The sequence below is a fragment of the Blautia sp. MCC269 genome, assembly GCF_018785655.1.
Classification (GTDB): domain Bacteria; phylum Bacillota; class Clostridia; order Lachnospirales; family Lachnospiraceae; genus Blautia_A.
In genome coordinates, this window is the sequence record NZ_WQQE01000003.1 from 57,672 (window position 1) to 173,014 (window position 115,343).

General features: G+C 42.3%; 103 protein-coding genes and 1 pseudogene (2 of these 104 cut by a window edge). 45 read left to right on the forward strand and 59 right to left on the reverse strand.

Annotated features, from left to right (window positions below; translation table 11 throughout):
* The 6 genes from leuS to GPK88_RS00800 form a co-directional block, all read left to right on the forward strand.
* Positions 1–2,229, forward strand: the 3' portion of a protein-coding gene (gene leuS, locus GPK88_RS00775; protein WP_148446991.1) for a leucine--tRNA ligase. The gene continues 189 nt to the left of window position 1, outside the view; only the last 2,229 of its 2,418 coding nucleotides appear in the window; its start codon lies off the left edge, out of view; the stop codon is at positions 2,227–2,229.
* A gap of 342 nt (positions 2,230–2,571) precedes the next feature.
* Entirely contained in the window at positions 2,572–3,933 is a 1,362-nt protein-coding gene (locus tag GPK88_RS00780) for a radical SAM/SPASM domain-containing protein (protein ID WP_148446990.1), read from the forward strand.
* 91 nt (positions 3,934–4,024) lie between these two features.
* Positions 4,025–4,681 (forward strand): TVP38/TMEM64 family protein, encoded by a 657-nt coding sequence (locus tag GPK88_RS00785; RefSeq protein WP_195566306.1) that lies wholly within the window; start codon positions 4,025–4,027, stop codon positions 4,679–4,681.
* A 78-nt stretch (positions 4,682–4,759) separates the two neighbouring features.
* Entirely contained in the window at positions 4,760–6,046 is a 1,287-nt protein-coding gene (locus tag GPK88_RS00790; RefSeq protein ID WP_148446988.1) for a chloride channel protein, read from the forward strand.
* A gap of 147 nt (positions 6,047–6,193) precedes the next feature.
* Positions 6,194–6,397, forward strand: a complete 204-nt coding sequence (locus GPK88_RS00795) for a hypothetical protein (protein WP_021978076.1) — start codon at positions 6,194–6,196, stop codon at positions 6,395–6,397.
* A gap of 168 nt (positions 6,398–6,565) precedes the next feature.
* On the forward strand, positions 6,566–7,804 hold the full coding sequence (locus tag GPK88_RS00800) for an AGE family epimerase/isomerase (RefSeq protein WP_215707461.1): 1,239 nt from the start codon (positions 6,566–6,568) through the stop codon (positions 7,802–7,804).
* Between the two features lie 184 nt (positions 7,805–7,988).
* Here the strand turns inward: GPK88_RS00800 and GPK88_RS00805 are convergent, their stop codons facing one another.
* Complete coding sequence (locus GPK88_RS00805; RefSeq protein WP_173771511.1) at positions 7,989–9,740, reverse strand: Rqc2 family fibronectin-binding protein; 1,752 nt, start codon at positions 9,738–9,740, stop codon at positions 7,989–7,991.
* Between the two features lie 150 nt (positions 9,741–9,890).
* Between GPK88_RS00805 and GPK88_RS00810 the strand changes: the two genes are divergently transcribed.
* The 8 genes and pseudogenes from GPK88_RS00810 to GPK88_RS00845 all read left to right on the forward strand — a co-directional run bounded on the left by GPK88_RS00810 (position 9,891) and on the right by GPK88_RS00845 (position 16,985).
* Positions 9,891–10,769, forward strand: a complete 879-nt coding sequence (locus GPK88_RS00810) for a YicC/YloC family endoribonuclease (RefSeq protein ID WP_215707462.1) — start codon at positions 9,891–9,893, stop codon at positions 10,767–10,769.
* A 44-nt stretch (positions 10,770–10,813) separates the two neighbouring features.
* The gene (locus GPK88_RS00815) at positions 10,814–11,086 is read left to right on the forward strand and encodes an extracellular matrix/biofilm biosynthesis regulator RemA family protein (RefSeq protein ID WP_148446984.1); all 273 of its coding nucleotides are present in this window, start codon (positions 10,814–10,816) and stop codon (positions 11,084–11,086) included.
* Complete coding sequence (gmk, locus tag GPK88_RS00820; protein WP_148446983.1) at positions 11,079–11,699, forward strand: guanylate kinase; 621 nt, start codon at positions 11,079–11,081, stop codon at positions 11,697–11,699. Before GPK88_RS00815 ends, gmk begins: the two co-directional genes overlap by 8 nt.
* A 53-nt stretch (positions 11,700–11,752) precedes the next feature.
* Positions 11,753–12,007: pseudogene (rpoZ, locus tag GPK88_RS00825) on the forward strand (DNA-directed RNA polymerase subunit omega); the annotation flags it as partial.
* Positions 12,008–12,107: 100 nt separating this feature from the next.
* Positions 12,108–13,445: a 30S ribosomal protein S12 methylthiotransferase RimO gene (rimO, locus tag GPK88_RS00830; protein WP_215707463.1), complete on the forward strand. Its 1,338-nt coding sequence runs from the start codon at positions 12,108–12,110 to the stop codon at positions 13,443–13,445.
* Positions 13,429–13,968 carry a CDP-diacylglycerol--glycerol-3-phosphate 3-phosphatidyltransferase gene (pgsA, locus tag GPK88_RS00835; protein WP_015525184.1) on the forward strand — a complete coding sequence of 180 codons (540 nt, stop codon included), beginning with the start codon at positions 13,429–13,431 and terminating at the stop codon, positions 13,966–13,968. Before rimO ends, pgsA begins: the two co-directional genes overlap by 17 nt.
* Before the next feature lie 31 nt (positions 13,969–13,999).
* On the forward strand, positions 14,000–15,256 hold the full coding sequence (locus tag GPK88_RS00840) for a competence/damage-inducible protein A (protein ID WP_174087864.1): 1,257 nt from the start codon (positions 14,000–14,002) through the stop codon (positions 15,254–15,256).
* 286 nt (positions 15,257–15,542) lie between these two features.
* Entirely contained in the window at positions 15,543–16,985 is a 1,443-nt protein-coding gene (locus GPK88_RS00845; RefSeq protein WP_148446978.1) for a DUF6935 domain-containing protein, read from the forward strand.
* A 96-nt stretch (positions 16,986–17,081) separates the two neighbouring features.
* Here the strand turns inward: GPK88_RS00845 and GPK88_RS00850 are convergent, their stop codons facing one another.
* Both GPK88_RS00850 and GPK88_RS00855 read right to left on the reverse strand, forming a co-directional pair.
* Complete coding sequence (locus tag GPK88_RS00850; protein WP_148446977.1) at positions 17,082–17,912, reverse strand: Cof-type HAD-IIB family hydrolase; 831 nt, start codon at positions 17,910–17,912, stop codon at positions 17,082–17,084.
* A gap of 88 nt (positions 17,913–18,000) precedes the next feature.
* Positions 18,001–19,584, reverse strand: coding sequence for a glucose-6-phosphate isomerase (locus tag GPK88_RS00855; RefSeq protein ID WP_215707464.1), 1,584 nt, complete (start codon positions 19,582–19,584; stop codon positions 18,001–18,003).
* 314 nt (positions 19,585–19,898) lie between these two features.
* Here GPK88_RS00855 and GPK88_RS00860 point away from each other — a divergent pair, with 314 nt between their 5' ends.
* The 17 genes from GPK88_RS00860 (at position 19,899) to rsfS (ending at position 34,327) form a co-directional block, all read left to right on the forward strand.
* Positions 19,899–21,215 carry a Na+/H+ antiporter NhaC family protein gene (locus GPK88_RS00860; protein WP_252197650.1) on the forward strand — a complete coding sequence of 439 codons (1,317 nt, stop codon included), beginning with the start codon at positions 19,899–19,901 and terminating at the stop codon, positions 21,213–21,215.
* On the forward strand, positions 21,212–21,913 hold the full coding sequence (locus tag GPK88_RS00865) for a DNA alkylation repair protein (protein ID WP_118070056.1): 702 nt from the start codon (positions 21,212–21,214) through the stop codon (positions 21,911–21,913). The genes GPK88_RS00860 and GPK88_RS00865 overlap by 4 nt, the downstream gene beginning before the upstream one ends.
* 22 nt (positions 21,914–21,935) lie before the next feature.
* Positions 21,936–23,384, forward strand: a complete 1,449-nt coding sequence (locus GPK88_RS00870; protein WP_173771525.1) for a P-loop NTPase family protein — start codon at positions 21,936–21,938, stop codon at positions 23,382–23,384.
* A gap of 39 nt (positions 23,385–23,423) precedes the next feature.
* Positions 23,424–24,350, forward strand: coding sequence for an AEC family transporter (locus GPK88_RS00875; protein WP_215707466.1), 927 nt, complete (start codon positions 23,424–23,426; stop codon positions 24,348–24,350).
* 22 nt (positions 24,351–24,372) lie between these two features.
* Positions 24,373–24,834 (forward strand): NUDIX hydrolase, encoded by a 462-nt coding sequence (locus tag GPK88_RS00880; protein WP_022427260.1) that lies wholly within the window; start codon positions 24,373–24,375, stop codon positions 24,832–24,834.
* A gap of 32 nt (positions 24,835–24,866) precedes the next feature.
* Complete coding sequence (locus GPK88_RS00885; protein WP_173771527.1) at positions 24,867–25,757, forward strand: alpha/beta hydrolase; 891 nt, start codon at positions 24,867–24,869, stop codon at positions 25,755–25,757.
* Positions 25,758–26,190: 433 nt separating this feature from the next.
* The gene (locus GPK88_RS00890) at positions 26,191–28,062 is read left to right on the forward strand and encodes a TIGR03960 family B12-binding radical SAM protein (RefSeq protein ID WP_148446969.1); all 1,872 of its coding nucleotides are present in this window, start codon (positions 26,191–26,193) and stop codon (positions 28,060–28,062) included.
* On the forward strand, positions 28,037–28,753 hold the full coding sequence (locus tag GPK88_RS00895) for a TIGR03936 family radical SAM-associated protein (RefSeq protein WP_334297581.1): 717 nt from the start codon (positions 28,037–28,039) through the stop codon (positions 28,751–28,753). Before GPK88_RS00890 ends, GPK88_RS00895 begins: the two co-directional genes overlap by 26 nt.
* Complete coding sequence (locus tag GPK88_RS00900; protein WP_334297582.1) at positions 28,737–29,960, forward strand: ribonuclease E/G; 1,224 nt, start codon at positions 28,737–28,739, stop codon at positions 29,958–29,960. Before GPK88_RS00895 ends, GPK88_RS00900 begins: the two co-directional genes overlap by 17 nt.
* Before the next feature lie 141 nt (positions 29,961–30,101).
* On the forward strand, positions 30,102–30,407 hold the full coding sequence (gene rplU, locus GPK88_RS00905; protein ID WP_015525170.1) for a 50S ribosomal protein L21: 306 nt from the start codon (positions 30,102–30,104) through the stop codon (positions 30,405–30,407).
* A gap of 12 nt (positions 30,408–30,419) precedes the next feature.
* Positions 30,420–30,740: a ribosomal-processing cysteine protease Prp gene (locus tag GPK88_RS00910; protein ID WP_173761614.1), complete on the forward strand. Its 321-nt coding sequence runs from the start codon at positions 30,420–30,422 to the stop codon at positions 30,738–30,740.
* A gap of 5 nt (positions 30,741–30,745) precedes the next feature.
* A complete protein-coding gene (rpmA, locus tag GPK88_RS00915) occupies positions 30,746–31,033 on the forward strand; it encodes a 50S ribosomal protein L27 (RefSeq protein ID WP_015525168.1) in 288 nt (95 codons plus the stop codon).
* Positions 31,034–31,097: 64 nt separating this feature from the next.
* Entirely contained in the window at positions 31,098–32,390 is a 1,293-nt protein-coding gene (gene obgE / locus GPK88_RS00920) for a GTPase ObgE (RefSeq protein ID WP_173761615.1), read from the forward strand.
* Positions 32,391–32,402: 12 nt separating this feature from the next.
* Positions 32,403–32,693: a ribosome assembly RNA-binding protein YhbY gene (yhbY, locus tag GPK88_RS00925; protein WP_021978046.1), complete on the forward strand. Its 291-nt coding sequence runs from the start codon at positions 32,403–32,405 to the stop codon at positions 32,691–32,693.
* A gap of 16 nt (positions 32,694–32,709) precedes the next feature.
* Positions 32,710–33,351, forward strand: a complete 642-nt coding sequence (gene nadD / locus GPK88_RS00930; protein WP_148446960.1) for a nicotinate-nucleotide adenylyltransferase — start codon at positions 32,710–32,712, stop codon at positions 33,349–33,351.
* Positions 33,338–33,952: a bis(5'-nucleosyl)-tetraphosphatase (symmetrical) YqeK gene (gene yqeK / locus GPK88_RS00935; RefSeq protein ID WP_021978044.1), complete on the forward strand. Its 615-nt coding sequence runs from the start codon at positions 33,338–33,340 to the stop codon at positions 33,950–33,952. The genes nadD and yqeK overlap by 14 nt, the downstream gene beginning before the upstream one ends.
* Positions 33,953–33,958: 6 nt before the next feature.
* Positions 33,959–34,327 (forward strand): ribosome silencing factor, encoded by a 369-nt coding sequence (rsfS, locus tag GPK88_RS00940; protein WP_021978043.1) that lies wholly within the window; start codon positions 33,959–33,961, stop codon positions 34,325–34,327.
* Positions 34,328–34,406: 79 nt separating this feature from the next.
* Here the strand turns inward: rsfS and lexA are convergent, their stop codons facing one another.
* Entirely contained in the window at positions 34,407–35,027 is a 621-nt protein-coding gene (gene lexA, locus GPK88_RS00945) for a transcriptional repressor LexA (RefSeq protein WP_021978042.1), read from the reverse strand.
* Between the two features lie 215 nt (positions 35,028–35,242).
* Between lexA and GPK88_RS00950 the strand changes: the two genes are divergently transcribed.
* From GPK88_RS00950 to GPK88_RS01000, 11 genes are all read left to right on the forward strand, one after another.
* Entirely contained in the window at positions 35,243–36,688 is a 1,446-nt protein-coding gene (locus GPK88_RS00950; protein ID WP_148446955.1) for a biotin/lipoyl attachment domain-containing protein, read from the forward strand.
* 18 nt (positions 36,689–36,706) lie between these two features.
* Complete coding sequence (locus GPK88_RS00955) at positions 36,707–37,399, forward strand: YggS family pyridoxal phosphate-dependent enzyme (RefSeq protein ID WP_173761616.1); 693 nt, start codon at positions 36,707–36,709, stop codon at positions 37,397–37,399.
* A gap of 24 nt (positions 37,400–37,423) precedes the next feature.
* Positions 37,424–38,077 (forward strand): cell division protein SepF, encoded by a 654-nt coding sequence (locus GPK88_RS00960; protein ID WP_173761617.1) that lies wholly within the window; start codon positions 37,424–37,426, stop codon positions 38,075–38,077.
* 4 nt (positions 38,078–38,081) lie between these two features.
* Positions 38,082–38,834: a YlmH/Sll1252 family protein gene (locus GPK88_RS00965; protein ID WP_173761618.1), complete on the forward strand. Its 753-nt coding sequence runs from the start codon at positions 38,082–38,084 to the stop codon at positions 38,832–38,834.
* A 19-nt stretch (positions 38,835–38,853) separates the two neighbouring features.
* Complete coding sequence (aroB, locus tag GPK88_RS00970) at positions 38,854–39,945, forward strand: 3-dehydroquinate synthase (RefSeq protein WP_173761619.1); 1,092 nt, start codon at positions 38,854–38,856, stop codon at positions 39,943–39,945.
* The gene (gene lspA / locus GPK88_RS00975) at positions 39,942–40,478 is read left to right on the forward strand and encodes a signal peptidase II (protein ID WP_021978036.1); all 537 of its coding nucleotides are present in this window, start codon (positions 39,942–39,944) and stop codon (positions 40,476–40,478) included. The genes aroB and lspA overlap by 4 nt, the downstream gene beginning before the upstream one ends.
* Positions 40,479–40,525: 47 nt before the next feature.
* On the forward strand, positions 40,526–41,440 hold the full coding sequence (locus GPK88_RS00980; protein ID WP_021978035.1) for an RluA family pseudouridine synthase: 915 nt from the start codon (positions 40,526–40,528) through the stop codon (positions 41,438–41,440).
* 102 nt (positions 41,441–41,542) lie between these two features.
* Positions 41,543–42,184: a cytidylate kinase-like family protein gene (locus GPK88_RS00985; protein WP_021978034.1), complete on the forward strand. Its 642-nt coding sequence runs from the start codon at positions 41,543–41,545 to the stop codon at positions 42,182–42,184.
* 169 nt (positions 42,185–42,353) lie between these two features.
* Complete coding sequence (locus tag GPK88_RS00990; RefSeq protein ID WP_173761620.1) at positions 42,354–43,781, forward strand: AI-2E family transporter; 1,428 nt, start codon at positions 42,354–42,356, stop codon at positions 43,779–43,781.
* Positions 43,778–44,227 (forward strand): D-aminoacyl-tRNA deacylase, encoded by a 450-nt coding sequence (dtd, locus tag GPK88_RS00995; protein WP_173761621.1) that lies wholly within the window; start codon positions 43,778–43,780, stop codon positions 44,225–44,227. The genes GPK88_RS00990 and dtd overlap by 4 nt, the downstream gene beginning before the upstream one ends.
* 223 nt (positions 44,228–44,450) lie before the next feature.
* On the forward strand, positions 44,451–45,512 hold the full coding sequence (locus tag GPK88_RS01000) for a tyrosine-type recombinase/integrase (RefSeq protein ID WP_022427274.1): 1,062 nt from the start codon (positions 44,451–44,453) through the stop codon (positions 45,510–45,512).
* A 221-nt stretch (positions 45,513–45,733) separates the two neighbouring features.
* Here the strand turns inward: GPK88_RS01000 and GPK88_RS01005 are convergent, their stop codons facing one another.
* From GPK88_RS01005 to GPK88_RS01045, 9 genes are all read right to left on the reverse strand, one after another.
* Positions 45,734–45,991 carry a hypothetical protein gene (locus GPK88_RS01005; RefSeq protein WP_015525151.1) on the reverse strand — a complete coding sequence of 86 codons (258 nt, stop codon included), beginning with the start codon at positions 45,989–45,991 and terminating at the stop codon, positions 45,734–45,736.
* Positions 45,992–46,151: 160 nt separating this feature from the next.
* Positions 46,152–46,982 (reverse strand): rhamnulose-1-phosphate aldolase, encoded by an 831-nt coding sequence (gene rhaD, locus GPK88_RS01010; RefSeq protein WP_215707467.1) that lies wholly within the window; start codon positions 46,980–46,982, stop codon positions 46,152–46,154.
* A gap of 390 nt (positions 46,983–47,372) precedes the next feature.
* The gene (gene cyaB / locus GPK88_RS01015; protein WP_021652052.1) at positions 47,373–47,945 is read right to left on the reverse strand and encodes a class IV adenylate cyclase; all 573 of its coding nucleotides are present in this window, start codon (positions 47,943–47,945) and stop codon (positions 47,373–47,375) included.
* A 4-nt stretch (positions 47,946–47,949) separates the two neighbouring features.
* On the reverse strand, positions 47,950–48,297 hold the full coding sequence (locus GPK88_RS01020) for a molecular chaperone Hsp90 (RefSeq protein WP_173741193.1): 348 nt from the start codon (positions 48,295–48,297) through the stop codon (positions 47,950–47,952).
* Between the two features lie 108 nt (positions 48,298–48,405).
* Complete coding sequence (locus GPK88_RS01025) at positions 48,406–49,278, reverse strand: DegV family protein (RefSeq protein WP_022427277.1); 873 nt, start codon at positions 49,276–49,278, stop codon at positions 48,406–48,408.
* Between the two features lie 23 nt (positions 49,279–49,301).
* The gene (locus tag GPK88_RS01030; protein WP_173741194.1) at positions 49,302–49,943 is read right to left on the reverse strand and encodes a GNAT family N-acetyltransferase; all 642 of its coding nucleotides are present in this window, start codon (positions 49,941–49,943) and stop codon (positions 49,302–49,304) included.
* A 199-nt stretch (positions 49,944–50,142) separates the two neighbouring features.
* Positions 50,143–51,153, reverse strand: coding sequence for a HAMP domain-containing sensor histidine kinase (locus GPK88_RS01035; protein WP_148446932.1), 1,011 nt, complete (start codon positions 51,151–51,153; stop codon positions 50,143–50,145).
* Entirely contained in the window at positions 51,150–51,821 is a 672-nt protein-coding gene (locus GPK88_RS01040; protein ID WP_148446930.1) for a response regulator transcription factor, read from the reverse strand. Before GPK88_RS01040 ends, GPK88_RS01035 begins: the two co-directional genes overlap by 4 nt.
* Positions 51,822–51,831: 10 nt before the next feature.
* Entirely contained in the window at positions 51,832–53,160 is a 1,329-nt protein-coding gene (locus GPK88_RS01045) for a uracil-xanthine permease family protein (RefSeq protein ID WP_173761627.1), read from the reverse strand.
* Between the two features lie 300 nt (positions 53,161–53,460).
* Here GPK88_RS01045 and GPK88_RS01050 point away from each other — a divergent pair, with 300 nt between their 5' ends.
* Positions 53,461–54,843, forward strand: a complete 1,383-nt coding sequence (locus GPK88_RS01050) for a citrate/2-methylcitrate synthase (protein ID WP_243278945.1) — start codon at positions 53,461–53,463, stop codon at positions 54,841–54,843.
* Between the two features lie 244 nt (positions 54,844–55,087).
* Here the strand turns inward: GPK88_RS01050 and GPK88_RS01055 are convergent, their stop codons facing one another.
* From GPK88_RS01055 to GPK88_RS01090, 8 genes are all read right to left on the reverse strand, one after another.
* On the reverse strand, positions 55,088–56,839 hold the full coding sequence (locus GPK88_RS01055) for an alpha-amylase family glycosyl hydrolase (RefSeq protein WP_215707468.1): 1,752 nt from the start codon (positions 56,837–56,839) through the stop codon (positions 55,088–55,090).
* Between the two features lie 210 nt (positions 56,840–57,049).
* On the reverse strand, positions 57,050–57,280 hold the full coding sequence (locus GPK88_RS01060; protein ID WP_021978019.1) for a hypothetical protein: 231 nt from the start codon (positions 57,278–57,280) through the stop codon (positions 57,050–57,052).
* A gap of 114 nt (positions 57,281–57,394) precedes the next feature.
* Positions 57,395–58,627: an MYG1 family protein gene (locus GPK88_RS01065; RefSeq protein ID WP_173761629.1), complete on the reverse strand. Its 1,233-nt coding sequence runs from the start codon at positions 58,625–58,627 to the stop codon at positions 57,395–57,397.
* Between the two features lie 112 nt (positions 58,628–58,739).
* Positions 58,740–59,564 carry a MerR family transcriptional regulator gene (locus GPK88_RS01070; RefSeq protein ID WP_021978017.1) on the reverse strand — a complete coding sequence of 275 codons (825 nt, stop codon included), beginning with the start codon at positions 59,562–59,564 and terminating at the stop codon, positions 58,740–58,742.
* Positions 59,554–60,924 carry an MATE family efflux transporter gene (locus GPK88_RS01075; RefSeq protein ID WP_021978016.1) on the reverse strand — a complete coding sequence of 457 codons (1,371 nt, stop codon included), beginning with the start codon at positions 60,922–60,924 and terminating at the stop codon, positions 59,554–59,556. Before GPK88_RS01075 ends, GPK88_RS01070 begins: the two co-directional genes overlap by 11 nt.
* Positions 60,925–61,232: 308 nt before the next feature.
* Positions 61,233–61,652 carry a hypothetical protein gene (locus tag GPK88_RS01080; RefSeq protein WP_021978015.1) on the reverse strand — a complete coding sequence of 140 codons (420 nt, stop codon included), beginning with the start codon at positions 61,650–61,652 and terminating at the stop codon, positions 61,233–61,235.
* 129 nt (positions 61,653–61,781) lie between these two features.
* Positions 61,782–63,023: a Y-family DNA polymerase gene (locus GPK88_RS01085; RefSeq protein ID WP_021978014.1), complete on the reverse strand. Its 1,242-nt coding sequence runs from the start codon at positions 63,021–63,023 to the stop codon at positions 61,782–61,784.
* A 14-nt stretch (positions 63,024–63,037) separates the two neighbouring features.
* Positions 63,038–63,607 (reverse strand): hypothetical protein, encoded by a 570-nt coding sequence (locus GPK88_RS01090; protein ID WP_021978013.1) that lies wholly within the window; start codon positions 63,605–63,607, stop codon positions 63,038–63,040.
* A 190-nt stretch (positions 63,608–63,797) separates the two neighbouring features.
* On the opposite strand from GPK88_RS01090, the gene GPK88_RS01095 reads away from it, so the two are divergent.
* Positions 63,798–64,280, forward strand: coding sequence for a hypothetical protein (locus GPK88_RS01095; protein ID WP_021978012.1), 483 nt, complete (start codon positions 63,798–63,800; stop codon positions 64,278–64,280).
* 114 nt (positions 64,281–64,394) lie between these two features.
* Here GPK88_RS01095 and GPK88_RS01100 read toward each other — a convergent pair whose 3' ends face one another.
* From GPK88_RS01100 to GPK88_RS01225, 26 genes are all read right to left on the reverse strand, one after another.
* Entirely contained in the window at positions 64,395–64,970 is a 576-nt protein-coding gene (locus tag GPK88_RS01100; protein ID WP_021978011.1) for a cytidylate kinase-like family protein, read from the reverse strand.
* Between the two features lie 34 nt (positions 64,971–65,004).
* Positions 65,005–66,174: a D-alanyl-D-alanine carboxypeptidase family protein gene (locus GPK88_RS01105; RefSeq protein ID WP_215707469.1), complete on the reverse strand. Its 1,170-nt coding sequence runs from the start codon at positions 66,172–66,174 to the stop codon at positions 65,005–65,007.
* Positions 66,171–67,346 (reverse strand): FtsW/RodA/SpoVE family cell cycle protein, encoded by a 1,176-nt coding sequence (locus tag GPK88_RS01110; protein ID WP_215707470.1) that lies wholly within the window; start codon positions 67,344–67,346, stop codon positions 66,171–66,173. The genes GPK88_RS01105 and GPK88_RS01110 overlap by 4 nt, the downstream gene beginning before the upstream one ends.
* 3 nt (positions 67,347–67,349) lie before the next feature.
* Positions 67,350–67,589, reverse strand: a complete 240-nt coding sequence (minE, locus tag GPK88_RS19525) for a cell division topological specificity factor MinE (RefSeq protein WP_021978008.1) — start codon at positions 67,587–67,589, stop codon at positions 67,350–67,352.
* Between the two features lie 46 nt (positions 67,590–67,635).
* Positions 67,636–68,424: a septum site-determining protein MinD gene (gene minD, locus GPK88_RS01120; RefSeq protein ID WP_118169694.1), complete on the reverse strand. Its 789-nt coding sequence runs from the start codon at positions 68,422–68,424 to the stop codon at positions 67,636–67,638.
* Between the two features lie 58 nt (positions 68,425–68,482).
* Complete coding sequence (locus GPK88_RS01125) at positions 68,483–71,380, reverse strand: penicillin-binding transpeptidase domain-containing protein (RefSeq protein WP_118063830.1); 2,898 nt, start codon at positions 71,378–71,380, stop codon at positions 68,483–68,485.
* Positions 71,365–71,892: a rod shape-determining protein MreD gene (gene mreD, locus GPK88_RS01130; RefSeq protein WP_021978005.1), complete on the reverse strand. Its 528-nt coding sequence runs from the start codon at positions 71,890–71,892 to the stop codon at positions 71,365–71,367. Before mreD ends, GPK88_RS01125 begins: the two co-directional genes overlap by 16 nt.
* Entirely contained in the window at positions 71,882–72,778 is an 897-nt protein-coding gene (gene mreC / locus GPK88_RS01135) for a rod shape-determining protein MreC (RefSeq protein WP_173761632.1), read from the reverse strand. The genes mreD and mreC overlap by 11 nt, the downstream gene beginning before the upstream one ends.
* A 13-nt stretch (positions 72,779–72,791) precedes the next feature.
* The gene (locus tag GPK88_RS01140) at positions 72,792–73,805 is read right to left on the reverse strand and encodes a rod shape-determining protein (RefSeq protein ID WP_021978003.1); all 1,014 of its coding nucleotides are present in this window, start codon (positions 73,803–73,805) and stop codon (positions 72,792–72,794) included.
* A gap of 12 nt (positions 73,806–73,817) precedes the next feature.
* Complete coding sequence (gene radC, locus GPK88_RS01145; RefSeq protein ID WP_021978002.1) at positions 73,818–74,528, reverse strand: RadC family protein; 711 nt, start codon at positions 74,526–74,528, stop codon at positions 73,818–73,820.
* A gap of 105 nt (positions 74,529–74,633) precedes the next feature.
* Positions 74,634–76,235 (reverse strand): NAD(P)/FAD-dependent oxidoreductase, encoded by a 1,602-nt coding sequence (locus GPK88_RS01150; RefSeq protein WP_173761633.1) that lies wholly within the window; start codon positions 76,233–76,235, stop codon positions 74,634–74,636.
* A gap of 2 nt (positions 76,236–76,237) precedes the next feature.
* Complete coding sequence (locus GPK88_RS01155; protein WP_173761634.1) at positions 76,238–77,437, reverse strand: BaiN/RdsA family NAD(P)/FAD-dependent oxidoreductase; 1,200 nt, start codon at positions 77,435–77,437, stop codon at positions 76,238–76,240.
* Positions 77,434–78,708 (reverse strand): methionine gamma-lyase family protein, encoded by a 1,275-nt coding sequence (locus GPK88_RS01160; protein ID WP_021977999.1) that lies wholly within the window; start codon positions 78,706–78,708, stop codon positions 77,434–77,436. The genes GPK88_RS01155 and GPK88_RS01160 overlap by 4 nt, the downstream gene beginning before the upstream one ends.
* A gap of 21 nt (positions 78,709–78,729) precedes the next feature.
* Entirely contained in the window at positions 78,730–79,683 is a 954-nt protein-coding gene (gene miaA / locus GPK88_RS01165; protein ID WP_021652027.1) for a tRNA (adenosine(37)-N6)-dimethylallyltransferase MiaA, read from the reverse strand.
* A gap of 27 nt (positions 79,684–79,710) precedes the next feature.
* Positions 79,711–81,822, reverse strand: a complete 2,112-nt coding sequence (gene mutL, locus GPK88_RS01170; RefSeq protein WP_174095656.1) for a DNA mismatch repair endonuclease MutL — start codon at positions 81,820–81,822, stop codon at positions 79,711–79,713.
* A gap of 4 nt (positions 81,823–81,826) precedes the next feature.
* Complete coding sequence (mutS, locus tag GPK88_RS01175; RefSeq protein WP_174095655.1) at positions 81,827–84,445, reverse strand: DNA mismatch repair protein MutS; 2,619 nt, start codon at positions 84,443–84,445, stop codon at positions 81,827–81,829.
* 167 nt (positions 84,446–84,612) lie between these two features.
* Positions 84,613–85,896: a tyrosine-type recombinase/integrase gene (locus GPK88_RS01180; protein ID WP_148446906.1), complete on the reverse strand. Its 1,284-nt coding sequence runs from the start codon at positions 85,894–85,896 to the stop codon at positions 84,613–84,615.
* An 81-nt stretch (positions 85,897–85,977) separates the two neighbouring features.
* Entirely contained in the window at positions 85,978–86,175 is a 198-nt protein-coding gene (locus GPK88_RS01185) for a helix-turn-helix domain-containing protein (protein WP_055066219.1), read from the reverse strand.
* Between the two features lie 100 nt (positions 86,176–86,275).
* Entirely contained in the window at positions 86,276–87,823 is a 1,548-nt protein-coding gene (locus GPK88_RS01190; protein WP_215707471.1) for a hypothetical protein, read from the reverse strand.
* Between the two features lie 639 nt (positions 87,824–88,462).
* Positions 88,463–90,652 (reverse strand): PcfJ domain-containing protein, encoded by a 2,190-nt coding sequence (locus tag GPK88_RS01195; protein ID WP_215707472.1) that lies wholly within the window; start codon positions 90,650–90,652, stop codon positions 88,463–88,465.
* Between the two features lie 102 nt (positions 90,653–90,754).
* Complete coding sequence (locus GPK88_RS01200) at positions 90,755–92,818, reverse strand: PcfJ domain-containing protein (protein ID WP_215707473.1); 2,064 nt, start codon at positions 92,816–92,818, stop codon at positions 90,755–90,757.
* 125 nt (positions 92,819–92,943) lie between these two features.
* Complete coding sequence (locus tag GPK88_RS01205; protein WP_059085839.1) at positions 92,944–93,486, reverse strand: DUF7666 domain-containing protein; 543 nt, start codon at positions 93,484–93,486, stop codon at positions 92,944–92,946.
* An 11-nt stretch (positions 93,487–93,497) separates the two neighbouring features.
* Complete coding sequence (locus GPK88_RS01210) at positions 93,498–94,295, reverse strand: Cas9 inhibitor AcrIIA9 family protein (protein ID WP_215707474.1); 798 nt, start codon at positions 94,293–94,295, stop codon at positions 93,498–93,500.
* A complete protein-coding gene (locus GPK88_RS01215) occupies positions 94,285–94,698 on the reverse strand; it encodes a hypothetical protein (RefSeq protein WP_021977990.1) in 414 nt (137 codons plus the stop codon). Before GPK88_RS01215 ends, GPK88_RS01210 begins: the two co-directional genes overlap by 11 nt.
* Positions 94,664–94,999 (reverse strand): hypothetical protein, encoded by a 336-nt coding sequence (locus GPK88_RS01220; protein ID WP_215707475.1) that lies wholly within the window; start codon positions 94,997–94,999, stop codon positions 94,664–94,666. Before GPK88_RS01220 ends, GPK88_RS01215 begins: the two co-directional genes overlap by 35 nt.
* 45 nt (positions 95,000–95,044) lie before the next feature.
* Positions 95,045–95,464 carry a DUF4313 domain-containing protein gene (locus tag GPK88_RS01225; RefSeq protein WP_059085835.1) on the reverse strand — a complete coding sequence of 140 codons (420 nt, stop codon included), beginning with the start codon at positions 95,462–95,464 and terminating at the stop codon, positions 95,045–95,047.
* Between the two features lie 844 nt (positions 95,465–96,308).
* Here GPK88_RS01225 and GPK88_RS01230 point away from each other — a divergent pair.
* Positions 96,309–97,418: an adenosylcobinamide amidohydrolase gene (locus GPK88_RS01230; protein ID WP_215707476.1), complete on the forward strand. Its 1,110-nt coding sequence runs from the start codon at positions 96,309–96,311 to the stop codon at positions 97,416–97,418.
* A 92-nt stretch (positions 97,419–97,510) separates the two neighbouring features.
* On the opposite strand, the gene GPK88_RS01235 is transcribed toward GPK88_RS01230, so the two are convergent.
* From GPK88_RS01235 to recD2, 12 genes are all read right to left on the reverse strand, one after another.
* Entirely contained in the window at positions 97,511–97,684 is a 174-nt protein-coding gene (locus GPK88_RS01235; RefSeq protein ID WP_215707477.1) for a hypothetical protein, read from the reverse strand.
* Between the two features lie 78 nt (positions 97,685–97,762).
* Positions 97,763–101,335: a trypsin-like serine peptidase gene (locus GPK88_RS01240; RefSeq protein ID WP_215707478.1), complete on the reverse strand. Its 3,573-nt coding sequence runs from the start codon at positions 101,333–101,335 to the stop codon at positions 97,763–97,765.
* Entirely contained in the window at positions 101,316–102,455 is a 1,140-nt protein-coding gene (locus tag GPK88_RS01245) for a ComEC/Rec2 family competence protein (protein WP_195566216.1), read from the reverse strand. The genes GPK88_RS01240 and GPK88_RS01245 overlap by 20 nt, the downstream gene beginning before the upstream one ends.
* Before the next feature lie 637 nt (positions 102,456–103,092).
* A complete protein-coding gene (locus GPK88_RS01250; RefSeq protein ID WP_252197654.1) occupies positions 103,093–103,854 on the reverse strand; it encodes an Rpn family recombination-promoting nuclease/putative transposase in 762 nt (253 codons plus the stop codon).
* Between the two features lie 217 nt (positions 103,855–104,071).
* The gene (locus GPK88_RS01255; protein WP_015525098.1) at positions 104,072–104,284 is read right to left on the reverse strand and encodes a hypothetical protein; all 213 of its coding nucleotides are present in this window, start codon (positions 104,282–104,284) and stop codon (positions 104,072–104,074) included.
* Positions 104,281–106,713, reverse strand: coding sequence for a hypothetical protein (locus tag GPK88_RS01260; RefSeq protein ID WP_215707480.1), 2,433 nt, complete (start codon positions 106,711–106,713; stop codon positions 104,281–104,283). Before GPK88_RS01260 ends, GPK88_RS01255 begins: the two co-directional genes overlap by 4 nt.
* A complete protein-coding gene (locus GPK88_RS01265) occupies positions 106,713–108,851 on the reverse strand; it encodes a hypothetical protein (RefSeq protein ID WP_215707481.1) in 2,139 nt (712 codons plus the stop codon). Before GPK88_RS01265 ends, GPK88_RS01260 begins: the two co-directional genes overlap by 1 nt.
* A gap of 62 nt (positions 108,852–108,913) precedes the next feature.
* Positions 108,914–109,393 (reverse strand): hypothetical protein, encoded by a 480-nt coding sequence (locus GPK88_RS01270; protein ID WP_119240539.1) that lies wholly within the window; start codon positions 109,391–109,393, stop codon positions 108,914–108,916.
* Positions 109,383–110,063, reverse strand: a complete 681-nt coding sequence (locus GPK88_RS01275) for a hypothetical protein (protein ID WP_173733916.1) — start codon at positions 110,061–110,063, stop codon at positions 109,383–109,385. Before GPK88_RS01275 ends, GPK88_RS01270 begins: the two co-directional genes overlap by 11 nt.
* A 2-nt stretch (positions 110,064–110,065) precedes the next feature.
* The gene (locus GPK88_RS01280) at positions 110,066–112,219 is read right to left on the reverse strand and encodes a cobaltochelatase CobT-related protein (RefSeq protein ID WP_252197651.1); all 2,154 of its coding nucleotides are present in this window, start codon (positions 112,217–112,219) and stop codon (positions 110,066–110,068) included.
* A gap of 19 nt (positions 112,220–112,238) precedes the next feature.
* Positions 112,239–114,029, reverse strand: a complete 1,791-nt coding sequence (locus GPK88_RS01285) for a P-loop NTPase family protein (RefSeq protein WP_252197652.1) — start codon at positions 114,027–114,029, stop codon at positions 112,239–112,241.
* A 97-nt stretch (positions 114,030–114,126) separates the two neighbouring features.
* On the reverse strand, positions 114,127–115,343 hold the 3' portion of the coding sequence (gene recD2 / locus GPK88_RS01295; protein WP_330626519.1) for an SF1B family DNA helicase RecD2. The gene runs 631 nt beyond the window's last position; only the last 1,217 of its 1,848 coding nucleotides appear in the window; the start codon falls outside the window, past its right edge; it ends in the stop codon at positions 114,127–114,129.

Consider the following 115,343-nt stretch of genomic DNA (forward strand, 5'->3'; position numbering starts at 1 on the left):
TATAAAATGCTTCAGGGTTATTACCTGATTCACCCGATGGGATGGGATGCTTTTGGTCTTCCGGCTGAGAACTATGCCATCAAGATGGGTGTTCATCCGGCAGTATCTACTGCAGCAAACATCAAAAATATCAAACGTCAGATCAACGATATCGCAGCGATCTATGACTGGGATATGGAGGTTAACACAACAGATCCGGATTTCTATAAATGGACACAGTGGATCTTTGTAAAAATGTTCAAAGAGGGTCTTGCTTATGAGAAGGAATTCCCGATCAACTGGTGCCCTTCCTGTAAGACAGGTCTTGCAAATGAAGAGGTTGTAAACGGATGCTGCGAGCGTTGTGGTACTCCGGTTACCAAAAAGAACCTCCGTCAGTGGATGCTCCGCATCACAAAATATGCAGACAGACTTTTAAATGACCTGGACAAACTGGACTGGCCGGAAAAAGTTAAGAAGATGCAGACAGACTGGATCGGTAAATCCTACGGTGCAGAGGTAGATTTCCCGGTTGAAGGAAGAGATGAGAAGATCACCGTCTATACAACAAGACCGGATACTCTTCACGGAGCAACATTCATGGTGCTTGCACCGGAGCATGCTCTTGCGAAATCTCTTGCAACAGACGAGACAAGAGAGGCTGTAGAGAAATATATCTTTGATGCTTCCATGAAATCCAATGTAGACCGTCTTCAGGATAAAGAGAAGACCGGTGTGTTCACAGGTACTTATGCGATCAATCCGCTGAACGGCGAGAAGCTTCCAATCTGGCTTTCTGACTATGTACTTGCTGATTATGGTACAGGTGCTATCATGTGTGTACCTGCTCATGATGACCGTGACTTTGAGTTTGCAAAGAAATTCGATATTCCGATCATCCAGGTTATCGCAAAAGATGGTAAAGAAATTCAGAATATGACAGAAGCTTACACAGAGGCTTCCGGAACCATGATCAACTCCGGTGAGTGGAATGGAATGGAATCTTCCGTACTGAAGAAGGAAGCACCGCATATCATCGAGAAGCTGGGTATCGGACGTAAGACTGTCAACTACAAACTGAGAGACTGGGTATTCTCCCGCCAGCGTTACTGGGGTGAGCCGATCCCGATCGTACACTGCCCGAAATGCGGTGCTGTACCGGTACCGGAGGATCAGCTTCCGTTAAGACTTCCGGAGGTAGAAAGCTACCAGCCGACAGGAACCGGAGAGTCACCGCTTGCTGCCATCGACGAGTGGGTAAATACCACATGCCCATGCTGTGGTGCACCTGCAAAACGTGAGACAAATACCATGCCTCAGTGGGCAGGATCTTCCTGGTATTTCCTCCGTTATGTAGATAACAAGAACAACAACGAACTGGTATCCAAAGAGAAAGCAGACAAGTATCTGCCGGTAGATATGTACATCGGTGGTGTAGAGCATGCGGTTCTTCATCTTCTGTACTCCAGATTCTACACCAAGTTCCTGTATGATATCGGAGCTATTGATTTCGATGAGCCGTTTGTCAAGCTGTTCAACCAGGGTATGATTACAGGTAAAAACGGAATCAAGATGAGTAAATCCAAAGGAAATGTTATTTCACCGGATGATCTTGTAAATGATTACGGATGTGATTCCTTACGTATGTATGAGCTGTTCGTAGGACCGCCGGAACTGGATGCAGAATGGGATGACAGAGGAATCGATGGTGTATCCAGATTCCTGAAACGTTTCTGGAATCTGGCTCTTGACAGCATTGAGAAAGATATCCCGGCTACCAAAGAGATGGAGAAGACCCGTCATAAGATGGTATACGATATCACCAGCAGACTTGAGGCCTTCAGCCTGAATACCGTAGTGTCCGGATTTATGGAATACACAAACAAGCTGATCGCTATCGCAAAGCAGAACGACGGCGCTGTTGACAAAGAAACCATCGAGACAGTTACCATTCTTCTTGCACCGTTTGTTCCTCATATTGCAGAGGAGATCTGGGAGAAGCTTGGTCATGAGGATTCCATTTTCCATGCACAGTGGCCGGCTCACGATGAGGAGCTTATGAAGGATGATGAGATCGAGGTTCCGGTTCAGATCAACGGCAAGACCAAGGCTGTTATCAGTATTCCGGCAGAAATCTCCAAAGAAGATGCGATTGCCGAAGGAAAGAAGGCAGTTGCAGATAAGATTTCCGGAAATATCATCAAAGAGATTTACGTACCGAAGAAGATCATCAATATCGTAGTAAAGTAATAAGATAAATCAAAAACACCCGAAGCAGGGCGGAAGATATTTCTGCCTTTGCCAGGGTGTTTTTTATATGGATAAACATCGTGAAGTAAGTATGCACAAAAATAACTAATGTTATTTAGAATAAATGCCAATAATATTTAGGCATTTTGTGACATTTGCCTAGTTTTTGGTCATACCAATTATATTGTCTATTGTTATTCAAATGGAAAAAACGTACAGTAACACCATGAGTCAGGCAAAGATAGTAAGAAAGCTTTGGTACTCGAAATGCAGTGTGACGGAATGAAGATGTCCGTTTAGCTGGATTGCATATTTACATTGAGAGAAATAAGGAGAGATAGTATGAGCGCAATGAACACACTTAAGAAATTCGGACTTGAGCAGGCATTCAACTATGTTTATAAAGATCCGGATAAAAACTTTATCAAGATCATGGACTGGGCCGATAAATTTTCAGGTGGCGGGTTCCCTACACAGAGAGCAATGATCCGCGAAGCCATTTCTAATCCGGAACATCCGTATTATCCGTTTATTCATAGATTGGTAACTGATATTGATCCGCATGTTATGAAAACTCTGGTTGCAAACTTCTTTATCAATGCAAATCTTGCAGGCTGGAAGAAACAGGATGAATGCCGTGAGAAATATGGCTGTAATATCCCGTGGGCGATCCTTCTTGACCCAACAAGTGCATGTAACCTGCACTGTACAGGATGCTGGGCAGCAGAGTATGGAAACAAGCTGAACCTCACCTACGATGAGATCGATGACATCATCCGCCAGGGTAAGGAGCTTGGCGTTTATATGTATATTTACACAGGCGGAGAGCCACTTGTAAGAAAAAAGGATCTGATCCGTCTTTGCGAGAAACATAATGACTGTATCTTCCTTTCCTTCACAAATGCCACACTGATCGATGAGGATTTTGCAAATGATATGCTTCGGGTAGGAAACTTTGTTCCTGCAATTTCACTGGAAGGATTTGAGACTGCAACAGATGGCAGAAGAGGAAATGGTGTATACCAGAAGGTTATCAAGGCCATCAATCTTCTCAGAGAGAAGAAACTTGTATTTGGTATCTCTGCATGTTATACGAGTGCAAATTTCGAGTCTATCACATCAGAGGCATTTTACGACAGCCTGATCGATCTTGGAGCGTACTTTATCTGGTATTTCCATTATATGCCGGTTGGAAATGATGCAGCACCGGAGTTGCTTCCTACTCCTGCACAGAGAAGAGAAACCTATGAGCGTATCCGTAAATACCGTGCAACAAAGCCGTTGTTTGCCATGGATTTCCAGAATGATGCAGAGTTTGTGGGAGGATGTATTGCAGGCGGCCGTCGCTATCTGCATATCAATGCAAACGGCGATATCGATCCATGTGTGTTTATCCATTATTCTGATTCCAATATCCGCGAGAAAACACTTCTGGAAGCACTGCAGTCTCCGATGATGATGGCATATCATGACGGACAGCCGTTTAATGACAATATGTACCGCCCATGTCCGATGCTTGAAAACCCGCAGAAGCTGAGAGAAATGGTAGAAAAATCCGGAGCACATTCCACAGATCTTCAGTCACCGGAGAGTGCAGAGCATCTCTGTGCGAAATGTGACCGGTATGCTGAAAACTGGAAACCGGTAGCAGAGGAAATGTGGAAGGAAGACCAGGAGAGAAAGGCAGTGAAGAAAGTCTGCTGATCCTGAAACTTAAAAAAGCAGAACTTATGAAAGAGCACGGTACCGGAAACAGGTGCCGGTGCTCTTTTTTTGAAAACGGAGTGATCAGACCATGAAAAAAATGATTGATAACATCAGAAAATATCTGCCGGCGGTGCTCCTTCTTTTGCTTCTCCTTTTCTGTATCCGTTATAGAGAGGATCTGTCTGTGGAAAGGATCTTAAGATATACACCGGAGGAACCTGTTAAGGCTGCATTACTTATGCTTGGGCTTTATGCAGTGAAAAGTGTCTCTTTTATATTTCCAATTGCGATCCTGCAGCTTGCTGTAGGGCATCTGTTTGCTACAGGAACAGCACTTCTGGTGAACTTTTTGGGAAGAGCAGTCACATTGGCACTTCCATATTGGATGGGACGCTTCTCAGGTGCATCCATGGTGGAAAGTCTTACAGCTAAATATCCGAAACTGAAAACAGTAGTAGATTACCAGAACGGAAATTCCCTGTATATTTCATTTTTTATGCGGACATTGAACTTTTTACCGGGAGATGCTGTGAGTCTGTTTCTCGGAGCAGAAAAGATCCCATTTGGAACCTATATGGCAGGTGGCGTGCTTGGAACGCTGCCGGGAGTTATTCTCGCTACAATATTTGGAGCAAATATCAAAAATCCGAAGTCTCCGGCATTCTGGCTCTCTGCAGTGCTTCTTGTGATGATCAGTGTGTTCTCGATCCTGATACACAGGCATATTTCCCGGAAGAAAAAATAACAGGGCTTTCTCTTCCTGCTTTTACTGAGAGGAAAAATGTAGTATAATGCAGACAGTAAAGAAAAGAAGGGAAGGAACATGGGGATCGATCATAACAAAAGATTAAAGGAACATTTATATTATTACGGTGCAAGAATCAGCCGGGATATCTCAAATCTGATCAAGTGGCTGGTTCTTGCTGTCATTACAGGATGTATCGTAGGTGCTGCCAGCACACTGTTTTCTTTTACGTTGAAGGCAGTGACCAGTTACCGGAAGGCGCATGAATGGATTTTTCTTTTGCTGCCATTATCCGGACTTGTCATTGTATTTTTGTATGAGAAGCTTGGAAAAGAGGATGGAGGGACCAATCAGGTTCTTTCTACCGTGCGTTCCAGAGATGATGTGCCGATCCTTTCTGCGCCTCTGATCTTTATCACAACGGCGCTGACTCATCTTACCGGTGGTTCTGCGGGACGTGAGGGAGCAGCGATCCAGCTTGGAGGAAGTATTGCCAACCAGCTTGGAAGATGGATCCATCTGGACGAGGAGGACCGTCATGTAATTGTCATGTGCGGCATGAGCGCGGCGTTTTCCGCATTGTTTGGAACACCGATGGCAGCGGCAGTTTTTGCGCTGGAAGTGGTCAGTGTGGGCGTGATGTATTATGCAGCACTGATGCCGTGTATGATCGCGTCATTGATCGCTTCCGGATTTGCAGCCGGAATGGGAGTCACACCGGAAAGTTTTCATGTGACGGATATTCCGGCACTGACTGTGGAAACTGGACTGAAAATGGGAGTGATCGCTCTGGGCTGTGCAGTTGTCAGCATTATGTTCTGTATTGCGCTGAATGGTGCAGCAGGACTTTATGGCAGATGGTTTAAGAATAAATATGTCAGGGTTGCAGTGGGCGCCTGCCTGGTCATTGTTGTCACCTTTATTCTGAGAACAGATGAATATATGGGCGCTGGTGCGGAGCTTATTGAAAAAGCGGTGGAAAACGGACAGGCGGATACTTTCGCCTTTTTCTGGAAAATGGTGCTTACAGCACTGACTATGCGCGCAGGATTCCGCGGGGGAGAGATCGTACCTTCTTTCTGCATTGGAGCTACCTTTGGCTGTGTGATGGGTAATCTTATGGGAATTTCTCCGTCGATCTGTGCAGCCTGCGGAATGGCAGCAGTTTTCTGCGGTGTGACCAACTGTCCGATCACTTCGATCCTGATCGCTTTTGAAATGTTTGGATTTAAGGGAGTATCCTTCTATCTGATCGCAGTATCTATCAGCTATGCAGCATCGGGATATTATGGCCTTTACAAGGATCAGACCATTGTGTACTCCAAATATAAAGCAAAATATGTGAACCGACATACCAGATTCTGATATAGAACGAAATGTAAAGGGGTGTGTATACTGGCATAATATCTTATGGAATACTGCATGGACATGGCTGGAAAATATCTGGACATCTGCGGAAATCTGATGTAATATATTAAACGTTAGTATTTACAGAAAGGCAGATTTTGAGGTATGGAAGAGAAGATTCTTGATTTTATCATGGAGTATGCACAGGAGAATGAGGGAGTTCCGTTTCAGGTGATCGAGGAGAATTTTAATATCGTTATGGATGATAAGCTGAAAGATATCATCAGCGATGCGATCTGGGACAGAGATAATGTTTCTGATGTGATCATAGAAAGTGACCGCTATGTGATCACCTGTTTTGAAGATTAATGAGGATATCTGTGACCGTTACGGTAATGGAATTAAGAAGTCTGAATATGAGGAGAATGCGTATATGGCATTCTCCTTTTTTCGTCAATCTGTCAAAAAGATCCAAAAGAATTGAAGTCCCCGAAAAAGAATGGTATCCTAAGGAAAAAAGCAGATGGGGTGGTTAAAATGAACAGCAAATATGAGATCAACACAAATGAAAACCGGGAATTCCTGAAAGCGTCCTGTGAGGATCTTCTGAATTTTGGACACAGGTTTCCTTCTCCAAATGGAGGTTCCTACTATCTGGGGGATGACGGAACACCATGGAAGGACAGAAACCGGGAAACCTGGATCACCTGCCGTATGGTACATGTATACAGCCTGGGACTGATGCTTGGCCACGAGGGAAGCGGAGAGCTTGTGGATGCGGCGCTGAAAGGCCTTAAGGGAGAACTTCACGATGACAAAAACGGTGGCTGGTATGCAGGAGTGACACCGGAGGGTGGCATTGTGCCGAACAAACAGTGTTATGCCCATGCATTTGTGATCCTGGCAGCTTCTTCCGCACTGACAGCAGGAAGGCCTGGGGCAAAAGAACTCCTTGAGGAGGCGCTGGATGTTTATGATCAGCATTTCTGGAATGAAGAGGAAGGACTGGCCTGCGATACCTGGAATACAGAATTTACCGTGCTGGACGATTACCGGGGATTAAATGCAAACATGCATACTGTGGAAGCTTTTTTGGCAGCAGGAGATGTCACCGGGGACAAAAAATATCACATCCGCGCAGGCAGGATCATTGACCATGTGATCCGTTGGGCAGAGGATAACTCCTGGAGGATTCCGGAACATTTCACAAAGGAATGGGTGGCAGATCTTGACTGCAACCGCGACCGTCCGGATGATCCGTTCAAGCCATATGGAGCGACACCAGGCCATGGAATCGAATGGGCAAGGCTGATCACACAGTGGACGCTTGCAAACTGTGGAGAAGAGAAAGAAAAACTGGAAAAATATCTTCAGGTAGCAGAGAAACTTTATACAACAGCCATAAAAGACGGCTGGGATGCAGATGGTGCACCGGGGATTGTATACACAACAGACTGGCAGGGAAAACCTGTGGTACATGACCGTATGCACTGGACACTTGCAGAGGCAATCAATACTTCTGCGGTTCTTTATCATGTGACCGGCAGGGAAAAATATGCGAAAGACTATGCAGAATTCATGAAGTATCTGGATGAAGTGGTCATGGATCACGAGAATGGCTCCTGGTTCCATCAGCTGGACGAGCATAATCATCTGAAAGGAACCGTATGGCCGGGAAAATCCGACCTGTATCATGCGCTGCAGTCCACATTGATCCCGTATCATAAGGCAGATACATCCATTGCGCCTGCCGTAAAGAAAAAACTGGAAATCTGAACAAAAATCATAAAGTGATTTCCACTTATGGGCATGTAACGAAGTGGAATGCGAATGTTTGTTGCAAAAATAAAAACCTTCCTGTGTTTACAGAAAGATTTCTCAGGACAGATACTTACATAGATGCAGGTATCCTGGCCAGAAGAAATACTAAAACACAGGAAGGTTTTTTATTGATTAATTATTATTCTGTAACCTCTTTCAGATCCGAGATATCCGGAGAAGCCATCAGAGAATAGTTGGTATAATATACAACGAAACCAGGTTTTGCACCTGCAGGCTTCTTTACATGTTTTTTCTGGATGTAGTCGATTTCTACTTTAGGAGCAGAATGACCTTTGGAATACCAGGCAGCCAGACGTCCGGCCTCCTCAAAGGTACGATCCGGAAGTTCCCCGTCTTTGGTGCGGACGATCACATGTGAACCGGCCATTTTTTTTGCATGGAACCACCAGTCATTTCCAGTTGCGAACTTGAAAGTCAGCTCATCATTCTGGAAATTGTTTTTGCCCACATAGATATCAAAACCGTCGCTGGATATGTAGTGGAGCGGCTTGGATTTCGGCTGGGCTTTCTGGCCTTTCTTGTTGGTGTAGTGACGTTTGATATAGCCGTACTCGGTGAGCTCTTCCTTGATCTGGGAAAGGTCACTTTCAGATCTGGCAATATCCAGAGCATTGGAGATGGATTCCAGATGGGAGATCTCACTTTCCGTATCTGCGATCTGCTCTGTGACAGCTTCTTCGGTACGCTTCAGCTTTCCGTATTTATCAAAATATTTTTTGGAATTCTGTGCCGGAGTCAGCGTCGGATCAAGTGGAATGGTGATCTCCTCGTTGGTATAATAGTTCAGAGCCTTAAACGATTTGCAGCCCTCCTCAAGCCCGTATCCGTAGGTGTTGATCAATTCGCCGTAAACCTTGAATTTATCTTTCTTGGCAGTATCGTTCAGCTGTTTTTTCTGGATGTTATATTTTTTTCGGTTACGTTCCAGAGCAGTCTGTACTACGCGACGAAGATCGGAAGATTTCTGGTGGATCCTTGTCAGCAAACTCTTGGTAGCATAATAAGTCTCCAGCATGGCAGAAACACTGTCAAAAGTTTCGCTGCGGTATTCACTGCCAAACTGCTGATAAGGAAAGACACCGTATTCCACAGGTTCTTCTCCGCGGTAGACAATATTCGGAGTGAACTCTCGGTTCTGGATCTGTTCCATCAGGCGGAGGAAGGTGTGGTAAAGATGGGTGCAGGCCGTCTCATCCAGAGACTGTGCCGCATCACTTCCGTCAATAGATGCACGGTAGCAGATCTCCTCAGCCATTACCGGGCTCATACCGGTGAGGGAAGTATAAAGCGCTTTGGAAATGTTTACCGGTTTTTTGCAGATATGTCCGGTAAATTCTTCCTCGGAAACTGTCAGCGGATTTTCTTTATCCCGGGTATTTGGAATGAAATATTCTCTTCCTGGAAGGACTTCACGGACAGAACTCATATGGGAAGAGACATGTTTGATACTGTCCAGGATCATGCCTTTTTCATCGCAGAAGATGATGTTGCTGTGTTTGCCCATCAGCTCCATGATCAGGCGCTTCCGGCAGGGGTCGCCAAGTTCATTGAGGTGCTCCAGCTCAAATTCCACCACACGCTCCATTCCCGGCTGTTTTACATCCAGGATTCGGGCGCTTCCGATATGCTTTCGAAGAAGCATACAGAAGTTGGGTGCAGTTAAAGGGCTGATACGGTTCTTATCTGTAAAATAGATCAGAGGAAGAGATGCGCTTGCACTTAAGAGAAGACGTTTCTGTCCGTTGGCGCCTTTTCCTGTGATCAGAAGTTCATCGTTTTCCGGCTGGGCAATCTTGTTGATACGTCCACCTTTTAAATTATCATCGATCTCTGCCACAAGGGCGGAGACTGTAATTCCGTCAAATGCCATGATTTTTACCTCCATTTCAACATCAGTTATTATAACAGTAAAAAAAGAGTTTGACTAGGGTTTTGGAATGAACTATAATAAATCTGTATGCAATCATTGGCTGCATTTATCTGCAGCCGATAAACTTAAGAGGCAGTATTGGAGGATAACATGATAAAAAGTATGACCGGCTTTGGCAGAGCAGAAGCAGTTTCCAGGGAGCGTAAGGTTTCTGTTGAGCTGAAATCCGTCAATCACAGATATCTGGACCTGAACATCAAAATGCCGAAGCGACTCAGCTATTTTGAGGGAGAGATCCGAAATGTGATGAAGACCTATATCCGCCGTGGCAAGGTTGATGTGTTCATCACCTATGAAGACTATACAATGGGCGGAATGGCTCTGAAATATAACGCAGAGCTGGCAAAGGAATATCTGGGCTATTTAAACCAGATGAGTGAGGAACTGGGGATCGAGAATGATATCCGTGTTTCCACACTTTCCAGATATCCGGATGTGTTTACAATGGAGGAACAGGCTTCGGATGAGGAAGAACTCTGGAACTTTCTGGAGGGACCTCTTCATGAGGCATGTCGGAAATTTGTGGAAACCCGTGAGCGTGAGGGCGCCAATCTGAAACAGGATCTTCTGGAGAAGCTTAACGGCCTGGAGGAGAAAGTTGATATTGTGGAGAAACGTTCGCCGGAAGTTGTAAAGGCTTACAGAGAGAAGCTGGAAGCCAAGATGCATGAGCTTCTTGAGGATAACCAGATCGATGATTCCAGGATCGCCGCAGAGGTGATACTTTTTTCAGATAAGATCTGCAATGACGAGGAGACGGTACGTCTTCGGAGCCACATCCACGGAATGAGAAAGATCCTGGATGAGAACGAAGGCGTGGGACGTAAGATGGATTTCATGTCACAGGAGATGAACCGCGAGGCGAACACCATCCTGTCCAAATCCAATGATCTTACCGTATCCAACGCGGCCATCGATCTGAAAACAGAGATCGAGAAGATCCGTGAGCAGATCCAGAATATCGAGTAATCGGACAGATAAAGACTGTACACAGACAGAAAAGGAGAGCGGAAATGGCGAAACTGATCAATGTAGGCTTTGGAAATGTTGTCAATTCACGCAAGATCGTGGCTGTGGTAAGTCCGGATGCCGCTCCTGTGAAGCGCATGATACAGAGTGTCAAGGGAACCCGCACCCTGATCGATGCCACACAGGGAAGAAAAACAAAAGCAGTGATCGTTACTTCCGATGATTATCTTGTGCTTTCCGCTTTGCAGCCGGAAACCATTGCCAAGAGATTTTCGGAAGCCTACGGAGAGGAAGAGAGGGAGGAAGGAAATGAGTAAGGGAATTTTAGTTGTTGTTTCTGGCTTTTCCGGTTCCGGAAAAGGCACCGTCATGAAACGGCTGATGGAGAAATATGACAATTATGCATTATCCGTTTCTGTTACCACCAGAAATCCAAGACCAGGAGAGAAAGACGGAGAGGCATATTTCTTCCGCACAAAAGAAGAATTTGAACAGCTGATCCGGGAAGACGGACTGATCGAATACGCACAGTATGTGGAGAATTATTATGGTACTCCTCGTAAATATGTGGAGGAACAGCTTGCAGCAGGAAAAGATGTGATCCTTGAGATCGAGATCCAGGGAGCCATGAAGATCCGTGAGAAATTCCCGGATACTCTGCTTGTATTTGTCTGCCCGCCATCTATGGAAGAGCTTAAAAACCGTCTGGTAGGCCGCGGAACAGAAACTCTGGATGTGATCAACGGACGTCTCAGAAGAGCCGTTGAAGAATCCAAGGGAATGGATAAATACGATTATCTCCTGATCAACGATGATCTGGAGGAATGTGTTGATACACTTCATGAAACCATCCGATGTGAGCGTATGCGCGCATCCAGAAACCATGATTTTGTATCCAGAATTCAGAAAGAAGCGGAAGCTTTTTTATAAATACCAATTAACAAGTTAAATACGGCCCTGCCGTTACAGAAGGGAGAAAAGATATGATACATCCATCTTATTCAGAATTAATTGAGGCTATCAACACAAATAACGAGGACGACGATGAGGCTCTCGTGCTGAACAGCCGTTATTCTCTTGTACTTGCAGCAAGCAAACGTGCACGTCAGCTGATTGCAGGAGCAGAGCCCCTTGTACCAGGTGCAGCAGGCAAGAAACCGCTTTCTGTTGCCATTGACGAGCTTTATAAAGGCAAAGTAAAGATCCTTCCGGGACAGGAAGAAGAGGAAGAGATCGAAGCTCTGGAAGCAGAGAAAGAGGCTCTTGAGGCAGCAGAAGGTGAGACCGCAGAGAACACTGAGACTGCAGAGACAGCTCAGACAGAAGCGGAGTAACTGTATGAAGATATTATTCATCTCTCTTGGCTGTGATAAAAACCTGGCAGACTCTGAGGAGATGCTGGGACTTCTCACAGCCAGAGGTCATGAGATCGTAGACGATGAGACACAGGCAGATGCCATTGTGATCAATACCTGCTGTTTTATCAAGGATGCCAAAGAAGAGAGTGTGGAAACCATTCTTGAGATGGCAGAATATAAGAAAACAGGAAGTTGCCATGCTCTGGTTGTTACCGGATGCATGGCACAGCGGTATCAGAAGGAGATCATCGAGGAGGTTCCGGAGGTAGATGCTGTCCTTGGAACTACATCTTACGGAGACATCGTAAAGGCGCTGGAAGAAGCAGTAGCCGGAAATCATTTCGAAGAGTTCCGTGATATTGATTATCTTCCGGATACAGGAAGCAAACGTGTCCTTACCACTGGCGGACATTTCGGTTATCTGAAGATCGCAGAAGGCTGTGACAAGCACTGTACCTACTGTATCATCCCGAAACTCCGTGGCAAGTTCCGAAGCGTTCCCATGGAGCGCCTCATTGCCCAGGCAGAGGATATGGCTGAACAGGGAGTGAAAGAGCTGATCCTGGTAGCACAGGAGACCACCGTTTACGGAAAGGACCTTTACGGCAAAAAATCTCTTCACATTCTTTTAAAGAAGCTCTGTGAGATCAGAGGTATCCGTTGGATCCGCATCCTTTACTGCTATCCGGAGGAGATTTACGATGAACTGATCGAAACCATTCGTGATGAGAAAAAGATCTGTCATTATCTGGATATTCCGATCCAGCACGCATCGGACCGCATTCTTAAGAGAATGGGCCGCCGCACTTCCAAACAGGAACTGATCGATATTATCGGAAAGCTCCGTAAGGAGATTCCGGATATCGTACTGCGTACAACTCTGATCACCGGATTTCCGGGGGAGACGGAGGAAGATCATGAAGAACTGAAGGAGTTCGTAGATGAGATGGAATTTGACCGTCTCGGTGTCTTCACTTACTCTCCGGAGGAGAATACCCCGGCAGCAGAGATGGCAGACCAGGTTCCGGAAGAAGTGAAGGAAGAACGCAGAGACGAGCTGATGGAGCTTCAGCAGGAAATCTCTTACGACAGAGGCCAGGACCGTATCGGACAGGAACTTCTTGTTATGATCGAAGGAAAAGTTGCAGATGAAAGTGCCTATATCGGACGTACCTATGGGGATGCACCGAAGGTTGACGGATACATTTTCGTTCAGACAGGCGAACTGCTTATGACAGGTGATTTTGCAAAGGTACGTGTGACAGGTGCGCTTGAGTATGATTTGATAGGAGTGCTGAGCGATGAATACACCGAATAAACTTACAGTTGCAAGAATGATACTTGTACCATTTCTTGTAGTTTTCTTACTGACAGGCTGGGGAGGAGAAGCAAACCGCTGGATCTGTCTTGCGATTTTTGTCGCAGCAAGTGTGACAGACTGGTTTGACGGTCATCTTGCCAGAAAATATAATCTGATAACCAATTTTGGAAAATTTATGGATCCGCTGGCTGACAAGCTTCTGGTATGCTCTGCCATGATCTGTATGATCGAGGTTGACAAGCTTCCGGCATGGGTTGTGATCATTATCATTGGACGCGAATTTATCATCAGCGGTTTCCGTCTGATCGCAGCTGAGAACGGAATTGTCATTGCCGCAAACTACTGGGGAAAATTCAAAACCGTTTCCCAGATGATCATGATCATACTTCTGATGCTGGACTTTGGAGGCGTTTTTGCAGTGCTGACACAGATATTTATCTGGCTGTCCGTTGCACTGACCATTATCTCCCTGCTGACTTATATCATGCAGAACAGAAAGGTCCTTTCCATGCAGGAGTAGGGATCAGAGTATACGAAAGGAGTTTCTTTCCATGATCACAGAACTGATATCTGTAGGAACCGAGATCCTTCTTGGAAATATCGTAAATACCAACAGTGCCTATCTTTCTGAAAAATGCGCCCTGCTTGGGTTAAGTGTTTACTATCAGGATGTAGTAGGGGATAATGAAGGCCGTATGCGTGACGTGATCCGTACCGCACTGGACCGTTCCGATGTTGTGATCCTGACCGGAGGCCTTGGACCAACAGAGGATGATATCACCAAGGAAGTAACTGCTGATCTGATGGGAATGCCGCTTAAGGAAGATTCCCACTCAAGGAAACTGATCGATAAATATCTGAAGGAATATGAGAAAAACAATCCTCAGAGACGTATCACGAAGAACAACTACAAACAGGCCATGGTCCCTGAGGGAGCCATTGTTCTTGATAATCATAACGGAACTGCTCCGGGACTGATCCTTGAAAAAAAAGGAAAAACCGCGATCCTTCTTCCGGGACCTCCCAATGAGCTGAAGCCCATGTTCGAGGAGTACGTTGTCCCATATCTGCAGAAAAACCAGCCGGAGATCATTGTGTCCCAGATGGTAAAGATCAGCGGGATCGGTGAGAGTCAGGTAGCAGAGGAAATCCAGGATCTGATCGAAAGCCAGACCAATCCTACCATTGCACCTTATGCAAAAACCGGTGAAGTGCATCTTCGTGTGACAGCAAGCGCAGAGAATGAAAAGGCCTGTAGAAAGCTGATCAAACCGGTTGTCAAGGAGCTAAAGAAGCGTTTTGGAGAGAATGTTTTCGCCACAGATGAGAGCAAGACACTGGAGGAAGCGGTGATCGATCTTCTGAAAGAGAAAGATCTGAAGCTTTCCCTGGCGGAATCGCTTACCGGCGGTATGATCGCCCAGCGCATTGTCAATGTATCCGGTGCGTCTGAGGTGTTTGGCTATGGCTTTGTGACCTACAGTAACAAGGCCAAGCATAAATGTCTGGGAGTGAAGAAGCGTACTCTGAAGGAGCAGGGGGCAGTTTCCGCCAAATGTGCCAGAGAAATGGCAAAGGGCGCCTGCAAAGCATCCGGAGCAGACATCAGTATTTCCGTGACGGGTCTGGCAGGACCGGGAGGCGGAACAAAGGAAACTCCGGTTGGTACTGTATTTATGGGCTGCTGCTATAAGGGCAAGGCTATTGCCAAAGAGTTCCACTTTACAGGAAACCGCATGCGGATCCGCGAGCAGACTACAGCGCATGCACTGGCGATGTTACGTGACTGTATCATTATGGGCAAATAGCGAATGCCTTTATCGGCCTGGTGTTACAGATCAACATAATATTTTTTTATAAACAGGACTGATTTTTGAACAGATGAAACTTTTGATTTCAAGTATCTGTATCAAAAATCAGTCCTGTTTTATTTTGGTTTCCTGACAATAAGCCCGGTATGGACGACGAAAGAATATAAATGTTTATAATGATACTATCATAAGTGCTAGTGTTTTTGTCAGGGATTTCCTCTAAAATGTGATTAAAGCAATATATGACGTAAATATACGTTTTACCGGAAAGGGGGAAATCAGAATGAAAAAGAAAAAAAATCTGTTATGTTTTATGCTGCTGATCAGCCTTGTTTTTACGATGGCATTTGGAAGTGTGACTGTCAGCGCCGCACCAAAACTGAACAGAACAAAAGTAACTCTTTTAAAAGGTGAGAAGACAACACTTAAGGTTACCGGAACCAGACAGAAGGTTGCCTGGAGATCTTCCAAAAAGAGCGTTGCAACCGTAAACAGCAAAGGCCAGGTGGTTGCAAAAAATAAAGGCTCCGCAACGATCTATGCAAAGGTAAGCAAAAAAACATACAAATGTGTTGTAAAGGTAGAGACACCAAAGCTCAGCAGGACATCGCTGACATTAACAGAAAAGAATTCCAGTGCCATTAAACTGACAGGAACAACTGTGAAGGTGAAATATTCTTCTTCTAATCCTAAGGTCGCACGTGTGGATTCCAAAGGAAAGATCACCGCAGTGAAAAAAGGAACGGCAGTGATCACAGCGAAGGCAAATACTAAGAAATTTAACTGTAAGGTTACAGTAAAAGCAGCGCAGAAACCGAAGCCGACACCTACACCGGTGCCGAAACCATCTTTAAGTGCCACCACCTTAAATATGAATAAAGGTGATGTGAGACAGCTTCAGGTAAAGAATTATAAAGAGATTCTTGTATGGACCAGTGATGATACATCTGTTGCAACTGTAGACAGTAAAGGCAAAGTAACGGCAGTGAATGTGGGAACAACAAAGATCCAGGTCCGGGATAAGAGTACCTGGCGAGGCAGCTGTACTGTCCACGTGACACAGACAGTAAAGAAACAGGTGGAGCCGGTTCTTACAAAAGGAACTAAATCTGCAAAAAAAGAGATCACCAATGATAAAGGACAGAAGGAAGTCATTGATGTAACGATAAATACCTATACTTACACCTTTACCACGATCCCGACCAATGCGGAGGAGCTGAAACAGTATGATATCACAACGGCAGACAGCCGCTATAAGACCATGGCTTTTCTGATCCTTGCATATCGTACCTGGACACCGACCAATCCGACGGACTGCGAGGAGATGATTTCTTATCTCAATAATAAAGAGATGACCCAGTATTACAAAAACTTTTTGAGGGATCGTATGAAAGCGGATAACGGATATAAATATCTTGGCAATTCTTACCTGAATGGAGCAACTCCGGCCAACAATTATACTCCGTCTAAACCGATTTCCATTACGTTAAGACAGGACACACTTCCGGGTAAAGGAAATTCCATCAGTGAAGATATCCCGTATTTTGAACCGACCCAGACCACTCCTGCGATCTACAGATCATTTACTGATTTTGCAGGCAGTGACAGTTCCAGATGGATCTGTACATATAAGCACTCCAAAACCGGAAAATGGTATATCTGGGATCAGTCCTGGCATGATCTTCTTACCAGGATCAAACAGCCGGCAGGAAACTATGAATATTGATCGAATGTGAATGTACCGCTATTCAATCCCATTCTAAAAAAGGAACCGACAGCGTAAAAACTGTCGGTTCCTTTTTGACATACATAATAGAATATCTCATTGGTGCAGTGCAAACTTTTCAATGGCGCATGCTACGCCGTCTTCGTCATTGGAAGCAGTAATATAATCGGCTGCTTCCTTCACCTGGGGCTGTGCATTAGCCATGGCTACGCCAAAACCAACTTCCCGGAGAAGATGGACATCGTTGTCGCCGTCTCCGCATGCCATGATGGATTCTCTTGGGATCCCCAGCATTTTGCCAAGAGCGACAAGAGCAGTTCCTTTGTTGACACCTGCGGCGTTGATCTCAATATTGTAGCTTAAAGAGCCTACCAGTTCCAGCTCTTTAAGTTCACTTAATTCCTTCCAGGCAGCGGCACGCTCGTCCATATTTGCAAAAAGTGCCTGGACTTTATCCATGTTTCTGTTTTCTTTTGCAATAACATCCCAGATATCCGGAACGGCGATACGGGTAGTGCGTACATAATTCCACATATTGGGATCGTGATGATATTTTCCCACATTGTCAAGTTTGGCAGCGTCCGCATATCCCTGGCCGTCAAAATAAATCTCACTTAATGTATCATATTTCTCAAAGATTCGGAGAGCTTTTTTGGCACTTTCCATGGGAAGAAGCTGTTCAATTAAGATTTTGTTGTGATCGGTATCCAGAACCCGGGCTCCATTGGAAGTTAAGGCATAGTGGATACCCGGAAAAGTACGAAGCTCTTCGGGAATGCCTGTAAAGGGGCGGCCGGTTGCCATAAGAACCAGGATACCTGCATTAATAGCCTCCGCAAGGACACGACGGGTATGGTCTGTAAGCTCTTTTTTGGTATTCAGAAGAGTGCCGTCCAGATCCAGGCCGATCATTTTTATCTGCTGCATGTTTATGAAATTCCTTTCCGTGATAGATAGAAAGACAGAAAAACCGTCCTGAAAGAAAAAGTTCTCCAGGACGGTAAAAATCTGTTTATCAGATGTTCAGAAGATCGCTATAAACTTTCAGTGCTCCGTCTGTGTCATGAGCAAGAACACGTTTTGCAAGAACTTTACCAAGCTGTACACCTTCCTGGTCAAAGCTGTTCAGGTTCCAGACAAAGCCCTGGAACATGATCTTGTTCTCAAAGTGTGCAAGAAGAGCACCCAGAGACTTCGGTGTAAGTTCCTCACCAACAATGATGCTGGAAGGACGTCCGCCCTTGAAGTTTTTGTTCAGGTTCTCATCTTTCTTACCACATGCAAAAGCAACGATCTGTGCTGCAACGTTTGCACAGAGTTTCTGCTGGCTTGTGCTGTTCTCGATATCAACATCAACGCCAAGCTGGCTCTTCTTGAAGCCGATGAACTGAAGCGGAACAATGTTGGTTCCCTGGTGCAGCAGCTGGTAGAAAGAGTGCTGTCCGTTGGTTCCTGGCTCGCCGAAGATCACCGGTCCGGTTACATAATCCACCGGCTCACCGAAACGGTTTACAGATTTACCGTTGGACTCCATGTCACACTGCTGAAGATGTGCAGGGAAGCGGCTTAATGCCTGGGAGTATGGTAAAACTGCTGTAGAAGGATATCCCTGTACGTTTCTCTCATAAACGCCGATCAGGGCATCCAGCATATCCGGGTTCTCAAGAATGTTCTTATTTGTTGCAAGCTTATCCTCCTCGGCAGCTCCGTCAAGGATGTCTGCGAATACTTCCGGTCCGAATGCAAGGGAAAGGATCGCTCCGCCTACGCCGGAAACAGAAGAGTAACGTCCGCCGATATAGTCGTCCATGAAAATAGCGGTAAGGTACTCATCACTCTTTGCAAGAGGAGAAGTCTCGCTGGTTACAGCAAGCATATGTCTGGACGGGTTCAGGCCCGCTTTTGTAAGGGCGTCTTTTACGAATGCCTCATTTGTCAGAGTTTCAAGTGTTGTACCGGATTTGGATACAACGATGAAAAGGGAGTGAGCAAGATCTACAGATGCAAGAACAGCAGCTGCATCATCCGGGTCAACGTTGCTGATGAATTTTGCTTCCATCTTGAAGGTGTTGTTTGCCTTTGCCCAGTTCTCAAGTGCGATATATAATGCACGCGGTCCCAGGTCACTTCCGCCGATACCGATCTGTACAACCGTAGTGAATTTCTCACCGGCTTCGTTTGTGATCTCTCCTGCATGTACTTTGTTTGCAAAATCTGCAGCTTTCTTCTGCTGAGCTACATAGAATTCTCGCTTGTCTACACCGTCAACAACAACAGGATCACCAAGCTGTGTACGTGCAAGATGATGAAGGACCATACGTTTTTCACCTGTGTTGATCACTGCGCCGTTGTATAATTCCTGGAATTTCTCAATCAGTTCTGCTTCATCAGCCAGTTTGGAAAGTGCGTCAAGAACGGTCTCGTCCACTTCCTTAGCTGCGTAATTGTAAGCCAGACCTGCTGCCATCGGTACGCTGTACTTCTTTACACGTTCTGCACCCTGCTCGCCGGACATTGCCTCTGCAATGTTCACGTGATCTTTCAGACCGTTAAGTGTGCTGTAAGAAGCAAGAGTGTCCAGATTTTTCCATGTTGCCATAATCATATTCCTCCTTTAATGACTGTGATCAGAGATATCACCATAAATCCTTCGGATATCTTTTTCACAATTGTCTACAGCCAATTATACTGAAAAAAGCTCCGGATTTCAACGGAAGGAATGATTTAATTAATGAAAATCTTGTTAAATAAGGTAAAAAATATCAGAGATAACAGGATCGTGCCGGAAATATGAAGAAGTTTCCGTCAGCAGCAGGACAGGAATAGGGAAATATGATATGATAGAAAACAGATCACCCGGAGAAAAAAGCCGGGAATATAATAAGTGATGAAGGGAATTGTTTTATGGAGGAAATGAAGAAAAAAGGAAATGTGATCGCACTGCTGCCTATCGGTGTTTTTCTGGTCCTGTATCTGGGACTGGGAATATTGTTCGAGTATGTGATGGAGATCCCCATGGGATTTTATAATGTACCGATCGTTGTGGCTTTTCTGGCTGCGATCCTGGTGGCATGTGTTCAGAACAGAATGATCAGCTTTGACAGAAAGCTGGAGCTTATGGCAAAAGGAGTAGGAGATAAAAATATCATCACCATGCTTCTGATCTTTCTGACAGCAGGCTCTTTTGTGGGCGTTGTGGGGCGCAGCAGTGCAGAAAGTGTGGCCTACTGCATGCTTTCTCTGATACCTGCACGTTTTTCCGTTGCGGTACTGTTTGTAGTTGCCTGCTTTGTATCTGTGGCGATGGGAACCTCCGTTGGGACTATCACGCTTCTTACCCCTATTGCGGTAGCGGTTTCCAAAGCCTCCGGTTTTGATATGGCATTTTGTGTGGCGTCGGTGATGGGAGGAGCCATGTTCGGTGACAACCTTTCTTTTATTTCTGATACCACGATCGCGGCCTGCAACGGTCAGGGCTGTCAGATGAAGGATAAATTCCGGGAAAATTTCTGGATCGCATTTCCGGCAGCTGTTGTTACACTGATCCTGATCCTTATCCTGTCTTTTCAGACAGAGATCCAGGGAAGAGTGGTACAGGATTATCATCTTATACAGATCTTTCCGTATGTTCTGGTTCTGATCGGCGGGATCATCGGCATCAATGTATTTGTGGTACTTCTGATCGGAATTGTCTCCGGAGCATTTATCATGCTTCTTGGAGGACATATCGCACCTGTGGAGCTCCTGACTAATATCGGCTCCGGCGTTTCCGGAATGTTCGAGACCTGCATGGTGGCTATCCTTGTAGCAGCCATGTGTGCGCTGATCCGTGAGCATGGAGGCTTTGAAGCACTGCTCTCCGGAATACAGAGAGTTTTTAAAGGGAAAAAGGGCGGACTTCTCGGTATGGGACTTCTGGTTGGAGCCATGGATATCGCAACAGCCAATAATACGGTAGCCATTGTTATGGCCAACCCCATTGCAAAGGAAATGGCGCTGGAATATAAGATCACTTCCAGAAAGACAGCTTCTATCCTGGATACATTTTCCTGTATTTTCCAGGGGGTGATCCCGTATGGAGCCCAGATGCTGGTTGCCATTTCTGCGGCAAAGGAACTGGGATTTGAGCTTTCTGCTTTTCAGATCATGCCGAAACTGTTTTATCCCATGCTTCTGCTTGTAAGTTCTCTGATCGCGATCTTTGGTGTAAAAGGCGGGGATGATAAATGAATCAGGAAGAGATGATCCGGGACGTTCGGAAAAGACTGTTCGAAATGCAGGATACAGGATATCGGGATTTTCATGCAAGGCTGATTCCGACTGTGGAGAAAGAAAAGATCATCGGTATCCGGACACCGATACTCCGGAAATTTGCAAAAGAGTTTGGAAAAACAGAAGAATCTGAATTGTTCCTGAAGGTTTTACCTCATCAGTATTATGAGGAAAATAATCTCCATGGACTGCTGATCGAACAGATCAGAGACTATGATAAATGTCTGGAAGAACTGGAGCGTTTTCTCCCGTTTATTGATAACTGGGCAACCTGTGATCTGCTGGCGCTCCATATGATGAAAAAACACAGGGATATATTTATCCGGGAAGTTTTTCGCTGGATAGAATCGGATCAGCCGTATACCATCCGGTTTGGGATCAGTATGCTGATGCGCCATTATCTGGATGAAGAATTTAAAACAGAATATCCTGAAAAAGTAGCAGCGATCCGGTCGGAAGAATATTATGTAAATATGATGCGTGCCTGGTATTTTGCCACAGCTCTGGCAAAACAGTATGAGAACGTTCTTCCTTTCCTGGAAAAGCGTCAGATGGATGTCTGGACTCATAACAAGACGATACAGAAGGCCATTGAAAGTTACCGGATTACATCGGAGCAGAAGGAATATTTAAGGACACTGCGGATAAAGAAATGAACGGTAAAGTAAGGGGCAAAATATGAAAGCAATATCGATCTATGCACTTACAAGAAATCAGAATATGGAATGTATCCAGAAACTGGAGCGTCAGCTTTCTGGCAGAGATTTTTTCCTCCGGATTAAAGAGTGGGAACTGGAAAGTATGAAAGCGCTGGTGAAACAGCTGGAACTACATATGGAAGAAGTATATAAACTCCGTTTTTTTTATTCGTTTCAGATTCCGAAGCTTGGAAAGGAGTTTGACCTTCTTCAGATCAAAGATGACCAGATTGTGAATATTGAACTGAAAAGCGGCAGCGTATCGGACGAGGCCATCCGGAGACAGCTGATCCAGAACCGGTATTATCTGTCCGTTTTCGGGAAACCGATCCTGTCGTATACTTATATCAGCAGTGAAGACCGTCTGGTGAGACTGACCAATCACGATCATATTGTGGAGGGGGACTGGGAACAGCTTTGCAATGCATTGGAGAAAGAAACTCCGGACTATGAGGGAGATATCGAGGATCTGTTTCAGGCAGAGCTGTATCTGATCTCTCCACTGACAGAACCGGAGCGCTTTCTCAAAAAAGAGTATTTCCTTACTTCCCAGCAGCGAGATATTGAACGGCAGATCCTGAAGAGGATCCGTGGAGAAAGGAAAGGATATTTCTGGTTCAGCGGACTTCCCGGAACAGGAAAAACATTGTTGCTTTATGATATTGCGATGAAGCTGTCCGTGCGCCAGAAAGTCTGTATCATTCACTGTGGAGAGGCGGGAAAAGAATGGAAGATCCTCCATGAACGTCTGCGGCGGATAGATTTTCTGGAAGATACTCAGCTGGAAGAGACGACAGATCTTGGCTGCTACAGCAGCATTCTGGTAGACGAAGCACATCTTCTGTCTCTGGAAAAATTATCGGTTCTGCTTACTTGGAGTGAGCACAGGCCAGTGATCTTTTCCAGTGACTCCGAAGATGTGATTTCACCGGAAGAGCTGGACCGTAGCATTGTGGAAAGACTGGAGAATCTGCCGGGGCTCCAGAAATTTCATCTGACAAACCGGATCCGTACCAATGCGGAGCTTTCCACTTTTATCCAGAACATGATGCACCTGCCGGAAAAAAGAAGTCCCAGATGGTATCCGAATATTGCAGTGGTGTATGCTGGTAATGGCCGAGAATCGGAAAATCTTATGAATGATTTTGTGAGACAGGGATATCAGCAGCGGATGCCAGAGGGTTCTGGACAGCTTGGTATCCAGGCAGTGAGAGATGTGGAGAAGATCGTTGTATTGCTGGATGAACAGTATTATTACGACGAAAAAGGATATTTAAGATCCAGGTGCTCTGCGGAAAAATATTCCAGTGTACGAAAACTTTTTCATCTTTTGAATCAGGCGAAAGAGAACCTGGCTCTGGTGGTGAGAGAGAATATGGCGGTATATGAAGTGATGATGGAGATTTTGCAGATGCACAGAAACAGATAAAAACAAAAGATTAAAGACAATGGAGAGGAAGACAGAGAGATGGAAGTTTTGGAGATTGTTTTGCCTGTACTGGCGATGATCATTCTTGGAATCCTGTGCAGAAAATGGAAACTTTTAGATCAGAGTGGTGTCAATAACATGAAAACACTGGTAACAAATATTATGCTTCCTGTGGCAATTTTTCATGCACTGGCAACAGCAGAGTACAGTGGAAAGATCGGAATTCTGGTTCTGATCATGTTTGTGATGCTCTTGATTTCATTTGGGGCAGGATTCTGGATGAAAAGATTTATGGACGAGCCATATAAGAAATATCTTCCGTTTCTGGTCTGTATCTATGAAGGTGGAATGATGGCTTACCCGTTGTATACAAGTCTTTGTGGCAGCGAAAATCTTTCACAGATTGCAGTGCTGGATATTGCGGGACTTCTTTTTGGATTCAGTGTGTATATGGGAATGCTGGGACAGACGGAAAACGGGGAAAAGATCAATGCAAAAAGCCTGTTTTACAGTGCATTGCGAACCCCTGCTTTTATAGGAACGGTTCTTGGAATTATTACGGGACTGACACGAATGATCACCCGGCTTCTGGACAGTCCTTTTGGCAATTGTTATCTCAGTGTGGAGAATATTCTGACAACGGCCATTACGCCGATTATTCTTATTATAGTTGGGTACAGTATGGAACTTGCGCCGGAACTTATCAGACCCTGCCTCAAAACCATATTGCTGAGAGTCCTTTTGCAGGCAGTGATGATTGCGGGAGTTCTCATGGCAGTAAAATATTTGGCAGGAGGTTCCAGGCTTCTGAACCTGGCGGTTATTACATATATGTCCTCGCCTGCTACATTCAGTATGCAGACTTTTCTGAGAAAGAAAGAGAGCAGTGCCTATGCATCCACAACAAATTCTCTGTATTGTGTGGTCTCAATCCTGGTTTATATCACACTGGCAGTGGCAGGATGATGGAACTGAAAGAAGGGATCAAATGACGACAACGACATTATGTTATATAGAAAACGATGATAAATTCCTGATGCTTCACAGAGTAAAAAAACAGGATGATATGAATGAGGGCAAATGGATCGGCGTTGGCGGGCATGTGGAAAGTCAGGAAACTCCGGAAGAATGCCTTGTTCGTGAGGTGAAAGAGGAAACAGGGCTGACACTTACCTCCTATAAGTTCCGTGGCCTGGTGACATTTATAAACAGTGAATGCGAATCAGAACTTATGTGTGTGTTCACGGCCGATGAATATACAGGAGAACTGATTGAATGTGATGAGGGAGAACTTTGCTGGGTTGACAAAGCCATGGTGCCGAATCTTCCGGCATGGGAGGGGGATCAGGTATTTCTTGATTTGCTACTTTCAGGAGAAAAACGCTTTTTTTCTGTAAAATTGCAGTATGAAGGTGACAGACTTGTGGAGAAGAAAATTCATTTGTATTAATAGTAGATTGTTTCATAGCTGGAGGGGAAATCATGTTTAATAAAATGATTGCACAGCAAACCGCAAAAAAAGAAAAACTTCTTGATAATTTTCTGAAAAAACATGAAGCGGAATATCTGTTTCCGGAAGATGTGGAACTCATTTGTGACATTGACTATATGGGAGATGGAAAGCCCTGTCATTTCATGGATATTTACCGTCCCCGAAATTATGAAGGAAAACTTCCAGTCATGTTTAACCTGCACGGAGGCGGTTTTCTCCTTGGGAAAAAAGAAGAGGGCCATTTGTTCTGTGCAGAAATGAGTCAGAGAGGTTTTTTGGTGTTCTCATTTGAATATCCGCTTGCACCGGAAGCGTTGTTTCCGCAGATTCTTAAGGATCTGATGACAGGAATGGGAAATGCAAAGAGATATTTTGAAACCTATGATGGTGACGGAGAACATATTTATATGACAGGAACCAGTGCGGGGGCGAGCCTGTGCGTATATCTGGCCGCTATGTTAAAAAGTCCTGAATTGGCAAAGGCTTTTCAGGTTGTTCCAAATGATCTGAAAATTCGGGCGCTGGGTCTGGCAAGTGGAATGTATTATACAACCAAACCGGACAGTATAGGGATTTTTCTTCCCTCCTATATTTACGGGAAACACTGGAAAAAGAGTTCGTTTTATCCATATATAAATCCGGAAAACAAAGAAATTATCCGAAACCTGCCACCGTCATTTCTGGTCACAGCTTATGGAGATACTCTTCGAAATTACAGCAGACAGTATGCAAAAGCGATAAAAAAAGCCGGTGTGATCTGTCATCTTGAGGATTATGAGGTGGACAAAAAACTTCCGCATGCTTTTAGTACAACTTTTCCTGAAATGGAGGAAAGTAAACGTGCAAATACGCAGATGGTGGAATTTCTTTTTAAATACTGATGAAATGCCAGGAAACCTTACTGGAGTCCGGATCCAGATTATTCTCCCTGCACAAGGATGCAATTGCTATATACAGTTAAGAACACAATTTTCTTGAAATCCTAACCATAGATGATTATAATAGGGAGAAGGTATGTCAATTTTGTGCTATTAGTGATATTTGGCATTGCATTGTATTTTAATATACAAAAGCCATTTTTCTTTACGATAAGTTCGCGAAAATCCGCAGGATATTAACTGTTTGCGGGTAATGATAACCATTGTTGGCAAGTTGAAAAAATGTCCATTTTTGACCAAACGGGGTTTTGGGCACCATTTTATAGCAACTTTTTACACAAGAATTGGCTTACAAATATAAACATTTTTGATGTTTCACTGAATTTTATATCTTTAAATTCTTTGTGAAATATTACTAATTTTAGAAAGGGATAGAATGAGAAAATTAGCATTAAGTGATGAAATTTTGCTCAAAGTTGATAAAGCTGCCCGCTATATTGGCGGCGAAGTCAACTCTGTAATGAAAGATAAAAATGAGGTAGAAATCCGTTTTGCAATGTGCTTCCCGGATGTCTACGAAATCGGCATGTCCAACCTCGGTATGATGATCCTCTACAACATGTTCAACCAGCGTGAGGATGTTTGGTGTGAGCGCCTTTTTTCTCCGTGGCCGGATCTGGATAAAGTGATGAGGGAACAGAATATCCCGTTATTTGCACTGGAGTCCCAGGAGCCGATCCGTGATTTTGATTTTCTTGGTATTACTCTTGGTTATGAAATGTGTTATACCAATATCCTCCAGGTACTGGATCTCAGCGGGATTCCGCTGAAAAGTGCGGACCGTGGTGAGGATTTCCCGATTGTGATCGGTGGTGGTGCCTGTGCGTATAATCCGGAGCCGCTGGCGCCGTTTTTTGACCTGTTCTATATTGGAGAGGGCGAGACGGTTTATGATGCTCTTTTTGATGCTTATAAGGCCAATAAGAAAGCTGGCGGCAGCAGGAGAGATTTTCTTCTGGCAGCAGCTAAGATCCCTGGAATTTATGTTCCATCTCTTTATGAAGTTACCTATAAAGAAGACGGCACGATCGCATCCTTTGCGCCAACAGAGGCTGGCGTTCCGGAAAAAGTCCAGAAACAGCTGATTATAGACATGGAGAAGGAATACCGTGCAGTGGAAGCACCGGTTGTTCCACATATTAAAGCTACACAGGATCGTGTAACTCTGGAAATCCAGCGAGGATGTATCCGTGGATGTCGTTTCTGCCAGGCAGGAATGATCTACCGTCCTACCCGTGAACGTGATGTGGAGACTCTGAAAGAATCCGCACGTATCATGCTGAAAAATACAGGACACGAAGAGATTTCCCTCAGTTCTTTAAGTTCCAGTGATTATTCCCAGCTGAAAGAACTGGTGAATTTCCTGATCGAGGAGTTCCATGGAAAAGCGATCAATATCTCTCTTCCGTCTCTCAGGATCGATGCTTTTGCGCTGGATGTTATGAGTAAAGTGCAGGATGTAAAGAAAAGCAGCCTGACTTTTGCACCGGAGGCCGGTTCTCAGCGTCTCCGTGACGTTATCAACAAAGGACTGACAGAGGAAGTGATCCTCCATGGTGCTGGCGAGGCGTTCAAAGGCGGCTGGAATCAGGTAAAACTTTACTTTATGCTTGGCCTTCCAACAGAAACAGAAGACGATATGAAGGGAATTGCTCATCTGGCACAGAAGATCGCAGAGACCTATTATGAGGTAGTTCCGAAAGAACAGCGTAAAGGCAAGGTACAGATCAACGTCAGCACATCTTTCTTTGTGCCGAAGCCGTTTACCCCCTTTCAGTGGGCACCAATGTATACAGAGCAGGATTTTGTGGAAAAAGCCAAGGTGGTTAAAAATGAAGTCCGCGCCCAGCTGAATCAGAGAAGTATCCGTTATAACTGGCATGAACCGGATGTAACAGCTCTGGAAGGATTTCTCGCACGCGGGGACAGACGATGTGCGGACGTGATCCTGAAAGCTTATGAAAAAGGTGCTCTCTATGACGCCTGGACAGAAAATTTTGATTATGATATCTGGAAAGAAGCCATGGCTGAGTGTGGTGTGGATATGACATTCTACACTCTTCGTGAAAGAAGCCTGGATGAGATCCTTCCGTGGGATTTCATTGATACCGGTGTCAGCCGTAAATTCCTGGAGCGTGAATGGCAGCGCGCAAAAGAGGGCGTTGTGACAGAAAACTGCCGTCAGAAATGTTCCGCATGTGGAGCTATGAAATTTAAAGGAGGTGTCTGCCTTGAAGGTAAGAATTAAATTCAGTAAAGAAGGCCCTATGAAGTTTGTGGGACATCTGGATACCATGCGTTATTTCCAGAAAGCACTTCGTCGTGCAGAACTTCCGGTAGCTTTTTCCGGTGGGTACAGCCCCCATATGATCATGTCTTTTGCAGTTCCACTTGGTGTTGGAATGGAAAGCCTGGGAGATTATTTTGACCTGGAAATGGCAGAAGATATGTCTACGGCTGAGATTGCAGCCCGTCTGGATGAACAGATGGCAGAGGGAATGCATATCGTAAGTGTCCGTAAGGTAGAGGATGGAAAAGCGGGTAAAGCGATGGCGCTGGTGGCAGCAGCAGATTACTTTGTGGAGTTCCGGCCGGGCAAGGAGCCTTCTATTGAATGGAAAAACCGTGTGGAAGAATTTCTGGCACAGCCGGAGATCAAAGTGACCAAACAGACAAAGCGCAGTGAAAAGGAAATCGATCTTCGTCCGAATATCTATAAAATGAAAGTAAGAAATAATGGTTTCTTCTATATGCTGGCATCCGCAAGCTCCAATTACACGAAACCGGAACTGGTAACAAATACATTCTTCAAATGGCTGGGAGAAGAACTTCCGGAATTTGCCTTTACAGTAAAACGTCTGGAAATGTATGCAGACCAGGGAGAAAATGCAAGCCCGCGTTTTGTAACGCTGGAATCATTAGGTGAGGAAATTGAGTAAACTGATCATAACAAGGATGGAGATCCATGATGTACCCTGTACAGTTGCGGCTCTTATTGAAGAGGAACGGATCATGGAGGTCCGGCTGGAATCCGATCAGGAAAAATCCATTCTTGGAAATATCTATACCGGACAGGTTGAGAATATCGCATCCAATATCCAGGCGGCTTTTGTCCAGATCGGACCTGGAAAGAGATGTTACTATCCTCTTGCGGAAGCGCAGAGAGCTGTTTTTTCCGCAGGAAGAAAAGGGAACGGGCCATTGCGTCCGGGAGATGAACTTCTGGTCCAGGTGAGCAGGGATGCTATGAAGGGAAAACTTCCTGCACTGACATCCAATCTGAATTTTACAGGAAGATATCTTGTTCTTACGACAGGAGATAAAAAATTTGGACTGTCTTCCAAACTGACACAGGAAGACCGCCATCGCCTCAGCGGATGGCTGAAAGAAGAAGCAGACCGCCCGGATAAAGAATTCGGGATCATCGTCCGTACCAATGCCGCAGACGCTTCCAAAGAAGAAATCCTGAAGGAACTGGAATGGCTGAAAGGCCGTTACTACAAAGCTGTAGTTCAGGGGCGTAACCGCACCTGCTTCAGTCTGGTACTGGAGACAGAACCATTTTATGTGGCGGCTGTACGGGATGCTTATGGCCGTGACCTGGATGAGATCATCACCGATGTGCCCGAGATCAGGGAAACGATTCAGGGATATCTGGAAGAGATCAGCCCGGAGCTCAAAGAAAAGCTTCGTTTTTATCAGGATAAACTGCTTCCGCTTTATAAACTGTATCGCGTAGAAACTGCACTAGATACGATCCAGAAAGAAAAAGTATGGCTGAACAGTGGAGGATTTCTGGTGATCCAGCAGACCGAAGCTTTTGTATCCATTGATGTAAACAGTGGGAAATATACCGGAAAGAAGAAAATGGAAGAAACGTTCCGCAAGATCAATCTGGAAGCGGCGGCAGAGATCAGCCGGCAGTTACGGCTTCGCAATCTTTCCGGCATTATTCTGATCGATTTTATCAATATGGAAAACCCGGATCACAGAGATGAACTGTTCCATGTTTTACAGAAGCTTCTCAGAAAAGATCCGATAAAGAGCCGTGCCATTGATATCACGCCATTACACATTTTGGAAATGACCAGAAAGAAAGTAAGACGTCCTGTGATCGAAGATATCCGGGAACTTGCAAAAAAATAATAAAAATGTCAAAAAAACTATTGACAGAACAGCATGTCACTGTTATGATAATCGAGTATGCCGCACAAAGAGGTTAAAGCGCTTCGGTTTTAGGACAGAAGCCACCGAATTTGGCGAGTAAATAATTAGGAGGTGCCACAGATGTACGCAATTATTGCAACAGGTGGTAAACAGTACAAGGTTGCCGAGGGTGACGTAATTAAAGTTGAAAAGCTCGGTGTAGAAGCTGGTGAAACCGTAACATTTGACAACGTAATCGCAGTTAGCAATGACGGATTAAAGGTTGGCGAAGATGTAAAAGATGCCAGTGTTACCGCTTCTGTAGTTGAAAACGGTAAGAATCGCAAGGTCATCGTTTACAAATACAAACGCAAAACTGGATATCACAAGAAAAACGGACACAGACAGCAGTACACCAAAGTTAAGATCGAAAAGATTAACGGTTAATCTGGTGTCATCATGATTACAATTAAAGTCAGAAAGAAAAACGGATCTTACGAAGAATTTATTTCGAAGGGACATGCCGGTTATGCGGAAGCCGGGCAGGATATTGTCTGTGCTGCTGTGTCTGCGCTGATTATTAACACGGTGAATTCTCTTGAGAAATTCACAGATGATAATTTTGATGTGCATGAAAAGGATGGATTTGTTTCCATTCATTTCAGAAATGATCTTTCTGAACAGGGAATGCTCCTTATGGATTCCTTACTTCTCGGTCTGACGGAAATTGCTGGTAGTTATAACAATCGATATTTGACAGTAAAAGTCAAGGAGGTGTAACAACAATGATGAAGATGAACCTTCAGTTATTCGCACATAAAAAGGGAGTTGGTTCTACAAAGAACGGTCGTGATTCCGAGTCTAAGAGATTAGGTGCGAAAAGAGCAGACGGACAGTTTGTAAAAGCCGGAAACATTCTTTACAGACAGCGCGGAACCAAGATTCACCCAGGTGAAAACGTAGGCTGCGGTAAAGACTATACTTTATTTGCACTTACAGACGGAGTCGTAAGATTCACAAGAAAAGGTCGCGATAAGAAACAGGTTTCTATCGTTCCTGTAGACGCAGAGTAATGAAATAGGTAAAAGGCTTCAAATCGATCCGGTTTGGAGCCTTTTTTTGGAATAGAGGTGTAATATGTTTGCAGATAGAGCAAGGATCATTATCCGCTCCGGTAAAGGCGGCGACGGACATGTAAGCTTCCGCCGTGAGCTGTATGTACCGAATGGTGGCCCGGACGGCGGCGATGGTGGCCGTGGCGGTGATGTGATTTTTGAGATCGATGAGGGTCAGAATACTCTCGGAGACTACAGACACAGAAGAAAATATAAAGCTGAGGATGGCCAGGAGGGCGGTAAGAAACGCTGTCATGGCGCTGATGGCAAAGATGTTGTCCTGAAAGTTCCGGAAGGAACAGTTATCATGGATGCGGAATCCGGTAAAGTCATTGCAGATATGTCCGGTGAGAACCGCAGACAGATCGTGTTAAAAGGTGGCCGTGGCGGAAAGGGAAATCAGCACTACGCAACAGCTACCATGCAGGTACCGAAATACGCGCAGCCAGGACAGCCGGCTCAGGAGCTTGAAGTTCTCCTTGAGCTCAAAGTGATCGCGGATGTTGGTCTTGTAGGATTCCCGAATGTTGGTAAATCCACGTTCCTTTCCCGTGTGACCAATGCACAGCCGAAGATCGCCAATTATCATTTTACAACATTAAGCCCGAATCTTGGCGTTGTAGATACGGATAACGGTGGTTTTGTTATCGCGGATATCCCGGGACTGATCGAGGGTGCATCCGAAGGTGTGGGACTTGGACATGAATTCCTCCGTCATATTGAGCGTACACGAGTTATTATCCACATTGTAGATGCAGCTTCTGTAGAAGGTCGTGATCCGGTAGAGGATATCCACAAGATCAATAAAGAGCTGGAAGCTTACAATCCGGAAATTGCGGCAAGACCGCAGGTGATCGCAGCCAACAAGATCGACTGCATTTTTGACGATGGTGAAGAAAACCCCATCGATCGACTGAAAGAAGAATTTGAGCCGCAGGGCATTTCCGTATATCCGATTTCAGCTGTTACCGGACAGGGTGTCAGAGAGCTCCTTTTCCATGTGAAAGAGCTTCTGGACAAGAGTCCTATGAAACCGGTCGTGTTTGAGCAGGAATTCTTCCCTGAGGATGTTCTGGTAAATGAGAATCTTCCGTTTACTGTAGAACGCAGCGAAGAAGATCCGGAAGTCTTCCTTGTGGAAGGTCCTAAGATTGAAAAAATGCTTGGTTATACAAATCTGGATTCCGAGAAGGGATTTGCGTTCTTCCAGAGATTCCTGAAAGAAGGCGGCATTCTGGAAGAACTGGAAAAGGCCGGTATCCAGGAAGGCGATACGGTTCGTATGTATGGCTTTGATTTCGATTATTATAAATAAGAGGTATAACAAATGACAAGTAAGCAGAGAGCATATTTAAAAGGCCTTGCCATGACCATGGATCCGATCCTTCAGCTTGGCAAGGGAGGTCTTACTCCTGAAAATACTGCTGCTGTTGAGGAAGCTCTTGCAGCAAGAGAGCTGATCAAGATCAGTGTTCTTCAGAACTGTCTGGAAGACCCACGTGAAATGGCACAGGTCCTTGCAGAGAGAACAAGATCTCAGGTAGTACAGGTGATCGGTAAAAAGATCGTCCTCTACAGAGAAGGTAAAAAGGATAAGAAAAAGATCATTCTTCCGTAATTTCGGGAGGTCATAATTGAGCAAAAAAGTAAAAAAAATAGGAATCATGGGCGGCACTTTTGATCCCATTCATATGGGACATCTGATTCTGGGAGAAAAAGCCTATGAACAGCTGGGCCTTGATAAGGTTTTGTTTATGCCCTGTGGAAATCCCCCGCATAAACGAAACCGGAAAGGCCGGGCTACCGATGAACAGCGTGCGGAAATGGTTCGTCTTGCCATAAAGGACAATCCTCATTTTGAGCTGTCTCTGATCGAGATGCATGAGGAAGGCTATACGTATACTTACCGGACGTTGGAACAGTTGAATGCAGCGAATCCGGATACAGAATATTATTTTATTATCGGTGCGGATTCCCTTTATAATTTTGATACCTGGAGGGAACCGGGACGCATCTGTCAGGAAGCAGTGCTGGTAGTAGCAACCAGAGATCATACCCCGTTAAAGGAGCTTGATCAGCAGATGGAACTTCTGGCACAGAAGTACAGCGGGAATTTTATCCGATTGGATACGATGAATATTGATGTTTCCAGCGAGCTTCTCCGTTCCTGGCATAAAAGTGGACAGAGTCTCCGCTACTATGTTCCTCAGCCTGTGATTTCCTATATTGAGAAAAACGATATATATAAAGGAAATGATTCAGATGGGAAAATATGATTTTATCAAGATAAAAAAGAAACTTTCCAAATATCTGGATGAAGCCAGATTTGAGCATACGATGGGAGTTATGTACACCTGTGCCGCACTTGCCATGGTTTATGGTTATGATCTGGAGGATGCACAGGCTGCTGGTCTTCTTCATGACAGTGCAAAGTGCATTCCTAATAAAAAGAAACTGAAACTGTGCAGCCAGCATGATATTCCGGTATCAGATTTTGAAAAGGATCATCCATTTCTTCTTCACGCAAAGCTGGGGGCTTATGTGGCCAGCAGTAAATATGACATTAAAGATGAAGAGATCCTGACAGCGATCACGTATCATACGACAGGAAGACCGGGAATGAGTCTTCTTGAGAAGATTGTATATATCTCAGATTATATCGAACCAATGCGTGACAAAGCCCCGAATCTTCCAAAAGTTCGAAAGATCGCTTTTGAAGATCTGGATGAGTGCATGTATGAGATTTTGAAAGATACACTGGAATATCTGGAGGAAAATCCCAAGGAGATCGACAGTACGACCAGGGATGCTTATGTTTATTATAAAGACCTCCATGACAGAAAAATGCAGGATGCAGCCAACAGACAGGAGGATTAAAATTCTATGAGTATCGAAAAAGAGATGGTCCGGATCGCCTGCAAGGCACTGGATGATAAAAAAGCAAAAGATATCAAGATCATTGATATCCATGAGGTTTCCGTAATCGCAGATTATTTTGTGATCGCAAGTGCTTCCAACCAGAATCAGGTACAGGCAATGGTTGACAACGCAGATGAGATGCTTGGCCGTGCCGGATATGAGGCAAAACAGATCGAGGGAACCAGAAACTCCAGCTGGGTTCTTATGGATTATGGCGATATGATCATCCATATCTTTGACGAAGAGAACAGACTGTTTTATGATCTGGAGAGAATCTGGAGAGACGGAAAGATTCTTGATGCCCAGGAATTCCTGGCAGAGGGTGAAGAATAAATAAGCTGAACACTAAAAATGCGGTATCCTTTAAACAGATACCGCATTTTGCTGTTTTCGCATAACTGAAAACCATAGTTTAAGAAAAGAAACGGAACACCCCAAATACCTTGCCGAGGATTTTCAGGTTTCCTGTGATAATAATCGGTTCCATATTGTCATTTTCCGGCTGAAGACGATAATAACCATTTTCTTTATAGAATGTTTTGACTGTGGCAGAATCATCAATCAGAGCAACTACCATATCTCCGTTTTCGGCGGTAGACTGCTGTTTTACAAGTACCTGGTCGCCATCAAAAATACCGGCGTTGATCATGCTGTCACCTTTTACTGTCAGCATAAAACTCTGTTCATTTGGCATATATTCTGCCGGGATTGGAAAGTAGGCATCAATGTTTTCAACAGCCAGGATCGGCTGTCCAGCTGCAACGGTACCTACAAGCGGGACGTTGACAACTTCACGACGCACCAGATTGAAATTATCGTCTATAATTTCAATTGCACGGGGTTTGGTGGCGTCTCTGCGAATATATCCGTTTTTTTCGAGAGCTTCCAGGTGAGAATGAACAGAAGATGTGGACTTCAGATTTACTGCTTCACAGATCTCACGTACAGAAGGTGGAAAACCTCTGTTGAGAATTTCATTTTTCATATAATCCAGTATTTCCTGCTGCTTTTTGCTGATTCTGCCATATGTCATATGTATTTACCTCCCTGGGTTAAAGTTTATCTGCTGCCGGACGTAATATGACAGCGTCACGAAATTATATTTTAAATATTATAACATACTTTTGTAAAAATAGCAAACGGATATTCGGAAAGTATGTTCGGACGTTTTAAAGCTTGTATTCAGGAAAAGAAAATGTTACAATAAAACGGATTTTAAGAAATGAAAGATGTAAAGGAGGCATTCGTTTGCCTGATAATAAAGCACATTCCAGCAGCACACCTGGAATACTAGCAAAACTTCGTAAAATTTTTGGTCTGAACATAGGAACGGTAATGTTTGGAGCGATTCTTATTTATATGATTTTCAGTGTGATTCTTTATCTTACGGCTTCTCATATGGAGTCCTATCAGGTTCCGTCAGGTCCCTTGTCCATGAATGAAACATACACCGGGCTGTCTATTATGACAGAAAATGTAGTACAGGCAGATGCCGGTGGGTATGTTACCTATTATGCAAGAGAGGGAACCAAAATCAATGCAAATGGAGCTGTATACAGTTTAAACAGTTCCAAGGCCGCAGACAGTGGTTCTTCTCTGAGTAAGGATGAGCTGGCAGATATCCGCAGTAATATGCAGAGTTTTTCCAAAGGCTTTGATGCAAGTAAATTTAACAGTACATACAGTTTTAAATATCAACTGAGCGGAAGTATTCTTCAGTATGCCTCTGATAACTCCAGTGTGTCTACCACCAGTACGGTGAATGAAGATGGGGAGGAAGTTACAACAACTACAACAACTGTTTCCAGTGATCCGAATATCCGTCGTGCACAGACCGATGGGATTATTTTGTATTCTACGGATGGATACGAGTCAAAAACGGTTGACACTGTTACAGCTGCAGATTTTGATCAGAATTCTTATCAGGAGACAGATCTGAAAACAGATGGCCAGGTAAATGCCGGAGATGATGTTTATACAATTATTACAGATGAACGGTGGAGTCTGTTGATTCCGCTAAGTGAAAAACAGGCTGCCAATCTGAAAGACCGCACGTCCATACGTGTCAAATTTTTAAAAGATGATTTGACTCAGACCGGAGATTTTTCCATTATGGAGATTGACGGATCTAAATATGGAAGGATTGATTTCAATAAAGGCCTTATCCGATATGCATCAGATCGTTTCCTTGAAATAGAGCTGGTTACCAATAATGTGACCGGACTGAAAGTTCCGTTATCATCTATAGTAACGAAGGAATTTTATGCAATTCCCTCAAAATATATGACAACGGATAAAGATACACAGCAGTCAGGCTTCATGCTTTCAGGCAGAAACAAAAAAGGAAACAGCACTACAACGTTTATAAATACGGGTATTTACGGACGTGATGAGGTTACGGATGAAAAAACACAGAAAGTAAGTTATATTTATTACGTTGATAAAAGTAAATTCAATGAGGGCGATGCAATCATTGATCCGGACAGTGGAGAAAAGTTTGTAATCGGAGATACAGAAGTTCTGGAGGGCGTTTACTGCATCAACCAAGGGTATGCTGTATTTCGCAGAATTGAAATTCTGGATGAAAATGAAGAATACGCGGTTGTTTCCAAAGAAACATATAATGGACTTGTCAGATATGACCGTATTGTAAAAAATGCAGATAAAGTAAGTGAACAAGATATACTTTATTAATAAAGGAGGCTTTCGGCTATGGTAGCGGAAAATTTAGTACAGGTACAAAAAAATATTGAAGAATCCTGTAAGAAGGTAAATAGAGATCCGGGAGAGGTGACACTTATTGCTGTCAGCAAAACCAAACCAGTGGAAATGCTTCAGGAGGCTTATGCCGCAGGTGCACGTGTTTTCGGAGAAAATAAAGTACAGGAGATTGTGGATAAATATGATCAGATGCCGGCGGATGTTCAGTGGCATATGATCGGACATCTGCAGCGTAACAAAGTAAAATATATTGTGGATAAGGTTGCGATGATCCATTCTGTAGATTCTCTTCGACTGGCTGAAACCATAGAAAAAGAGGCAGAGAAAAAGAATGTAGTCGTACCGATTCTTATAGAAGTAAATGTAGCTCAGGAAGAGAGCAAATTTGGCTTAAAACCGGAAGAAGTTTTGCCCTTTATTGAACAGATTGCAGGTTTTTCCCATATACAGGTCAAAGGCCTTATGACAATTGCTCCTTATGTAGAAAATGCTGAGGAAAATCGTGAAATTTTCCGTGAACTCAAGAAATTAAGTGTTGACATTGCAGCTAAAAACATTAATAATGTTACTATGAGTGTTCTGAGTATGGGAATGACCGGAGATTATATGGTCGCCGTGCAGGAGGGCGCTACGATGGTGCGTGTAGGTACCGGTATTTTCGGTGCAAGAAATTACGCAATATAAGACTAATAAGATTGGAGATTTAAAATGGGCGTTTTAGATAAATTTTTAGATGCCATCAAACTGAACGACGATTATGACGATGACGAATTATTAGATGACAGCATCCTTGAGGAAGAAGATGATTACGACGACGACTTCCTTGATGATGACGATGATATGGAAGAAAAACCGAAGAAAAAGTTTTTTGAGAAATTTTCCAAAAAGAAAACAGAGGAAGAAGAGGATTTTCTGGATGATGAGCCGGAAGAAGAACCAATTAAAGTGGCTTCTCCAAAGGTAACAGCCAAGACTGCTGCAACAAAAGCACCTGCAAGACAGGAACGTGTTTCCAGACCAGCTCCGTCTTCGAAAATCACACCAATGCGTACAAGTAAGCGTTCCGCACAGACTGTAAATATGGAAGTCTGTGTAATTAAACCGACTACTATGGAAGAAGCCAGAGAGATTGCGGATACACTTGTTGACAATTCTACTGTAATTCTGAATCTTGAGGGAATTGATGTGGAACTTGCTCAGAGGATCATTGATTTTACTTCAGGAGCATGTTATTCCCTGGGAGGAAGTCTTCAGCAGGTATCCAGCTACATTTTTGTACTTGGACCATATAATGTAGATATTACCGGTGATCTTCAGAATATCCTTGGAGGATCTGTACCATCTGTAAGAGTAGGGTACTGATTTCATGGATAAAGAAGAACTTTTTATCAAGAGAATCCGTGAACTGGCGAATATGGCATATCAGCGAGATATTACCACATTTACGGATTTTCTTAATTTAAATGAACGAAATATTTTAAACAGCCAGAATTTTCATAAGCTGGGCGTAACAGCGGAAAGTTTTGGAGGATATGAAAATGCAGAGCGTCAGATGGTAGCCTTTCATTCTGATGCTCTTACTTTTACAGGGGAATATCCTATTGACTGTATCCGTCTGGAACCCAAGGCAGTAAAATTTTCGGAAGATTTGACACATCGGGATTATCTTGGAGCCATATTAAATCTTGGTGTTGATAGAAGTGTTGTGGGGGATATTCTCATAGAAGATCATACGGCAAGTTTCTTCTGCCTGCATAGAATGACAGATTTTTTTCTGGAGAATCTGTGCCGTGTAAGACATACCACCGTTGTGGCTTCCAGGATAGAAGACCCCGGTGAATTTCCACAGCCGAAAATGACACCAATTACAGGTACCTGTGCTTCTGTACGTCTGGATTCATTGATCGCACTGGCTTTTGGGACGTCAAGAAGCAGTATTGTACATTGTATTGAAGAAGGTCTTGTATTTGTAAATGGAAAACTGATTACATCCAATGGCTATGAGCCTAAAGAAGGCGATATTATATCCGTTCGAAAAAAAGGACGTTTTATTTTTGATGGAGTATCCCGCCGGACGAAAAAAGGACGTCTCGGTGTACGTATTCTGCTTTATATCTGACAGCAAGGAGGAAAACGCGATGGCTGAATCAAAATTACTTGTAAAGCGTGAGGGGGATTTTAGATATCCAATCTGTTTTGAAGAGGATTTTTCCAATCTGGCTCAGGTTATGAGAGAAGAAGGACTTGCGGACAGAAAAATCTGTATTGTAACAGATTCTAATGTAGATCCATTGTATGAAGCACCTGTAAAAAAAGCTTTAAGTGAAGTAAGCTCTGATATTTCCGTGTTTACTTTTGAGGCCGGAGAAAAAAATAAAAATCTGGATACCGTTTCCAGCTTGTATCAGGCACTGATTAGTAACGGACTTGATCGAAAAAGTCTTCTTGTTGCTCTGGGTGGCGGTGTTGTAGGTGATCTTACCGGATTTGGAGCGGCTACTTATCTTCGGGGAATTGATTTTATTCAGGTTCCAACGACGTTACTTGCTCAGGTAGACAGCAGCGTTGGTGGAAAAACAGGAGTAGATTTCCAGCAGTATAAAAATATGGTTGGAGCTTTTCATCAGCCACGTCTTGTTTATATGAATATGAGTACTCTTTCTTCTCTGCCGGCAGAACAGTTTGCGTGTGGAATGGGTGAGATCCTGAAAACAGGACTGATCTGTGATGAAGAATTTTTCCGTTTTGTATGCCGTGAGCAGAAAGAGATTAAAAAGCTGGACATGAAACGGATTGCCAGAATGGTACGCAAATGCTGTGAGATCAAAGCTGGTGTTGTGGAGCGTGATCCAAAGGAGCAGGGAGAGCGTGCACTTCTCAACCTGGGACACACCGTAGGTCATGCGGTAGAAAAACTCAAGAATTTCACCTTGCTTCATGGGCAGTGTGTGGGAGCCGGACTGGTAGCTGCGGCGTATCTTTCCATGAAACGAGGACTTTTGACAGAAGAAGAATATCAGGAAATTCGTCAGGGATGTGCGGACTATGATCTTCCTGTACATGTAGATGGCCTTATTCCGGAAGAAGTTCTTTTGGCAACAAAGAAAGATAAAAAAATGGAACAGGGTCATATTAAGTTTATCCTGATGGACGGCATCGGAAAAAGTTTTATTGACAAAACAGTTACCGATGAAGAACTGTTATCCTGTATTCAGGAGATAACTTTATGATCAGCCGTGTTAACCATCATCAGAAAATGTCTCCTGGCAAATGTCTGGCAGGGGATATTTTCCTGATGATCTTACTTGTAGCCGCAGATCAGGTGGCGAAATGGCTGTCATATCTGTATCTGAAAGGACAACTGTCGATTTCGCTGATTCCCGGTGTACTTGAACTTCATTATCTTTATCCGGAAAACAGGGGAATTGCTTTTGGAATGTTTCAGGGAAGTGTACTTTTCTTTGCAATTGTAAGTGTGCTGTTTCTGGGAGTGATTCTCTATGCATGGATCCGTATTCCAAAAGAGCGTTTTTATCTGCCGCTGCTTACAATTGCCACAGTACTTGCTGCCGGTGCTCTGGGGAATTTTATTGATCGTTTTTTCAGAGGATATGTGATTGATTTTATCTATTTCTCCCTGATTGATTTTCCGGTGTTTAATCTGGCAGATATTTATGTGGTTGCAAGTGGGATTTTTCTGATTCTGTTTGTGTGTACCAAATACAGAGATGATGATTTTTCATTTCTGAATATTAAACGGTGATTTGGTCAGGGGATGATGGATTCATCTGATTTTGCAGGAGATATAAAATGGAAATATACGATTATACAGTAGAAAAAGAAGAATCAGGTATACGAATCGACCGCTATCTTGCAGAAAAAGACAGCGGTCTTTCCAGGTCGTTCATTCAGAAACTTCTGAAAGATGGACAGATTACAGTTGGGGATAAGGCTGCCAAATCCAATTATAAGGTCAGGGAAAACGACAGAATTCATCTGGAGATTCCGGATTCCAGTGAACCGGATATTGTTCCGGAGGATATTCCGCTGGATATTCTTTATGAGGATGAAGATGTGCTGATCGTTAATAAGCCCAAAGGAATGGTGGTACATCCTGCTGCCGGGCATTATCAGGGAACACTGGTAAATGCGGTTATGGCCCATTGTGGTGACAGCCTTTCCGGGATCAACGGGGTGATGAGACCTGGAATTGTCCACAGAATTGATAAAGATACTACCGGTGCGCTTCTGGTGTGCAAGAACGATACGGCCCACCGGGATCTGGCAGAACAGCTGAAATGCCACAGTATCCGGAGACGTTATCGTGCAGTTGTACAGGGAAATCTGAAAGAGGACGAGGGAACCATAGAAGGTCCTATCGGACGTCATCCAACAGATCGTAAAAAAATGGCCATCAATTACAAAAATGGGAAAGATGCGGTAACACATTACAAAGTACTGGAACGTTTTGGACAGGCAACCTATGTGGAATGCCGGCTAGAAACAGGGCGTACCCATCAGATCCGCGTGCATATGGCCAGCATCGGACATCCACTTCTGGGAGATACGGTATATGGGTCTTCAAAAAATCCCTATCATCTGGAGGGACAGGCTCTTCATGCAATGATTCTTGGGTTTGTTCATCCACGTACCTGTGAATATATGGAATTTACAGCTCCACTTCCGGAATATTTTGTTAAATTGCTGTCAAAATTGCGAAAATAACTGGAAAACTTGTGAAATATAGTGTATAATAGCTGTATTAAAGAGGAAGCGAAGTTCATATTTATGAATTTGCTGAATCGAAGCAGAAAGGATGTGGCTGTTATGAGTAACAATACAACAAGTTCTATTATTACAATTGGTCGTAAATATGGTAGTGCCGGAAGACAGATCGGCCAGGAAGTTGCTAAGTATTTTGGAATTAAATGCTATGATAAAGAGCTGCTGGAGCACGCAGCCAATGATAGTGGAATCTGTAAGGAACTGTTTGAGCATCATGATGAGAAACCTACAAACAGTTTTCTTTATTCTCTTGTAATGGATACGTATTCTTTTGGATATTCATCCGCAGGGTTTACAGATATGCCTATGAACCATAAGATTTTCCTTGCACAGTTTGAGGCGATCAAGAAGCTTGCTTCAGAAGGCCCCTGTGTAATGGTAGGCAGATGTGCAGATTATGCACTTGCAGATAATCCGGATTGTTTCAGCGTATTTGTCCATGCAAATCTTGACTGGCGTATCAACCGTATTTCCCAGAAATACAATAAGAACGCCAAAGAAGCCAAAGACATGATCAACAAAACAGACAAGAGCCGTTCCAGTTACTATAATTATTACACCAATAAGAAATGGGGATCTGCCGACAGCTATAATCTTTGTCTGGACAGCAGCAAGCTTGGTATTGATGGAACTGCGAAGGCCATTATTGAAGCCATTCACATTTATGACAGCCTGAAAAAATAAACGTCAGATTTTTATAGGCACCCTGCCATTTTATGGCAGGGTGTTTTCGGTATCAGCGAAAAAATACAGACAGAATTCATCCTTATGAGTTTTGAGAGAGAATGTTTATGCTTTTTTTAGACACAAACCGGAGATGCTATGTTATAATCACATGGTGGAGGAAATTACTATGAAAATTCGTTGGAATCATCGCTACGTGCAGTTAGGTGTGACTGCATTTCTGGTCATTGCTGCCAGTATTTTATTTTATTACGGGATTTTCCATATGAAATCCCTGGTTACCGGAATTAAAACATTTTTCAGCATTATGGCGCCGATCATTTATGGAGCCGCCATAGCATATCTGTTAACCCCCATTGTTAATTTTCTGGAGCGGAAGATTATTTTTCCTATTTTTGAAAAAAGACACAAAACCCTTCAGAAAAAGGGCAGGAAAGCAGTACGCTGGATCTGTGTAATTCTTTCTGTGTTTTTTATGTTCCTGATCATTTATGCCCTTGTCATGATGATCCTTCCGCAGTTAATCCGAAGTATCATGAATATCATCTACAGTTTTCCTCATTATGTAAATGTTGTGGAGAACTGGCTGAATTCCGTTGTGGAAAAGGGCTGGAAGCTGAATCCGGATATGATCAGCCAGATCAACCAGTATTCCAGCAGATTGCAGGAATATCTGACAAATACGATCCTTCCTCAGATGCAGTCCATGATGAAAAACATATCTGCGAGTTTTCTGGATCTTCTTGTTTTTTTGAAGAATTTCCTTATTGGAGCGATTGTATCACTTTATATCCTGGCAGATAAAGAGGGATTTGTTGCAAAGGCCAAAATGGCTACCTATGCGGTTCTTCCGGCCAAATGGGCGACTTTTCTTGTTCATTCCATGCGTTTTACGCATAAGACTTTTGGCGGATTTATCAGTGGCAAGATCCTGGATTCTGCAATTATCGGTGTATTGTGTTATGTGGGAACATCCATCATTGGAACGCCATATGCGATTCTGGTCAGTGTGATCGTTGGCGTGACAAACGTTATCCCGTTTTTTGGACCATATCTTGGAGCGATTCCGTGTATTCTTCTTATTTTGCTGGTAGATCCGATTCAGAGTCTGTATTTCCTGATCTTTATTCTGGTTCTTCAGCAGTTTGATGGAAATATTCTTGGACCTAAGATTTTGGGGGAATCTACCGGATTGTCCAGTTTCATGGTCATTGTTGCAATTATGGTTGGCGGTGGTTTATTCGGAGTTCCGGGAATGATTGTCGGCGTTCCGGTTTTTGCGGTTCTGAATGCGGCTGTATGGAAGCTGATCGGACGTAGCCTTGATGAAAAAGAGATGTCTGCAGATGCTGAGTTTTATAAAGATATTGACTGTGTAGATCCCGTTTCCGGAAAAGCGTTGCCCATGCCGGTAAAAGAATCTGCAACAAAAGCAAAAATGCAGGCAGTTGCAATAAAAGCAGAAAAACACAGAGTGTGGACCGGAGCATGGAACGAAATCAAACGAATGTTTGCATTTTTGGCCAAGTTTGTCCAGGCAAAATATATAGGTTTTCGACTGAAACAGAAAAACAGACGGAGGAAGAATAAACGATGAAATTTGTAATTCAGCGTGTAAATCATGCAGAAGTTAAAGTAGATGGAGAAACAGTTGGAAAAATTGGAAAAGGATTTCTTGTTCTGATCGGCGTTGGACGTGGGGATACCAGGGAAGATGCAGACTGGTATTTGAAAAAACTTCTGGGACTTCGTATTTTTGAGGATGAAAATGGAAAGACCAATTTATCCTTGGCAGATGTAAACGGGGAATTGCTTTTGGTTTCACAGTTTACTTTATATGCAAACTGCCGTAAGGGAAATCGTCCAAGTTTCATAGAAGCCGGTGCGCCAGATGAAGCAAATAAATTATATGAATATATTATTTCAGAAGCCAGCAAACATGTTCCGGTTGTGGAACACGGAATTTTTGGTGCAGATATGAAAGTATCTCTGGAAAATGACGGACCGTTTACCGTTATTTTTGATGAAAACCTCAGAGGGTAACGACAAATAATAATAAAAAGTGCTTCCATAAGGAGGCACTTTATTTACTTGAAAATTTATCAAAAACAGGCAATTTTGCAGGAAGTAGCTGTTTATACTACCCATCTATTTGAAAAACTCGGGTTTGTCGTATAGATATAGATAAGTATAAAACCACTTCTTTTAACAGGTGTTTCAGGTATTTCCTGCAAATTATGTAAAATTTATATATTAAGGAGTTTTTATGGATAACAAAATTACTTACCACGAACAAAATGACATTGACAATACTTTAAAACTCCGTGAGGTTTTAAAAACGCTTCCGCCATTTTGCAGGGATTATTTCCGGGCTATTGATGCAACGACTACAACCAAGACCAGAATTTCCTATGCATATGACATTCGTATATTTTTCCAGTTTTTACTGGAGCAAAATCCAATGTTCAAAGACAAAACCATGTCGGATTTCACAGTTGATGTTCTGGATCAGGTCAAGGCTGTTGATCTTGAGGAATATGAAGAATTTCTCAAAGTTTATAAATCCGCGGACTCTTCCAAAACGGAAACAAATGGTGAACGTGGCGTCAAACGTAAAATTTCTGCTTTAAGAAGTTTTTATGCTTACTATTATAAACATGAAATGATCACCACCAACCCGTCTGTTCTGATCGATGTGCCCAAGATCCATGATAAGAATATTATTCGTCTGGATACAGATGAGGTTGCCATGCTGCTGGATTATATTGAGCATTGCGGAGATACGCTGACCGGGCAGAAACGGATGTACCATGAAAAAACGAAGGACAGAGATCTTGCTATTGTTACTCTCCTTCTTGGTACCGGGATCCGAGTATCGGAATGTGTCGGACTGGATGTTGAGGATGTAGACTTCAAAAACAATGGAATCAAAGTTACCCGAAAAGGCGGAAATGAAATGGTTGTATACTTTGGTCCTGAAGTAGAAAAAGCGTTGAAGAAATATCTGGAAGTCAGGGAGAATATTACGCCTCTGGCAGGCCATGAGCACGCTCTCTTCTATTCTACCCAACGTCGCCGAATCGGTGTTCAGGCTATCGAGAATCTGGTTAAAAAATATGCCAGGGAGATCACAACTACAAAAAAGATCACCCCGCATAAGCTTCGCAGCACCTATGGTACTGCCCTGTACCAGGAAACCGGTGATATTTACCTTGTAGCGGATGTTTTGGGTCATAAGGATGTCAATACTACTAAGAAGCATTATGCGGCTCTGGATGATGCCAGACGGCGTCAGGCGGCCAAGGCGGTACGTCTTCGCGAGGACTGATGAATAATGGGACTGCGGAGCAACTGATTCGTTTGACATGCATTGCATATAAATATAGAGACAGTTAGTTCACATAATATAAATTATGTAAATCAACTGTCTCTATATATTTAATCAGATCAAGAAAATCTCAAATTCCCTGTAGGGTTCAAAAAACCTTAAGCAGTGATTATGGACATCTGTATTATATCCATGACCCAAAATCAAAATCCGTACTTAACTTATTTATCAAAATCTGTCTCGAATACACCCTCCGGAGTACGCATGGTAAGAACACCCAGATTAAATTCACTGTCCATAATTGAGATATGATATTCAAAGATCACATCATCATCAAATTTGGAAAGCAGCACATAGCTTCCATTCTCTTTCCCATCGATCTGATCGCAGATGTCGTCGTAAACGTCCTCTCCGGAAATCTTTCGCGGGTATCCGCTTGCTTTGATTTTCTCTTCGATCGCTTTATATAATTCTTCCATACTTTATCCCATATCCTTTCTGAAATTAATTGGCTGATAAACCAGATATGTTTTTATCATACCAGATTTATCAGCAAAAATCAGCAAATATTTGGTTGTTTCTGATAAAGTTTCAGATAGGAGTACAGTTATATAATATAAAACTGTGTAGCCGAAGAATTTATTTTTTCTCGTAGAGGAATTCTTCCGGCAGAGTTACTTTGAAATCCTTTGCAAGGGCGCGGAAGTCATTCGGTGTGATAGTCTGCAGTTTCTGAGGAGCCATGGATAAGATCTTAACCAGGATCTCTGCGGATTTTTCAACGGTATGAAGAAGTCCGAAGGTCAGGTCAAAATCCTCGCCTGAGCAGAACATACCATGATGCGCCCAGATAACCACATCATATTTTTTCATCAGTTCAGCAGTTTTGACAGTGATATCTCTTCCGCCTGGAACCATCCATCCGATAACTCCCACACCATCCGGAAATACTACCGGACACTCTGTTGCAGATTCCCAGAGTTCACGGGTGAATACTTTGTCATCCAGAGGAAGAACAAAGGTAAGTGCAATGGTATTGGTGGTATGTGCATGATAAATAACACGATGTCTTCCGTTGGTAAGTTTTTTCTTTACTTCATGGTTCATCAGATGAGTTGGAAGCTCACTGGTCGGACGACCGCCTTCTACAAGACCCCAGCGGATACGGTAATTGGTTCCTGTCTCGTCAAGCTCAATGATCGCAAGACATACTTCCGGGTCAACGATGATATTACGGAAGTATTTTCCGCTTCCTGTTACCAGAAAAAATTCGCCTGCCAGTCCCGGAACCTCAACACCGATGGGGGTCCATTTTCCGGGGGCGTTCAGTCGTGGGCGAATCATTTCCACTTCTTCTGCTTTCAGACGATAGCTTAAGTTTCCGCCGTTTCTTTCATGCCATCCCTGCTGATATCCATCATCTGCCATTTTGATAAAGCCCTGTACGAATTTAGATTCAAGAATTTTCATAATATATTCCCTCCGTGTTTAAATGTGGTTTATTGTTGGGTTTGCGATTGCTTCAATATGCTTTCTTGTTGTTTGTGACTTTATTATATGCCCGATTGTGTGGATTTGTAAAGGGCTTTTTTGAAAAAATATCAATAAATCCACATGCAAAATGCAAAAAATCTTGTAAACATTCAATAAACCACATAAAAATAAACATAAAGCAACAAAAAGCACGAGTGGTCAATAGTAATGACATGTACATTGAATGTGGTTTGATGTTGCTTTGTGATGTGGGATTTATAGTATGGTAGATAAACTTGGAACGCCGAAGAATTGTAAGAAAAGAAAAAACAGGAACATTTCCGTATTCTGTACCTTAGATACTCACACGAAAATATTCCTGCTGGTTTAAAAAAGATTTTTATTTAATTTTTTCGGAAGCATACTGAGATAAGAAGTCTGTACAGTGTCCGACATGTGATATCCCAATATGGCAAGCAGATCTTCCATTTTGGATAAAATTTCTTTCCGCTCACTTTCCTGCTCTGCGATCACCTCAAGCTCCAGAAAGTCTCCAAGTCCCTCTACCTGATCCAGACAGGCGGTAAATCTGCCACATTTCATATACTTTCGCGTTTTCATGACAGACGCTACCGGAGAAAAATCCAAATGGATGAGAATATTTTTAAGCACTTCTGCATCGGATACTTCTGTTTCCAGTTCCATTCGGGACATGGAGATTTTATCCAGTTTGGGCCCCTTAAAATTAATCTGAGTCTTAGAAATACCGGATCTGCAGTCTGTGCTTGTTCGGATACGCAGTGCTTCATCACGTTTTTTTACATCATGATAGACACTGTTAAAATAGGTATCTTCTTCCTGGATCTGTGCTGTCTCCTGAAATCCCTGATCTGTCAGAAATTTCAGGGTTTCCTTAAGATTCTTTAATGGAAGCTTGATCTCAATTTCAAACTGGGCCATGTGATTACTTCAGAATTTCTGCTTTTTTGTTCAGAAGTGCTTCGCAGGCTGCACATGCTGGGCAGTCACAGTATTTTGCACCGGAAGCTTTGATCTCCTCAGCATGAGCCAGGATCTTTTTTGCGTCATCTGCGCCAAATACCTGTGCGCCCATGTCAGAACCTGCAAAAGAGATCAGTCCGTCAATGGGCATGATATCTGCTTCCAGCTCTTTTACATAAGCAGTTGCCGCTTCTGCTTCTTTCTCAGTTCCTGCAGCATCCAGATAATTCTGTGCCGCTTCTTTTACTTCTTTGCATGCAGAGGGTGCCTGAAGAAGATCCTGTGTTAATTCTTTGATTGTTTTTGCCATGGTAATTTCTCCCTTCTGATCAATGACAGATAAAATCTATCTGTTATGTATTTATAACAATATCATACCACAACTCTGGATCATTTGCAGAAAATATTGGGCTATTTTTTATAAAGGCATACAGGAGCATCCGATCCCCAGCCCGTCCGGACCAATATGGCAGGAAAGACCAAGGGAAAGATCATCACACATCACATCCATTCCCGGAAAGCTTTCCCGGATCTGTGAGATCCAGTCTGCGGTAACTTCCGCAGTGCTGCTGGAGGCAGCCATAAGATATACTTTTCCGGCATCATATTCTTTTTTGAAAGTTGTTTCCAATTCTCTGTGCATAGCATCGATCATGGCTTTTCTTGATTTTTTCATGCCTCTGCATTTCTGGAAAACATCCAGTTTACCGGTTCCAAATTTCATAACCGGTTTGATATTGAGAAGATTTGCGGCCAGTGCTGTGGTGGTATTGATACGGCCTCCCTTTTTCAGATATTCCAGTGTGCTTAATCCGACATAGATCACGGTTTTTTCACGGGAAGCTTCCAGAATATCCTTGATCTGCGGTGCTGTATATCCATCTTCCACCAGGTCTATCGCATCCAGAATGGAACGGTGAAGGGGTGTGGAAACACGCCCGTTATCTACCACATACACTTTGTTTTCGTATTTTGGTTCCTGAGACAAGGCGGCAGCAGTCATGCAGGAACCGCTTAAACTACTGCTCAACGGAATGTAGAGGATCTGATCATAAGATAAAAGCATTTCGTCCCACATTTCCATAACTTCCTGTGGGGAAGGCTGTGAAGTTGAAACATCTGCTCCTTCACGCAGCTTCTCATAAAATCCTGTTCTGGAAAAATCCAGGTCTTCATGAAACAGTTCTCCATTCAGATAAAAAGGCATGGGAAGGACATGAATATCCAGTTCCTCTGCTTCTTGTTTTAAAATGCCACTGTGGCTGTCAGCCATGATTCCAATTTTTTTCATTTTCCATTTATCTCCTGTGTAATTTATGAATGTGTTTCGCAACGCGGTTCTTTTTTATAAAGAGCTACACTTTCCCGGAAGCGTTTTTTGTTCAGCTCCCGCATCTGGGAAACCTCGTTTTTCTTTACGAAACCATGACTTTCCATAAAGGTTCTTTGATCCAGCTGGTCCATATATATGGAATAATCCGTATCCTTCTCTGTTGAAATCTGTTTGAGAAGCCCGGTACCGATTCCGTTTCTACGGTAATCTTTGCTTACATAAAGAAAGAGGATATTTCCGGGAGTCGGTTTCTCCGGGGAAACAGTCAATTGTTTTTTCATATCCTGAAGTTTGTTAAAATGCTCCAGATTCTTCCGGCCTTCCTTAGTAAACTTCAGGCGCAGGAAATGATAGCCTTCTTTCAAACGGAAAACCGGGGCAAAATGGCCATGAGATTCTTTACCGGTAATGAGCACCCCAACTACCTGATCACGGTAGGTTGCCACGGTAACGCTATCTCTGTATATCATATAGGTGTAAAAGAAAAGTCTGGTCAGACGTTTTTCGGTATGTGTTTCCTCAAACTCCCAGCGGTCTTTATAATTTCTTCGGATAAATTCCCGGATCATTGAAAAATCTTCCTTTTCTGCTTTCCGGTAGGCAGGTGCTTTTTTTAATAACATAGTCCATATCTCCTGTATTTTTTCATAAATAACTATCCTATACTTTAAAAGATGATCTGCAACTTAACATCAACTGTTTCTCAACAATTGTTGAAGTTTATGAAAAAGTTTATATAAAATAAAAAACAACGGAAGAACCTCATGAAAAATAAGGTATCCGCTGTTTTTGGGTTTTATGGATATGTGTAAAATATTTGTTTTACAGTATAACAGTAAAACGACAGCCGCTTCCGGGAATATTTTCCACGGAAACGGTTCCCATACACAGGTTCAGGATCTGTTTTACAAGGGCAAGTCCAAGACCGTTTCCCTCCTGTTTATGGGAACTGTCGCCCTGGTAAAATTTGTCAAAAATATGTTTCATGGAGTATTCACTGATCTGGGGGCCTTCGTTTTCTATGGAAAAACGGATCTTTTCTCCTTCCGGCATCATCCGGATATAGATCGTACCACCACAGGGACTGAATTTGATAGCATTGGAAAGCAGATTGTCCCATACATGACAGATGAGATTTTCGTTTCCAAGATACTCCACATCCATCATGTCCACATCAAATTCAATTTCTTTTTCTGACCATTTCGGTTCCATCATAACAATGGACTGCCGGATCTGTTCATCCAGGCGGTACCAGTTCTGCCGGGTCTGGATTGCCTGGTGTTCAATTTTGGACAGAAGCAGGATATTTCCTGCCAGGTGGGAAAGCCTTCTGGTATTAAGAAGGATTTTGTCGATGTACTGCTCCTGCTCTTTTGATATGGGCATGTCGCTATCCTGCAGAAGAGTTGCATAACCCTCAATGGCACTGATGGGCGTTTTAAATTCATGGGAAACATTGGAAACGAAATCTGTCTGCAGGATCTCCGTTGCTTCCAGTTCCTGGACCATCAGGTTAAAATTGGAATAAATATCCTGGATTTCTTTCAGCTGTTTTCCGGTTTTCAGCCGGACGGAAAAGTCGCCTTCTGCGACTTGCTGCATGGCTTTTTCCAGCTTTAATACAGGGCCGAAGTACCGGATACTGAGGAAGTTGTTGAGAACGCCCCCTGCGATCACACTGGCCAGGATGATCCATACAATGTACGGAACATCTGAAATATGCAGAACATCCATAACAAGCCAGGATATCAGAGATACACAGATAAGTTCCAGCATGATCATAAGGATAAAACGTATGCGGATGCTTAAATTTTCGAAAGGCTTCTTTTTCATGCTTTTACCACCTTATATCCAACTCCCCGGATTGTTACGATCTTAAAATCCGGATTATCCCGGAAGCGTTCCCGAAGCCTTCCGATGTGGACATCTACCGTATGGGCATCGCTTGCGGAATCATATCCCCAGATATCATCCATAAGCTGCTGTCTGGTGAAGATTTTTCCCGGAAAGGATACCATCTTATACAAAAGCATGAACTCTTTCTGAGGAAGGACCATACTTTCCGAGGAGGTGGATACTGTCAGGGAGTCGCACTCCAGAATGGTATCGCCGATCCGTTGTTTCCGCTCATTGATCATCTGCGCTCTGCGAAGAAGGGCACCTACCCGCAAAACCAGTTCGTTGATGTTAACCGGTTTTACCATATAATCATCGGTGCCGGACAAAAATCCCATACGCATATCATCAAAAGCATCTTTGGCAGTGACCATAAGTACAGGAATGGAATCCCCGGCATCTCTGAGTGAACGGACCAGTTCATAGCCATCCATGTTTGGCATCATAATATCCGAGATGATCAGATCATAATAATCTTTTTCCAGGGCATCCAATGCTTCCTGCCCGTCGGCAACTCCTTTTACTGTATAACCATTTTTCAGCAGGACATGTTGGAAAAGCTGGCGGAGTTCCCGGTCATCTTCCGCAATGAGAATTTTAAACATTTTTACATCCCTATTCCTTGATCTTTTCGATATCCATGTTTTCAGGCAGAATACAGCTTAAAACAATGGATATGATAAACACAACAGCAACTACATTTTCCGCAAAAACAGACTGTATGATAGATGGGAAGATATCCCAGATTCCGCTCTCACTTGCTGTGGTAAATCCAATTCCTACAGCAAGGGAAAGAGAAACAATGGTAATGTTCCGCTGGGAAAAACCGCAGGAAGCGATCATCTGTACACCGGAAGTCAGAATGGAACCGAACATCATAATGGTACATCCTCCCACAACAGAATCCGGAAGTGAAGCGAAAAAGTTTCCGATAGGTGGCAGCAGTCCGGCCAGGATCATACATACAGCTCCTGTCATAATGGTGAAACGGTTTACAACCTTTGTCATGGCAACCAGTCCTACATTCTGTGAGAAGGATGTTACCGGAGGACAGCCGAACAGGGAAGAGATCGTGGAAGCATAACCATCACAGGCAAGAGAACCTGAAATTTCTTTTCCGGTGATCTCACGGTCCAGTCCGGAAGAAACAAGTGCGGAAGTATCGCCGATGGTCTCCGCCGCGGATACCAGGAAGATAATGCAGGTGGAAACAATGGCTCCCGCATGGAATTCCGGTTTTACAGGAAACAGATGAGGAAGGGAAATAAGTCCTCCGGATAAGATGGAACCAAGGTCGACTTTTCCCATAAAAATGGCAATGATGTATCCGACTACCAGACCGGCAAGTACAGATAACTGTTTCAGATATCCTTTGCTGAGAACATTCCAGAGCAGACACACAGCAAGTGTAATAGTACCAAGAAGCAGGTTTTGTGCAGAGCCGAAATCTTCATTATATCCGCCGCCAAAAGATCTGGCTCCTACGGTAAACAGTGAAAAGCCGATAGAAGTTACTACAGAAGCGGCCACTACCGGTGTGATGATCTTCCGCCAGTATTTTGCAAGAAGGCCAAGGGTTCCTTCCATGATACCGCCGATCATAACCGCACCGATCACGGCAGGATAACCGTAATTGGCCGCAACGGTACTTAAAACAGTGACAAAGGTAAAACTGACTCCCATTACAACCGGAAGTCTGGAACCGATCTTCCATATGGGGTAAAGCTGGATCAGTGTAGCGATTCCGGCCACAAACATGGCATTCTGGAGCAGAATTGCGATCTGTGCCTGGGTAAGAGCAGGCTGGGCTGAGGTTGCGATCAGTGTGATCGGTGTCAGGTTTGAGACAAACATGGCAAGGATGTGCTGAAGCCCAAACGGGATCGCCTTGGCAATGGGGACGGTTCCGTCCAGCTTGTAAATGTTGTTGATGCTGCTTTGCATTCTTTTAAATTCTCCCTTCTATTATAAGAAAAAGTTACGGAACAATCATAACACAGGTTTGTTGCGGAAACCAGACGGATTTTGATGAATAAATGTAATAATAGATGAAATATATCGACTTATGAATATTTATGCACGAAAAAAAGAAATACCCTCTTGCATTTTCGGAACTTTTACTGTAGAATTATTAACCAGGTAAACACAAATGTATGCCATACCCGAACACTGATTACGAAGATGTAACCAATCTTAACTGTATCAGTGTTTTTTAATATACAATGGGGAAATGAGGAAAAGATTATGGAAAAAAAGCATGAAATGATGAGTCTGGAAGACTCCGAACAGCTGAAAGGCAGAATGAAATTCTTTGAGCAGGAGCTGATGAAGCATCATCACATCGATCCCAATCTCTACGTGGAATACGATGTAAAAAGAGGTCTTCGTGATTCCGCAGGTAAAGGTGTTCTCACAGGCCTTACCGAGATTTCTGATGTTACCGGCTACAAGCTGGTCAATGGCAGACGTATTCCGGCGGACGGTGAACTGTATTATCAGGGAATTAATGTACAGGACATTGTAAATGGCCTGAAGGACAGACGTTTTGGCTTTGAGGAGACAATTTATCTTCTGATCTTTGGTAAACTTCCAAGTAAGGAAGAACTTTCCAGATTTCTGGAACTTCTTTCCGATATGGAAGATCTGGGAGGACGTTTTGTCCGTGACGTTGTCATGAAAGGAACCAATGCCAATATTATGAATGCCATGGAGCGCTGCGTTCTTGCTCTCTATACATATGACGATAACCCGGAAGATATTTCCGTAGAAAATGTACTCCGCCAGTCTCTGGAACTGATCGCCAAGCTTCCTGAAATTGCGGTTTACTCCTATCACGCATATCGTCATTTCCGTAAAGACGAGACGCTCTTTATCCGTAATCCGCAGAAGGGACTTTCTCTTGCCGAGAATATTCTTCTGATGCTTCGTCCGGATGGCAAGTATACAGAGCTTGAGGCCAAGGTTCTTGATATCGCACTTGTCCTTCATGCAGAGCATGGTGGTGGTAACAACTCTACCTTTACCACACATGTAGTAACTTCTTCCGGAACAGACAGCTACTCTTCCACTTCTGCTTCCATTGGATCACTGAAAGGACCGCGCCATGGTGGTGCCAACCTGAAAGTCCAGAACATGTTCACAGATCTAAAAGCCAATGTAAAAGACTGGGAAAGTGAAGAAGAGATCACAGCATATCTCCAGAAGATCCTGAATAAAGAAGCATTTGACCATGCAGGTCTGATCTATGGTATGGGACATGCAGTTTATACACTCTCCGATCCGCGAGAAGTGATCCTGAAGCGTTTTGCACAGGCTCTCGCAGAGGAGAAAGGTATGACAGAGGAATTCAAGCTCTACGATAAAGTTGAGAGCATTGCCGGCAAGCTGATCATGGAACACAGAAAGCTGTTTAAGAATGTCTGTGCAAACGTGGACTTCTACAGTGGATTTGTTTATACCATGCTTGGTATCCCGGAAGAACTCTTCACTCCGATCTTTGCCATTGCACGTATGCCGGGCTGGAGCGCACATCGTCTGGAAGAGTTGATCAGTGCCAACAAGATCATTCGTCCTGCTTACAAATATGTGGGACATCATACAGATTTTGTACCGTTTGATGAGAGATAAATAAAAAAATGATAAAAGCAGTGGAGATTTCTGTCTTATTTAAGGTGGAAAGCTCTGCTGTTTTTTGTTCTCTTGATTTACAGAAAAACAGGATCATAACTTTACATAATATATTTTATGTAAAGTAAATGTTTGGATCGTTTTTATAAATTATTTTTATAAATTTCTACAAAAAAACAAGGCTTTCCGCGTAAGACCGGATTGCCTTGTTTTTTTTATGGAATGTTCGTTTATTATTTATTTCCTATCGAAAGCTCTTCAGCCAGTTCACCAGGGAATCATGCCAGATGTTATCGTATACCGTCTTTTTCATCTGGTCATCTACAGAGCCGTTTCCTGCCATTTTTGCAAGGATGGCAGCCTGAAGTTCGCCTACGGTCATCTCTTCCGGTGTTTTGTTTGGATTCGGGGTAACAGTTTCGGCTGTTTCCTGTGAGCTGGAAGGTTCTGTTTCCGGAGTGGACGAAACATCTGATGGGTTTGCTGTATCGTCAGAATCTTTATCTGTATTTGCGGCTGTTGAAGCCTCTGCTTCCTGAGCAGTTTCTGCTACAGTGCCATTTTCGTCCGCCGGCTTCTCTTCTGTCTCAGATGCAGTATTTTCTTCTTTTGCTGCAGCCGTTTCCGGAACTTCAACCTGTACTGGCTTGTATTCCGGCATATCTCCTGCAGGAAGCCAGATCTCACCGCTGTTTGCTGCAACACGAACGCGGATACGTCCACCCTGTGCGGAAACTTTCTGTCCGGTAAGTGCACCTACGTATTCCGGTGCGCTTCCTGTTGGAAGATTCATCTCTGCGTCGCTGTCATCGTTATTTACGGTAACGATCACGCGCATACCCTCCAGATCTCTTGCAAAAGCAAACTGACGGTTTGTAAGAGCCAGTTCTGCGTAGGAACCGTAGCTTAATGCAGGAGTTCCCTGGCGTACTTTTCCGAGAGCTGCGATCAGAGCAGTACAGGGGTTCTTTGTTGTGGCTTCTTTGTAATCTTCAAGATCAAGTGCCGGACGTAAGCTTGCATCGGAAAATTTCTCTTTTTTTCCTTTGATCCCGAATTCAGATCCATAATAGATGCTTGGAACGCCAGGTAAAGTATAAAGAAGTACGTGTACCGGGGCAAAATGTGCCTTGTTCTGTAATTTGGTATGGATCCTCTCCACATCATGGTTGTCCACAAAATTGTAAAGATCCAGATCTCCCATATTCTGGAGATATTTTACTGTGTGGGCAATTTCAAAATAGTTGTGGTCATTATGACCGCTGTAAAGGGCTTTGTGAAGGGCATAGTTGGTTACACTGTGAAGTGTCTGACCGTTTACCCAGCGGCTGTAGTCTCCGTGGATTACCTCTCCCATCAGCCAGAAATCTTTTTTAACTTCATCGGCTGTGTGGCGGAGAATACGCATGAAATCAAAATCCAGAACATCGGCGGCATCCAGGCGGATTCCGTCAATATCAAACTCGGAAACCCAGAAACGGATTACATCGCAGATATAGTTCTGTACTTCCGGGTTGCGCTGGTTCAGTTTTACCAGAAGGTTGTATCCGCCCCAGTTTTCATAAGAAAAACCATCATTATATTCGGTATTTCCGCCGAAATTTACATTACAGTACCAGTTTACATATGGGGAATGCTCGCGGTTTTTCTGGATATCTTTAAAAGCAAAGAAATCGCGGCCTGTATGATTGAATACACCGTCGAAGATAACACGGATGCCCTTTTCGTGGCAGGCCTTTACAAAATTGGTGAGATCTTCGTTTGTTCCAAGACGGGAGTCCAGTTTTTTGTAATCGGTTGTCTCATAGCCATGTCCTACACTTTCAAAAAGCGGACCTATATATAAGGCAGTACATCCGATTTCCTTGATGTGGTCGATCCACGGCAGCAGTGTGTTCAGTCGATGTACAGGAGTTCCGTAATCGTTTTCTTTCGGAGCGCCTGTAAGTCCAAGTGGATAAATATGGTAGAAGATTGCTTCGTTGTACCAGCTCATAATATTACACCTCTGTTCTAAAAATTTGCAATTTCCTGATAATTAGAGAAATTACACAAATATCTTCTTTATAATACCAGATTATCATCATATAATCCAGAATAAATTAGTCAGTTTTTCAGCAGAAAATCCGGCAGATTGTCAACTGCCGGATCTTAAGCGGATCAGATAAGTCTCCCGGAAGGGACAGATATCCGATCAACAGAATGTTTATTCATCAAACTCCGCGGTAACGATAAAGCCACGTGGTGTATGTTCAATGCTTTTGATGATCCCCTCTTTGGATTTGATGCGGTCTGCGTTTCTGTAGCAGCCGGACATGGCTACGGCAGGTTCGATGATGTAGCTGTAGTTTGTGGCAGAGAGAAATTCGGAGATTTTTACCTTATCTCCTACCTGGATCAGCCCCTGTCTTTCCATTTTAAATTTTTCTTCTCGCATAAATATGCCTTCTTTCTGTATGAATATGCAGCATGAATATATCTGCAGATAATATTATACATGTAACCGAATCAAAGAGTCCCCTGCGAGTTGCGAATATCCGCCTGGCGGACTTTAAGAACCGGAGGGAATCCGTACCAGAAGTTTCTGTCCATCTTTTTCTACCACGGTAAGGATTGGGATATGTTTTTTTCGCAGTGCATGGACGAGTGGGTACAGAGAAAACATGGCATTGTCCGCAAAAACTGCTTCCGGCTTATATCTGAGGATTTCCTTCATCTGGATTTTTATATGGCTTTTCCATTCTGTTTTTTCCATGGAAAGCTCTCCATAGATCCCGTTTAATGTTAATTCCGGAAGCTGAGGAACCGGCAGATGCACGATCCTGGCAGAAGAAAGATCCGGAAGATTTTGAAGCAGCATGTCTGTCTCTTCATTTCCACCAAGGCTCACGATCACAGCTTCTTCATGAAACGCGGCAAGACTGCTCCGGCAGGCGAGAATGGAATCCTCAAGGGTTCCGCATGTCATGAGAAAACCGCCTTTGTGGCAGAAGATCGCACTTTCAAGGCCGGTTACCGAAGCCAGCTCCTCTCCTTCCAGGCCCAGCCAGGAAGAAGGAAAGCTGCATTTATAATTCATGGAATATTCTTTTTTCTGTGGCTGGATACAATAGCCGCCCCGGTTGGATGGAAAGATCACAAAAGCGATATTGGTTTCGGAAAGGCGCTTCTGGCAGGGAATAAATTCCGGAAGTACCAGGATATTGGTATTTTCTGCCGGAGTTTCACCGGAAGCCAGGGCTTCGGTGTGTTCTGCAAGAACTTCTTCCACTCGTCTGTCCGCACGCTCATTTCCAAGGTAACGCTCAAATTTATTTTCCAGGATCATGCCGGCGACACTGACTGCCTGGAAAAATGCCTCGTCATTGCTGCCTTTGGAATCCCATCCAGGATTAAAATTGCCGATGAGCGTGGCAAGTTCGTTTTTTTCACCGGTATTGTCATTGATATCCAATGGCTGGACAAAGGATTCATCGAATTTCTGTGCCAGCTCCTCACCGAGGATTTCCGGCCCGAGTTTTTCCCAGAGAAGACCAAATGCCGCATAGGGAACGCCGTTGTCACGGATACGGCTGTCTTTCTGGTGGTGGTCATACTGCCCTCTTCCAATATCAAAAACAAGACCTTCATAATTTTCCGGAACAATGTTTCCACGTGCGATGGTGATCTCAGGATTCAGATATAAAAGCAGTGCGGCAGAAAAAACATCGTCTGCATGAAATTTTCCGCTGTGGGTAAATGCGGATGCATTTTTCTGTTTAATTTTTTCCAGTAAATGATTCATATGAAACGCTCCTGTGTGTTTATTCTGCCATTCAGTATACCACAGAAATGAAGAATAAACAAAGCCTCCTCACTGGAAGCTTAAATAAGCACTCCATGAGAAGGCATAAATTTCAGATATTTACCGGGATCTGGATTTCCGTAACAAATTTATCGGTATTGTTTGTAATTCCATAATCGATCAACGTGGTTTCTCTGGAAAATCCGGTGATACAGAGTTTTTTCTCTTCAATGTATGCAAGGAGTTTCTGATAATAAGCCGGTGCTTCCCTGTGGCTTCCGCAGAAACGGATGGTTACGCAGGTCTGTCTGGGAAAAGTTTCCGTTTCTCCGTCATATCGGTCTTCCTGATCCAGAAGAAGAAAGATCCGGTCGTAATCCTGAAAAGATTTTTGGGAAAGCTGTTCTTTGGAGATCCCGATTCCGATCTTTCCCATAAAAACCAGAGATTCCTTCTGATTTTCTACCAGTTTTCGGATGGAATTCTCAAGATCCAGATATGTTTTCGGATGCAGGGAATCCCGGAGCCAGACAACGCGGCTTTCGGGAATTTCGACAGTTTGGATCACATCAAGCCTGGAATTCATGGCATCCCGGAGCTGTTCCAGGCGATGGTCGATCTTTCGGGAGATCAGCTCCAGCTCTTTTTGCTTCCTTGCGATCACTTCTTTCTGATGGACCAGCTTTTCTTCGATCACATCGGTATCACGGTTATCCAGAAAAGCTTTGATCTGGGCGAGTGGAAAATCCAGGACTCTGAGATAACGTATGGTGTTGAGAAGCTCAAACTGTCTGGTGCCATAATACCGGTATCCAGTGTCCGGGTCTGTATATTCCGGTGTTAAAAGACCAGCCTGCTCATAGTGGCGGAGAGTCCCCATACTGATATGGAACATTTTGGCTACTTCTCCGATAAGAAATAATTTTTTATCTTCCATTGGAATCTCCTTTGCATCTGGATACAGGACCAGGACCGGCATGGTGTTTCAACCAGAAATAGGCGATCAGGCAGATCAGAACCGAAAGCAGAGAACCTGCCGGCGCTGCCATTCCCATAGGGAACAGCGTATGGGGAAAATATCTGGAAGCCAGATAAGATCCCGGGATACGGACCAGAATAATGGCAATGATATTGTGGATAAAACCAATATAGGATTTTCCATATGCACAGAAATATCCGGTAAAGCTGAAATGGATGCCTGCAAAAATGCAGTCCCAGATATAGGAATGGATATACTGAGTGCCAAGAAGTACGACCGTGTCATCTCCGGTAAATGCCTGAAGGATATGTGGAGCGGTAAACTGAACGATCAATGAGATAATGATTCCGTAAACACTTGTGATCAGGATGCTGTACTGGAGCGTTTTTGCCGCACGGTCATGCTTCCTGGCACCGATATTCTGAGCAGCCAGAGCAGAGACCGCAGCCAGCATGGAAGACGGAACCAGAAAGACAGCGCTGATCACTTTTTCCACGATACCAACAGCAGCTGCGTCATTTAATCCCCTGTGATTGGCGATCACCGTGATCACAATAAATGCAACCTGGATATATCCATCCTGTACAGCTACCGGGATTCCGATTTTCAGGATCTGCGTCATCACATGAGGATCCGGGCGGAAATCTTTTCCTGTAAGATGGATTCCGGTTTCTCTGTGGCGAATGAATATCAGGGCAATGATCACACTGAGAGTTTGGGCAAGTGTGGTTCCAAGGGCTGCTCCGGATGGTCCCATATGGAAAAAGCCAATGAAAACGTAATCCAGTACAATATTGGCAGCACAGGCAATGGCCACAAAATACATGGGAGTTTTGGAATCACCAATGCCACGGAATATGGAGCTGATTATGTTATAAGCTGTAATAAAGGGAATTCCGATAAAACAGATGATAAGATATTGTGTGGTACCTGTCACCGCTTCTGTCGGGATACCGATCAGTACAACAATGGGCCTGACGAGGAGAAGAAGCAGGAGCGTAAAAAGAATGGAAACAGCCATGAATAATGTGACCGTGTTTCCGATAGCTCTGGCTGCGTCCAGCTTCCTGTCTGCGCCGACAGCCCGGCTGATGGTAACGGTTGCGCCCATGGCCAGTCCTACAATAATGACTGTTAACATATGCATGACCTGGCTTCCGTTTGATACAGCAGTGATGGCATCAACATGGTCAAACTGTCCGATGATAAAAAGATCTGCCATTCCGTAAAGTGTCTGAAGAAAATAAGATAACAGGTATGGCAGGGCAAAGTACACAATAGTTTTAAAGATATTTCCGGTTGTAAGATTTTTTTCCATGATTCTCTTTTGTCTGATCGGTCGGATGTATTAGCCGGATGGCAATATTCCCGGTCAGATAACCTCCCGGATATAATTTAAACCTTATAACGGTTGTAATGTCAATGCTTTTTTGCGTGATTTACCATATGAGGAATCGGCTTGCAATCAAGAGGATATTCGCAATCCGCATTCGCTACTTGCTCATAATCGAATAACTGTGAAGCAGTTATTCGATTAAAAAAGGAATCTGCCCTGCGACAGATCCCTTTAAAATTTACGTTCTTTTATGTTTTATGTACAAAATAGGACGTTCATATTCAATTTTATTATAATGCGCAGATAATCTTATCCTGATATGCTGCCGGAACTTCTTCTTTATCCAGAGACATACTGATAATAAAGGAAACTTTGAAGGTTTCACCGATGGCACTTAACTGATCCAGTGTTCCGGTTGCATCCTTTCCTTCAAGTTTGGCTGTTGTAAGGAAGCTGTCCAGATATACCTGCTCCAGATCATGATCCTGAGAGAGGATACCACAGATAAATCCTACGAATTCATCCGCATTCTTAACCGGAAATCCGGAAACATCAATGAGGCGGACTTTGTTGTTCAGCTCATACATGTGCTTGGTGCTTTTGTCTAAGTAAACAATGCTGCCGCTGGCATCCTTCACAGCCCCGTTTACTTTGTCTAACAGTACTTTTGTTTTTCCTTTGCCTTTCTTTCCTACGATCAGTTCAACCATCCTGTTTTCCTCCTTAGACACATATAATAATTTTGAATAAAATTGCTATTGATATGTTTCAAATTATAGTGCATTGTGAATAAAATTGCAAGGGGTTTTTGAAAGAATCTGGTAAATTTTCATCAAACATTATTGTTCTCTCTCATTTTCCATCTGCGCTTTTGCTTTTCTCCCGATCCGGGCGGTACTGTTCATGATACTGGCGCGGGTAACCTTGTCATTTCCGTATTTAAGTCGGATAGAATCCAGGGCTGCATCCAGTTTCTGGCGGCGTTCTTTTTCCCTGGTATCTTCAAAGAATGATAATTGTTCAAAGGAGTCGTCGGTAAGTCCGGTAAGTGATACCCCCAGAAGACGCAGCGGCTGTCCTCTCCAGGATTCTTCAAAAAGCTTTCGGGCGTGGAAATAAATTTCGTCGGTGATGTCTGTGGCGTTTTTCAGTTTCATCTGGTGTGATCTGTTCTGGAAATCCAGCGTTCGAAAGGTTACAGAGATGCAGGTACATTTTTTCTTTTTGCGGCGCATACGAGCAGCAAGGACATCGCATTGTTCCAGAAGGATTGGAAGCGCCTGCTCCATGGATACCAGATCATCATTAAAGGTTGTTTCCAGACTGAATCCCTTAGCTTCATCTGGTTTCATTTTTACCGGGGAGTCATCCAGACCGCGGGCGTACCGGTATAACTGCTGTCCTGCTTTTTCACCCAGAAGTGCCTGGATCTTGGGCTTTTTCTCATGGGCAAGATCACCGATGGTTCGTATACCCGCCTCCTTAAGCTTCTTTTCAGAGGATTTTCCAAGGAAAAGAAGATCTCTTACGGGAAGTGGCCACATTTTTACAGGGATCTCTTCCGGGAACAGGGTGTGTACTTTATCCGGCTTTTCAAAATCTGAGGCCATTTTTGCCAGCAGTTTATTGACAGAGATGCCGATATTTACAGTGAATCCCAGTTCGGTCCGTATCTTATCTTTCAGCTCATGGGCAGTTACAATCGGATCCGGGTAAATGTAGGAGGTGCCAGTCATATCCAGAAATACCTCATCAATGGAAAAGGATTCCATCACAGGGGCATAGGATGCACAGATACTTTTGAAAGACCTTGAATATTTATCATAAAGCTCAAAATCTGCCGGAACGGATATCAGTTCCGGGCATTTACGAAAGGCCATAGCCATTGGTTCTCCTGTCTGGATCCCGTATTTTTTTGCAGGGATGGATTTGGCAACTACGATGCCGGTCCGTTTTCTGGGATCTCCACCAATGCAGGAAGGAATTTCCCGAAGATCCGGAAGCCCCTGCTTTACTCTTCGGGTAGCTTCCCAGGAAAGGAAGGCGCTGTTTACATCAACATGAAAAATCAATCGTTCCATACATACTTCTTCTTTCAATCATGATCAAGTAAATCTGAATTGTGAATATCCGCCCGCAATTGCTTAAATAACATCCGATATTCGTCTTCCACTTCCTGGAAAGGACGGACTGTATAATCTATGGGAACACAAACCGATGGTTTGGGCTGCGGCGGTTCTTCGTTGAGAAGAAATTTCAGATCATACCAGAGAAGATCATTATCAATGTTTTTCAGCTGTTGCTCCTCTTTGGCAGAAAGTCCGGTGCCCAGATATTTTTCATATATGATGCAAAGAAGCTTTTCTTCCTGTCGCTGATATTTGGGAAGGCTTTTTTTAAACGGTCTGGGAACATCAGACATATAGCATTCACTGGCATCATGAAGAAGAGCTGCCAGTGCAAGACGTCTTGGCAAGCCACGGGCCATGGCTTCCTTTGCACAGAGGATACAATGCTGTCCTACGGAAAAAAAGGTCTTTACATGGCCATTTCCGCGGCATAAAAGAGAAAGGGCATGTGCGATATCATCTATGCAGATCCGTTCTTTTTCAGGTTGTGTGGGATCAAAATGTTTTCCCGTATAAGTGGTGATACAGTTACTCATGAAATATCCTGCCTTTCTGTGTAAAATACTCGATGGCTACATGGAAATCAATCTTATTGTTTATTATAAACACGAAGGGAAAATGTGTCTACACTGCCCAAAAATAAATTTCATGAAAAACAACAACAGGTTTACAAATACGACTGGTTCTGTGCTATAATACAAAAAAATGACAGGGAGACTGACGTCTATGAAACATATGGAAGAAATGAAGATCGCCGGACTTGCCATGGCATTATGTATTGTAATGCTTGGGATTTATATTGTGGTCCCCAAAGATGGAAACATTTCTCATCTTACGGCAATTCCGGATAACAACGCAGCGGAGCCCGTTCCTGACTCAACTTCACAGGGATCCGTAGATGCAGATTCTGACAGTGCTGATTTTCCAATCTATACGGAAGACAGTTATTACAGTGGATCGGATGATTCCGATGATAACACAGATACCGGTGATCCAGATACCGGAGACGACGGAAATTACGATCAGGGATATACTCCTGATGACGGGAACGTTAATGACACTTCTGATCCAGATACTTCACAGGGAGATGATACAGGAGATACTGGTGATGTTGTTGATGATGGTACGGATACCGGTGACAATTCTGATTCGGAACTGGATGACAGTAGTTCCGGAGATACCGGAGATGATACCGTAGAAGTCTACTGATCTTCAGAAAACACATGCATAAATAAAAAACAGGTACGCTTCATGAGCAGGTTTGACCAACTCACAGCGTACCTGTTTTTTTATCTGCCTGACAGATGAATCTTATTGTCTGGTTCAGATACTTTTTTTCTTCAGATTAATGTAATCAATGATCAGCTGAGCAGATTGTTCGATGCCCACAAGACCGGTATCAATAGACAGCTGATACTGGTTCGAATCACTCCAGGAGGTATTGGTGCAGGATTTATGGAACTGCTCTCTTTTTTTGTCTGTTTCCCGGATCTGTTTTCGTGCTTCTTTATCAGAAACATGGTCGCGCTCCATAATACGATGTACCCGATGTTCCATATCTGCATGGAGATAAACAGTGGTGACATCTGGCATATCCTGATATATGATATTGGCACATCGTCCGATCATAACAACAGATTTTCCTTTGGTAAGTTCCCGTACCAGGCTGAATGAATTCGTCATTGGATTTCTTTCACCATAATTCATTGCGATGGAATATAACAGGCTGTTTACCGATTTTTCATCAAAGAAATCGCTGTTTTCCTCGAATTTACCGATTTTTTTTGATTCTTCCAGAAGCTTCTTTTTGTCATAAAGCTCCAGTCCCAGTTTTTCTGCCAGCAGAACACCTACACGGTGCCCGCCACATCCACATTGTCTGTCAATTGTAATGATCATTGCCTTGTCCTCCTTATGATGTAATGATTTTCTGTCAGTTGATATTCTGAAGCAATGATGTCATTTCCTGATACAGAACATCTTTGGAAGATGCACCCATAACAATGGAAATAAAAGGCTTTCCGTAAGCATTCTGGCTTAAAAGAGCCAGACAGTTTCCTGCTTTATCCGTTGTTCCTGTTTTTCCACCGAGGATGGTGACATCCTTCGGTGTTGTGGCCTCACCGGTAAGGTAATGGTCAGTAGCGGTTAAGGTAGTACTTGCATCTGAGCCATCCGAATGTTTGTAGGTAACTGTATAGGACGACATCTGCGTGATGTCTGTAAATTCCGGATAATTCAGCGCCTCTTTTAACATCAGATAGATATCATAAGGCGTTGTATAATGATTTTCGTCCTGAAGGCCATGAGGATTGGTAAAATGAGTTCCTGTGCATCCAAGCTCAGCGGCAAAACTGTTCATCATTTCCACAAATTTATCTGTGGAACCGCCTACATGTTCTGCAATGGCAGAAGCTGCATCATTGGCGGAATAGACCAGAAGGCAGTGAAGCAGCTGGTCCATGGTGACCTGGTCGCCTTCCATAAAACCTGCAACCTGTGACCCGGATTCCAGCGTAACATTTTCCTGGGAGATCGTTACGGTATCATCCATATTGCCGTATTTCAGAGCCAGCATTGCGGTCATGATCTTTGTGATACTGGCTGGATATACCTTATTGTAAGCACCTTTTGCATAGAGGACCTTTTTGTCACTGAGGTTCAAAAGAACACCGGACTGGTTATCATCCAGACTGACCGAGTCCAGAGGAACATCCTTGGTAACAACGCAGAGATTCTGAGCAAAGCCCTCTGCTCTCTGTTCCTCTTTTGAGACCAGTGTATTATCAAATTCGGAAAAGGCGTTGAAAGAATTAACCGGGGTGGAAAAATTCCCGCCTTTAAACATGTAGACTCCAAATCCCCCTGCTCCACACAGGACGACCAGCAGAAGAAGCAGAAGAACGGTATTGCGGATCTTTTTGCGGCGCATCCGTTTCATTCTGACTGATTGTGTTTTGCGCCTGGAGGGAACAGCTTTTGCAGATGGATCAGAAACTCTGTCTTTCCCAGCGGAAGCTGTGCGAGTTGCGGCTTTGGAAGACCGATGTCCGGGAGTACTTCCAGGACGTGCAGTTTTTTTCACAGTTTCTTTATGTGTCATAAATATTCCTCTTTCCGAAAGTAGGCATCCTTTTTCTGCTCTTTCTTCTGTAATTCTTTATTATATGCACTGCTCTGCAGTCCTACATTGAGAATAAGTCCCATACCAATGAACAGACTGATCAGAGAGGTAAGACCATAGCTTACAAAAGGCAGCGGAGTACCGGTATTAGGCGCAAGTCCGGTAGCAACACAGATATTGATAAAACTCTGTATGGAAACAATGCTTCCCACTCCACAACATATGATCTTTCCGGCAAGATCCTTGGCCCGAAGGCTCATCCGGATACATTCAAAAGTAATCAGAAACAGCAGCAGCACGATCAGAGTACAGCCAATAAATCCATATTGCTCTCCTGCCACTGCAAAAATAAAGTCTGTCTGATTCTCAGAAACAAAGTTTCCATCATTCACGGAAGTAACACTTGTGTCATTACTGAAAGCACGTCCTACAAGTTCTCCGGAGGCAATAGCTGTTTTTGAGTTGTTCTGCTGTTCAATATCATCCGCATATTCTTCGTTCTCCGGATACAGGAACGACATAATACGGTTTCTCTGATAATCCTGAATCAGTTTCTGATCCGGCTGTACAACAATCGACAGAAAAATAATTGCAAGAGGAATTGCAATCAGAGCCGCTCCTCCGATAATTTTGTAACTGAGTCCTGCAATATAGATCAGAATACAGAACAGAATTACTATAGTAATTGTATTTTTCATATCTGGCTGTACATAGATCAACATTAACGGAATTACCAGAAGAACTGCTGACTGTGCCAGAGTTTTCAATGTATTCAGATCATCTTCGTGATCCATGAAAAATTTTGCAAAAAACAGGATAATGATGATTTTAGATAACTCTGTCGGCTGGAAGCGAATAAAACCAAGATCCACCCATCTTGCTGCGCCGTTGGCACTTGAGCCGAAGAAACGAACCGCCAGAAGCATTACAATATTAAAACCATACATGATCCATTGAAAATTCAGCAACCAGGAGTAGTCCATCAGTGAAAGAAGCAGCATAAAGACTACTCCAATGATTACACCCAGAAGCTGACGGGTGCGAAGATAATCGGCAGCTGTTCCTACAAGATGGATTCCAATAAAGCTGATCGCCAGAAGAAAAACTACCAGACGAAAGTTGTAAAACCGCAGCTTATACTGTTTAATCATAAATTATGCATCCCTTTTCTTAAGTACAGGTATGACAGCATGCAGAACAGGTGGTTCCTGTGAAATCTGTATGGTCACCCTTGTTTCATCAATTACAACGTATTTTTTTACGGTATGTATGAGGTCATTCCGCAAAAGTTTCATCATCTGTGGAGAGCAGTCTATGCGTTCCGATACAAGAAGAAGTTTCATTCGGTCACGGGCATAACCTGCGGAGCGTTTTTTTTCGGAGAAAAACCGCATATTTATTCCTCCCTCTGTGATGAAAAGATAATCTGGCAGTGCTTATTTATCTGCGAAAAATACTGCCAAGCCGTTGGAATACACTGCTTTTTCGCCGGACGGTAGTATAGGGAACATCTTCTCCAATAAGTCGTCGACAGATATTGCGGTATTCCTCCTCTGCCTGTGAATTTTTCCCAGACAGTGGTTCACCCTGATTTGTGGAAATTACAATCTGTTCATCATCAAGAATGGCACCGATCAGATCTACAGCAAGGATTTCCAGGACATCTTCTACTGACATCATATCTCCTTTTGCGATCATTTCAGGCCTGAGCCTGTTGATAATCAGCCGGATATCCCGAATCCCTCCGGATTCCAGCAAACCTATGATACGATCTGCATCACGGATTGCGGAAACCTCCGGAGTTGTTACCACAAGGGCACGATCTGCACCGGCTACCGCATTTTTAAATCCCTGTTCAATTCCGGCAGGACAATCCAGAAGAACATAATCAAATTCCTCCCTGAGATCGTCCGTAAGCTTGATCATCTGTTCCGGTGATACAGCAGTCTTGTCCTTTGTCTGTGCAGAAGGAAGAAGGTACAGATCCTGATGCCGTCTGTCACGGATCAGAGCCTGTTTCAGGCGACAGCTTCCATTGATGACATCTACCAGGTTATAAACAATACGGTTTTCAAGTCCCATAACAACATCCAGGTTTCGAAGTCCGATATCCGTATCCACAACAGCAACCCGTTTTCCCAGGGCCGCCAGCCCGGTCCCGATATTTGCTACCGTAGTGGTTTTACCCACGCCGCCTTTTCCGGATGTAATGACAATGACCTCACTCATATTTTCTGATTCCTCCCATTAAAATGTTCCACACTTCTGGTATCCTCATAAAGTCTGTTTAGTCATTCGATACATTACTGGTGTCGCTTGCGGCATAACCAGTGAGAATGGTGCTTTCATCTGCAAGTCCGAAAATGTATTTAAAAATATCATTAGCTGCAAGGCAGGCATTACCGGATGCATATCCGTTTGCGATTCGAACGGATATTGCGTATTTCGGTTCGGAAACCGGAGCATATCCCACGAAAAGAGCATTATTTGGATGATAGTAATCAATTTCGGCAGTACCGGTTTTTCCGGCAACTTCCACACCAAGTCCGTTAAACTGATCATGAGTCTGCACTACACGGTACATACCATCATGGATATCATCCCATATATTGCTGGAAATGTCCAGCTGTCCCTCTGTTTCAGAAGGATATTCCTTGATCAGTTTGCCCTTGGAATCTGTTACACGGTCCAGCAGAGAAAGCTTGTAGATCGTACCGGATGTAGCGATCGTTGAAGCATATCTTGCAAGCTGGCTGGTGGTAAACATATTCGTACCCTGTCCCATATAGGAAGGAACTGCGTTTTTGTCTGAAATCTGAGGAGAAGCTTCAGAAATTTCAATGCCAGTTTTTTTGTCGAGTCCCATAAGGGATGCATACTTCTGAAGCATACCAAGACTTCTTGCTTCAGAAAAGTTTCCTTCGGAATCTTTTCCAAGTTCAAAACCGATCGTACTGAAAAATACGTTACAGGACTGCTCGATCGCTCCACGGATATCCAGAGCTCCGTGCCCCTGTTTATTCCAGCAGTTGATCGGTGGTGTTACAAGATCGAAACTTCCTGTACATTCAATATAAGTACCGTCATCGATAACACCTTCTGACATGCCTGCAACGGTAGATAATATCTTCAATGTAGAACCTGGAGCCGTTCTCTGCTGTGTTGCCTTATTAAAAAACGGACTAGAAAGATCAGTTGATAATTTGGCATAATAATCAGTATCCATATTATTGGTCAGTCTGTTATTATCATAACCAGGATAGGAAACGCAGGCAAGAACATCTCCACTTGTAGTATCAGTAATAACAGCAGAAGCAGAACATGGTGCCAGTGCAAGCTGAGCTGGAGTGATCTCAAGACTGGCAATCTTTCGATACATAAAGGTATATGCATCCAGACCTCCGGAAAGCATTGTCTGATACAGCTCATCTTCTTTGGAAAGAACTCCCTGTTCATACAGAACAACACAAAGTTCTTCACCACTGATGGTGTCTTCCTGAAGCATATATTTGTACAGAAGCTTGGAGAATCCGGTATCTGTCTTCAGATAGTCGATAATATAATTTGTCAGTGCCTGATAGATTTCTTCAGAATCCAGATATTCATTAGAAGTGGAAATCTGAGAAATATCAATCCAGTTCTGACTGGCAGCATAATTCAGATAATCTTTCAAACTGATGCTCTCATCATTTTTCCATGCTTTATATGTTTCATCAGAGGTATCAATGGAATCACTTTTCAGTATGTTTAATGTGTTTGTTAAAAGATCATCACAGATATAGGTAAGATATTCCTGCATTTGTGAGTCTTCGTCTTTATATGCCGGAGGATTATCTCCTGTCAGCCTGTTACTTATTGTATCAAAAACCTGTTGCTGTTTTTGCTGAAATTTGGCATATAAATTTTTTTCTGTATCGGATGCATCATCGTTACTGAATTTATTGATATCAATAACGCTGTTGGCAATAAGAGCATTATATACAGAGTAGATTGGAATTGTGATTTTACTTGCGTCTTTCTCTGCTTCATAATCAAAACTCTTATCAGGGGTCAGTTTGGAAAGAACAATACCGGCTACACGCTGCTCAAGAATCTGGTAAATACTCTTCTGCCAGTCAGAATCAATGGTGAGATACACATCGTTTCCGGCTATTGGCTCAACAGTTTTGGAATTATCAATATCAAGAACTTTTCCAAGATTATCAACTGTAACGGTTTCTTCACCGTCTTTTCCCTGAAGCTGAAGTTCCATATACTGTTCAATCCCGGCTTTTCCGACAATGGCATCATTGGAATAATCTGGATTATCTTTCCGAAGAGTTTCCAGTTCTTCAGAAGAAGCCTGACCGGTATAGCCAAGAATCGGTGCCATACTCTCATCTTCCACATATTGCCTTGTGGAATCTTCCACAATATCAATTCCCTGAAGTGCGGATTGATTTTCTTTTATGGCAGCAACTGATTTTTCGCTGACATTCGTTGCAATCGTTACCGGCATGTATTTTTTGAAACTGTTCGTATTCAGCTGATAGCGCATGATCGCAATTTCAAGGATTTCCTGTTTGGTAAGCTCTTTGGGGAGAGAATGCGCTGCCAGCTCTTCGTCAGTATAGGCATCTTTTCCGTAGAGTACAATGGAAAATCCATTGCTTCCTGTAAGATAATCCATCATTTGTGCTGCAGTTGCGTTTTTCTGCTCATCACTCAGATTATCAATCTGTGCTTCACCATAAACATCTGCACGAAAACGGTTCAGAGTAAAACCTTCCTCCACATCGAAAGCATAATCACCGTGATCATTAACAATAATATGAAAATTGTCGGCCAAACTGTCCCCGTTTTTGGAGAGAATCTGCAATACCTGGTATGCGATACCATTTAATGCCAGATTTTTTTCACGTGTGCTGTTATATGTTCCACTATCTTCAAAAGTAACAGAATAGGCAAGAACATTGGAAGCTACAACAGTGCCGTTTCGGTCATAGATATTTCCTCGTGTACTTTTGATCACACGTGTTTTTGTGGTACGTGTCTGAAATTTACTGATATAGTCTTCTCCCTGTATGATCTGCAGGCTGAAAAGCTGCCGAACAAGAACAGATGAAAGAAAAACAAATACGATCACAAGAACAGTAGTACGTTTCAGACGGATTTTTTTGATGATTTTTTTTATTTTAATTCCCAAATAGACTCACTTTCTTTCCTTACAGTATCCATTAAGTGGTAGTTGATCCAGTAAAATATCCGATATACGATAATTGTGAGAAAAACCGTATAAACAATCTCGGGGATAATAATTCTGTATATGTAGGTCAAAAATCCAAGTCGGCCCCGGAGAAGAAACTGAAGGCCGTATACAGACAGATTATAAAGAAGATCTGTTCCTGCTACAAGAAAAAGCGGAACTTTCAGATCATCATCATAAAAGCTGCGGAATGCGTAGCCGCTGATATATCCTGCATACATATAAATCAGCGCATAGAAACCAAACAGTGATCCGTAAAAAAGATCAATAAAAAGTCCTGAAAAAAATCCTGTCCAAAGTCCGACTTTTCTTCCGCGCATCAATCCCATGGCTACACACAGGATCAAAGGCAGGTTTGGCGTAATGGAACCAATGGAAATGTAATCCATTATTGTACATTGCAGGAGAAAACAGACAATAATGGTAATAAATAATACTATTTTATTTTTCATTGGACGCATCCTCCGTTTTGTCTATTGCGTCCTGTTTATTGACGGTAATGACAAACACATCTTTCAGATGGCCGAAATCAACGGGTGTAACGATCGTACCTGTTTTTGTCAAGTTATTGGGATCCTGTTGGATTTCGCTGACATAACCGATAAACAGTCCTTCCACGTATTTTTCGCTGATATTTGAAGTGACAATACGTTCTCCCACGGTTACTTTGTTATCCTGGTCATAGAGCTGTTCAAAACTCAGTTTTCCCTCATCGATCAGCTCCAGATCTCCGGTAACAACGCAATTATCAGAAGTGCTGACAGCCATGGCACTGACATTACTGCTATCATCAATAATGGAACGAACGGCAGCCCATGATGGGCCAACTTCCGTGACGATCCCGACAAGTCCTTTTCCTGCAATTACGTTGTTGTCAACATGGATTCCATCATTAGTACCTTTATTGATCATAAATGTATCGTACCAGTTGCCTGGATCTTTGGAGATGATCCTTGCCGCAACTTTTGGATAATCAGTGTATTCCTGATCAAGATTATAAAGTTCTTTCAGCCTGGTAAGTTCTGTCTGATCCTGGATCAGGATATTATTCTGTTCGGTAAGACTGTTGATCTGATTTTTAAGTTCCTCGTTTTCCTGAAGTACGTCCTGCTTATCACGAAGACTGTTTTTTACATCTCCGAACATATTACTGACACCGGAAATGCCCTTTTCAAAGGGAACAACCAGAAATCCGGCCACATTCTGCAGAGGTGCTGAAGTTGTTCCGGAAGCTGCGGTAGCAACAATACAGCTTCCACAGAAAAGTGTCATGATTACCAGAAGATGTTTGCTTTTTAAATTAAAATGAAAACGCACTTTTTTTCGGATGTTTTTCATTATATATGCCCCTTTACAGTTTTTTCTGCTTTACAGGCTGTGCCCATCTGCGCAGTTCTCTGTCGTGAATGATCTTTTCCAGTCCATGTACAGCAGAAGTTTCGTACAGATCAGAAAGATTAAAGGCAAATCCTGTATAACTTGCCAGATAGTTGTCGATATATGGAAGTCGAGTACTGCCACCGGTAAGGTAAATTCCCTCTTTTGCAATATGATAGGCAATCTGTGGTGGTGTACGTTCCAGAAATGTTTTCATTTCTGCCGCGATCTGATTTACGCAATTGGTGATTCCCTCATTAACAACATAGGCGGAAACAACTTCTTCTCTGGGAAGTCCGGAAACGCTGTCGATTCCTACAACTTTCCGGGCTTCCTTTTTCTGGTCGTTAAGCCGTCCCATGACTACTTTCAGGCGTTTGGCCGTACGTGTTCCGATCTGCAGATTGTAATGTTTACGAATCTCACTGCAGATGGATTCATTCATCTGCCGGCCTCCAAGAGGGATCTTACGGCTTATGATGATCTTGCCATCTGTAAGGATTGAAAATTCTGTACTCTGTGCACCAATGTTTACAACCATACTGCCTTCATTTTTTTCAAGATTGATGTTCATGGCTACCGCATCTGCAATCGGAGATTCTACCATGAAAACCCGGTTTTTTCTAAGCCAGTGTCCATTGACCAGATGATAGTAGGCTCTTTTTTCAATGGCCGTCATATCAAGAGGAACCGAAAAAAACATATCCGCACCAAGGCCGGATGTATGATCGATCTTTTTCAACATGCTGTAAAGTACGATTTCCTGTAATTCGAGATTCGCAAGCATTCCAAAAGCCATGGGAGAATCTACAGAAATATCCGAAGGTGATTTTTCAAACATTTCATAGGCCTCATTTCCAATAGCAAGGATTCGACGCCCCCGGTAGGCAACCATGTTTTTTTCTATGTAAGTTTTATTTCTGAAAAAAGAATAGACTTTTACAGAGCTGCTCCCCAGGTCTACCCCGTAATTATTTCTAAAAAGCATAAATCTGCCCCTTCACTTAATATACTCATCAAAAATCCCCTTTTCCCGGAAACTGATGTACCTGTGATCTCCAATGATAATATGATCCAACAGATGGATTCCAAGAAGCTCACCAGATTCGAAAACCCGTCTGGTGACTTCCAAATCGGCCTGACTGGGGGAAGGATCACCGCCTGGATGATTATGCACAAGGATCAAATTTACAGCATGATATTTTACAGCTTCTACAAAAACTTCTCTTGGAGTGATCAGTGTGGCGGTGGCAGTCCCACGGCTTAAAAGCTGCTCTCCTGTGAGATGATTATGTCCGTCCAGCATCATACAGTACAATAATTCCTGTTCTTCGTGACGAAGCTGTTCCATATAATATTTTGCAATTGTGACAGGATGCTGAAAAGACAGTTCCGGCTTCGCTGCAGCAGTTGCCATACGTTTGGAAAGCTCCCCGATGCATTTCAGCTGTATGGCTTTTACCTTGCCAATCCCATGGATCTTCATCAGCTCCGGTACAGAAGCATGAAACAGACCCAAAAGTCCGGAATGACCTGTTTGTTCCGATAAATTAAGGATTTTATCAGCCAGTGTCAGAGAACTTAATCCCTGTACGCCACAGCGCAGAATCACAGCAAGAAGCTCACGATCGCTTAAAGACTGTTCTCCCTCCCGAAGACATTTTTCATACGGGCGCTGATAATCTGGCATTTCCATTATAGTATCTTTCATATGATTTCCCTTTTCGCTCTCGAAGAAGGGTATGCAAAATTGCAGAAGTTATTTTAGCATAAAAAAGCAGGAATGTACACTCTATCCCGGAAATTTCCACTTTTTTCACATTTTATTTACAGGCAGGGCATAAATGGAAGCTACTGCTTCTGCCACTTTAATTCCGTCCATTGCTGCAGATGTAATGCCACCGGCGTAACCAGCGCCCTCTCCGCAGGGGTAGATTCCTTCTATATTGGAAGTGAGTTTTTTTGGTTCCCGCACGATCCGGACAGGAGAAGATGTACGGCTTTCTACTCCTTCCAGCAATGCATCCGGCCGGTCAAAACCGGAAAGTTTTTTTCCAAAAGCATGGATTCCGGCTTCAATGGAATCCCCGATCTCTTTCGGGAAAATGCTGCGGACATCGGTAAGTGTATAGGCTCCTTTGATACAGGGGCTCACATCTCCAAGTTTGATACTTTTCTTATGCGCACAGTAATCTTTGAAAAGCTGTACCGGAACTTTTCCGTTTCCGGCTTCCCAGGCAGCACGTTCCAGCTTTCGTTGGAGTGCGATTCCTCCAAGAACGCCTTCCTCCGGAAAATCAGAAGGATTTACTGTAACGATGATGGCACTGTTGGCATTACGGCTGTCACGTGCCTGGTAACTCATCCCATTTACTGCCAGCATGCCTTCCTCAGAAGAAGCATTTACCACATAGCCACCGGGACACATGCAAAAAGAATAAACGCCACGTCCGTTTTCCAGTGTATGGGTAACTTTGTAGCTGGCTGCGCCCAGGTAATCATTTTCCGGCTCTCCGTAAAGATCCTGGTTGATCATGGTCTGTGGATGTTCCACTCGTACTCCTACTGCGAAAGATTTTGGCTCCATGGAAAGATTGTGCTTGTTCAGCATGGCAAAAGTATCTCTGGCACTGTGGCCGGGAGCAAGAACGCAGATTTCTGCCGGTATTTCTTCTTTTTCATTGACGATGACAGCCGCAAGTTTCTGGTCACGGACCACCAGATCAGTCACTGTGGAACGGAATCGGAATTCCCCGCCCATTTCTTCAATCTGATGGCGCATAAACTGAACGATTCCCACAAGCTGATCCGTACCAAGGTGGGGTTTCTGCTGGTAAAGGATTTCAGATGGAGCTCCTGCTTCTACAAATCTGGAAAGGACTTCTTTTCCTCTTCCGTAGGTATCTTTTACCAGAGTATTCAGCTTTCCGTCGGAAAAAGTTCCCGCACCGCCTTCTCCGAACTGCACATTGGAATCCGGATCCAGGATGCCGTTCTTCCAGAAATTTTCTACAGTTTCCTGGCGTTTATCTGCTTCTTCTCCACGTTCCAGTACCAATGGACAGTATCCGGCTTTTGCCAGATACCAGGCGCAGAATAATCCGGCCGGTCCGCTTCCGATCACTACCGGTCGATGGGACAATGTTTCAGAACCAGGTGTCGGAAAATGATACTTTTTCTCTGCGGTTAACATAATGTTTTTATCGTGAACCTTTTTTAAAACACGGGATTCATTATCCACTTTAATGTCTACAGTATAGACAAATTTTTTGTCCTCTTTATGCCGGGCATCCAGAGATTGTTTTCGGATCTCATAAGTGAACGGCTGATTTCCAAGGTGAAGTGTTTTCGCTATTTTTCTGTGAAGCTGCTCTTCTGTATGGGTGATGGGAAGCTTCAACTGTGTGATCCGGATCATTGTTATTCCTCCTTTGCTGCCCAGATACCGGCGGTAGCTCCACTTGACCATGCCCACTGCAGGTTGTATCCACCGCAGGTGCCGTCAATATCAAGGAGTTCTCCGGCAAAATAAAGGCCTTTATGAAGTCTGGATTCCATGGTTTTACTTTGAACTTCAGAAGTATCCACGCCGCCGGAACAAACCTGTGCCTGTTCAAAAGAAAGGCTGTCTTTTACCGGAAGGCGAAAATCATTGATCCCATGGATCAGATCCTTCTGTGCACATAAGACACGGATCAGTTTTTCCGGAAAAAGTCCGATGAGAAGTTCTTTTTCTGTTTTATAAGGGCAGGCTGTTTTTCTCTGTTCCAGGTATTCTTCCAGTTCTTTCTGGTTCAGTTCCGGAAAAAAATTTATGGAAAGCTCTGCGTTTTTGTTTTCGTGAACCGCTCGGATGGCGTAGCGGGAAATCTGAAATACCGGGATCCCGGATACACCGTAATCGGTAAGCTGCAGTTCTCCCTGCTGAGAGGCTGCCGGAATGCCATCTATATAAAGGGTTATCTTACCTTCTGTCCGCACACCACTCCAGCCGGAAAAAGAATTTCCCTTACATTTCAAAGCTGTCAGAGCTGGAAGAGGTTCGATCAGATGATGTCCGAGACTTTCTGCGATTTTGTATCCACTTTCACTGGAACCTGCAACGGAAGAGGCGCGGGAACCGTTTGCAAGAATCACGGCATCACCATTGTAGGTCCATCCGTCAGTATGGATCTTCCACTGTCCGTTTGTGAAAGACACGCCGGTAACAGTCTGATTGGTTTTCAGTTTTACTTTCAGGCTGCGTGCTTTCATGGTAAGAACATCTACCACACTCTGCGCCTGGCTGCTCCGGGGATAGATCCATCCGTCGCGGTCTGTGGTACAGATTCCCAGTTCCTGAAAAAATTCCAGAGTCTTTTCCACAGGAAACTGTGCCAGGGCATCTTTGACAAATTCCGGATGGGATCCCCGGTAAGCGTTTTCATCCTGGTTCAGATTTGTCATATTACAGCGTCCATTTCCTGTAGCACAGATTTTTCTTCCGGGACGGTCATTCTGTTCCAGAACCGTAACCGCTGCTCCGTTTATGGCAGCCTGAATAGCCGCCATAAGGCCGGAAGCACCTGCTCCTACGACAAAGACCTGCTTTTTTAAGTCCTGTCCTTCGGATTTTTTCATAATTTCACAAGTTCCTTATCAACCATATACTGAAGAGATTTCAGGATTCCAAGTTTAGCATGCTCCCAGGTAAGACCACCCTGGAAATAAACAGCATAAGGTGGTTTCATAGGACCATCGGCAGAAAGCTCGATGGAAGAACCCTGGATGAAAGCACCTGCAGCCATGATGACCTGACTGTCATACCCTGGCATATCCCACGGTTCCGGTGTCACAAAACTGTCTACCGGTGCTGCAGCCTGGATACCCTGGCAGAATGCTACAAGACCTTCCGGTGTTCCAAGGGTGACTGCCTGGATGATATCCTGACGTGGTTCTGTGCTGTTCGGTACCACCGGGAAACCAAGTTTTTCGTAAATGTTTGCTGCAAAAACGGCGCCTTTTAAAGCTCCTTTGGTAACCATCGGTGCAAGGAAAAATCCCTGGTACAGAGAACGGTTTACACCAAGGGTTGCCCCCACTTCCATGCCCAGTCCCGGGCAGGTCATACGGTAGGAAGCGTTTTCCACACAGTCTTTTCTTCCGGCGATATATCCGCCGATAGGGGCAAGACCGCCGCCTGGATTTTTGATCAGGGAACCCACCATGATATCTGCACCTACATCACTTGGCTCTATGGTATCTACGAACTCACCGTAGCAGTTATCTACCATGCAGATCACATCCGGTTTGATCTTCTTTACAAAAGCGATCAGCTCACCGATCTGTTTTACAGAGAAGGAAGGACGAGTCTGATAGCCTTTGGAACGCTGAATGGTTACCAGTTTTGTTTTTTCATTGACTGCCTTTTTGATATTTTCGTAATCAAAGGTACCATCCTCAAGAAGGTCTACCTGACGGTATTTTACACCATATTCTGTAAGAGAACCGTTGGACGGACGGATCCCGATGACTTCTTCCAGAGTATCATATGGTTTGCCTACAGGGGAAAGAAGCTCATCGCCCGGGCGTAAGTTTCCAAACAGTGCAATGGCAAGTGCGTGGGTTCCGCAGGTGATCTGCGGGCGGACCAGGCAGGCTTCTGTGTGGAATGTATCCGCATAGACCTGCTCCAGGGTCTCGCGTCCAAGGTCATTGTAGCCATAACCGGAGGAAGCTCCGAAACATGCCTCACTGACACGGTTTTTCTGCATGGCATGGATAACCTTCATCTGGTTATACTCTGCAGTTTTATCAAATTTTTCAAAACGTTCTTTCAGGGAATCTTCTACAGTTTTACCGAAATCGTAAACTGCGGAAGAGATTCCAAGCTGTGCATATAATTCTTTCATGATCATTTTTCCTTTTTTATTTTATTTGGCAGGCAGGATCCCTTTTTCTCTGCATACAGAAAGCATGTAGGAAAGGATCCGGCTGTCATCGTAATCAAAGTTATCTTTATCTACCCAGGTTACCTCGCCTTCTCTTCGGAACCAGGTAAGCTGGCGTTTGGCGAAATGTCTGGTGTCACGTTTCAGGATGCGAACGGCTTCCTCGTAAGGGTATTCTCCGTCCATCCAGTCCAGGATTTCTTTATAGCCCAGTCCCTGCATCGAAACCATTCCTCTGTGGCAGCCCATTTCCCGGAGCTTTTTTACTTCTTCTACAAGCCCGTTTTTCAACATCTCATCCACTCTTGTGTCTATGCGTTCGTAGAGAAGGGGACGGGGTGCGTTCAGGACAAAGTATGCCAGGGCATAGGGGCTGGTATGTTCTTTCTGCTCTTCATTATGTTCGGAGATCCTGGTACCGTTCTGTTTATAAAATTCCAGGGCGCGTATCACTCGCTTGACATTGTTCTCATGGATGTCCTGGGCTGACTTGGGATCAACCTGTGCAAGCATATCATGAAGAAATGAAGGGCCTTTTTGTTCTGCCAGCTCTTCCAGCTCCCTGCGGTAATGGTCATCCTGGTTGGAACTGGTAAAATCAATATCTCTGGTTACGGCCTGAATATAAAATCCCGTGCCGCCTACCAGGATCGGGATCCGGCCTTTATCATAAATTTTTTCCATGGCTTCTTTTGCCATCTGCTGGAAAAGGACAATATTAAAATCTTCTGTGGGCTCCAACACATCCACCAGATGATGAGGGACGCCATCCATTTCTTCCGGTGTGATCTTGGCGGAACCAATATCCATATGGCGGTAAACCTGCATGGAATCTGCGGAGATGATCTCTCCGTTTACTGCTTTTGCAAGGGCAATGGAAAGTTTTGTTTTTCCCACGGCAGTAGGTCCGGTAAGGACGATAAGAGGTTTTTTCATAGATTTTCTCCGTTTATGATAGGTATCTTACACGATACGTTTAAATTTTTTTTCAATCTCTGTCTTACTCATGGCAATGATGGTTGGCCTTCCATGAGGACAGTTATAAGGATTTTCCAGTGTCAGAAGTTCATCGATCAGCTTGTCGGCTTCCTGGGGTGACATGGAATGATTGCCTTTTACAGCAGCTTTGCAGGCCATAGTTGCAAGCCTTGCGGTAAACAGTTCAAATGCATCTTTGGAGCCGTCTGCAGTGAGATGGTCCAGCATTTCCAGAAACAGCTCTTCCTCTGTCATTCCCAGAAGACTGGATGGCACCGCACTGATACTGTACTCTCTTCCCCCAAAAGGTTCGATCTCAAAACCGAAATCCCGAAAATATTTTTCGTTTGCTTTTAACAGGTTTTCTTCCTCAAGGCTGAGTGAAACGATCAGCGGAGGGCTTACGTACTGAGACTGGATGTTCTGAGACTGGAACAGCTTTACGAACCGCTCATAATATACTTTTTCATGGGCCGCATGCTGGTCAATGATATAAAAATTATCTTCGAACTGTACCAGCCAGTAGGTGTCAAACAGCTGTCCGATCAGCCTGTGGCGGCTTCTGGATTCCGGGGCAAGAAGCCGTTCTTCGAAAAGTTCCAGCTGTTTTGGCGTTTCCTGTTCCAGGGATTTGATCGGCTCGCTGTTTATCTCAGGAGATGTCGATTCGGCAGTTTTTTCAGATATCACTTCTGGATCAGCTGTTTCTACAGCGGAAGTCTCTTTTTTTCCGTCCTTCAGTGTGCCGGAAAACATTTCCTCTTCTTCTTTTGTAAAGGGCTGAGATCTATATACGGGATTTTCCCGCAGAGAACCCATATGCCTGTATTTATCTGTAAAAGAATCTGAAGAACTGTGAGCTGTTTCAGCTGAGCCATAGGAGGCTGTACTATTTGTCAACTTATTATAAGGTATCGATGAAACCGGCGATGTACGTACTTCAGAAGCTGTCGGTGCAATATGGGAAGCTATATTCGCCGTCCGGTTCTGGTGTCCGTACATCTCCTGCCGTCTTTTTACCTCGAAAGGTTCCGGAACATTTCCTGGCTTCATCTGCTCGTTGTGAGATGTCGGTTCGTCTTTTCCCACAGATACCTGCGGGATTAGTTCTCTGTGAGTCAGTACCTTACGAACAGTTTCATAGATAGCCGTATAAACTTCGGTTTCTCTGGCAAAACGCACTTCTCTTTTTGCCGGATGTACATTAACGTCCAGGTCATTACCATCCATTTCGATCCGAAGGGAAACAAATGGAAATTTATGCTGCATGACCAGTCCTTTATACCCATCCTCAATAGCCTTGGTAATGATCTTGTTTTTTACATACCGGCCATTGATATAATAATTCTCAAAAGAGCGGTTTCCTCTGGAAATCTCCGGTTTTCCCACAAAGCCTTCGATCTTCATAAAATCATTTTCATAGGAGACTTCCAGAAGTGCTTTGGCGATCTCCCGTCCGTAAACGCTGTAGATCACATCCTTTACGCTGTAATTTCCGGAACTGGAAAGTTTCACCTGACGATTCTGGATATATTTAAAGGAAATTTCCGGATGGGAAAGCGCCAGCTGTTCCATCAGCGTATTGATGTAACCGGCTTCTGTCATGTCGGATTTCAGAAATTTGCTTCTTGCAGGTGTGTTGTAAAAAAGGTTCCGGATCAGGAAGGTGGTTCCCTCCGGTGCGCCCATCTCCTCCAAAGACTGTTCTTTTCCACCTTCGATCACATAGCGGGTACCGCTGATGGCAGAAGGAGTTTTTGTGATCAGTTCTACCTGGGAAACTGCGGCAATACTGGAAAGAGCCTCGCCACGAAAGCCCAGGGAGGCAATATGTGTCAGGTCTTCCACTTTTTCAATCTTGCTTGTAGCATGACGTAGAAAAGCAAGGGGAACCTGTTCTGCTTCCATTCCGGAGCCGTTATCTGTGATACGGATCAGCTTTTTTCCACCATCTGTGATCTCTACTGTGATGGCGGTAGCTCCTGCGTCAATAGCATTTTCCACAAGTTCTTTTACAACAGAAGAAGGCCGCTCCACAACTTCACCTGCTGCGATCTTATCAATGGTATTCTGGTCTAAAACTGCAATTTTTCTCAAGGTATCACCACCGGTTCTTTATTTTGTTCTGCAGATTATAGAGAATATTCAGGGCCTCCATTGGAGTCAGGTTGCCAATCTCCAGGCCTTTGATCTCTTCGATGATATCATTATCCTGCACCGTGTCAAAGAGTGACATCTGTGCCATATCCACCTGATCATAGGTGATCTTCTGCTTCTTTTTCGGAGCAGTCAGGTCTTTTACCGCTGCGGTGATATCTGCGTCACTGAGCTCTTCCACAAGTTCCTTGGCACGCTGGATCACGGAATCCGGAACACCGGCAAGCTTGGCCACCTGGATACCATAACTCTTGTCAGCGCCACCTTTTACGATCTTACGAAGAAATACGATATCGTCACCCTTTTCTTTGACAGCAATACAGTAATTGTTGACACCGGAAAGTTTTCCCTCCAGTTCGGTAAGCTCATGATAATGGGTCGCAAATAAGGTTTTGGCACCGCAGAGCTTGGTATTGCTGATATGTTCGATCACTGCCCAGGCAATGGAGAGGCCGTCAAAAGTACTGGTTCCACGTCCGATCTCATCCAGGATCAGAAGGCTACGGGAAGTGGCATTGCGAAGAATATTGGCAACCTCCGTCATTTCCACCATAAAGGTACTTTGTCCGCTTGCAAGGTCATCAGATGCACCTACACGGGTGAAGATCCGGTCAACCACACCGATGTTTGCACTGTCTGCCGGAACAAAGCTTCCGATCTGTGCCATCAGTACGATCAGGGCTGTCTGGCGCATATATGTGGATTTTCCGGCCATGTTTGGTCCTGTGATAATGGAGATCCGTTTTTTGTGGTTGTCAAGATACGTATCGTTTGGAATGAACATATCATTTTCGATCATCTGCTCCACAACCGGATGACGGCCGTTTCGGATATCAATGAGGCCTGTCTCATTGATCTTTGGTCGGACGAAATTATTCCTCTGGGCAACCAGTGCAAGAGAAGCGAAAACATCCAGTGCAGCCACTGCTTTTGCAGTGCGCTGGATACGGACAACTTCCGCTCCAACCTGATCACGGATACTGGAAAACAGTTCAAATTCCAGCGCATAAAGCTTATCCTCAGCTCCAAGGATCAGATCTTCCAGATCTTTCAGTTCCTGAGTGATATAACGCTCTGCATTGGTAAGGGTCTGTTTGCGGATATAATCCTCCGGCACAAGATCTTTGAAAGTATTGGTAACTTCCAGAGAATAACCAAATACACGATTGTACTTGATCTTCAGGCTTTTGATACCGGTACGTTCCCTCTCTCTTGCCTCCAGCTCAGAAAGCCATTTCTTTCCATCTGTCCGGGAACGGCGGAATTTATCTACATCTTCATTATATCCTTCCCGGATAATGCCACCGTCTTTCTGGGCAAGAGGCGGATCATCGGTGATAGAGTTCCGGATCAGCGAGGTAATGTCTGTCAGAGGATCCATATCTTCGTTGATCTTAGTAAGCAGTGGAGATTTGAATTCTGCCAGGACCTGTTTTATATAAGGAAGCATTTCCAGAGAAGAGGCAAAAGAAACCAGATCTCTCGGATTAGCGGATTTGTAACTGATACGGCTGATCAGACGTTCCAGATCATAGATCGGGTTTAAATATTCCCGGATCTCATCCCGTTCCATGGGTTTTTCATTCAGTTCTTCCAGAGCACCCAGTCTCTTTTCGATTTCCTCTGCATCGATCAGAGGCTGTTCCACATAAGACCGAAGTGTTCTGGCTCCCATAGCTGTTTTGGTCTTGTCCAGTACCCAGAGAAGAGAACCTCTTTTCTGTTTTTCGCGCATGGTTTCCACAAGCTCCAGATTACGACGACTGGAGCTGTCGATAAGCATGTATTTCTCGGCAGAGTAAGGGCGGATACTTGCCATATGGGAAAGTGCTGTTTTCTGTGTTTCTTTCAGATACAGGAACAGAGCACCGGAAGCGATGATCCCGCTGTCGTAGTCACCAATTCCTAACCCCTCCAGATTTCCCACATGGAAATGTTCTTTTAGAGTTTCCTGACACAGCTGATCGTCAAAGTACCAGGGATCCAGGGCGAATACGCAGATTCCAAGACGTCCTTTCAGATCCTCCACATCCACACCACTTAAAAGAAACGCATCGTTGCAGATGATCTCTGCAGGTGTGAATTTATTGATCTCATCCAGAAGTTTCTGAGGCTTATCCAGCTCTGTAAGAAAGCAGTCACCGGTTGTGATATCTGCAATAGCACAGCCAAAATGATCTCCGATGGAGACAATGGACATCAGATAATTGTTTTTGGATTCGTCCAGTGACATGGCATCCAGTGTGGTTCCCGGTGTGACAATACGAACAACTTCACGTTTTACAAGACCCTTGGCTTTTTTCGGATCTTCTACCTGTTCACAGATGGCAACTTTATAACCTTTTTCTATCAATCGGTTGATATAAGTTTCCGCAGCATGAAAAGGAACGCCACACATGGGCGCTCTCTCTTCCAATCCGCAGTCTTTTCCTGTAAGTGTGATCTCCAGTTCCTTGGATGCAGTCAGCGCATCATCAAAGAACATTTCATAAAAATCGCCCAGACGGTAAAAAAGGATACAGTCGCTGTATTCTTCTTTGGTCTTTACGTATTCTTTCATCATCGGTGATAATTTCCCTGTGTTAACTGGAAACCCTGTATTTACGCGGCTTGTAGATGCTTTATGTTCCTCTTTGACCCACTTTTGACCCATTTTTTTTTCTTCTTCAGTGTTTCTTGTTTTTTCCAAATATTTAAACCTCTTCCTAAAATCTCATTTCATCAGCAAAATCAGCTTTCTTTTCCATACTTTTCATCATACCGTTTGTATTCATCTTTTACATACCCCTGTTCAAGATGCGTATAATACTCTGTCATTTTCTGAGTAGAATGACCGCTGATTTTACCTACCGTAGCCGGTTTCATTCCAGATTGTACACATCTTGTTACAAAAGTATGACGAAAGCTATGTGGAGTTACATCTAACATTTCTGCTTCTCGACCTTCTTTTTCAGCCTCTAATGCTTCTTGCTTATTTACAATATTTTTGATTCGCTCACATTCATCTTCAGCATTGCCAGGAAGATAACTCATTCCTGTTGATGTTGTAAATATCAGTCCAGGATATTTTTTTAGAAGATCATTTCCAGTTCCCCATTTCTTGCCTAACACTTTTTTGTCCTGATTCTGTTTTTCTTTCCAGCTTAAAAAAGCTTCAATTGCAATATCTGGCAGCGGAATTATTCTGACACTTTTCTTTTTTTTCGGTGATGTAATCTGTGTAACATAATACGGCTCAGCAAGTTTCTTTCCCTGCTTGTCATAATACAATTTGACTCTGTTTAGCGTTTTGTATACACGAAGATATTTTTCATCGAAATTGACATCTCTCCATTGTAAGGCAAGTACTTCGCCTATACGCATTCCCGTATGCATCAAAATCAAGAAAAGTTCCTCATAACGGTCTCCTTTAATGGTTTCCAAAAAGCGATGGCTTTCGTCTGTACTAAGACAATTCTCTTTTACATCCAAAGCTTCTTCTGTAGGTTCTGCCAACACTTCTCCCGGTGTCTCAACGGAAAGCTTAACTTCTGCTGTAGGATCCGATGGAATCATTTTACTGGCTGCTGCCCTCTCAAACATTTGATGCACGACACTTAATGATTGCTTGATTGATGTAGGAGCGTATCCTTCATCCTCCAATTTTTTAATCATGTCAAGAATATGTTCCGGTTTGATATCTACCAGTTTCATGTAACCGATGTATTCTTCTGTTCTTCTAAAACCATCTTCATAATTTCTTATCGTGGTTGCTTTAAGATTCCGAACCTTATAAAGTTCCATCCATTTCTCATACCATTTTGAAACGGACATACTCGAATCAAAGCCTGGAACACCTGGGAGAACCTCCGCTAAATACATGCTTCTTTGCTTTCTCACTTGCTGAAGATTTGTTCCATAGATAGAAAAAGGCGGTTTGCCAGAACCCTTAATTGTGATTCTGGCTTCATACCGCCCATCTTTTCTTTGTCGGATTCCCTTACCTATTTCTTTTCCTTTTAGATTTTTTCCCATAACATTACCATCCTTTTTCTAATAACAATAGATGATCATGCATGGCACTGGACTTAATTTTAACACAACCCCAAAAACCTTTCAAGACTGCCGATCTATCCATTTCTGAAATTTTTTCTTATCAATCAGGGTTCTTCGCCCAATTCGTACCATGAAGGTATTATTGTTCATAAGTGTTCGCATTGTTTTCTCAGAAAGTCCTGTCAGTTCACAGGCTTCCTTAACTGATATAAGAATCTTATCGTTATCTGCTGCCGGTTGTTTCTTTTTATGTATCATATATAATTACAGCCAATATCTGCAGGCAGATGATATTGGCTGTTCCTCCTCTCCTATGGATTCTATAAACGGACTTCCTGCGAGTCCCTGTGATTTTGTTTTATTTATTGTGCTGCTTTTTTACATAATATTCTACCGCTTCCTGTAAGCTGCATCCGCTCCGACGACTTTTGCTTACTACACTATTTTTACTTATCTTTAATTTTTCGCAGCATTCCTTAAGCGATGGATAAAGGGTTCCATGATAATCAAATTCAGGATTATCCAGCATCTTTTTTCTTTTTCTTGTCATAAAATGCTCAAATGATTCTTCTATGGAACAATTTTTATCTCTGGCTCTCTGCCTTACACACGCATCCTCAATGCCATATTTTTTGCAGCATGCTCGGAGACTGGGGTATTCCGCCCCCTTAAATGTAAACTTCTGTATCCTTTCTTCTATTATCTCTTTGTTTGCAATAAAATGTTCCAACGATTCATCTGTGCTGCACCCTAATCTATACTTTCTTGAAGATACGCTGTTTGCATTCACACCATAAACCTCACAGCATTCTTCCAACGTTTCATAGATTTTATTTCGGAATACAAATTCATTTTTCTTTGTCACTATTTTTTTCTTTATGAAATGATCCAGGGCCTCTTCTATACTACATCCAGTCGAGGAAGCCCGGTTACGGACACTGGCGGCACGAACATCATACTTTCTGCAGCATTCAGCAACACTTTGATATTCTTTTCCCTTATATACAAATATCTTTTTTAGTTCATCCGCATTGCTTTTTTCTATAAAATGTTTTACAGCCTCTTCCCAGGTGCAATGAATCCGCCATGCTCTGGTCCGTACACTGGTTTCATTAATTCCGTATATCTCACAACACTGTCCAAGGGAAACATATTTTTCCCCTTCATAAAAGAATGGTTCTTTTGCGCGGTGCCTTTTTTTTGATATTACCTTGTTTCCAGAATTCTCATCATTTCCGGTGGATTCCTGTGGCACGCAACCTTCCATATGAGAAACATTTTTTTCCAACGTCTCTGGCAAGGAGCTTTTGGTTCTATAGGCAGCACTTCTTACAATTTTGGGGTTCAGGCCATACGCGAGACAACATTCCGTGAAACTATTGTATTCTTTTCCCCGGAATGCAAAGATTCTTTGCTTTTTAGATTTAATGTAATGTGTAATCGCACGTGTAGAAGAAACTCCATTCTTTTCCATATACAAACGTACGGATATAGGATTTATTCCCAATTCTTCACAGCATTGAGGAAGTGATGGATACTTCACTCCATGATATGTGATTTCATGTGCCTTTTTCCATTCTATTGCCCGTTCAATTGCTTCCTGTGGTGTGCACTTTCGATTCCACATATCTGTTTTAACGGAAGCTTCGTTTATATCATAAAATTCACAACAAGTCTTAATGCTGGCCCATTTTCGATTTCGGAATATGATCTCTTTACTTTTTTTCAATTCAATAAAATGTGTAATCGCTTCTTCAGTTCTACATTTATATTGATTCTGATACGCCATTACACTACGGTAACATATTCCATAAAAGTTACAGCATTTATGCTTACTTTCAAAAGTTCTGCCATTGTACACAAATTTGAATTTCTCCATGTAATTTGATCTGATTTTACGTGGCATAAAAACTTCTTTCCTCCTTTTATCGTGATTGGATCTGATATATGTTAAAACATTTTGCCAAACAAAAAAAGACACTCCAAGAGTCCATTTTACTCTTTTTGTGTCTTTATCGGTTGATCCGCAGACGCGGTATAAAGTATAAAATTCTGACCTCGTATCAGAATAAAATTTTGTGCAATCTGTTTTGCAAAATGTTTAATTTTATCGTATCATTCCAGATTCTTAATGTCAATTTCATGAATGTCTTTAGATAGTTTCAACAGAGTAGTATTTTACTCGCATCTCTGGAAACATATACATTAGCTGTTGCATAATGTAAATGCCCCTCCGGTTTTTCACCGGAAAACAGGACATTTACAATAAGCTTTTTATATTCAGGTCAGACAAAAATTACATACATCAGAATTGGAAATGAAATAAACATAAGCCCAAAATCAACAAAGATCAATACCAGCCAAAGCAACTTTAATTTTTCCTCCAAAGCTCATCCTCCGTTTCGAGTATATTTAAGGAATTACATAAAATCCCTTATACTTAAATAAAAGAGAATTTCAGAGCGGTTTCCGTAAATATCCCAGAATTTTCACAGGAATTTCATTTTTACTTTTGAAGTTACTTTTGTGATATATCAATCTGCTATTATGCGGCCTGTTCTTCCACTTCCAGTCTCTCTGCCTCCATTAAATCTTCCTCCAGAATTTCAGCAAGCAATTTGTTGCAATACCCAACACCGTTTACACGAACGCCTTTGCTGCGGAGTTCTTCAATCTCTTTTTTCCTGAGACTCTGACTTTTTACAGCCAGTTTATAATCTTCTTTTGCCAGTTTCTTTTTTAATTGTTTCTGCCATTTTACAAGAAAATCCCTTGCAAGTTCGATATCTTCATTCTGCTGGTTATAAAAAGTACGTGTCTGCCTTATGGTCCCATCCGGTTCCACTTCAAGCGTATAGTACGCCTCCGTTGGTTGTTCTGTCTTTCTCAAAAACAGGATATAGGATTCCTGCTGGCTCATTCGTTCATAATAGGTTTCTGTATTATTTACGCAGTGATGCATTAGTTTTGCTTCATACAAAATGTCATCCACTTTTTCCGGTACAACGATCTGATACTCTTTGTCCGCATATTCATATTTTTTCAAATCCCTGCATATACGATTCAGACCCGGATACTTTTTTTCCAGCTCTCCGGCTCTTAAAATCAAATCTTTTGCTTCTATCTCTTTTATCATTTCATTATGTCTCTGCATGAGCTTTCGTGCACGGTAGATAACAGAATCCTGCACATTCACTCCGACCCGAATTGCCATATTGAGATAATCCTTCCATGTTTTGATTAGGTTTTTCACGGATTCCCCACTTTCTGCTGCCTGCTTTTCCAGATAATTTTTAATCTGTAAAGGAGCCATACGATCCATAATGAACATAAGATCCGCTGGTTTAAGTTTTTCCAGGCACATCCATGAAATCACATCGTCACAGATCAACTTGTTTTGGGCTTTTTCAAGCAACAGCCATTGAAGAAAAATCTCTCCCCCATTGTTTGTACGTAACCTTTTCAAGCGGAACCTGTCAATTCCCAGTGCTTTTCCAAGGTTTCCGGAATCCTTACAATAAATCTGTGCTTTATTATCCATAATGTCTTCTGCGAGATGATAAAGTCCTGCTTTAATGAGCCGTTCCAGGTAGGGCCTTTCTCTAACCATTTCAAAAAAGCTTACCGGATCTAAATACTTTTTGGCTTTTGCATATTCGTAGAATCCTGTCCTACGGAATGTCCTGTTTTTAATGCCATACAGTGATTTTCCATAAATATTTCCCATATTATATTTTTCATATGTCATATAGCCGCCGTAACCCGGATACAGTGGAACCTGTAATTTACCCTGGATCCAGCGACTTTCTTTTGTCCAATGATGACGGCCGAAATAATATTCTTTCGTATTTAATTTTTCATCATACAGGATTCTCCGGCGCTCAAAGAAAGAATATACTGGTTTTTTATATGAGCTGCTTACTATGAGCATCTGAAGCTGGAATTCTCTCAAAACAAACACATTATTTCCACAGGTCTGAAGCAGGTATGCAGTCTCTTTTGAGGTTTCTATATTTTTGGCCCGGCCCAATGCTTTATATTGAATCTGATGTCTGCATTTCGGGCAATGCCCCACTGCATTATGGTGAGGATGGCTGATTGGAACTTCGCTTTCACACCAACTACAATATCCTGTCTGATCTTTCCTGCGGCTGTAATGATAAAAGATAAAATTCTGGGTAATTCCAACTTTTTTCTGCCATCTCAGCCAGTCTTTCGGAATTTTTGGAAGTCTATCCATGCACTGATCCCAGCTTGTCAGAATTTTTTCATATTTCATTCCCAGCCTCCGGTGTTTCTGCTCACGTTGATATACATACAGTGCATATAAAGCATCGTCATATTCACTTTCAAGATACTTTTGGATCAACGCTGTATCTGCCTCTTTCATATAAGAATTTTCCTGATATAACCATTTTGAGAAAATGGTCTTATCCAGCATACTATCTGACCATTTCTTTGTCCGGTAATCATACCCTTTAAAAACATCGTTCTTTTTATCAATATATAATGTATATACAGGTTTCCGACAGTCCATGGAAAGATATTCTGACAGATAAAATGCTACTTTTAAAATATTGTTTTCTACTTCTGCACGTAAATATAGCCCCCTCTGATAAATCAGCTGCTCCGTATAGTATCCCTTATCTCTTACTGACACATCTTCTTTTGCAAGTTTTATCAGTTCATCCGTAGCTTCCAGCAATTTCATGTTACGCAATTCTTTTTTATTCATTTCCGTCCTCTCCTTCATTTTCTACTGCATATAATGTCATTTTCTATTTTCTGCTCAAATGCAGCAGGGGAACTCCCTGCCGCATCCACTTTATCCTTTTATTTACGCCGCTATTTCAGTAGGGCTTTCTTCGTTTTCTGCCGATTCCACTGGTAGGTTCATTAAGTCTTTCTCTAAAAGATCAGCCAGAAGTTCCCCGGCAAATGCTCCGCCATGGACAACTACATGCTTATCACGTATCTCCTGATAGTTCTGCTGCCTGAGCTTCCTGCTTTCTTCTGTGCTCTTACGATCTTTTTGGGTTAATCGCTTCTGAATTTCCTTCTGCCACAATGTTAAAAAAGAAGTCACCTTATCAATGTCCTTATTTTGACGGTTAAATTCCGCACGTTTTTGCCGGATGGTTCCATCTGGTTCAACTTCCAGTGTATAAAACGGTACTTTCGGATTCTCTTTTTCCCGCAAAAACAGGATATAGCTTTCCTTTGAAACGATCCGGTCAAAATAAGTATCCGTCTTATTTACACAGTGATGAAGCGTATCACCTTCATATAGGATGTCATCGATACTCTTTGGCGCAATGACCTGATATTCACCGTCACTGAACTCATATTTTTCTTTCAAATCAATGAGATGTTTCTGAAATCCGACATACTTTTCTTCCAGCTCCCTGCGTCGGATTCCGCGTTTCATTTCTTCTATCTTCAAAACCGCCTCTTTATGGCGCAGTTGAAGATCTCTGGTACGGTAAATAATGGAATCATGTATATCCATTCCCAGTCTTTTTGCCATAGAAAGATAATCGTTCCACACCTGCAGCACATGGCTGATATCATCCCCGGATTTTTCTGATTGTTTCACAAGATAATGTCGAATCTGGCAGATGCTCATCTGATCCAGAACAAACTTCAGGTCGTTTGGTTCAAATTCTTCTTTTACCATCCAGCATATTTCTTCATCCCCGATTGTTTTTCCTGTACTCTTTTCAAGTTGCAGCCATTTAAGTTCTTTTACCCCGCCATTCATATCTCGGAGCCTTCGAAACTCTTTCTTATCTACGGACAGGAATTCTGTTGGTTTTCTGCCTTTTCTTTTTATTGCATCTGTTGCCCTGTGGTCCAGTACATCATCAACTAACTGGAAAAGCCCCGCTTTTACAATCTGTTCCAGTACCGGGTATGTCTTCCACAGGTAAAGATATTTTCCAGGATCTATCTTTTTCTGACCAAGGGCGTACTCACGCAGACCTGTTTCTTTTAATTCATGCCTGGACAGATCCGACAGGGTGTAAGGATAGACCATCCCTTTATACTGAATACCGCAGCAAGTATAATACCAAGGTTCCCCATATGAAATCCATCGCATTTCCCGCTGTTTGAACAGACCATAAACAAAATTTGAAATTTCCTCTCCATTTGCAGAGAAGATTCTTCTCTGCTCTTCATGACAGGTAGTTTCGCAATCTGTATAGCCGCCCTTTTTATACCACGTTCTGGCATGAAAGATCCGGAGCACAAAACCAGAAGTCTTGCGTCTCCTCTGGATAAGATAGACTCTGTACCACTTTGTACAAAATCTTCCAGACTTTCCCACGGAACGAAAAGTAATCGGTTGTCCACACACATTGCACTGTCCTTTCTGGTTATATTTGGGTGAGCGGATTGGAACATGTTTTTTGCAATATGTACAGTATCCTTCTGTAGCACCATTTTTCTGATACTTGTAGAAGATATAGTGTTCCGTAATTCCATATTTTGAAACCCATCCGATCCAGTTCTTAGGCAGTCCAGATATAGTTTTCATCACTTGGTCCCATGAATCTGTAAGTTTTTTATCATGACGTATCCTTTGTTCTTTACGGATATTCGCCTGAAACTCTTCCAGTGCCCGGATTGCAGGTTGCATTGTCTTTAAATATTTTTGGATGACCTTTGTATCACAGTCATTTACATAGATGTTGCCAAGATTAATCCTTACATCCCATAAGATACTTTCAAGAAGTGCCTTTCTCCATTTTTTTAATTTTTCATCATAGGTTATAAACCGTCTCTCTTTTCTGCTGATAAACAGACGGTACCTTGGAAAGTTTATATTCTCCTCAATATCCGTTACGGCAAACAGATACACTTTTAAAATTCCTTTTTCTACTGCTGCCCGACAATACATCCGATATTTTCCGGGTTCACCCCTTTTTTTCTCCAATGGACTCAAAGATATTTCAGTTTTCTTTGCATCGGCGATATGTCTGTTCATCACTTTTAATGGTTTTAATTCCATCAACCTCTTTTTTCTCATAACTCCACCAGCTTTCCAGTCACATCAATCCATGCTTTCTCCGGATATTTCTGACCATCGATACAGATGACCCCAATTTCCAGTATCTGGCTGTTACCAGGCTGCTCCTTTAAAAGTAACAGTAAATCGCCCTTTTGTCCTTTGGCTTTGGGGTCTTTTCCACGTACAATGCAAAATCCGTTGCAGCTGGTCCCGTTTTCTTTTGCAACATGGGAGTTCCATTTCCGGTTTGGATATTTCGCCATGTAGGCAGCTCCATGTAATAACAGGCTTCTCAATTCAATTTTCTTTAACAGGCGCATCTTTGTGCAGGAGATTTTTGAATCTTCTCCATCTTCATCCAAATCCCCTGATGCATCTACTATGTAATACACGGAATTTTTCCAATTCGGATAATAGCAGAGACAATCCAGTGGGTTTTCTGCACAATGAAATCCATTTTGTCTACAGTTTGCTTTTTCCGTTTCATTTATGCCATACTCCTGAAACTGAAAGCCCCGACATTTCAAATCCTTTTGAAATCCTTTATATGCGATCATATCCTTCTCCTTTAACTCTCTTTCGGCTGCATCATGTCAAACAAGGACATCTGCCCGGAATCTTTTGATTTTTTCTTGCTGATATACTTTTCTTCCTGCTCCGCTGCTTCTTTGGGATGCACCTCGGAATCTTTCTTTGTCCCCGGGTTTTTCGGTATTGTTTTCGTTCTCTTATTTACCGAATCCCATTCCTTTTGAATCTTTTTCTTTTCTTCCTGCTCTTTTTCTGCTATTTCTTTTTCATCATCTTTCGCATAATATTCAAGTACCCAAGGAAAAACCTGGTCGCCGGAGAGTGCCAGGCCTGTATTGGCTCGAATGCCGTTCTCTCCCTTTTTTTTCGCTCCCTCCAGTGCAATGTTGTAGGCTTTTTGCGTCACGTAATCCAAACATCTCTGAAGCATCTTATGTTTTTTTAACACCTGTGCATCTAAAGCAGAATCCGTTTTGGCAAGATTTACGAGATACTGTCCTATGATGTCTGCAAAGCCTGCATCCTTTAAGGCAAACATTTCTGCACGCAGTTTTTCAGACGCATTCGCAAACTTTCTTTCCTCAATCGGTATATCAACCAGCCGGTAGCGGCTGCCCTGAATAAATTCCTCTGTCTGTTTTTTGGAAACTGCATGTGCTTTGGCAAGTTCCCGCACACCATCCATATTCCCGCTCTGGCGGTAATACAATGCTGCTGTATTTAATTCTTCTGCAGTTTTTATGATCTCATTTAACATAATCGGTCCCTTCTTTCCTGATAAAAACATGAGGCAGAAGAAAAAATCTCCTGCCTCTGCCTGCTTTTTATGCCGCATTCATTTTCTGTTCAGCCGCTTCCATTTCTTTTTCTACTTCCAATGCAATCCTGCGTCTCTCAGCATCATCAGAATCCAAAAGGCTGATCATTTCCAGTACAATACGGCGAACCCATTCATTTTCCTCCCATCCTGCACTGATCTGACGGGCTTTTTCCGTCAGTTCCTTCCAGTCAGCATCTTCCAGATCCCTGCCACGATATTCTTTATAGAAAGAATAGATTTCTTTCATGGCTTTCGGTGTCTGAATCTTTGCCGCTTCATCCAAATTGGAGAGGAGCCCCATCAGCATGGGATGGTTTTTATATTTTTCAATCAAAGGACGGATACCGGTCTGTATTTTACCCGTATAAAGTCCTAAAAAATCATTAAATATTCCTGCAATCAATTTCTGATCTGTCATTCGTTTCCTTCCTTTCTGTTAATTTTCTTACTCTGCGCCTGACCGTAGATGGAAAACACTGAAATGCTTCCGATACTGCATCCTGGCTGTATCCCTGATCAAGAAGAGCCTTCATAGCCTCTGCCTGTTCCGTTTCCTTGAGCTTTCTTATGGACGGTTTTCGAACTTTCTTTTTCAGGATTTTCCGGCAAAGCGGATGATCTGGTCCGTATTCGTACATTGTGCTGGCTTCCGCTGCATTCAAATTGCACAAGATTGCAATCAGCAGACAGTAATATCCCTTATATTCGTCGTCTTTCATGCCGCACCACCTTTATTGCCTGGTTTTCAAATGTACCTCTTTACCCTAATCTGCTTTAAATTCTTTTTGATCAAGACCATTTTCGAGCAGATATCTTTCCGTACCTTCTGGATCGAGCTGTGCAAGTCGTGCAAGATTAAACTCTACGACATAATAGCTGCCATAATTGATTTTCCTCTTACCTATAACTTTTCCGAGTTTATACTTTTCAATAAACGCAACCTTTGCTTTTGCTCCGCAATCCGAGATTATTGCCTGCCCTGGCCTTAGAAATCCCATAACTCCAATTGTAAGATCTCCGAATAATTCCAGTTTTTCCTCACATTCTTCTTGCTTTTGCCATAATCCGACATACAAAGATCCGTTGTAGTACATATTCACTCTGACATATAATTCCTCATGTCCACATTCCCAGTCATATCCCAATGGTTTTTCATCTTTTCGAATACATATAGCCTGTCCCATATTCTGCCTCCTTTTTTGATTTTCCTGTTCATCTTTTGTGGATTATTTTACATTTCCTCCCTTCCTGTTTTTTTGCACACTTCACATTTCGTTTTTGGATAACAAAAAAAGACACCAAAAATCTTCTTTTGATTTTTGATGTCTTCCTATTGATAAAAGGCCTTCGCCTAAATGTTGCTCCCGGAACAGCATATCCGGAACAAAAAACTTTACTGCGTGGCAAACCATGCATAAAAAATAATCCATTTATATGGTAACACAATATATTGTATTCGTCAACAAAATACCGTGAATAGAATACTGTATCTTGTTGTTTTAGCATTTTTTCAAGTACGTTTACCATTTTTATTTCTCTGCCCTTTCTACGTCCATTAGGAAAATTATCAAAGAAGCATATGTTGGAATATATTATGAAAATAAGATCCCATAAACGCACAAGGACGCTCTGCCGAGGATATGCAGATCGTCACTCTCTTATGGGCTAAGATTTGTGCAAATTATAATAATACATCCTAAAAACTTATACTGTTTGTAGATATTGGGCATTCATATTTTTATATAATAACACAAAAACAGATTAATTCATATTTTTTCATATACATTAATCTGTTCAGTTTCGATATCTTTAGATTATGAAAATAAAAGTATTGTTTTATAGCGACAATTTCTCACCTTTTGTACATACATTTTTTATATCTGATTTTCATTAAATATCCTATCAACCTCCCTTTTCATCCAGTCAATATCCTTTGATGCCCGAAAGTATATAGAAGATAACACTTTCAATTGACGTAATCAAAAGATATTAATAAAATAAATAAAAAACATACAAGAAGGAAACGTAATGAATACATTTTTTACCTGCGAGCAAAAATTGGGGAATACCATCTTCACTTTTTCACAAAAAGCAAAAGTTCTTAGCACAAGTCCTTTAAACGGAGGCCTTACAAGGCACCTTTCTCATGCTGTAAATATCAATTGTATGAATGGTTCTTATGAATGTAAAATGCTTGGAGATACTTACGAAAAAGACCTAGCTGCACATATCCACGCCCTTGGACTTTCCCCTTCCTGCACTACTGCATTAAGCACCGCAGCCTGGACGGAATTACGTGCTATAGAAGAAGTATGCTTTCGGGATCTTACGGTAACTGCTGTTGTAACCGGTGGAATTGACTCCAATGGTATGCATCCCGGCGATCCTGCTTCTTACTACGAAGAGGACGGAAATTATGAAATGCTGCCTCCTGGAACAATCAATATTTTTCTGTTCATTAATCAGAATTTGACTGATGCTGCAATGTCCAGAGCTCTGATGCTCTGTGGAGAATCGAAAGCTGCTGCTGTTTCTCAGTTATTGCTGGGAAGCTGCTATTCCGAAGAGATCGCAACAGGTTCTGGAACTGACGGAATTGTAATCGCTTCTAATCTTTGTGGTACCAGAACTCTTACGGATGCTTCTGGACATTCCAAACTTGGTGAACTGATTGGAAGATCCGTGAAATCTGCCGTAAAACAAGCTCTTCTTAAACAAACAGCGGCTTCTGGCCCGAGGCAATTTCTTTTATCTGCACGTACTGCAAGATATAAAATCACACCTGCTACTTTGTGGGAGTTTTATATAGAATACAGAGAAATTTTTAATAATTTTAAGATTTCTTTTGAAATGCCTTCATTATTAGAACAGAAGTTTCTTTCACACAATCGTACCAGTAACCTGGTTCTATGTGTATCACTTTATCTTCACCTTATGGATCAGGTTCGTTGGGAGTTGATTATGGAGCCGGAAGCTATCCGGGAGGGGAAACGTCTTCTGATTTATGGACTCTATTGGAAAGATGGAGATTTTTTTGAAAAAGCATATCCGGCAAAAGCATGGGAGCAGCCCAGATTGCTGCATTTTTCATTAAAAAAACAGCTTATGTATCTGCTTTTATTGTATATTGCTATTTAGGATTTTGACGACATAGTGCTAAAAAATTTCTAACTTTTAATTATAAATGGGTAAGTCGAAAACCGGCTTACCCACTATAATATTATTTTTATTTACTTCGCTACATACATGTTTTCATCAATCCATTTCTGGATATCGTCTTCGCTTACTTTAACCAGGCGGGCAATTTTCTTAACATCCATCCCCTCTTCTGCCATAGAAAGAGCTGTTTCTTTTGCTTTTTTTAGTTCCCCACTTTCCATTCCTTCGCTATAAATTTTCTCCATTTCATGGCACATAAGCTCAACCCCTTTCTGTGTATTTTTTAATTCAAGTACTCTTTTCCCGACAATTCATTTACATATTTACAATTCAGGAAGTAACCAACAATTTTTTACTTCAGCAAATTCATTTTCTGCTTTCTCACCAGTGCATATATTTTTCCATTCTTCTACTTCGGGGCAATGTTGGCCTTCATAAAATGTATTTTCAAAACGATATACCAAGAATGCAAGAGTAGCACATTGCTTTCTAACTTTAATATTTTCTTTAAACTCTTCTTGCGTCGAAGTTTGAAAATTGATTCGCGTATATTTTTCTACTAACCTAAGTACTTGTGAAACTCCTTTCATGATTTTGGAGGGAAAACGCGAATTTGTTCGGTAAAAAATATTATGTATAATCATCAAGAAATACTCCAATCCGGGTTCTTTTCGTGCTTTAATTAAATTAAACAATTCCAGCAGGGTATTTTCTTTTAATTGCTGATCCATAATTGTTTCCAGACACTTTTCAACTGCCATTGTAGCTGAAAATACCATATCTGATTCAGTTTCATACATTAGTTCCAACATTTCGTTCATAAAGGCTGGAACTTTTTCATCTGCAAGAAACATTGCTTCCACTTCCCATGAATAAATTCCTTCGTCATAGAATTCTTTTAGCAGAGTACATAGTTTTTTTGACTGAACCGGATTAACTCCCTTCCATCCATTTCTGCCAAAAGATGCAATCGCACGAATCATCATTTTCATATGCCATTTTGAAAAAGTAAATTGAAAATCGAATTTGCTTTCTTTCCAATATTTCACCATATCTGAACAACAGCCGATGAACAGTTCCAAAAACCATTCTTTTTCTTTCGCAGACCATTCATCTACATAGTACCTATTCCAAACCGCCAGTTGTTCCCAATATGATATTTCAGTAAAATTCCTGCCTCTTATATCCTCTTTCCATTTTGAAGATACTTTTTCACTGATAAAACTCTTTTTTATTCTTTCTAAGGGATCTATTTCTTCTGGATGTGGCCATTTCATAAATACAAAAAAATAATATTGCTCTAGATCTGGCAATTGCGTATCTTCATTAAATTTACTCCATAATAATTCTCCAAAGGCAACTTCTTGTTCTTTGGTTAATTTTCCCCATGTATATAACTGCCCCATTCTGGCCAATACGGAGGTTCGATTTATTTTCTGTTGTTTTCCTATATTAAATATTGCTTTAATAATTTTGGGTTCAAGATGAGCTTTTCTATATAATGGATTTGATAATTCATACTCTGTAAACACATCAAAAGGATCAAGCTGTACTACTCCAAGTATATTTTCTCTCTCTTTCATTGAGCAGGTTAATAATGCATTTATTTTAGTTCTTTTAATATAATCTGCGGTTTGATTCATAACAGAGGAAATGAATTTATTTAATAATCTTTGATCTTTCACCGCATTTTCTTCGATCAATCGGATCATCAAGTCTATCATTTTTCCCTGCTGCACAGAATCCAATACGGCACACATTCTTTCTAATATCGGAATTCCGGATGCTACAATAGAGGTATAAATATTTTGGTCATACCATGGATCATATTTCTGAAATTTTCCTATATTATTTATTATCGCATTATATACATATTCAAAAAGTTCATCGATTTCTTTTCTGTTCTTTGATTGCAAATATTCTCTTGTAATACATTTTTTTACCACATCTGCTTTTCCAAGACGAAGTAAAAGTTGCCATGTATATTGAGGATAGTAAGATAGCAAGCTTTTTACTAAAATATCCTGCTGATTATTTAGTAAACTTTTACTTCGAAGATATAATGGAAATCCACTATATTCAATGCTTTTAAAAACAGAATATGCTTCCCAACAATTGTTCTCAGATCTAATCAAAGTAATGGATTCCCGATTTAATTCAAATTCCGGTTCTGGAGATTCTTTTTTTAACCAGGTTAATGCACCGTCTGTAAACAGAATTTTTTCTTTATCCCAGTTATAATACTTTTTATATTTAGAAATCTCATTATTAATTTCATTGCATTTTTTTCTGGTTTCTTCCTTATATGGATTCATACAAAATAGTAAATGTTCTTTTAAATACAATGCACATACCAGCAGAGACTTCAAATATACGTTTTGGAGACTGCTCTCTGCTATTTCATTATTATTCTTTTGTATATCGTTGGTAAGTTCTTCTACTGCTTTCAGTGCTTCCTCATTAAGACCACATTCAGTCATTACGCCAATGAATCTTAAGCGTACCTCATAAGGCATTTCTTCTAAAGAGCATGATACCAGTTCTAGCTGAACTTTTTCCAGATCCATTTTGAATAAATTCATAAGAATTTCTTCAAGTTTCAAATAATATTTGCCATCAACTATAAAATTTGTGCAAGGTTTAAGCAGGTCACAAATGCTGTTCCACTTTTCTTCATCCATATTTTGTCTATAGTTTTCAAGTAAATATAACCCTACTGTAAACCATTTATTCTTGTTTTTTTCTTTCCAATCCGAGTGAGAATTTAAAGTATCCCATATTTTATATAAGTTATTTTCAATATTTTTATCTAAAGGCAAACAAGATTTTTTATATCTCCTTGTATATTCATAAGCAAAATCCAGTAATTCATTACAGTAGTCAAAATTAGATTCTAATTCTTTTTCGCTACATTGTAAAAGTTCTTTTCCATTGGTATAACTTTTTACCTGTTGCCTGAAATCTGCCGGAACTGTAAGCCATCCAGGATACCAATCAAATTCTTCGGCCCATTGCTTGGCTAACTCTTTTCTTTCTTTTCTACGTTTATTAGAATTTCCCAATAAACCATCGATACTTGTATATTTAATATTCCAATTAAGTTCTTTGCAATCTGGATTTGTTGTTTCTTCCGAAAATCTTGTACCTTCCGTTTCATCTCCCGAATTTATAGAAAAAGCAATGTTTTCATATTGCTTATTTTTAAAATATGCATTTTGATTTATACCATCTCGAAAATCTGTTATTCTTGCCTTTTCACAATGATCGCCTAATGCTTTTTGTCTATCCTGTATTTGAAGATTATATTTTCTGCAGAATGCTAACTGATTTTTTAGACTAATTCCTAACAATGCATTCGCTTTACCATTTTCATTAAGTTGACTTTTGATTACTCCGACAACATAATTATAGGTATCGGCTATTAGGGCACCAGAAAAGCCACGATAATCTATAGCTTTGGAATTTTGCATATCTAAAATCATATTTTCAGAAATATCATTATTTATAAAATTACTATTTTGTAGTTTAATCCATCTTTTTTTGCGTTCATAGCTGTTTCCAAACCCAATTGCTTTTAAGTCTTCAAACATACAGATATCTGCATATGCAAGATAAAGTGTTGGAACATTAATTTTTTCTTCGCAATGTAGTACAACTAATTCGTCAGAGCGACTATCAAACAGTTTATCTACAATTACATTAATCTTTATTTCTTCATTATTTATGTAAACTAATAACACGGCATTTGTTTCATATTTTTTTTCTTTGTCATTATAAAGACAATGTTTCACCGTTATTGCTGTGTTTTCATTTATTAAAAATGCGGTACCGTAGTTTTCACCGCATTTTATTTGAACTGTAGTATCGTCTAATTCTTTATCCGTTATAACTTTCATCTAATTCTCCTAATCCAGTAAGCAAGCTAACGTTGTAATTTTTTATCAATTTAGTGTTATTTTCCGTGTGCTTTATTATATTTGCAATTACCGCTTTTCCTGGATGCCCGTACCGGTTCCCGTCTGTAGATAATAAATAATATTTTACCTTTGTGTTTTTTATAAATTCCAAGGAAATATTTTTTACTGAACCATGGTGTGGAAGCTTTATAAGGTCAAACTCCTCTGGAAGCTCGTTTTCAAATAGCTGAATTGGACTATCTCCGGGAAATAGCATTTTTAAATTCTTATATTCAAGTAATAATGCAATTGATGAACAGTTTGTTGTTTTTGAATCCATTTCCGTTTCTTTATTTTCGGTATATTCATCCAACCAATTCGATGATTCATCTGAATATGAAATTTCCTCTTGCTCTATTTCTACATCAATTTCATTATTTAGAAAGAATCCCTCAAAAGCAGCATCAAATAATATTGCCTTTGTAATTTCAATATTTTTGTGACATTTTTCACTCAGATAATGAAGCCAATCTTCTTTCATTTCGTTTAAAATTTTGATGGTTGGATTTAATATTTTGATTTTTAAATCTCCAAACAAAATAGTTTGTTCTTTGCATACAAGACTGTTTTGGGTTGAGATATTCCAACGATAGTCTCCAGATTGAATTAATTGGGCTAGATGACAACCGCTAATATAACTTATATTTTGACTTCCATTTTCATAATCAAGGTTAATTTGGGATGGAGACATACTTTCTAAAATATTTTCCAAGGAAAAAGTCATTGTCTGTTCTGATTTCCGTGCACCAATGCACTGATCCAATCCATTAAACCAGATCTCGTCAATTCCTATAATCTGGGGATTTTTAGCGTTCCCATTTTCTTGCAATAACGATTTGATTCCATTTATATGATCATTATCTATATGTGTGACTACGATTAAATTTAATCGTTTTCCTTCGGCGGCCAGATTGAGCAAAAATTTTTTCAAGTACTTATGATAGGTTTTTGCATAACCTCCATCAATCAGTATTCTAAAATCAGGATCTGGAAATTCCAAATATATACAATCTCCCGAGGCAGCAGGAAGCATTTGTATGGTAACTCCGTTTATTTCCATTGTTCCCCTCCCATTTTTGAAAGGTAGTGTCAAATACTACCTGTTTTTGTTTCAAAATCCTATAAAAACCTTGATTTTTAAGGAAATATATCAATTCATTAAATGAATGCAGTTTATTTTGCAGGTATTCAGTTAAAAATAATTGATCTTTTGTAAAATTTTTTATTGTAAAAGCAGCTATATTACCATTCTTATGGCAACGAATACGATATTGTTGCAATTTTTTTCAACGGAATGGACTGTGAGTTCATTGGCTGAAACAACTATTTTTTCCAATTCTTCTTCATGTAACGCTTCATTATCTATACTTTTGATTGAATATGGGGCAATGTAAGGACTTTGCAATAAAGATAGACATTTTTCTTTTTTTGATGATCATATGCATATGTTCTCCTTCTAATTTTGGGCTAGAACTATTTTGTTACAATTAGAGCTTGAATTTTAAATACGCAATTTTAACTCTTAAAAATAATACGAAATAAAACAACAAAAATCACAAATTATAGACAAAGAAAGTATTTATTCGAACAGATCTTTTTCCCATATTTGCTCCTTCATCTTTTTTGAAAAAACTAAATATACTGTATTGCAAAAAGGCAAGTCTAATCAGACCTGCCCTTTTATAATGATTTTTCAATTATTTTGTTACACACAAAGTTTCGTCAATCCACTTCTGGACGTCTTTCACATTATGGTTTACAGCTTTTGCGATTTTTTCAACAGGTAATCCCATTTCAGCAAGTGAAAGGGCTGTTTCCTTTTTAGCCTTTAATTCACCGCGCTTTTCGCCGCTTTCCATTCCCTCGCTATAAATTTTCTCCATTTCATGGCACATAAGCTCAACCCCTTTCTGCGTGTCTTTTAATTCATGTACCCTCTTTGCAAGAACTGGACTGTGCATTTCATCCGCATTCTTACAATGCAGATCATGCATAAGTCTCCCAAGTTCTGTGTCTTCCTGTTTTCTGGAATTCACATATATAATATGTGCTTCGTCCTGAAAGCTATCATCGGCTTCTTTGATATGCCTGTCAATATGGTAAATAGGAAAGCCATACCCAAGGATGTCATCCCTGGTAATAAAGATCACATAGCTTTCCGGTAATTCATCAAAATCCTGACCCGGATTTAAAGTGTTCATGTCCATCAAACCACTATGGTAACGTGCCCTCTTAGGTGATGCACCTTCATTATCCTGCTGGATCTCCACGTCAAACTGTTTGCCTTCGGAATCTCTGGCAACACAGTCCATGATTGCGAATCGTCCCTGCAAATTCTTATAATCCTTCTGGATGATCTGATCAATTACTTTCAGATCCTGTTTTTCCATAATGACCTGCAGAACATATTCCAGGCATTCTCTCTGTTTGAAAACATTTCTCATAAATATGTCACTCATGAGTGTAAAATTCTTAATAATACCTTTATATCTTTCGTAACGTACTTCCAATCCGTTCTCTGGCACAATTTTTTCATCTGCCACGTTCGCTGTCACCTCCCTCTTTATTCTTTTTATGTTATGAAGAAATTTTCGAAAAAGCTTTTGTTTATTTTATCTTAGCATCAATGAATGACCTTTACAAGACACTTTTTCCCCGAATTGCATCGGGTGTTTTTTAACCTACCCGTTCCACATAGCATACACTGTTTCCCTTGCACTCAAATTCCGGACAAAGGGACAGCCATAGTCTTTCCAGATCATTGATATTCATAGCATCCAATTCTGTTTCATCTTCCTCACCATAAATATTTACAAAACCGATCCGATATATGCCATACCCTTTATGTAGGTTTTTTACTACTTTTCTTCCTGCTCTTCGTATATTCATAAGCTCTCTTCTCTCCTCTCTTCTGCTTCCAGCAAAAATGTATTGCAGGTATAGCTTCCGGAAGCACTGACACCAGCGGCCCCTCCAAGGCTGTCCAGATACTGGCTTCCATTTTTAGATGCAGAAATGTACATATAAAAGTTTGTCAAAACATAGTTTTTATTTTCCAGAACATTTTTATAACTGCTGCTAAGTACAAGCCTTGCTCCAAGTTTTTCTGCTTTTTCTTTTACCAGCATAGCAGTTAAATTTACTGCTTTTCGTATTTCCTGTTCGCTAAGTCCGCTTTGATAATAACGTTCCAAAAACAAAACCAGTTCTTCTGCTTTATTTTCATGTGGTTCGCTTTTGACAGTCACATCAACAAACTCAATCGTCTTCCTTTCATCCGCAGCTACAAAAGATCCCTTTGTCAGACGGAGGATTGCACGAAATACAATTTTACCATTGTGTTTGATAAATATAATTTTTTTATTTGCATCAAAACAGGATAACAGACAATCACAATTTGGACCATTCCGATAGGAAATACAGCTGCGCAGCGGTACTTCTCCTATCTGCATGACCGGAAGCAGGCTGTCCTCTTCCCAGATTTCCCATCCACAATCCACGCGCAGCAGCTTTTCTTTCCAGATTTCTTCTGTATCTCTTTTTATTGGAAAAGCAATTTCCCGTCCCAGATCTCCTCCATGGTATTTCAGCTCCATGAATTTTCCTAATAACTCAGCATTTACGATTCTTCGGATTTCTTCCTTCTTTTTCGGCTGCCTGTTCAGAAAGGAAGTCATGATCTCAGCGCCACCTTCATAAATGAATTTCTGGATATTGGATTTATTTTCCGCGACAAAAGCATCCGAAATATTCAATTCTGTCTTTAAATTCTTCCAGGAAGGATCCTGGGCCAGCAGTTTGTCCATCAATGCAGGTAATCCGGAACAGCCATTTAAAAGATTCTGATTATGTAAAAGGAAGTAAACCTGATTATCCCTTGTAAGCTCTTTTAAAAGTTCAGTAAAATCCATTAAAAATATCAGAATCCATATGGCTGTTTCATGCCGAAGATCCAGAATGTTTTTAAAATCCTCCTGCATCCATCTGGAAAGCGACTTTTTTGACAAAGCTTCTGCCAATCGCTCAATCTGATTTTCCTCTAATGCATCTGTCAGGCAGTCTCTTTTTATCAACTCACGGATCACCCGAAGACGATCATCACTTTTGGAGTATGCTAAACGATCATACAGGTCTATATAGACTGCTTTTACATTGTACAGGATTTTCAATTCTTCAAATACACGAGGCTTCGAAAACAGTGATTCTTCACTCTTTCTCCAGAGAACTACCATATATTCACAATCCCTTAAATTCTGCTCATTTAAAGTATTTAGATTCAGGCATCTTTTATAAACCTCTTCATCCAGAATCAACGAATTCCTGTCAAGGTTTATAAGCCAGTCTCCATTCTTTCGCAAAAGTTCCAGGAAATGTTTCTTCCGTTTCGTAATGGCATACAGGATAAGCTCTGTCTTTTCCAAAGTCAGCTCATAAAGATCCATATCTGGAAGCGGATTTCCATACAGAGTGTTCACATAGGCTGCCTTTCCATTTGAAATCTTTTCAAAATCTGCATCCGGACCTGTCAAAAATCTTATCAGCTTTGGAATATCTGCATATAATGATTCGTTCCAAAGCCACAAGTGAAGAAAAGAGGCCTGCCATTCTTTTGGGATATGAGCAAGAACCACTTCTAATCCATTCCGGATTTCTTTTGGATGCCGGCTCAGTTCTTCCAGCTGTTTCTTATTTAAACTTTCCGCTTCTTTACAAAACTCGGATAAATAATTTACAAGTTCCATCAGATCCTGCTTCAAAAGTAATGCCAATGATTCCTCATCCTTGAGCAGCTCATAAAGAAGCTCCGTTGAAAAAGCCGGATTTATCAAAAGCATGCGTATCTTTATTCCCGCACGGGCAACATCAAACTCACCAATGCAGGTCTCAAGACTTGCTACAAGCTGTTTCTTTAACTCTTCTTCCGGTTCCAGAAAAGCATAATATTTCAGATAAACATATACGATCCGGTCCGGGATTTCTTTATCTGCCAGTACTTTCTCAATCTTTTTATAGGGGAATTCGGACAGTTTTTCATTTCCTGCACATTCTATGACCATTCTGATGCGGTCTGGTTCTAAAATAGGAAAATCCTTTTTGTTCATTTTCCCCAAATAGCTGAGTAATTCCGGATCGTCCATCAGAGAAGAAATCGTCTCCTCATTTAATCCCTCCATCAGACTGGAAAGTTCCTGCTGATTTACCAGTCTGGCCGCATTCATACAGGAATCTTCCCCTTTCTTTCCTATCAGGTTCATGGGAATTGCTGCATTTTTCATTTCCCTGTAAATATTCATGTGCTTTAAGATTCTTTCGATCATCACGCTACCTCTGCCCTTTCTATTAATTCAGTAATCTCCGGTAACCCCATGCATTCGTCCTGGTACATATTTTCTGCCAGCTTAAGAAGATACAGAGCTTCCTTTTTTGCCATAAGCTTTTTCGCTGTTCCTGCAAAATTATCTTTTAAATACGAGGAAACGATCTTACAGTAGAGTTTTTTATGGCCATATGAATACTGCCCGTTCTTGTAAAACTCATAAATAGACTGAATCTCCTTATCCGTTTTTCTGTTTTCCCGTAATATCTGATTAAACTGCTGTTTGATGTTTTTTTCAGTTTTCCAGTGATCTATCCGTTTTTTCTGTTCCTTTAGCCATTCTTTCCGTTCCTGATATCTTTTCCGATCCTCTTCTGTCATATATTTCTGATACAGGGTTTCTCTTCGATAAGAATCACTTATAAATGGAAGAAGCAATTTGGAAAGCTCATATGCTTCTGACTGTTCCAGCCAAAGTGCTGTACTTTCCTTTAAAAGTAAGGCCGTCAGGTATTCTGGATAAATATCCGGATATTCATAAAAGAACTTCTTTTCTACTATTGAAAACAGTTCCCGGTGTTCCTCTTTTCCCAGAACTGGCGAAAAAAATTCGCACTCTCTATGTTGGATAGCATAGTATCCCAAGGAGAAAGTTTCCTTTAAAATCCTCCAGGGGCTTAAGAATTCGCATCCATCCATTCCAATCTCATTGATCAGAAATTTCAGCATAGGATAGGAATGCTCATTACAAAGACCCTTTATTTCACTTTTTAAATATCCTGCCATAAATTCCCATTTCTTTTCCAAATCTGGTTCTTCATTTTTATAATCCTTTACAAACTCTTCCAGATACTTTTTTCCATCCAAAATCCCATGCAGGATCAGCCGGTTGAAAACCGCGTAAAGTTCCCGCTCACTCTTTTTCCAGAAAACATCCTGGTATCTACTTCCTGTAAGGTTTTCATAACGTTCCAGATACTTCAGCAAACTTTTCGTACTGTATGTTTTGCCTTTCAGAGTATCTGTAACACACGCTTCAAATTCTTCCGAAGAGAGTTCTTTTACCAGAGGATCCCATTTTTCTTCTGTCAGATCAATGTAGTGCCACTCTTCCGGTTCATTACTTCTAAATGGAAACAACGTAAGAAACGTTTTTACATTTTCCACCCTGAACGTTTCATTCATGCATTTTTCCAGCCGTTCTCTAACGTCGATACGGACAGAAAGTTTCCCATATGTTCTTAAAATCCGTGAACAAAGTACATAAGCTTCTTCTGGATATGTCTCTTTTCCGGGCAAAAATGCCTCTAATACATTCAGCCCAATTTTTTCTGCTGTCAACCCTGAAAGGCTTATCCGATCGGGTCTCTCTACAAAATACATCAGTACAAAATTTAAAAAAGCGGTCTCTTTGTCGGAATATCCAAACATACGCATACGTTTTTCCAAAACGGCATCCGCATTTTTAGCATTTGTGCCTGTTAACTTTACCAGCAGTTTCAGGATATCCAGATCCTTTTTGCGATACCCTTTAAGCTTTTTCATTACTTTGCCTACCATCCACACGAAAAGATTCCATTCAGTAAATACGGATATCTTCCGGTTCTTTGAAAAGCTGTCAGCAAGTTTCTGTTTTATGCCTTCCCACAGTGTTTCATCATCTGGGAGGATGGACATGGCAAACAGCATTTCTTCTGCTCGCTCAAATGGATACGCATGCATGGCCTGTTTCCACCGATTCTTTTCCTTTTCCTCACAGATATAATTGATACTGATCAAAAACAGGTCTTTCTCTCCAAGAATCTGTTTTATCTTTTTCCAAAACAGATCCTTTTGAGTTCCATTGAACATACAGGTCTCCTGCAAAGGCATCATCCTTGCCAGGGCAAGTCCGAGGGCACGGTATGTCTGCTTTGTCAAGGTCAGATGTTCTCCGATGCGCTCCAGGACTTCTCCCGGATAATGCAGTCCATAAGCGGTTTCCATGTCTACTTTCGGCTTTTCCAGAAACATGTCATTTTCTTTTAATTGCATATAAATTTTATATTTTTCCTCATTAGATGACAGCTTATAGATCAGGTTCGTCATCTGCCGGTACAGGGTAATATCAAGCCATTCTTCATAAATCTTCCATTCCATCCGATTTCCTCCTGTTTTCCCATATAAAAAGGGGACTGTTCGCCAGTCCCCCAAAATTGTTCTTATGCTGCCAGGATAATCTTCTTTTTCCGGCTTGCATAAGTGATCGCCATTGTAGAATGTTCCATGCCTCGCTGTTTCTGGTATTGCTTTACATCTGCATAATTTGCAAACGAAAGGATTTTACCATTTTCCTCTAACAAGTTCTCTTCGTTATCTTCCATATTTTCACTCCCGCAGGAAGCCAGCGTCCAGTTTACATGGCAGACATAACAGGTCATGCCTGCAAATCCCAGATACTTATGTACATACTCTTCCGCTGCCTCAGCACTTGGAAAATAACGTGCATACTCCAGGGAACGGCAAACGATCCGGTCTTTGTACCATCCGGCAAAATACCGGTTCTTTTTCAGTTCAAGTACATACCCTGTCAGATAAATCTTCTGTAAAGCATTTTCTTCCTCGTCCATCATATCAAGAAGCTGTTCCGCATATATTTTTTTCCATTTCAATGTATTCTTCTTTATTCTTTTACGCAGCATTATCTTTTTCCTCCTCAGTTCCCACAATGAGTTTTTCTATCATTCTGTACAAGTTCCGGAAATTTCCAGCCTGTCTGCGGCGTGTCATGCAGTCCTGTTCAAATGCCCGGATCACAGCAGAAGTTCTTGCAAACAGTGTGAAGACTTCCTCATCTTTCAGCTGTATGGTAACCTCTTTTTCTTTCCGGTAGCTGTCTTTTTTACAATACTGCCCGCCATTGGCATTATGCATCGCTACACCGGTACCATTCTGTATCCTGACAACCCACGGATAATTTAAAACTTCTCCTTTGTTGTTGCGAACCTTCCTCTGTATGGAAAATACTGTAACTCTTCCCATGTTGGAATTCTTATCCTCGCAAAAGATCTTTTGCTGGAAGAATTTAAATTCCTGCACATTATTCCATATACGGGAGTACAGGTATTTTATGATTTCCGGGCTCAGATTTGCATAAACGCTGATGCTGTCTTCTTTGCTGTAGTCAACCATGACAGCGCGGATCCGGGAATAATCGCTGGCAAAGTCTTCGTGAAGATGCCAGAACTCCTTTGGTTCTGCCATCCGCAAAAAGCTATTAAATTCCAGTAACGTATTCTGTGTCTTATGAACACAGATCTGCTTTGATACATCCGTATTCTGTTCTTTTTCTTTCCTGTTTTTCCTGTTCATCCTTACCTCCTGATAAAACGCAGCAATTTCTTTGTCAGAAGAGCTGGAAGCTGTTCAAGATCCGTAATATCCAGAAAAGATTCCTCATAAATTTCCTGAATTGCTTCCTTGTCGCTTCCGATCGCAGCCGCCTGAAAGAATACTCCCTGCTGCAGCAGCTTTTTCCGAATCTTCTGAAGATCCCTTTTTGCCCCTATGCCTCCATACTGGTTTGCATTAGGTGCACCATCACTGATCACAAACAGCAGTTTCTGCTTTTCCGGTCGTTCTAAAAGACGGCTGCCAGCATACCACAATGCAGTTCCATCCCGGTTGCTTCCATAAGGCTGCATACCAGCGATCCGGAACCGATCCTTTTCATCCGTTTCAAAATCTGCGCAGCAATGCAGATACACTGTTTCGTCTTTCAGGTTCTCATGCCGGTATCCATCTGTATGATGTCCGCACACCAAAACCGGTATTTCTGATTCCATACAAAAATCATACAGGCAAAGTGCTGCAAGAATGGCATGATCCATCCGTTCCCCACACATGGAAAAAGAATTGTCGACCAGCACAGCCACACAGATATCCAGCTTTTTTCCTGGCTGTTGTTTCTTAAATACTGCCCGAGACGGTGCAGCTATGTTTCGAAGATCTACCCGACGTCCAAGAAAAAGCTTATGTTCCGTGCGTTCTTTCTGATTTTTCAATATAGGAAGCAGTTTCAGGCGAAGTCTCTTTTTTACCTGTTTAAGCTGCCCCTCATACTTTTCTGTCAGTAATTTTAAAAAATCTGATATCTCGGTCTTACGGCAAAGTTTTTTCTGTACCAGGTCATGGCCTTCTTCAAACGGTATCTCCATCAATTCCTTTTGAAGATGTTCGAAAATTTCTTTCTGTATCTTTTCATCAAGCGTCTCTTTCGCCATTTCATAAAGGATTTTTTGTAAGGCATTATCACTGGATGCTTCCGTTTCTGAGGCAGGGATGCCACATTCATTCTGTTTGTCTTCGAAGCCACCAGACTCCCTGACACATTTCGGAAGATTTTCACACAGCTGCTGTAGAAACTTCTGAAGCTCTGCCGTGCGCCCGTTTTCATGGTCTTCCGTTTCCTGATCCTTTCCGTTTCTTTCTGCTTTGTTTTCTGTTTCCGACTCCTGTTCCGTATCCTCTTTTCTGATCTTATCTTCATTTTGCTCAGTCTGTGACCCTGTGTTACCCTGCTTTTCTTCCTCCGGTTCTTCTTCGGATTCATTCGGGTTTTCCTTTTGCCCTTCACGCTCTTCCTGTTCTGGCTTTTGCTCTTCATTTTCTGTACTGTTCTTCTCTATTTCATCTATGATTTCCGCAAAATATTTCCAGATTATCAGAAGGATATGGTTGGTGGCAAGATATCTCTCCATGTCATCTGCTGCCTTTCCCGCTTCATCAATGACCGGCATAAGCAGTTTTAGTGTATCAATAAGCTCGTAATCCGCACCATCCCAGGCATTGACCCTTGAAGACAAGGCATACTGTGCACACAGGTTCATAAGAATAGATAACCTGTCTTTCTCCGTTTCCAGCATTTCCCTAAGTGTTGGAAGCCATTCCACATTTCGGTCACGATTCATAAGGATTCCCCTGCGGATGCTTCCTGGAAAAAGGGCGCACATCTTCTCTTCTATGTACATATCATTCAAAAGATTGCTGAGATAAGATGCTGTCTGCAGAAAGATAGAAAGGATTGCTTTATCTTTTCTTTCAAAGTGGACATTCATCGCATCCAATGCCTCTTTTTCCTGTGCATTTTCCGGTACTGGCTCCTTTGGATACCAGCTGCCATTTAACATATGCTCGGCATACCTTTTTCTAAGTGCAGAATCCGTATACCGGTAATGTCCGCATTCATGTCCCAGAATCCCGATCAGGCTGTCACTTTTTAATTCCAGTGTCAGAAAACTTGCCGTAATCTGGTTTCCAAGATTTACGGCAACTGTTTCTCCCTGATTCCATCCTGCAATCCCTGAATTTTTATCATCGTATAACCGTAATGTAGTCAACTTTCCACCGGTGATTTCATGCCCGATCGAGGTCAAAAGATCACGATACTGCGGCGTATGAAATACTTTTTCCGGTGTCAGTTTTTCTTTCTCTGCACATATCCGTTTCCGGTATAAAGCCTTTTTCATTCGTTTCCTCCATCCGTTTTTAATCCACATCACAATGAGGAAGAAGAAAGACGCGTTCCATAGTTCCCCGTTCTTCCCTGTCCATGGATGCTTTACTGAGCAGTGCTGTCCATGCTGACCTCCTGAGATCATTGGAAACCATGTAACTTAACACCCAGTTTTCCAATTCCCGGTATCCGCATACGCCATCCGTAATATCCTGTTCGATCAAATATTCATGGATCTTGCAGACCGTGGCAGCCATAAAGGACAGAAGTTCTTTGTTTTTAAACCCGGTTCTTTTCATTGCCCTTTTTGCCATTTCCTCTTCTGTCAGGGCTTCCTTTGGCTGAATCAGATTCATTCGGGAAAGAACTGACTGGTTGAAGTTCTGACAGCCAACATAATCCAGATTGGTGGTCATGATCACAATGGTATCCGGATTTCTCCGTATCTGTTCTCCATTTACCAGATCGGTTACAGCTCCATCGTCAAACAGGGAGTTTAATCTCGTAAGTGTCCCAGGTTTTTCAATCATGGCCGGCTCTTGAATTTCAATCACAGATGGTTCCCTGCATGCCTTTACGATTTCTGACTCTTTTAATAAGAAGTCTTTTTCATTTTTCGACTTTTCATAGCCTTTTTCATAGACTGCTCTCAGGATCTCCTGAAAGGCTTTTTCCCGGCTGATTCCCTCCTCATAAATGCCATTTACCGTTGCAAGAGCTGATGCAGGATCCATTTCAATGTCTTCCAGACGTGGCAATTCCATTTCCAGATGCGCTGTACCTCCCATATTTGGTACGGTGGTCGCTAAAAGTTCCAGTTCATCCGTTCCTGGTCCACAGGTGAACACATAATATGGAAGCCCTAAGATCTGGGCGATCATTCTGGCATCCGTTGTCTTTCCAGTACCGGCATCGCCTGTCATCATAAACAGCCTTGCCGGTGTCTTATCCACCATCTGCAGGATTTCTTCAGCTTCCTTACTTACCAGATAGTCTTCCGGAAGCGAAGGGATCCTTTCTTTTGTCCTTTCATTTACATCCCATCTGCCAGAGTAGATCTGTTTTAATTCAAAAAGTGTTCTTTTTGTCTTCTCATTTACAGGCAAAAGCACATGAAACTTTCCATAGATTTCATCGTTTGGTGCATATACCCCGGCCGCAATTTTATATTCCGGAAGCACATCCTCCAGTTCCTCTGCACGGAACTGGCTCTTTTCCAGCGGGATTGCCTGCTGCGGATTTGCTATTACTTCGCAGTACATGGCATCGCAACAGATAAATGCCGCCCTCAGTGCAGCTTCCATGTCTTCCCATTCCTTTTTTTCCTGTTCTTCAAGTATGTAGAAATTTTTTTTGAACTCTTCGTTAAATAAAGGATTATCCGGGACCAGATTGGCATAAGCCAAAAGGGCCAGGTACTGCTCGCCTGTGTTTTTGCCCTCCCGGATTCCCGGAAGCTTCTCGTTTTTTTCTTCTGTCTTTAAAATCCCACTGAAACGTCCGTTTTTCGAATTATAAGTCATTACATACTTTCCCTGATTTCCAGGATATTCCATGCAGAAATAATTTATGGCATCCCTGCCCCTTTGTATACCGGCAGCACCAGAGTCTTTTTCTTTCCGGATCTGAATCAGTGTCAGAAGAGCATGTAACGTAGGCCCATGAAGGCGCGATACTTTTCCCTGCTTCCTGATATTTCGCATGGAACAATCCGCTTCATCATAGCTGATCCGTTTTTTCCCAGCTTTTTCCAACATCATCCGAAATGGGTCCGGAATGGGTTCTTTCATAATCCATGGTGCATAAAAACAAAGATCTGGCATTTTGTTCCCTCCTCTTTCATTATGTGATTTTCTGCATACGAAGGAAAGAAACAGGCAGAGCATTGGATTTTTCCAACGTCTGCCTGTCATTCATTCTTTATGCGCTCTTTTCCTGTTCCAGGATTGCTTCATATATTTTTCGGATACGGTACCCAAACATGGTGTTTCGCCGGCTGATGTAATCCGTCCGGATAGCCTGTGCGATTGCACGTTTGCTTCCCACAATTATAAACCTTTCTCTGGCTCTTGTTACTGCTGTATAGAAAATGTTTCTGCGAAGCATCCACCGGAAACATGGAAGCATTGGAAGGATTGCCATCGGATATTCACTGCCCTGAGCCTTATGTACCGTAATCGCGTATGCCAGTGTCAGCGGCCAATAGTCTTCCTCCTGATATTCCATGACCCGGCCATCTCCAAAATCTACACGCATGACCATTTTTTGATCTTTCCGAAAAATCCCTATGACTTCTCCAATGTCGCCATTTGCTACTTCATCGTTGTTTTTTGTCTGCATGACCCGGTCACCTTCCCGGTAAGTATTCCTGCCATTTGTGATTTCCGGATAACCGAAACGCTTTGGATTCGCAATGTCACGCAATACCAGATTCAATGCATCCGTACCTGCTTCCGTATCTTTTCGAAGCGGTGACATCACCTGCACTTCTTCCAGAGAACCGTTTCTCTGCAGTACTTCTTTTCGATAGATTTTCTGTATCTTTCGCGAAGCCTCCTCCGGTGTGGAAGCCGGAATAAACTGAAAGGTATCATCAAACACCAGATCCAGCTGATTCTTATTGATCTTAATGGCATTCTGGCTGATGGTGGAATTCCCTTCCTGTCGGAAACATTCATCTAAGACAGTTACCGGAAATACGCCGGAATCAATGATCTCCTGAAATACTTTTCCAGGCCCTACGGATTCGATCTGATCTTTATCACCCACCAGAACCAGTCTGGCACCGGATTTAATACTGGCAAACAGTTTGTCCGCCAGATACATATCGACCATGCTGAACTCATCTGCTATGATCAGGTCATCTGGAATTGGCTGCTCGTTCTTCCATTCTTCCTCTCCAGCTTCTCCGGTAAGCCCTATGGATTTATGGATTGTCAGTGCTGGATACTCTGTACATTCCCGCATTCGCCTTCTGGCGATGCCTGTAGGTGCACATAAAAGGATCACCGCATTTTTATCCAATGCTTCCTGTACAGCAATGATGAAACGGATCACCGTAGTCTTTCCTCTGCCGGGTCCTCCTGTAATGATGGATACCGGGTTTTCAAAGACATTTTTTACTGCCACCTGTTGTT

Excerpts from the sequence above, each read along its gene's own strand:
- GPK88_RS00780 (WP_148446990.1), top strand. The coding sequence starts at position 2,572 with ATGAGCGCAATGAACACACTTAAGAAATTCGGACTTGAGCAGGCATTC.
- GPK88_RS00785 (WP_195566306.1), top strand. The coding sequence starts at position 4,025 with ATGAAAAAAATGATTGATAACATCAGAAAATATCTGCCGGCGGTGCTC.
- GPK88_RS00790 (WP_148446988.1), top strand. The coding sequence starts at position 4,760 with ATGGGGATCGATCATAACAAAAGATTAAAGGAACATTTATATTATTAC.
- GPK88_RS00795 (WP_021978076.1), top strand. The coding sequence starts at position 6,194 with ATGGAAGAGAAGATTCTTGATTTTATCATGGAGTATGCACAGGAGAAT.
- GPK88_RS00800 (WP_215707461.1), top strand. The coding sequence starts at position 6,566 with ATGAACAGCAAATATGAGATCAACACAAATGAAAACCGGGAATTCCTG.
- GPK88_RS00805 (WP_173771511.1), bottom strand. The coding sequence starts at position 9,740 with ATGGCATTTGACGGAATTACAGTCTCCGCCCTTGTGGCAGAGATCGAT.
- GPK88_RS00810 (WP_215707462.1), top strand. The coding sequence starts at position 9,891 with ATGATAAAAAGTATGACCGGCTTTGGCAGAGCAGAAGCAGTTTCCAGG.
- GPK88_RS00815 (WP_148446984.1), top strand. The coding sequence starts at position 10,814 with ATGGCGAAACTGATCAATGTAGGCTTTGGAAATGTTGTCAATTCACGC.
- gmk (WP_148446983.1), top strand. The coding sequence starts at position 11,079 with ATGAGTAAGGGAATTTTAGTTGTTGTTTCTGGCTTTTCCGGTTCCGGA.
- rimO (WP_215707463.1), top strand. The coding sequence starts at position 12,108 with ATGAAGATATTATTCATCTCTCTTGGCTGTGATAAAAACCTGGCAGAC.
- pgsA (WP_015525184.1), top strand. The coding sequence starts at position 13,429 with ATGAATACACCGAATAAACTTACAGTTGCAAGAATGATACTTGTACCA.
- GPK88_RS00840 (WP_174087864.1), top strand. The coding sequence starts at position 14,000 with ATGATCACAGAACTGATATCTGTAGGAACCGAGATCCTTCTTGGAAAT.
- GPK88_RS00845 (WP_148446978.1), top strand. The coding sequence starts at position 15,543 with ATGAAAAAGAAAAAAAATCTGTTATGTTTTATGCTGCTGATCAGCCTT.
- GPK88_RS00850 (WP_148446977.1), bottom strand. The coding sequence starts at position 17,912 with ATGCAGCAGATAAAAATGATCGGCCTGGATCTGGACGGCACTCTTCTG.
- GPK88_RS00855 (WP_215707464.1), bottom strand. The coding sequence starts at position 19,584 with ATGGCAACATGGAAAAATCTGGACACTCTTGCTTCTTACAGCACACTT.
- GPK88_RS00860 (WP_252197650.1), top strand. The coding sequence starts at position 19,899 with ATGAAGAAAAAAGGAAATGTGATCGCACTGCTGCCTATCGGTGTTTTT.
- GPK88_RS00865 (WP_118070056.1), top strand. The coding sequence starts at position 21,212 with ATGAATCAGGAAGAGATGATCCGGGACGTTCGGAAAAGACTGTTCGAA.
- GPK88_RS00870 (WP_173771525.1), top strand. The coding sequence starts at position 21,936 with ATGAAAGCAATATCGATCTATGCACTTACAAGAAATCAGAATATGGAA.
- GPK88_RS00875 (WP_215707466.1), top strand. The coding sequence starts at position 23,424 with ATGGAAGTTTTGGAGATTGTTTTGCCTGTACTGGCGATGATCATTCTT.
- GPK88_RS00880 (WP_022427260.1), top strand. The coding sequence starts at position 24,373 with ATGACGACAACGACATTATGTTATATAGAAAACGATGATAAATTCCTG.
- GPK88_RS00885 (WP_173771527.1), top strand. The coding sequence starts at position 24,867 with ATGTTTAATAAAATGATTGCACAGCAAACCGCAAAAAAAGAAAAACTT.
- GPK88_RS00890 (WP_148446969.1), top strand. The coding sequence starts at position 26,191 with ATGAGAAAATTAGCATTAAGTGATGAAATTTTGCTCAAAGTTGATAAA.
- rplU (WP_015525170.1), top strand. The coding sequence starts at position 30,102 with ATGTACGCAATTATTGCAACAGGTGGTAAACAGTACAAGGTTGCCGAG.
- GPK88_RS00910 (WP_173761614.1), top strand. The coding sequence starts at position 30,420 with ATGATTACAATTAAAGTCAGAAAGAAAAACGGATCTTACGAAGAATTT.
- rpmA (WP_015525168.1), top strand. The coding sequence starts at position 30,746 with ATGATGAAGATGAACCTTCAGTTATTCGCACATAAAAAGGGAGTTGGT.
- obgE (WP_173761615.1), top strand. The coding sequence starts at position 31,098 with ATGTTTGCAGATAGAGCAAGGATCATTATCCGCTCCGGTAAAGGCGGC.
- yhbY (WP_021978046.1), top strand. The coding sequence starts at position 32,403 with ATGACAAGTAAGCAGAGAGCATATTTAAAAGGCCTTGCCATGACCATG.
- yqeK (WP_021978044.1), top strand. The coding sequence starts at position 33,338 with ATGGGAAAATATGATTTTATCAAGATAAAAAAGAAACTTTCCAAATAT.
- rsfS (WP_021978043.1), top strand. The coding sequence starts at position 33,959 with ATGAGTATCGAAAAAGAGATGGTCCGGATCGCCTGCAAGGCACTGGAT.
- lexA (WP_021978042.1), bottom strand. The coding sequence starts at position 35,027 with ATGACATATGGCAGAATCAGCAAAAAGCAGCAGGAAATACTGGATTAT.
- GPK88_RS00955 (WP_173761616.1), top strand. The coding sequence starts at position 36,707 with ATGGTAGCGGAAAATTTAGTACAGGTACAAAAAAATATTGAAGAATCC.
- GPK88_RS00960 (WP_173761617.1), top strand. The coding sequence starts at position 37,424 with ATGGGCGTTTTAGATAAATTTTTAGATGCCATCAAACTGAACGACGAT.
- GPK88_RS00965 (WP_173761618.1), top strand. The coding sequence starts at position 38,082 with ATGGATAAAGAAGAACTTTTTATCAAGAGAATCCGTGAACTGGCGAAT.
- aroB (WP_173761619.1), top strand. The coding sequence starts at position 38,854 with ATGGCTGAATCAAAATTACTTGTAAAGCGTGAGGGGGATTTTAGATAT.
- lspA (WP_021978036.1), top strand. The coding sequence starts at position 39,942 with ATGATCAGCCGTGTTAACCATCATCAGAAAATGTCTCCTGGCAAATGT.
- GPK88_RS00980 (WP_021978035.1), top strand. The coding sequence starts at position 40,526 with ATGGAAATATACGATTATACAGTAGAAAAAGAAGAATCAGGTATACGA.
- GPK88_RS00985 (WP_021978034.1), top strand. The coding sequence starts at position 41,543 with ATGAGTAACAATACAACAAGTTCTATTATTACAATTGGTCGTAAATAT.
- GPK88_RS00990 (WP_173761620.1), top strand. The coding sequence starts at position 42,354 with ATGAAAATTCGTTGGAATCATCGCTACGTGCAGTTAGGTGTGACTGCA.
- dtd (WP_173761621.1), top strand. The coding sequence starts at position 43,778 with ATGAAATTTGTAATTCAGCGTGTAAATCATGCAGAAGTTAAAGTAGAT.
- GPK88_RS01000 (WP_022427274.1), top strand. The coding sequence starts at position 44,451 with ATGGATAACAAAATTACTTACCACGAACAAAATGACATTGACAATACT.
- GPK88_RS01005 (WP_015525151.1), bottom strand. The coding sequence starts at position 45,991 with ATGGAAGAATTATATAAAGCGATCGAAGAGAAAATCAAAGCAAGCGGA.
- rhaD (WP_215707467.1), bottom strand. The coding sequence starts at position 46,982 with ATGAAAATTCTTGAATCTAAATTCGTACAGGGCTTTATCAAAATGGCA.
- cyaB (WP_021652052.1), bottom strand. The coding sequence starts at position 47,945 with ATGGCCCAGTTTGAAATTGAGATCAAGCTTCCATTAAAGAATCTTAAG.
- GPK88_RS01020 (WP_173741193.1), bottom strand. The coding sequence starts at position 48,297 with ATGGCAAAAACAATCAAAGAATTAACACAGGATCTTCTTCAGGCACCC.
- GPK88_RS01025 (WP_022427277.1), bottom strand. The coding sequence starts at position 49,278 with ATGAAAAAAATTGGAATCATGGCTGACAGCCACAGTGGCATTTTAAAA.
- GPK88_RS01030 (WP_173741194.1), bottom strand. The coding sequence starts at position 49,943 with ATGTTATTAAAAAAAGCACCTGCCTACCGGAAAGCAGAAAAGGAAGAT.
- GPK88_RS01035 (WP_148446932.1), bottom strand. The coding sequence starts at position 51,153 with ATGAAAAAGAAGCCTTTCGAAAATTTAAGCATCCGCATACGTTTTATC.
- GPK88_RS01040 (WP_148446930.1), bottom strand. The coding sequence starts at position 51,821 with ATGTTTAAAATTCTCATTGCGGAAGATGACCGGGAACTCCGCCAGCTT.
- GPK88_RS01045 (WP_173761627.1), bottom strand. The coding sequence starts at position 53,160 with ATGCAAAGCAGCATCAACAACATTTACAAGCTGGACGGAACCGTCCCC.
- GPK88_RS01050 (WP_243278945.1), top strand. The coding sequence starts at position 53,461 with ATGGAAAAAAAGCATGAAATGATGAGTCTGGAAGACTCCGAACAGCTG.
- GPK88_RS01055 (WP_215707468.1), bottom strand. The coding sequence starts at position 56,839 with ATGAGCTGGTACAACGAAGCAATCTTCTACCATATTTATCCACTTGGA.
- GPK88_RS01060 (WP_021978019.1), bottom strand. The coding sequence starts at position 57,280 with ATGCGAGAAGAAAAATTTAAAATGGAAAGACAGGGGCTGATCCAGGTA.
- GPK88_RS01065 (WP_173761629.1), bottom strand. The coding sequence starts at position 58,627 with ATGAATCATTTACTGGAAAAAATTAAACAGAAAAATGCATCCGCATTT.
- GPK88_RS01070 (WP_021978017.1), bottom strand. The coding sequence starts at position 59,564 with ATGGAAGATAAAAAATTATTTCTTATCGGAGAAGTAGCCAAAATGTTC.
- GPK88_RS01075 (WP_021978016.1), bottom strand. The coding sequence starts at position 60,924 with ATGGAAAAAAATCTTACAACCGGAAATATCTTTAAAACTATTGTGTAC.
- GPK88_RS01080 (WP_021978015.1), bottom strand. The coding sequence starts at position 61,652 with ATGGTTGAACTGATCGTAGGAAAGAAAGGCAAAGGAAAAACAAAAGTA.
- GPK88_RS01085 (WP_021978014.1), bottom strand. The coding sequence starts at position 63,023 with ATGGAACGATTGATTTTTCATGTTGATGTAAACAGCGCCTTCCTTTCC.
- GPK88_RS01090 (WP_021978013.1), bottom strand. The coding sequence starts at position 63,607 with ATGAGTAACTGTATCACCACTTATACGGGAAAACATTTTGATCCCACA.
- GPK88_RS01095 (WP_021978012.1), top strand. The coding sequence starts at position 63,798 with ATGAAACATATGGAAGAAATGAAGATCGCCGGACTTGCCATGGCATTA.
- GPK88_RS01100 (WP_021978011.1), bottom strand. The coding sequence starts at position 64,970 with ATGATCATTACAATTGACAGACAATGTGGATGTGGCGGGCACCGTGTA.
- GPK88_RS01105 (WP_215707469.1), bottom strand. The coding sequence starts at position 66,174 with ATGACACATAAAGAAACTGTGAAAAAAACTGCACGTCCTGGAAGTACT.
- GPK88_RS01110 (WP_215707470.1), bottom strand. The coding sequence starts at position 67,346 with ATGATTAAACAGTATAAGCTGCGGTTTTACAACTTTCGTCTGGTAGTT.
- minE (WP_021978008.1), bottom strand. The coding sequence starts at position 67,589 with ATGCGGTTTTTCTCCGAAAAAAAACGCTCCGCAGGTTATGCCCGTGAC.
- minD (WP_118169694.1), bottom strand. The coding sequence starts at position 68,424 with ATGAGTGAGGTCATTGTCATTACATCCGGAAAAGGCGGCGTGGGTAAA.
- mreD (WP_021978005.1), bottom strand. The coding sequence starts at position 71,892 with ATGAAAAATAAAATAGTATTATTTATTACCATTATTGTCTGTTTTCTC.
- mreC (WP_173761632.1), bottom strand. The coding sequence starts at position 72,778 with ATGAAAAACATCCGAAAAAAAGTGCGTTTTCATTTTAATTTAAAAAGC.
- GPK88_RS01140 (WP_021978003.1), bottom strand. The coding sequence starts at position 73,805 with ATGCTTTTTAGAAATAATTACGGGGTAGACCTGGGGAGCAGCTCTGTA.
- radC (WP_021978002.1), bottom strand. The coding sequence starts at position 74,528 with ATGAAAGATACTATAATGGAAATGCCAGATTATCAGCGCCCGTATGAA.
- GPK88_RS01150 (WP_173761633.1), bottom strand. The coding sequence starts at position 76,235 with ATGATCCGGATCACACAGTTGAAGCTTCCCATCACCCATACAGAAGAG.
- GPK88_RS01155 (WP_173761634.1), bottom strand. The coding sequence starts at position 77,437 with ATGAAAAAATCCGAAGGACAGGACTTAAAAAAGCAGGTCTTTGTCGTA.
- GPK88_RS01160 (WP_021977999.1), bottom strand. The coding sequence starts at position 78,708 with ATGAAAGAATTATATGCACAGCTTGGAATCTCTTCCGCAGTTTACGAT.
- miaA (WP_021652027.1), bottom strand. The coding sequence starts at position 79,683 with ATGAAAAAACCTCTTATCGTCCTTACCGGACCTACTGCCGTGGGAAAA.
- mutS (WP_174095655.1), bottom strand. The coding sequence starts at position 84,445 with ATGATGAAAGAATACGTAAAGACCAAAGAAGAATACAGCGACTGTATC.
- GPK88_RS01180 (WP_148446906.1), bottom strand. The coding sequence starts at position 85,896 with ATGGGAAAAAATCTAAAAGGAAAAGAAATAGGTAAGGGAATCCGACAA.
- GPK88_RS01185 (WP_055066219.1), bottom strand. The coding sequence starts at position 86,175 with ATGATACATAAAAAGAAACAACCGGCAGCAGATAACGATAAGATTCTT.
- GPK88_RS01190 (WP_215707471.1), bottom strand. The coding sequence starts at position 87,823 with ATGCCACGTAAAATCAGATCAAATTACATGGAGAAATTCAAATTTGTG.
- GPK88_RS01195 (WP_215707472.1), bottom strand. The coding sequence starts at position 90,652 with ATGAATAAAAAAGAATTGCGTAACATGAAATTGCTGGAAGCTACGGAT.
- GPK88_RS01200 (WP_215707473.1), bottom strand. The coding sequence starts at position 92,818 with ATGTATTGTCGGGCAGCAGTAGAAAAAGGAATTTTAAAAGTGTATCTG.
- GPK88_RS01205 (WP_059085839.1), bottom strand. The coding sequence starts at position 93,486 with ATGATCGCATATAAAGGATTTCAAAAGGATTTGAAATGTCGGGGCTTT.
- GPK88_RS01210 (WP_215707474.1), bottom strand. The coding sequence starts at position 94,295 with ATGCGGCATAAAAAGCAGGCAGAGGCAGGAGATTTTTTCTTCTGCCTC.
- GPK88_RS01215 (WP_021977990.1), bottom strand. The coding sequence starts at position 94,698 with ATGACAGATCAGAAATTGATTGCAGGAATATTTAATGATTTTTTAGGA.
- GPK88_RS01220 (WP_215707475.1), bottom strand. The coding sequence starts at position 94,999 with ATGAAAGACGACGAATATAAGGGATATTACTGTCTGCTGATTGCAATC.
- GPK88_RS01225 (WP_059085835.1), bottom strand. The coding sequence starts at position 95,464 with ATGGGACAGGCTATATGTATTCGAAAAGATGAAAAACCATTGGGATAT.
- GPK88_RS01230 (WP_215707476.1), top strand. The coding sequence starts at position 96,309 with ATGAATACATTTTTTACCTGCGAGCAAAAATTGGGGAATACCATCTTC.
- GPK88_RS01235 (WP_215707477.1), bottom strand. The coding sequence starts at position 97,684 with ATGGAGAAAATTTATAGCGAAGGAATGGAAAGTGGGGAACTAAAAAAA.
- GPK88_RS01240 (WP_215707478.1), bottom strand. The coding sequence starts at position 101,335 with ATGAAAGTTATAACGGATAAAGAATTAGACGATACTACAGTTCAAATA.
- GPK88_RS01245 (WP_195566216.1), bottom strand. The coding sequence starts at position 102,455 with ATGGAAATAAACGGAGTTACCATACAAATGCTTCCTGCTGCCTCGGGA.
- GPK88_RS01250 (WP_252197654.1), bottom strand. The coding sequence starts at position 103,854 with ATGAGTGACATATTTATGAGAAATGTTTTCAAACAGAGAGAATGCCTG.
- GPK88_RS01255 (WP_015525098.1), bottom strand. The coding sequence starts at position 104,284 with ATGAATATACGAAGAGCAGGAAGAAAAGTAGTAAAAAACCTACATAAA.
- GPK88_RS01260 (WP_215707480.1), bottom strand. The coding sequence starts at position 106,713 with ATGATCGAAAGAATCTTAAAGCACATGAATATTTACAGGGAAATGAAA.
- GPK88_RS01265 (WP_215707481.1), bottom strand. The coding sequence starts at position 108,851 with ATGGAATGGAAGATTTATGAAGAATGGCTTGATATTACCCTGTACCGG.
- GPK88_RS01270 (WP_119240539.1), bottom strand. The coding sequence starts at position 109,393 with ATGCTGCGTAAAAGAATAAAGAAGAATACATTGAAATGGAAAAAAATA.
- GPK88_RS01275 (WP_173733916.1), bottom strand. The coding sequence starts at position 110,063 with ATGAACAGGAAAAACAGGAAAGAAAAAGAACAGAATACGGATGTATCA.
- GPK88_RS01280 (WP_252197651.1), bottom strand. The coding sequence starts at position 112,219 with ATGAAAAAGGCTTTATACCGGAAACGGATATGTGCAGAGAAAGAAAAA.
- GPK88_RS01285 (WP_252197652.1), bottom strand. The coding sequence starts at position 114,029 with ATGCCAGATCTTTGTTTTTATGCACCATGGATTATGAAAGAACCCATT.